The 96,269-nt window shown below is 58.1% G+C and carries 89 protein-coding genes, 2 tRNA genes and 1 other RNA gene; 45 read left to right on the forward strand and 47 right to left on the reverse strand.

Features of this window, described 5'->3' with window-relative positions; genetic code table 11:
* Positions 1 to 215 (reverse strand): hypothetical protein (locus tag VHE58_10070; GenBank protein HVS27617.1); only part of this gene is annotated, 215 nt, incomplete at its 3' end.
* A 113-nt stretch (positions 216 to 328) separates the two neighbouring features.
* Between VHE58_10070 and ssrA the strand changes: the two genes are divergently transcribed.
* Positions 329 to 689, forward strand: a transfer-messenger RNA (tmRNA) gene (ssrA, locus tag VHE58_10075).
* 139 nt (positions 690 to 828) lie between these two features.
* On the opposite strand, the gene VHE58_10080 is transcribed toward ssrA, so the two are convergent.
* A complete protein-coding gene (locus tag VHE58_10080; protein ID HVS27618.1) occupies positions 829 to 1,428 on the reverse strand; it encodes a DUF1097 domain-containing protein in 600 nt (199 codons plus the stop codon).
* Between the two features lie 487 nt (positions 1,429 to 1,915).
* Between VHE58_10080 and VHE58_10085 the strand changes: the two genes are divergently transcribed.
* Both VHE58_10085 and VHE58_10090 read left to right on the forward strand, forming a co-directional pair.
* The gene (locus VHE58_10085) at positions 1,916 to 2,785 is read left to right on the forward strand and encodes a hypothetical protein (protein ID HVS27619.1); all 870 of its coding nucleotides are present in this window, start codon (positions 1,916 to 1,918) and stop codon (positions 2,783 to 2,785) included.
* A 21-nt stretch (positions 2,786 to 2,806) separates the two neighbouring features.
* Positions 2,807 to 3,712 carry an alpha/beta hydrolase gene (locus VHE58_10090; GenBank protein HVS27620.1) on the forward strand — a complete coding sequence of 302 codons (906 nt, stop codon included), beginning with the start codon at positions 2,807 to 2,809 and terminating at the stop codon, positions 3,710 to 3,712.
* 44 nt (positions 3,713 to 3,756) lie between these two features.
* On the opposite strand, the gene VHE58_10095 is transcribed toward VHE58_10090, so the two are convergent.
* Together VHE58_10095 and gabD are read right to left on the reverse strand one after the other, a co-directional pair.
* Positions 3,757 to 5,436, reverse strand: a complete 1,680-nt coding sequence (locus tag VHE58_10095; protein HVS27621.1) for an acyl-CoA dehydrogenase family protein — start codon at positions 5,434 to 5,436, stop codon at positions 3,757 to 3,759.
* Between the two features lie 17 nt (positions 5,437 to 5,453).
* Entirely contained in the window at positions 5,454 to 6,947 is a 1,494-nt protein-coding gene (gabD, locus tag VHE58_10100; protein ID HVS27622.1) for an NADP-dependent succinate-semialdehyde dehydrogenase, read from the reverse strand.
* 170 nt (positions 6,948 to 7,117) lie between these two features.
* Between gabD and VHE58_10105 the strand changes: the two genes are divergently transcribed.
* On the forward strand, positions 7,118 to 7,846 hold the full coding sequence (locus VHE58_10105) for a VacJ family lipoprotein (GenBank protein ID HVS27623.1): 729 nt from the start codon (positions 7,118 to 7,120) through the stop codon (positions 7,844 to 7,846).
* A 170-nt stretch (positions 7,847 to 8,016) separates the two neighbouring features.
* Here the strand turns inward: VHE58_10105 and VHE58_10110 are convergent, their stop codons facing one another.
* From VHE58_10110 to VHE58_10125, 4 genes are all read right to left on the reverse strand, one after another.
* Positions 8,017 to 9,030 (reverse strand): DUF6352 family protein, encoded by a 1,014-nt coding sequence (locus tag VHE58_10110; GenBank protein ID HVS27624.1) that lies wholly within the window; start codon positions 9,028 to 9,030, stop codon positions 8,017 to 8,019.
* 15 nt (positions 9,031 to 9,045) lie between these two features.
* Positions 9,046 to 10,410 (reverse strand): DEAD/DEAH box helicase, encoded by a 1,365-nt coding sequence (locus VHE58_10115; GenBank protein ID HVS27625.1) that lies wholly within the window; start codon positions 10,408 to 10,410, stop codon positions 9,046 to 9,048.
* Between the two features lie 552 nt (positions 10,411 to 10,962).
* On the reverse strand, positions 10,963 to 11,502 hold the full coding sequence (locus VHE58_10120) for a peroxiredoxin (GenBank protein ID HVS27626.1): 540 nt from the start codon (positions 11,500 to 11,502) through the stop codon (positions 10,963 to 10,965).
* 1 nt (position 11,503) lies between these two features.
* Positions 11,504 to 12,685 (reverse strand): MFS transporter, encoded by a 1,182-nt coding sequence (locus VHE58_10125; GenBank protein HVS27627.1) that lies wholly within the window; start codon positions 12,683 to 12,685, stop codon positions 11,504 to 11,506.
* 111 nt (positions 12,686 to 12,796) lie between these two features.
* Between VHE58_10125 and VHE58_10130 the strand changes: the two genes are divergently transcribed.
* The 3 genes from VHE58_10130 to VHE58_10140 all read left to right on the forward strand — a co-directional run bounded on the left by VHE58_10130 (position 12,797) and on the right by VHE58_10140 (position 15,477).
* Positions 12,797 to 14,629: a lipase maturation factor family protein gene (locus tag VHE58_10130; protein HVS27628.1), complete on the forward strand. Its 1,833-nt coding sequence runs from the start codon at positions 12,797 to 12,799 to the stop codon at positions 14,627 to 14,629.
* Between the two features lie 160 nt (positions 14,630 to 14,789).
* A tRNA-Arg gene (locus VHE58_10135) sits at positions 14,790 to 14,865 on the forward strand.
* A gap of 69 nt (positions 14,866 to 14,934) precedes the next feature.
* A complete protein-coding gene (locus VHE58_10140; protein ID HVS27629.1) occupies positions 14,935 to 15,477 on the forward strand; it encodes a hypothetical protein in 543 nt (180 codons plus the stop codon).
* A gap of 198 nt (positions 15,478 to 15,675) precedes the next feature.
* Here the strand turns inward: VHE58_10140 and VHE58_10145 are convergent, their stop codons facing one another.
* Together VHE58_10145 and VHE58_10150 are read right to left on the reverse strand one after the other, a co-directional pair.
* Positions 15,676 to 16,062, reverse strand: a complete 387-nt coding sequence (locus VHE58_10145; protein HVS27630.1) for a hypothetical protein — start codon at positions 16,060 to 16,062, stop codon at positions 15,676 to 15,678.
* A gap of 238 nt (positions 16,063 to 16,300) precedes the next feature.
* Entirely contained in the window at positions 16,301 to 16,699 is a 399-nt protein-coding gene (locus VHE58_10150) for a hypothetical protein (protein HVS27631.1), read from the reverse strand.
* A 216-nt stretch (positions 16,700 to 16,915) separates the two neighbouring features.
* Here VHE58_10150 and VHE58_10155 point away from each other — a divergent pair, with 216 nt between their 5' ends.
* From VHE58_10155 to nth, 10 genes are all read left to right on the forward strand, one after another.
* Entirely contained in the window at positions 16,916 to 17,620 is a 705-nt protein-coding gene (locus VHE58_10155) for a (2Fe-2S)-binding protein (protein HVS27632.1), read from the forward strand.
* A gap of 47 nt (positions 17,621 to 17,667) precedes the next feature.
* A complete protein-coding gene (locus VHE58_10160) occupies positions 17,668 to 18,204 on the forward strand; it encodes a superoxide dismutase family protein (protein ID HVS27633.1) in 537 nt (178 codons plus the stop codon).
* Between the two features lie 58 nt (positions 18,205 to 18,262).
* Positions 18,263 to 18,961, forward strand: a complete 699-nt coding sequence (aat, locus tag VHE58_10165; GenBank protein ID HVS27634.1) for a leucyl/phenylalanyl-tRNA--protein transferase — start codon at positions 18,263 to 18,265, stop codon at positions 18,959 to 18,961.
* Positions 18,945 to 19,682, forward strand: a complete 738-nt coding sequence (locus tag VHE58_10170; protein HVS27635.1) for an arginyltransferase — start codon at positions 18,945 to 18,947, stop codon at positions 19,680 to 19,682. Before aat ends, VHE58_10170 begins: the two co-directional genes overlap by 17 nt.
* Before the next feature lie 29 nt (positions 19,683 to 19,711).
* Positions 19,712 to 21,625 carry an LTA synthase family protein gene (locus tag VHE58_10175; GenBank protein ID HVS27636.1) on the forward strand — a complete coding sequence of 638 codons (1,914 nt, stop codon included), beginning with the start codon at positions 19,712 to 19,714 and terminating at the stop codon, positions 21,623 to 21,625.
* A gap of 25 nt (positions 21,626 to 21,650) precedes the next feature.
* Positions 21,651 to 22,388 carry a phosphatase PAP2 family protein gene (locus tag VHE58_10180; GenBank protein HVS27637.1) on the forward strand — a complete coding sequence of 246 codons (738 nt, stop codon included), beginning with the start codon at positions 21,651 to 21,653 and terminating at the stop codon, positions 22,386 to 22,388.
* A gap of 47 nt (positions 22,389 to 22,435) precedes the next feature.
* Positions 22,436 to 23,464 (forward strand): quinone-dependent dihydroorotate dehydrogenase, encoded by a 1,029-nt coding sequence (locus VHE58_10185; protein HVS27638.1) that lies wholly within the window; start codon positions 22,436 to 22,438, stop codon positions 23,462 to 23,464.
* Between the two features lie 182 nt (positions 23,465 to 23,646).
* The gene (locus tag VHE58_10190; protein ID HVS27639.1) at positions 23,647 to 27,261 is read left to right on the forward strand and encodes an FAD-dependent oxidoreductase; all 3,615 of its coding nucleotides are present in this window, start codon (positions 23,647 to 23,649) and stop codon (positions 27,259 to 27,261) included.
* 65 nt (positions 27,262 to 27,326) lie between these two features.
* Positions 27,327 to 27,938, forward strand: coding sequence for an electron transport complex subunit RsxB (gene rsxB, locus VHE58_10195; protein ID HVS27640.1), 612 nt, complete (start codon positions 27,327 to 27,329; stop codon positions 27,936 to 27,938).
* A complete protein-coding gene (gene nth, locus VHE58_10200; GenBank protein ID HVS27641.1) occupies positions 27,935 to 28,573 on the forward strand; it encodes an endonuclease III in 639 nt (212 codons plus the stop codon). Before rsxB ends, nth begins: the two co-directional genes overlap by 4 nt.
* Positions 28,574 to 29,230: 657 nt before the next feature.
* Here the strand turns inward: nth and VHE58_10205 are convergent.
* Together VHE58_10205 and VHE58_10210 are read right to left on the reverse strand one after the other, a co-directional pair.
* Positions 29,231 to 29,557: a cytochrome c gene (locus tag VHE58_10205; protein HVS27642.1), complete on the reverse strand. Its 327-nt coding sequence runs from the start codon at positions 29,555 to 29,557 to the stop codon at positions 29,231 to 29,233.
* 27 nt (positions 29,558 to 29,584) lie between these two features.
* Positions 29,585 to 29,911, reverse strand: coding sequence for a cytochrome c (locus VHE58_10210; GenBank protein ID HVS27643.1), 327 nt, complete (start codon positions 29,909 to 29,911; stop codon positions 29,585 to 29,587).
* 278 nt (positions 29,912 to 30,189) lie between these two features.
* On the opposite strand from VHE58_10210, the gene VHE58_10215 reads away from it, so the two are divergent.
* From VHE58_10215 to VHE58_10230, 4 genes are all read left to right on the forward strand, one after another.
* Positions 30,190 to 31,947 (forward strand): DUF255 domain-containing protein, encoded by a 1,758-nt coding sequence (locus VHE58_10215; protein ID HVS27644.1) that lies wholly within the window; start codon positions 30,190 to 30,192, stop codon positions 31,945 to 31,947.
* A gap of 62 nt (positions 31,948 to 32,009) precedes the next feature.
* Complete coding sequence (locus VHE58_10220; protein ID HVS27645.1) at positions 32,010 to 32,555, forward strand: cob(I)yrinic acid a,c-diamide adenosyltransferase; 546 nt, start codon at positions 32,010 to 32,012, stop codon at positions 32,553 to 32,555.
* Positions 32,556 to 32,591: 36 nt separating this feature from the next.
* Positions 32,592 to 33,125 (forward strand): sigma-70 family RNA polymerase sigma factor, encoded by a 534-nt coding sequence (locus VHE58_10225; protein ID HVS27646.1) that lies wholly within the window; start codon positions 32,592 to 32,594, stop codon positions 33,123 to 33,125.
* Complete coding sequence (locus VHE58_10230) at positions 33,122 to 33,811, forward strand: anti-sigma factor (protein ID HVS27647.1); 690 nt, start codon at positions 33,122 to 33,124, stop codon at positions 33,809 to 33,811. Before VHE58_10225 ends, VHE58_10230 begins: the two co-directional genes overlap by 4 nt.
* Before the next feature lie 3 nt (positions 33,812 to 33,814).
* On the opposite strand, the gene VHE58_10235 is transcribed toward VHE58_10230, so the two are convergent.
* From VHE58_10235 to VHE58_10275, 9 genes are all read right to left on the reverse strand, one after another.
* On the reverse strand, positions 33,815 to 34,582 hold the full coding sequence (locus VHE58_10235; protein ID HVS27648.1) for a cobalamin-binding protein: 768 nt from the start codon (positions 34,580 to 34,582) through the stop codon (positions 33,815 to 33,817).
* Between the two features lie 139 nt (positions 34,583 to 34,721).
* Entirely contained in the window at positions 34,722 to 35,246 is a 525-nt protein-coding gene (locus VHE58_10240) for a cyclic nucleotide-binding domain-containing protein (protein HVS27649.1), read from the reverse strand.
* A gap of 258 nt (positions 35,247 to 35,504) precedes the next feature.
* Positions 35,505 to 36,620, reverse strand: coding sequence for a hypothetical protein (locus VHE58_10245; GenBank protein ID HVS27650.1), 1,116 nt, complete (start codon positions 36,618 to 36,620; stop codon positions 35,505 to 35,507).
* A 170-nt stretch (positions 36,621 to 36,790) separates the two neighbouring features.
* The gene (locus tag VHE58_10250) at positions 36,791 to 37,183 is read right to left on the reverse strand and encodes a TssQ family T6SS-associated lipoprotein (protein HVS27651.1); all 393 of its coding nucleotides are present in this window, start codon (positions 37,181 to 37,183) and stop codon (positions 36,791 to 36,793) included.
* A gap of 14 nt (positions 37,184 to 37,197) precedes the next feature.
* The gene (locus VHE58_10255; protein ID HVS27652.1) at positions 37,198 to 38,385 is read right to left on the reverse strand and encodes an adenylate/guanylate cyclase domain-containing protein; all 1,188 of its coding nucleotides are present in this window, start codon (positions 38,383 to 38,385) and stop codon (positions 37,198 to 37,200) included.
* 96 nt (positions 38,386 to 38,481) lie between these two features.
* A complete protein-coding gene (gene tldD / locus VHE58_10260) occupies positions 38,482 to 39,942 on the reverse strand; it encodes a metalloprotease TldD (protein HVS27653.1) in 1,461 nt (486 codons plus the stop codon).
* A 33-nt stretch (positions 39,943 to 39,975) separates the two neighbouring features.
* On the reverse strand, positions 39,976 to 40,839 hold the full coding sequence (locus VHE58_10265; GenBank protein HVS27654.1) for a carbon-nitrogen hydrolase family protein: 864 nt from the start codon (positions 40,837 to 40,839) through the stop codon (positions 39,976 to 39,978).
* A complete protein-coding gene (locus VHE58_10270) occupies positions 40,836 to 41,084 on the reverse strand; it encodes a hypothetical protein (protein ID HVS27655.1) in 249 nt (82 codons plus the stop codon). The genes VHE58_10265 and VHE58_10270 overlap by 4 nt, the downstream gene beginning before the upstream one ends.
* Positions 41,085 to 41,183: 99 nt before the next feature.
* Positions 41,184 to 44,993, reverse strand: a complete 3,810-nt coding sequence (locus VHE58_10275) for a YhdP family protein (protein ID HVS27656.1) — start codon at positions 44,991 to 44,993, stop codon at positions 41,184 to 41,186.
* Positions 44,994 to 45,146: 153 nt separating this feature from the next.
* On the opposite strand from VHE58_10275, the gene glnE reads away from it, so the two are divergent.
* Positions 45,147 to 47,840, forward strand: coding sequence for a bifunctional [glutamate--ammonia ligase]-adenylyl-L-tyrosine phosphorylase/[glutamate--ammonia-ligase] adenylyltransferase (gene glnE / locus VHE58_10280; GenBank protein ID HVS27657.1), 2,694 nt, complete (start codon positions 45,147 to 45,149; stop codon positions 47,838 to 47,840).
* Between the two features lie 13 nt (positions 47,841 to 47,853).
* On the opposite strand, the gene VHE58_10285 is transcribed toward glnE, so the two are convergent.
* Positions 47,854 to 49,125 (reverse strand): adenylate/guanylate cyclase domain-containing protein, encoded by a 1,272-nt coding sequence (locus VHE58_10285; GenBank protein HVS27658.1) that lies wholly within the window; start codon positions 49,123 to 49,125, stop codon positions 47,854 to 47,856.
* A 161-nt stretch (positions 49,126 to 49,286) separates the two neighbouring features.
* Between VHE58_10285 and VHE58_10290 the strand changes: the two genes are divergently transcribed.
* From VHE58_10290 to VHE58_10315, 6 genes are all read left to right on the forward strand, one after another.
* A complete protein-coding gene (locus VHE58_10290; protein ID HVS27659.1) occupies positions 49,287 to 50,207 on the forward strand; it encodes a branched-chain amino acid transaminase in 921 nt (306 codons plus the stop codon).
* 6 nt (positions 50,208 to 50,213) lie between these two features.
* The gene (locus VHE58_10295) at positions 50,214 to 50,408 is read left to right on the forward strand and encodes a zinc-finger domain-containing protein (protein HVS27660.1); all 195 of its coding nucleotides are present in this window, start codon (positions 50,214 to 50,216) and stop codon (positions 50,406 to 50,408) included.
* Positions 50,409 to 50,553: 145 nt separating this feature from the next.
* Positions 50,554 to 51,573, forward strand: a complete 1,020-nt coding sequence (waaF, locus tag VHE58_10300; protein ID HVS27661.1) for a lipopolysaccharide heptosyltransferase II — start codon at positions 50,554 to 50,556, stop codon at positions 51,571 to 51,573.
* Complete coding sequence (locus VHE58_10305; GenBank protein HVS27662.1) at positions 51,570 to 52,001, forward strand: nuclear transport factor 2 family protein; 432 nt, start codon at positions 51,570 to 51,572, stop codon at positions 51,999 to 52,001. The genes waaF and VHE58_10305 overlap by 4 nt, the downstream gene beginning before the upstream one ends.
* 15 nt (positions 52,002 to 52,016) lie before the next feature.
* Positions 52,017 to 53,003 carry a hydrolase gene (locus VHE58_10310; GenBank protein HVS27663.1) on the forward strand — a complete coding sequence of 329 codons (987 nt, stop codon included), beginning with the start codon at positions 52,017 to 52,019 and terminating at the stop codon, positions 53,001 to 53,003.
* Between the two features lie 77 nt (positions 53,004 to 53,080).
* The gene (locus VHE58_10315; GenBank protein ID HVS27664.1) at positions 53,081 to 54,457 is read left to right on the forward strand and encodes a phosphomannomutase/phosphoglucomutase; all 1,377 of its coding nucleotides are present in this window, start codon (positions 53,081 to 53,083) and stop codon (positions 54,455 to 54,457) included.
* On the opposite strand, the gene VHE58_10320 is transcribed toward VHE58_10315, so the two are convergent.
* The gene (locus VHE58_10320) at positions 54,454 to 55,443 is read right to left on the reverse strand and encodes an integron integrase (GenBank protein ID HVS27665.1); all 990 of its coding nucleotides are present in this window, start codon (positions 55,441 to 55,443) and stop codon (positions 54,454 to 54,456) included. The two genes, VHE58_10315 and VHE58_10320, sit on opposite strands and share 4 nt — an antisense overlap.
* A 484-nt stretch (positions 55,444 to 55,927) precedes the next feature.
* Between VHE58_10320 and VHE58_10325 the strand changes: the two genes are divergently transcribed.
* Positions 55,928 to 56,503: a hypothetical protein gene (locus VHE58_10325; GenBank protein ID HVS27666.1), complete on the forward strand. Its 576-nt coding sequence runs from the start codon at positions 55,928 to 55,930 to the stop codon at positions 56,501 to 56,503.
* A gap of 131 nt (positions 56,504 to 56,634) precedes the next feature.
* Positions 56,635 to 57,150 (forward strand): hypothetical protein, encoded by a 516-nt coding sequence (locus tag VHE58_10330; GenBank protein HVS27667.1) that lies wholly within the window; start codon positions 56,635 to 56,637, stop codon positions 57,148 to 57,150.
* 803 nt (positions 57,151 to 57,953) lie between these two features.
* Here the strand turns inward: VHE58_10330 and VHE58_10335 are convergent.
* Entirely contained in the window at positions 57,954 to 58,241 is a 288-nt protein-coding gene (locus VHE58_10335; GenBank protein HVS27668.1) for a hypothetical protein, read from the reverse strand.
* Between the two features lie 88 nt (positions 58,242 to 58,329).
* Between VHE58_10335 and VHE58_10340 the strand changes: the two genes are divergently transcribed.
* Together VHE58_10340 and VHE58_10345 are read left to right on the forward strand one after the other, a co-directional pair.
* Positions 58,330 to 59,196 carry a hypothetical protein gene (locus VHE58_10340; protein ID HVS27669.1) on the forward strand — a complete coding sequence of 289 codons (867 nt, stop codon included), beginning with the start codon at positions 58,330 to 58,332 and terminating at the stop codon, positions 59,194 to 59,196.
* A gap of 24 nt (positions 59,197 to 59,220) precedes the next feature.
* Entirely contained in the window at positions 59,221 to 59,715 is a 495-nt protein-coding gene (locus VHE58_10345; protein ID HVS27670.1) for a hypothetical protein, read from the forward strand.
* Positions 59,716 to 60,205: 490 nt separating this feature from the next.
* On the opposite strand, the gene alaS is transcribed toward VHE58_10345, so the two are convergent.
* The 15 genes from alaS to pmbA form a co-directional block, all read right to left on the reverse strand.
* Complete coding sequence (gene alaS, locus VHE58_10350) at positions 60,206 to 62,806, reverse strand: alanine--tRNA ligase (protein ID HVS27671.1); 2,601 nt, start codon at positions 62,804 to 62,806, stop codon at positions 60,206 to 60,208.
* A gap of 14 nt (positions 62,807 to 62,820) precedes the next feature.
* Positions 62,821 to 63,276, reverse strand: coding sequence for a recombination regulator RecX (recX, locus tag VHE58_10355; GenBank protein HVS27672.1), 456 nt, complete (start codon positions 63,274 to 63,276; stop codon positions 62,821 to 62,823).
* Positions 63,254 to 64,288, reverse strand: a complete 1,035-nt coding sequence (recA, locus tag VHE58_10360; GenBank protein ID HVS27673.1) for a recombinase RecA — start codon at positions 64,286 to 64,288, stop codon at positions 63,254 to 63,256. Before recA ends, recX begins: the two co-directional genes overlap by 23 nt.
* An 80-nt stretch (positions 64,289 to 64,368) precedes the next feature.
* A complete protein-coding gene (locus tag VHE58_10365; GenBank protein ID HVS27674.1) occupies positions 64,369 to 64,857 on the reverse strand; it encodes a CinA family protein in 489 nt (162 codons plus the stop codon).
* Positions 64,857 to 65,354, reverse strand: a complete 498-nt coding sequence (locus tag VHE58_10370; GenBank protein ID HVS27675.1) for a phosphatidylglycerophosphatase A — start codon at positions 65,352 to 65,354, stop codon at positions 64,857 to 64,859. The genes VHE58_10365 and VHE58_10370 overlap by 1 nt, the downstream gene beginning before the upstream one ends.
* A complete protein-coding gene (gene thiL / locus VHE58_10375; GenBank protein HVS27676.1) occupies positions 65,338 to 66,294 on the reverse strand; it encodes a thiamine-phosphate kinase in 957 nt (318 codons plus the stop codon). The genes VHE58_10370 and thiL overlap by 17 nt, the downstream gene beginning before the upstream one ends.
* Before the next feature lie 24 nt (positions 66,295 to 66,318).
* Complete coding sequence (nusB, locus tag VHE58_10380) at positions 66,319 to 66,798, reverse strand: transcription antitermination factor NusB (GenBank protein ID HVS27677.1); 480 nt, start codon at positions 66,796 to 66,798, stop codon at positions 66,319 to 66,321.
* Complete coding sequence (gene ribH, locus VHE58_10385) at positions 66,795 to 67,253, reverse strand: 6,7-dimethyl-8-ribityllumazine synthase (protein HVS27678.1); 459 nt, start codon at positions 67,251 to 67,253, stop codon at positions 66,795 to 66,797. The genes nusB and ribH overlap by 4 nt, the downstream gene beginning before the upstream one ends.
* Positions 67,254 to 67,267: 14 nt before the next feature.
* Positions 67,268 to 68,371, reverse strand: coding sequence for a bifunctional 3,4-dihydroxy-2-butanone-4-phosphate synthase/GTP cyclohydrolase II (gene ribBA, locus VHE58_10390; GenBank protein HVS27679.1), 1,104 nt, complete (start codon positions 68,369 to 68,371; stop codon positions 67,268 to 67,270).
* Positions 68,368 to 68,958, reverse strand: a complete 591-nt coding sequence (locus VHE58_10395; protein HVS27680.1) for a riboflavin synthase — start codon at positions 68,956 to 68,958, stop codon at positions 68,368 to 68,370. Before VHE58_10395 ends, ribBA begins: the two co-directional genes overlap by 4 nt.
* A complete protein-coding gene (locus VHE58_10400; GenBank protein ID HVS27681.1) occupies positions 68,958 to 69,707 on the reverse strand; it encodes a class I SAM-dependent methyltransferase in 750 nt (249 codons plus the stop codon). Before VHE58_10400 ends, VHE58_10395 begins: the two co-directional genes overlap by 1 nt.
* 5 nt (positions 69,708 to 69,712) lie before the next feature.
* Entirely contained in the window at positions 69,713 to 70,798 is a 1,086-nt protein-coding gene (gene ribD, locus VHE58_10405) for a bifunctional diaminohydroxyphosphoribosylaminopyrimidine deaminase/5-amino-6-(5-phosphoribosylamino)uracil reductase RibD (GenBank protein HVS27682.1), read from the reverse strand.
* A gap of 12 nt (positions 70,799 to 70,810) precedes the next feature.
* Positions 70,811 to 71,296, reverse strand: coding sequence for a transcriptional regulator NrdR (nrdR, locus tag VHE58_10410; GenBank protein HVS27683.1), 486 nt, complete (start codon positions 71,294 to 71,296; stop codon positions 70,811 to 70,813).
* An 84-nt stretch (positions 71,297 to 71,380) separates the two neighbouring features.
* Complete coding sequence (glyA, locus tag VHE58_10415) at positions 71,381 to 72,637, reverse strand: serine hydroxymethyltransferase (protein ID HVS27684.1); 1,257 nt, start codon at positions 72,635 to 72,637, stop codon at positions 71,381 to 71,383.
* A 133-nt stretch (positions 72,638 to 72,770) separates the two neighbouring features.
* The gene (gene pmbA, locus VHE58_10420; GenBank protein HVS27685.1) at positions 72,771 to 74,111 is read right to left on the reverse strand and encodes a metalloprotease PmbA; all 1,341 of its coding nucleotides are present in this window, start codon (positions 74,109 to 74,111) and stop codon (positions 72,771 to 72,773) included.
* Positions 74,112 to 74,184: 73 nt separating this feature from the next.
* On the opposite strand from pmbA, the gene yjgA reads away from it, so the two are divergent.
* The 7 genes from yjgA to VHE58_10455 all read left to right on the forward strand — a co-directional run bounded on the left by yjgA (position 74,185) and on the right by VHE58_10455 (position 79,296).
* A complete protein-coding gene (gene yjgA / locus VHE58_10425; protein ID HVS27686.1) occupies positions 74,185 to 74,670 on the forward strand; it encodes a ribosome biogenesis factor YjgA in 486 nt (161 codons plus the stop codon).
* Positions 74,671 to 74,694: 24 nt separating this feature from the next.
* A complete protein-coding gene (mog, locus tag VHE58_10430; protein HVS27687.1) occupies positions 74,695 to 75,246 on the forward strand; it encodes a molybdopterin adenylyltransferase in 552 nt (183 codons plus the stop codon).
* 128 nt (positions 75,247 to 75,374) lie between these two features.
* The gene (locus VHE58_10435) at positions 75,375 to 76,217 is read left to right on the forward strand and encodes a putative selenate ABC transporter substrate-binding protein (protein ID HVS27688.1); all 843 of its coding nucleotides are present in this window, start codon (positions 75,375 to 75,377) and stop codon (positions 76,215 to 76,217) included.
* Between the two features lie 14 nt (positions 76,218 to 76,231).
* A complete protein-coding gene (locus VHE58_10440; protein HVS27689.1) occupies positions 76,232 to 77,047 on the forward strand; it encodes an ATP-binding cassette domain-containing protein in 816 nt (271 codons plus the stop codon).
* Positions 77,038 to 77,865 (forward strand): ABC transporter permease subunit, encoded by an 828-nt coding sequence (locus VHE58_10445; protein HVS27690.1) that lies wholly within the window; start codon positions 77,038 to 77,040, stop codon positions 77,863 to 77,865. The genes VHE58_10440 and VHE58_10445 overlap by 10 nt, the downstream gene beginning before the upstream one ends.
* Positions 77,862 to 78,623 carry a phosphonate ABC transporter, permease protein PhnE gene (gene phnE, locus VHE58_10450; protein HVS27691.1) on the forward strand — a complete coding sequence of 254 codons (762 nt, stop codon included), beginning with the start codon at positions 77,862 to 77,864 and terminating at the stop codon, positions 78,621 to 78,623. Before VHE58_10445 ends, phnE begins: the two co-directional genes overlap by 4 nt.
* Positions 78,624 to 78,627: 4 nt before the next feature.
* Entirely contained in the window at positions 78,628 to 79,296 is a 669-nt protein-coding gene (locus VHE58_10455) for an alpha/beta fold hydrolase (GenBank protein HVS27692.1), read from the forward strand.
* 427 nt (positions 79,297 to 79,723) lie between these two features.
* On the opposite strand, the gene VHE58_10460 is transcribed toward VHE58_10455, so the two are convergent.
* The 4 genes from VHE58_10460 to thiO form a co-directional block, all read right to left on the reverse strand.
* A complete protein-coding gene (locus VHE58_10460; GenBank protein HVS27693.1) occupies positions 79,724 to 80,923 on the reverse strand; it encodes a CaiB/BaiF CoA-transferase family protein in 1,200 nt (399 codons plus the stop codon).
* A 29-nt stretch (positions 80,924 to 80,952) separates the two neighbouring features.
* Positions 80,953 to 81,028: transfer RNA gene (locus VHE58_10465), tRNA-Thr, on the reverse strand.
* Between the two features lie 397 nt (positions 81,029 to 81,425).
* Complete coding sequence (locus tag VHE58_10470; protein ID HVS27694.1) at positions 81,426 to 81,821, reverse strand: transcriptional repressor; 396 nt, start codon at positions 81,819 to 81,821, stop codon at positions 81,426 to 81,428.
* Between the two features lie 91 nt (positions 81,822 to 81,912).
* Positions 81,913 to 83,013 (reverse strand): glycine oxidase ThiO, encoded by a 1,101-nt coding sequence (gene thiO, locus VHE58_10475; protein ID HVS27695.1) that lies wholly within the window; start codon positions 83,011 to 83,013, stop codon positions 81,913 to 81,915.
* A gap of 119 nt (positions 83,014 to 83,132) precedes the next feature.
* On the opposite strand from thiO, the gene VHE58_10480 reads away from it, so the two are divergent.
* From VHE58_10480 to VHE58_10505, 6 genes are read left to right on the forward strand one after another with little or no spacing between them, the layout of a single operon-like run.
* A complete protein-coding gene (locus tag VHE58_10480) occupies positions 83,133 to 83,588 on the forward strand; it encodes a type IV pilin protein (protein ID HVS27696.1) in 456 nt (151 codons plus the stop codon).
* Positions 83,582 to 84,175, forward strand: coding sequence for a GspH/FimT family pseudopilin (locus tag VHE58_10485; protein HVS27697.1), 594 nt, complete (start codon positions 83,582 to 83,584; stop codon positions 84,173 to 84,175). The genes VHE58_10480 and VHE58_10485 overlap by 7 nt, the downstream gene beginning before the upstream one ends.
* A gap of 14 nt (positions 84,176 to 84,189) precedes the next feature.
* Positions 84,190 to 84,654, forward strand: a complete 465-nt coding sequence (pilV, locus tag VHE58_10490) for a type IV pilus modification protein PilV (protein ID HVS27698.1) — start codon at positions 84,190 to 84,192, stop codon at positions 84,652 to 84,654.
* A gap of 13 nt (positions 84,655 to 84,667) precedes the next feature.
* Positions 84,668 to 85,753, forward strand: coding sequence for a PilW family protein (locus tag VHE58_10495; protein HVS27699.1), 1,086 nt, complete (start codon positions 84,668 to 84,670; stop codon positions 85,751 to 85,753).
* A 14-nt stretch (positions 85,754 to 85,767) separates the two neighbouring features.
* Positions 85,768 to 86,367, forward strand: a complete 600-nt coding sequence (locus VHE58_10500) for a hypothetical protein (protein HVS27700.1) — start codon at positions 85,768 to 85,770, stop codon at positions 86,365 to 86,367.
* A 57-nt stretch (positions 86,368 to 86,424) separates the two neighbouring features.
* Entirely contained in the window at positions 86,425 to 90,930 is a 4,506-nt protein-coding gene (locus tag VHE58_10505) for a PilC/PilY family type IV pilus protein (GenBank protein HVS27701.1), read from the forward strand.
* 111 nt (positions 90,931 to 91,041) lie between these two features.
* Here VHE58_10505 and lspA read toward each other — a convergent pair whose 3' ends face one another.
* From lspA to cobA, 4 genes are all read right to left on the reverse strand, one after another.
* Positions 91,042 to 91,536 (reverse strand): signal peptidase II, encoded by a 495-nt coding sequence (gene lspA / locus VHE58_10510; protein HVS27702.1) that lies wholly within the window; start codon positions 91,534 to 91,536, stop codon positions 91,042 to 91,044.
* Entirely contained in the window at positions 91,505 to 94,306 is a 2,802-nt protein-coding gene (gene ileS / locus VHE58_10515) for an isoleucine--tRNA ligase (GenBank protein ID HVS27703.1), read from the reverse strand. Before ileS ends, lspA begins: the two co-directional genes overlap by 32 nt.
* Positions 94,307 to 94,311: 5 nt before the next feature.
* Positions 94,312 to 95,253 carry a bifunctional riboflavin kinase/FAD synthetase gene (locus VHE58_10520; GenBank protein HVS27704.1) on the reverse strand — a complete coding sequence of 314 codons (942 nt, stop codon included), beginning with the start codon at positions 95,251 to 95,253 and terminating at the stop codon, positions 94,312 to 94,314.
* A gap of 96 nt (positions 95,254 to 95,349) precedes the next feature.
* Positions 95,350 to 96,117, reverse strand: coding sequence for a uroporphyrinogen-III C-methyltransferase (cobA, locus tag VHE58_10525; protein ID HVS27705.1), 768 nt, complete (start codon positions 96,115 to 96,117; stop codon positions 95,350 to 95,352).
* Between the last annotated feature and the right edge of the window lie 152 nt (positions 96,118 to 96,269).

Here is a 96,269-nt window from a genome sequence, read left to right on the forward strand (position 1 = left end):
TCCACGGGGCCGCGGCGTCGGCTTTCCGGGATGGGATGCGCGAAGCGAGCCGCGTCGAATAGCCGTTGCCTATTCGCAAGGCGAGCGACAAAGCAGACCGCCCGGAAAGCCACGCCCCATCCGGGTTTGCACGAAAAATGCTCATCTGCTGCGTTGCGCTCCTCGGCATCGTAGTCTTGGCTACGACCTTCGTCACGCGCCTTGCATCTGAGCATTTTTCGTGTAAACGCGGCTCCCGGAGAGTTCTTCAACACCCTGCCAGCCCGTCGATTTGCTAGAATGACGCTTCCAGAGTGAACTTTGCGGTTCCTGGAGCATCATGAGTATTGGGGGCGACCTGGCTTCGACGCGGGTCACAAAGCAGCGCAGGGCATACCGAGGACCAGTTCCCTCGCAAATCCACTGGAAATCTTTAAACGCGAACGACGAGCGTTTTGCTTTAGCCGCTTAATACCGGCTAACTCTGCACCGGTTTGGTTCTAGGTCGGCTGGCGCAAGCCAGAGCAGAGTCATACATAGAGCCTCGTGCCGCCCAGGGCTACTTTGAGCGGTACTAAACAATAGGTAACTCGCCGTGGCGTAGCCCGTCGGTTGGCGGCGCCCCGGTTAAATTAAACAGCCAGACTAAGTATGTAGAACTGCCTGTAGAGGGTTCGCGGACGCGGGTTCGATTCCCGCCGCCTCCACCAATTACGATTTTCCAAAAGCAAACGCCGAGGGGGTATGCCCCTCGGCGTTCATTTCCGTAACATAATTCCCGGGATTTTGAACTCCGCTGTGGAGCGGCACCGGCTCGCATCCAGCCCGGGTGGTTTTGAGTCTTAAGATCTATGCAGCGCCCGAACCAAGCGCGGCAGCGCCCTTGGCGGAGGCTAAGCCCAAGACAGCGCCGATTGCCAACGAGAGCGAAACCGTGATGACGGCGTTGTCGAGGCTGAGGGACATCAGGCTCGAGAGACTCAGCTTGTCAGGCGTCTGCAGCAGGAAAGCGAACGTGGCTGCGTATCCGTAGACATTCGCCGGGATTACCGATAATGCCTTGATGTTGGCGGCGTAGCAGATCGCCCAGACCGTAACGCCGACGACGATGCCCGCCCACAACGGCAAGGTCAACTTATCCGCGAGCGGGATCGACAGAATGACCACTGCAGCGATCCAGGCAGAGACCGACCCGAAGACGTTGCCCACTATGGTGTTGCGCAGGGCATTATTGTCGCCGCCCGTATGGAAAAAACATGCCCAGCCTATGAATGCCGCCCAGATGAGGATGCCTCCCAACGAAAGAAATGCCCAAGCAGCTAAACCTCCCAGAACCCCGATGCTTAGAGACAAAGCGCTCATTTTTGACATAGTACCCTCCTGAATGATTTTGGATTTCTCGAAGTTGCCGGACACTATTTCCGCTTTCCAGCGATCTAATTGCAGCAAGGCACGTGACTAGCTGTTTTTTATAATAAGGGGACGCTTGCTGTTATGTGGGATACGCTGTGGGTAAGGTACTCCTTGTTTTCAAAGCTGAGTAAGCGCTATACCCGACGGTTTTATGCTCCCAGCTACATTGCACTAGCTCCAGCTGCCTGGATTGGGTTGTCCCCGCCCAAGCGCCTAGAGTATCTGCCGTATCGCCAACAAGGTCAACGACAGTGAGCCAAGCAGGCATGATTTCTCGATTGCAGTTGCGCTCCCCGACCAGAGCTTGAACCTGGGACCTGAAGATTAACGGTTGTAAAAATTAGCCTTTTTCTGACCTTGCCCGCCGGAGTTCGCCATGCATTCCACGATTTCCCAGTGTTCCTCGCAGCAGTGCTATCTCGTGGATCAGACGGCTTTAGACTCTATCGGCTGACCAGTGCGATAATGCGGTAACGAATAAAGTCGTATGCAAAATGCCGAGCCCTTTCCAATTGAATCCGAGATGACTGCAGCATTCCAAGCCAGCGTGACAGTAAATGGAGATATTGGACTGCTGGAAGCGTTCAAGCAGCAGATCAACACCCTGCTTTCCGAAGAAAGCGCTGTTCAGAACTTCCGGGAACAATATATTTCACAAGACTTGATTTACCGCTTCGAAGCCAATCAAGGCATCCCCTTCCCGCTCTTCGTCACAACTTCGGCAGCCTTCCCCGACCTGAAAATCAAAGTGGAATGGATTAACCACCGCGATGGGGTAAGCGGCAGCGCGCTGATCCAGAACGGCAAGCTTGCTGACCAACACACCCGATCGCTTGCCGACTCCGAGCGCATCAGCAGCCCTCTGCAATTGGACATCGAAGTCGAAGAAAACGGTTATCTCAGGCAGGCCATCGTTTTCAAGAACATCGGCCCCAGCGAGTACGCCGGATATTTTCTCACCGGTAAACAACACGCCTTGTTCAAAATCCGCAAACGGGACAACCAGGCCGAGCTTTACGCCAGCGATGGATTGGATACCGAATGGGCGGAACATTGGACTTATAACCTGGAAAGCCGCAGCAACGGTTACCAGGAACTAGCACCTCGCGAAAAAATCGAGGACGGGCTATACCAGGTGATGCAAGCACTGGTCGACGATTTTGTTGATGAATGGGTGTGGTTCGCCGAAAGCCCGCCGGAAAACATCATCATCGAGCAGCAGAAGTACGAGCGCATGGGGCTGGCCACACACCAGGCCAACATCAAGGCGGAGAAAATCAGAAAAATGGACAAAGGCAATGCAGGGCGGGGAAACTCCTATGGGTTCAGCACCCTGAGCAATGACTGCGCATGGATTAAAACGGTGGTTGTGGAATGTTGGGCCGGAAAATAACCAAGCCGGCGAAGAACTAAAATGCGCGAACACAGTTTCCTGAGCCTTGGCCCGCACGGCTTTCACCGCATTGCGTACACCGAATGGGGCAACCCGGACAATGCGCATGTCGTGGTGTGCGTGCACGGCCTTACCCGCAACGCGCGTGATTTCGATTTTCTGGCGGCGGCATTACAAAGCGACTGTCGGGTCGTCTGCCCCGATATGCCCGGCCGCGGGAACAGCGAGCGGCTTGGCCACGCCGAGGATTACAACTATACGGTATATGTTGCCGACATGGCAGCGCTGCTGGCGCGGCTTGGGGCCGGAGGCCATTCGAAAATTCTCAATTTAGCGGCAAAGATTTTTGGTCGCGTCAAAAATCCGATCATAGACTGGGTCGGCACGTCGATGGGCGGATTAATTGGCATGATGATCGCGGCGCAGCCGAAATCGCCGATACGGCGGTTGGTGATGAACGACGTGGGGCCCTTGGTTCCGGCGGCAGCGCTGCGCCGGCTGGGCGAATACGTGGGCAAGGATCCGCAGTTTGCGAGCCTTGAGGAATTCGAAGCCTATGTGCGAAAAGTATCTTCGCCGTTCGGCCCGCTCACCGATGCTCAGTGGCGCCATCTCGCGTTGCATAGCGTGAAGCAACATGAAGACGGCCGTTATGGCTTCAAGTACGACCCGGCTATCGGCGCGCCGCTCAAGGCCACCATCTTTCAGGACGTCGAGCTGTGGTCTTTCTGGGAAAACGTGCGCTGCCCGGTCTTGATCCTGCGTGGTGCGGAATCCGATTTGCTGCTGAGGGAAACCGCGGAGAAAATGTGCAAGCGCGAGGCGCCTACGCAACTGGTCGAGCTTCCCGGCATCGGCCACGCGCCGATGCTGATGACGGACGACCAAATCAAAATCGTGCGTGATTTTCTGTTGGCCTCGGACTGAAACTGGCAATCTCGCTCCGCAAATCGCCACTGCTTATTTAAACTTTATTCCAGCACATCGTTGGCGAGCTGCTGCGCGTCGCCTGGATCCATGTCCTTGATCAAATCCACGCCCGACGCGCAAAAACGTCTGGCTGCAGCGGCCGTCCTTCCATCATGTTCATTCTGCAAAGACCACTGCGCATGATTGAGCAACAAAGCGAGTTCAAGGCAGCGCCCTAGGGTCATGGCGAAACGCCGCGCTCCGGCTTCCAGGGACGGCGGCCCGACTTGGGCCGCGCCCTTGAACCATTCCTCGGCGAGCGCGAAAGTTTTTTTTACGGCATCGCCAGCGGCCACGAGGCTGGGCTCTTTTACCTCGGCAAGCCAGCGCAGCACTTCCTGGCGCAGCATGCTCAGCCCTCCCGCCGCCTGCACCGCCCGCAGCGTATCCAGTGCCAATACGTTGGTCGTGCCTTCCCAGATGGGGAACACCTGCGCGTCGCGCAAAAGCGTAGGCACGCCGGTGTCCTCGACATAACCCGCGCCGCCGAAGCTTTCCACGACTTCAGAGAGCACCGCCACTGATTGTTTTGCTGTGGTGAGCTTGGCGATGGGGATGAATATGCGCAGCAATTCCGCCTGCCCGCTTTCCAATCCGTCCGTTTCCTCCCGACCCAACAGTACCGCGATGTGGAAGGTCAAATGAAACGCGCCTTCCATTTCCGCCTGCAATCCCGCAAGCGTGTCCACATGCAGTGGCTTTTGTGCAAGTTTCGCGCCGAACGCGTCGCGTTTGTGGGCGTAGTCCCGCGCCAGCGCAATTCCCCTGCGCATCATGGCCACTGAACTCACCGCATTCCAGGTGCGGGTAATGTTGAGCAGAGGGGCGATGTTGCGTACGCCGTTGGCGGAATCCATCACCAGTTCGGCCTTGGTGCCGTCAAGAGTTAATTCCGCGGTCGGCACCTTGCGTGTACCCAGCTTGTCCTTGAGACGGTCGACAACCATGTTATTGGGCCTGCCTTCCGCATCGCGCGTTTCCACATAAAAGAGCGCGAGTCCCCGTCCTCCCGGCGGATTGCCCTCCGGGCGCGCCAAGGTCAACGCCATTTGCGAGGTGATGGCCGAAGTGAACCATTTGCGGCCAAAGAGCCGCCACTCTTCTTTTTCATTGCGGCGTGCCACGGTTTCGGACAGCCCGACGTCCGAGCCGCCGATGCTCTCGGTCATCCACTGGCCGCTGGTCCACAAATATTTCGGATCGCGGCTGGTTAGATGCGGCACGGCGCGCTGGATGAGCGCCTGGTTTCCGGATTGCAGCAGGGCGCGCGCTGCGCCGTCGGTCATTGCCAGCGGGCAACTGTAAACATCGGTGGATGGGGTGAACAAATACACCAGCGCAAATTGGTGCAGCCGCGCATGAACGCCGTGCCTGGGTTCATAGGCAATCGCCACCAGCCCGCGTGTGGCGGCGATGCGCTCGGCTTCGCGCCACAGCGGCGAGACCTCCACGCGATCAATACGGTTGCCCCACGCATCCCATTGCGTGAGCCTGGGTTCGTTCAGGCGGTCCGCCAGCTGCATGCGATAGAGCGCGCCTCCGGCGAGCCCGCCCATTTCCATGAGCCCGGGTTCGATGTCGCGCAGCATGGCGGGCGGCAACGCGCGTGCAAGATAGGAACGGAGCACCCGGTCATCGCTGTACTGATTGCCAAGCTCCGGAGGCGGTTGGATGAACGCCATTTGCCAACTCCTGATCTTTAGGCGTCCAGTCGGTCAATGCCGCCGAGGCAAATGTATTTCACCTGCACAAACTCTTCGATGCCGTATTTAGAACCTTCGCGGCCGATGCCGGATTGCTTCACTCCCCCAAACGGCGTGACCTCGTTGGAGATAATGCCGGTGTTGACACCCACCATTCCGCATTCCAGCGCTTCAGCGACGCGCCAGATGCGGCCGATGTCGCGGCTGTAAAAATATCCCGCCAGGCCGAACTCGGTGTCGTTGGCGATGCGCACCGCATCCTGCTCGGTCTCGAAGCGGAACAGCGGCGCCACCGGACCAAAAGTTTCTTCTTGCGCGACTTTCATTTCCGTCGTCGCATCGGTCAACACCGTGGGCTCGAAGAAAGTGCCGCCCAGCGCGTGCCGTTTGCCGCCCAATAATACTTTCGCACCCTTGCGCTGCGCGTCAGCGATATGGTTTTCCACTTTGGCCAGCGCCTGTTGATCTATCAGCGGACCCTGGGTCACGCCCGCTTCCATTCCGCCGCCGACTTTTAGCGTCTTTACCTTTTCCACAAGCTTTGCGGCAAACGCATCGTAAACTTTGTCCTGCACCAGAATGCGGTTGGCGCAGACGCAAGTCTGCCCGGTGTTGCGGTACTTGGACGCCATCACGCCTGCCACCGCCGCATCCAGATCGGCATCGTCGAATACAATGAACGGCGCGTTGCCGCCGAGCTCCAGCGAGATTTTCTTCACCGTGCCGGCGCATTGGCGCATGAGCAGCTTGCCCACTTCGGTGGAACCGGTAAACGTGAGTTTGCGCACCAGGGGGTTCGCGGTCATCTCGCCGCCAATGGCCGGCGCGTCGCCGGTCACCACGTTCAGCACGCCTTTGGGTATTCCGGCTTCTTCCGCCAGCACGGCGAGCGCCAGCGCAGAATAAGGCGTCTGCTCCGCCGGCTTCACCACCATCACGCAGCCCGCGGCAAGCGCGGGACCGGCTTTGCGCGTAATCATCGCGGTGGGAAAATTCCACGGCGTAATCGCCACGCAGACGCCGACCGGTTCTTTAACCACAAGCAGCCGCTTGTCGGCCAGCGGCTGCGGAATGGTATCGCCGTAAAGACGCTTGCCCTCTTCGGCGAACCATTCAATGAAAGACGCGGCGTAGGCGATTTCGCCTTTGGCTTCGGCGAGCGGCTTGCCCTGCTCCGCCGTCATGATGACGGCGAGATCCTGCTGATTGGCCATGATGAGCTCGAACCAGCGCCGCAAAACCGCAGCGCGCTCCTTGGCGGTTTTAACGCGCCACGCTGGCCAGGCGGCGTGTGCCGCCTCAATCGCGCGGCGCGTTTCAGACGCGCCCATGTTGGGCACAGTGCCAAGCTGCGAGCCGTCCGCCGGATTGGTCACGGCGAATGCGGCTTGGTTGTCGGCATTCACCCACTCGCCGTTGATATAGCATTGCTGGCGCAGCAGTTTGGGATTTTTAAGGGTTAGTGAAGCGAATTTCTGCGGTGCGTTCATGATAAGCTCTGGCTGGTAATCAGATTTCAAGTTGGGTCGCCTTGCTTTCAAAAAGCTCCGAGAACCAATATACCTATTATAACAGCCAGGCAGCTTGAATCCGCCAGCACACGCGCAACCAGCCAATCGTCGTTATACTCCGTTCAAGCAGCAACAACGAGGTAAAAATCGTGTACTTTTTGCCAGGCCTGTTTTTTTGCGCCGCGCTTTGCGGCTGCGCCAGCACCGGCGACCCCAGAGACCCCCTCGAGTCAGTGAACCGCGCCGTGTTCAACTTCAATGACGCGGTGGATAAAGCGGTGGTGAAGCCGGTGGCGATCGGTTACACCCTGGTCGTGCCGGACGTGGCAATCACCGGTGTCACCAATTTTTTCGCCAACTTGGGAGACTTTACCATCGCCGCCAATAATCTGCTGCAGCTCAAAATCAGGCAGGCAGCCTCCGATGTGGGGCGTCTGGTGATTAACAGCACGGTGGGATTATTGGGGGTGCTAGATATTGCCAGCAAATTGGGATTGGAAAAGCACAACGAGGACCTGGGCCAGACGTTGGGTTACTGGGGAGTGGGCAACGGGCCTTATCTGGTGCTGCCGTTGTTCGGGCCGACCACCGCGCGCGACGGCATGGGAACTGCGATTCAGTTGTTTTTTGATCCCATCACCAACAGCATCGACGACCCCTACTCGCGCAATCTGGTGTTTCTTCTGAAAATTGTCAACACCCGCGCCACCCTCCTGGAATTGGATAAAGTGCTGGAAGCGGCGGCGCTCGACCGCTATGAATTCTTGCGCGAAGCCTATTTGCAGCGTCGCCGCAGTCTGGTTTACGACGGCAATCCGCCGCGTGAAAAATACGAAGAGGACGAGGACGACGGGGAAACTACAAACCCTGTCCGGTAAGCCATTCCGGAATCCACTACGCCATTTTCTCCTAATTTATTTCCAGCATTGCGGCGTGCGCCATAAGGGAAATATTTCCGCTTTCAATATCCGGCACGCCCGCATCGCCTGCTCCTCATAAGACATGCGCTCCTGACCGAAATGGTGAGAGTCTTTGGCCGCCCGGGCGTTTATGTGCGCCGCGCCAGCGGCAGGTTGGTGAGCAGATTCTGCGGCTTGAGCCGCAGCAGGCTGTCCGCGTTCATCGCCATGCCGAGAAACACCGGCTGCCCGGCGAGTTCGGCGCGCATATCGGAAGGATTGAGAAAATCCATGCGGAACAGGCACAGCAGCCGCTGCCGGCGTTCTTCCGCCACTTCCTCGCCCTGATAAATATCGTTCAGAATGGCGCTCGCTTCGGCATCCAGCCCGACGTGCCAGACCCATTCTTCGCTTTCGATTTTCGGCACCGGGCTGATTCTCACTTGCACCTGGTGAATATGCTCCACCCACGCCTCCAGCACGCGGCATAATGCGGCGCAGCCGGCGTCGGCGGGGTTGAGTGCCAAAACCGTATCGTGCCGCTCATCCCTTTCCCAGTACGCCTGCGCATTGTCTTCATTGAGCACGGTGAACGTGGCGCTTCTGAGCGGCGCCTGCGCTTCCATGAGAAAGCGGCCGATATTGCCCAGACCCGCGCCGCTTTCATGCGTCTCGACCGTTTCGGCATCCGCGGCGAGAATGGCGCCGTCGCTGAAACTGATTTTCTGCGCTCGAAACAGCATTTCCGCGGCGCGCACGGCGAGCGGCTCGGGCTTTTCGCCCAGCACATGGCGCAAAATCACCTGCATCATCTGGTCGATGAAAAGCGGCGGCACCGTGGTGTTGCAGTCCTGAAAAATCGCGATGTAACAAGCTTCAAGGGAAGGCGCGGCGAGCAGCCGTTCGCGGAAGCGTAGCATCACCCGGTAGTTTTCGCGCGCATCCGCATCGGCGATTTTGGCAAGCTCTTCCTCATTCACTTCCAGGCGCGGATTGCGCATCAGCGCCTGGTGCAGAGCCAATTCATCGGCACAGGATTCGAGAACCGGTTGCAGCTCGCGGCGCAGGAAATAACCGCGCAGGAAATCATCCGTCACCGCCAGGCTGCCGTCGCGGTCGCGCTTTAAACAATGAAACCCGCAACTGCGCCAGAAATCAATCATGGCCTTTGAACCGGATCACGGCAAATCAGTTTTGCCGGACTTTGGCCGGGGCTGGAACAATGCCGGCAGCGGTTTGGCCGCTGGCTGCCGGGGTGTGGTCCGCTCGGTTAAGACCGGCGGTTGCGGCCGGACTTCACGCGGCGATTGCGGCTGGATTTCGCGCGCCTGGCGCTGTGGCGTCGGACGCGGCGATTCTTCTTTTTGGGATCCTGGCCGCGAGCCGCCGCGGAATGGCTGACCGGGCTCGAAGCCCGGAATAATCTCCACCGGCAGCTTGAATTTGAGAAAGCGTTCGATGTCCTTGAGCTGTTCGTGCTCTTCCGCGCACACCAGCGACACCGCATCACCCGCGCTTCCGGCGCGGCCGGTGCGGCCGATGCGGTGCACATAGTCTCCTGCCACATGCGGCAGCTCGAAATTCACCACGTGCGGCAGCTCATCAATGTCGAGACCGCGTGCCGCGACGTCGGTCGCGACTAACACGCGCACTCTTCCGCTCTTGAATTCGGCCAGCGCCTGTGTGCGCTGCGGCTGGCTCTTGTTGCTGTGAATGGCCGTGGATTGAATGCCGTCGTGCTGCAACTGGTGCGCAAGGCGGTTCGCGCCGTGCTTGGTGCGGGTGAACACCAGCACCTGACGCAAATTCTGCTGCTTGATGATATGCGCGAGCAGCGCGCGCTTGCGATTGTGATCCACCGGGTGCACCACATGGGTGACGGTCTCCACCGCGGCGTTGCGGCGCCCCACTTCAATCAGCACCGGTTTGTTGAGAAGCTGATCGGCGAGCTGCTTGATTTCGTCGGAGAATGTCGCCGAAAAGAGCAGGTTCTGGCGCTTCGTTGGCAGGAGCGCGAGGATTCTTTTTATATCCGGCAGGAAACCCATGTCGAGCATGCGGTCAGCTTCATCGAGCACCAGGATTTCCACTCTGGAAAGATTGACCGTCTTTTGCTGCACATGATCGAGCAGCCGGCCGGGCGTCGCCACCAGAATCTCCACGCCCGATTGCAGTTCCTTGATTTGCGGATTGATGTTGATTCCGCCGTAAACCACCGTGGACTTGAGCGCGACGTATTTTCCATAGACCGCCACGCTTTCGGCCACCTGCATCGCCAGTTCCCGCGTCGGAGTGATAATCAGCGCGCGCACCGGATGGCGCGCCGGCGAAGCACTGGTGCTGGCGTGGATTTTGAGCCGCTCCAAAAGCGGCCAGGTGAAGCCCGCGGTCTTGCCGGTGCCGGTCTGCGCGCCGGCCATCACATCCAGGCCGGAAAGTATTGATGGAATCACCTGCACCTGCACCGGCGTGGGCTCGACATAACCCTGTTCCGCGATGGCGCGGAGAATTTCAGCTGACAGGCCGAGTGAGTCAAAAGACATATAGAACCTCTCTCACCAATGGTCGCGCGATGCGTTGCCAGCCAGAAAGGCCGGATGCGAGGCGCGAAGGCGCGGACATATGTTGAACATAGGCAAGCCGAGCAACGACGCAGCCGGTTTTTCTGGCCGCAACCCTTCGGGACAGGGGCCGTCGCGACCCGGCGGCGAAGCTAGGTGCGGGAGCGACGAGCTGTGCGCCCGGAAATGGCTGGCTTTCGACGGCCTTTTCGCCCCTCCCCGCGCCACGCTGCGCGAGTCCGAGTCCGGGGCGCACTTTGCGCCATTTTGTCGTTGCTCGCTCCTGGTTTGGAATGACCAAACGGCGTCGCTTGCGCCTAAAACTGGCTTCAAAATCGCTTTCCGTCGCACACGTGACCATTGGTGAGAGAGGTTCTTTGCTCCTAAATCGGCCTACCTGGGCTTTGCGCCCGGGACCGGTCTAGGCAGATAACAATGTGTTAAGAGGAATACCGCGAGGGTCGGCGGCCCAGACCGGACAGTTGGACCGCACTAGGCGCGCATCATACTCCATTCGCGCCGCGTGTAAAACGACTATTTTCCTGCGGTCAGCACTTTCAGGTCTGCGATGACTTCTTTGGAATTGCGCGACGTGTCGGCCTTGAGATAAACCCTGGCAATTTTTCCCTGCGGATTAATCAGGAAGGTATTGCGCTTAGCCAGTTTGAAGAAGCCCGGGTTGTAAATCGAGCCGTAGCGCTCCGCCACTTCGCCCTTGGTGTCGGCAAGCAGCGGAAAAGGCAGATGGTATTTCCTGGCGAATTCGGCGTGGCTGGTGCTGTCATCCACGCTCACGCCCACCACTTCCGCGCCCATGGCGGTGAGCTGGTGCAAATCGTCGCGGAAGGTGCAGGCCTGCTGGGTGCAGCCGGGCGTGTCGTCCTTGGGATAGAAATACAGCACCAGCCATTTGCCGCCGAAATCCCTGAGATTGCGCACCACGCCGTTTTGATCGGGAAGGGAAAAATTCGGCGCAGCATCGCCGATACTTGGCATGTTGCCGGGGCGCGCCACGCTGATCCAAAACAGCGCACCCGCCGCCACCGCCGCCAATAAAAAAATCAGTTTAATCATTTCAGACCCTGTTCATGAAAGGTATCCTCGCCCAGCCGCGCAACAGCAACGCACTCGTGGCGGCAATGGCGCTGGCGAAAAAAAACGCCACCGCCGCGCTCTGGTACTGCCACAGGACGCCAAACACCAGGCCGGCGGGAATCGCCGTCAATCCGATAATCAAATAATACCAGCCAAACGCGGTGCCGCGTTCGCTTGGACTGGAAAAATCCCCGATAAGTGCCCGCTCCGCTCCTTCGCTCAAACCGGTGAAGAGGCCATAGAAAAGAGTCACTCCCCACAGCTCCGCACTTGCCGACACCTTGCCGAGCAGAAGAAAGCTCAGGGCGAACGCGGTCCAGCTTATCAACATCAACCGGCCGCGGCCCAGTTTGTCCGCGAGCCTCCCGCCCCAAGTGGAGGTCGCGGCCTTGGCGAAATTGAGTGCCGCCCACAACAGCAGCAGTTCCACCACGCTTATGCGCAACTGGTAACCGAGCAGCAGTATGAAAGTTTCGGAAATACGGGCAAAGGTAAACAATCCCAGCACCACCAGATAGCGCCGCATAGGTAACGACAGGCCGCGCCAGGAAAGCGGCGTAAGTTCTGCACGAGGCTGTACCACGGGAGCGGGTTTTTCCTTGACTCCCACTAGCAGGAACAACACCGCAATGAGTCCCGGAACTGCGGAAAGCAAAATCACCTGCGGCAAAGTAAACGTGGAATAGGCGAGCACCGCGGCGGCGGCGAGGCTGCCCATCACTGCTCCGCCGTTATCCAGCGCGCGATGAAAACCAAAGGCGTAACCCAGCATGGACGGCGGCGTGACATCCACCACCAGCGCATCGCGCGGCGCGCTGCGCAGGCCTTTGCCAACCCGATCCAGACTACGCAATACCAGCACCAGCGGCCAGTTCCCTGCCAGCCCCAGGAACGGCCGCGCCAGATTGGAGAGCGTGTAGCCAAACAGCGTCAGCCCCTTGCGCCTGCCGCTTAAGCGGTCGGAATGGCGCCCCGACCACAGCTTCAAAAAACTCGCCACGGCATCGGCAACGCCTTCAATTAAACCGAGCGCGACAGGGCCGGAAGAAAGCACCGTCACCAGCAGGATTGGAATCAACGGAATGACCATGTCCGAAGCAAAGTCATTGAAGAAACTGACCAAGCCGAGAATGACCACGGTGCGCGGCAATCGCTGCTGCAATGTTTTTCCTGTGCAAAATGACAAACGGGTGGAAGCATTGTAAGCCATACGTCCCGCCACGGCTGTTATTCGCGGTTTCCTTCTTTTTCCCTTCAGGCATAATCTGGTTTTATGGGAACAATGAGCGCAGGCGGCCCTCGGCCGCTCCTGATCTATGACGGCGATTGCGGCTTCTGCACCTACTGGGTGCGTTATTGGCAAAAGCTTACTCAAGACCGGATGGACTATGCGCCCTATCAGGAAGTCGCCGCTCAGTACCCGCACATTTCTGTTGCCGAGTTTCAACGCGCGGTACAGTACATCGCGCCCGGCGGGAGCACCGCCCGCGCCGGCGAAGCCACTTTTCTCACGCTTTCTCATGCGCGCGGCAAAAGTTTCTGGCTGGCGTTGTACCGCCGGCTGCCGGGTTTCGCCGCGCTGACGGAACTCGCTTACGCGTTCATCGCTTCGCACCGCACGGCGTTTTATCGCTTGAGCCTGTTGTTGTGGGGGCGCGATTGCGCTCCGCCGCGATTTGATTCTGTTTCCTGGCTGTTTTTGCGCGCGACCAGCCTGATTTATCTCGCAGCATTTACTTCTTTCGGCGTGCAGGCATTGGGGTTGATCGGCAGCCACGGCATCCTGCCGCTTCCAGAATTTATCGGCGCCGTCCGAAGCCATTTCGGCGCAGAGCGTTACTGGCTGTTTCCCATGCTGTTCTGGTGGGGTACGGGCAATTTCGTCATTCAAGCCACATGCTGGGCCGGCGCGGCGCTATCGCTGCTGGTGGTGTTCAACGTCCTGCCGCGCTTGAGTCTGCTTTTGCTTTATGCGCTATATCTCTCGCTGTTCTACGCCGGGCAGGATTTCATGACGTTTCAATGGGATTTGCTGCTGCTGGAGACCGGATTTCTTGCGCTTCTGCTGAGCACGGGCTCAAGGTTTGGCATCTGGCTGTTGCGCTGGCTGTTGTTCCGCTTAATGTTTTTTTCGGGTGCGGTAAAGCTTCTGAGCGGTGATCCCACTTGGGCGGACCTCTCGGCACTCTCCTACCACTTTCAAACCCAGCCGCTGCCCACGCCGCTAGCCTGGTACACGCACCATTTGCCGCAAGGTACGTTGAGTTTCGCCACCGGCATGACTTTTTTCATCGAGCTCGCGCTGCCGTTCCTGATTTTCTGTCCAAGGCGCTTGCGCTTTGTTGCGGCTTTCGGCTTTCTGCTGCTGCAAGTCACCATTCTCCTCACCGGCAACTACAATTTCTTCAATCTCCTCACCATGGCGCTATGCCTCACCTTGTTCGACGACGTGGCCCTCAACCATCTGCTGCCACAAAACCTGGCCCGCGCGCTTCAGCAACGGGTGCGCGGCATGCAGCCGGGAAAAGCCGCTTCGTTTGCCGTTGCTTCGTTTGCCCTGTTGATTGTGCTGGTGAGCGGCACGCAGATTTTTTCCACTTTTACCGGGCGCGCGCCGGTTTTGGCGCTGGCGCTGAACAACGGTACCGCGCCATTTCGCATCGTCAACACTTACGGTTTATTCGCGGTGATGACCACCGAGCGGCCGGAAATCATCATCGAAGGCTCGGACGACGGTATTCACTGGAGCGAATACGCATTCAAGTACAAGCCGGGAGATGTGAAACGGGCGCCGCCGTGGAATATCCCGCACCAGCCGCGGCTGGATTGGCAGATGTGGTTTGCCGCGCTGGGGACACAAGGTCAGCACCCCTGGTTTTCACGTTTGTTGCACCGGCTCCTGGAAAACTCCCCGGAAGTGATCGCGCTGCTCGACGGCAATCCCTTTCCCCACAAGCCGCCTCTTTACGTGCGGGCCCTGCTTTACGACTACCGGTATGCGAGCGGAGAAGAAAAAGCTCTGAGAGGCGTGTGGTGGCAGCGCAGGCTCGCGGGTCTTTATTATCCCGCAGTAGAAATTAAGGAAAAACAGCTTGAGCGGCCGTGAAGCCCCTTCCAATCTCATGGAAGGAATGGTGCGGCTGCGCCAGCCTTAAGCCTCAACCGTCGTTCCCGGCGGGGCAGGCTCGCGCAGGCAGCGCGCTTCGCCCTGAACCGGCACTGGACGAGTGATACGCGAAGGCAATATAGGCTAGAATGCGCGCGTCGCCCCGATAGCTCAGTGGATAGAGCAGTCCCCTCCTAAGGGACAGGTCGCACGTTCGATTCGTGTTCGGGGCGCCAACCAGTACCCGGATTTGCCCTGCTTGGGGAATCCGGCAGCAACAAGCACCCTGACCGGTTCCAAGAAAAGTGCGCTTCAAAATAAAACTTCTTGAGGAGCCGGGAATCTTACACTTAGTGAAGCCGTGCATCTGCCTCGTATCTTTTCTATTGACTTTTGGCTTTGCATCAGCGGGCGAGCTTCCTAATCCGCAATTAACGCCAGGAGCCACCGACCCTAATGTGACCCAGGGCAACATCCGGAACACAATTTGTGTAAAAGGCTTTACGAAAAAAATTCGGCCGCCTGCTTATTACACCAATGCCCTCAAGAAAAAACAGATCAGGCAGTACGGCTACACAGATAAAGACCCCAAGCACTACGAGGAAGACCATCTCATTCCCTTGGAAGTCGGCGGCAACCCTACAGACAAGGCAAATCTCTGGCCGGAACCTCGATACGGCCGGTGGTCAGCAGCAAAAAAGGACCGGCTCGAAAACAAACTGCATGAGCTGGTTTGCCATGGGGCCTTGAACCTGGGAGAAGCTCAGCAGGAAATTCGCTCAAATTGGATTGCAGCCTATATGAGGTACATGACCCCAACCAAGCATCGTGCCAAAATCGGTGGATAGCTTGCAACACCTGCGTCACTTCCGATACAAACGGCCAGCCCGCTTCATCTTATAACTCATTGATTGGCCGAGAATGGACTGCTGGCACCTTTCTTGCTGGTTTGTATTTTCGCAAGCGTAGTGTTTCTGCTTGCTCATTCTCCTTTATTAAGACTTTTGGGCGTGTCCTCCACGCCCATTTTTTTGCCTGTCGTCGGTTCAGCGCATGCGTATCAACGCCGGCGGCAAGTAAGGAAACGGCCGGCAAAACAAGCCGTAGCCACAGAACTGGTTCTGGTACTGTATTTCCTCGCGTCGCTCCGCTTGAATGTAGGTTTCCTGCATATAGTCGATCACCTCGTCCGCCACGCCCTGGTCATGCAGTTTCGCAAGCTGGGATGCGCTTAGGCGATACACGTCATGCGAATCACGCAACTGTTTCACGATCGTTTCCGCAGGCATGTCGTCGCGGGTCATTTGCACGATTTGTTCTACCGTTACCGGATTGGTTTTCTCATTACCCAAGCCAGCGCACCCGCTGAGCCAAGTGGACAGCATCAGTATAATCGCCGTGCCGAGGCGCACCGGTGAGCCCGGAACATCCATCAGTCCGCCAGTGACAAATTTGATACACCGCCACTGCAATAAACTGTTACGCGTTTGGCACACTCCTTTCCCCGACAGCATCAGAAGCCATTGATTGAAAATGAACTGCGCCCTGGCACTCCATTTACTGTTACTTAGGGGCGCAAGCATGGAGGATGAGATCTCCTCCATATGCTCATTTTCCTTTCTTTCCAGGGTGCGGCTCCGCGCCCTTTTTCTTTGACCGCGTAACGCTTGATTAATCCTTTTTCTCTTGCGAGGCGCCTGCCGATTTGGCTTGAGCGCTCATGAAATCGGCAAGCTGCTTGAAGTAATCGAACCCCGCCGCCGGCGACATGAGCGGCGGGACCATGGCCTGTGGTTGCTGAAACGAACGCGTGAACCAATCCGCTAGATTCGCTCCGCCTTGCTGCGCGGCGCCGAACTGGGCAAAAGCCTGCAACAAGTTGGTATAAGTGGCGCCGATGCGGCTCATCTCCCGCGCCATCCCTACGAACAATTCCACTTCCCCGCCTTCAACCATATTGTTTATTTTTTGGATCAGTTCGCGCCGCTGTTCCCACGGCTCACTGCCATTGGCGAGAAAGGTGCGCAGTTCCTTGAGCAGGCCTGCAACTTCCGGGCTTAATTCAGGCATTTTTTCTCCTCAAGATTATTCATAAACCAAGAATAGCCCGAAGCGGAGTGCATTGCCAGCGCCTGCTCAGGCGTTTTCCCGTGATGAAAATGTTATTGGCTAAATCGGCAGCGGTTTGCGGCTGCCTTCATCTTTTAAAGATCCGACCTGTGGCCTGTCCGGTTGACATTGCGGCGCGATGAGTGTTACATAAGCAGCACTGCCCGAGAGTGGGTTATGGAGAGACGCGAATTCATCAAAATCTGCGCCGGGGCCGCAGCTGTGGCGGCGGTCAACAACGGCTTCGCCGCGCAAAACACCGAGCCCCGATTCTATGCCCGCGCCCGGCTGGTGGATTACGACGGCCGCCCGCTCCAGGCGTCCCGGCTGCAAATCAAGCAAAACTATATTTTCCACTATCCGTTTCAGGGTACGCCGTGCTTCCTGTTGAATCTCGGCAAACCCACTACGAGCCAGGCAATGCTGCTCACCGCCGATGGCAAAAGCTATCACTGGAAAGGCGGGGTAGGCGCAAACCATTCCGTTGTCGCTTATTCAGCAATCTGCGCTCACCGCCTGGCCTACCCCACCAAGCAGATCAGCTTTATCAGCTACCGTGGCGACGTCAGCTCAAAAATCGGGAAACCTGACGTGATTCACTGCTGCGCCGAGCACAGCGAATACGATCCTGCGCAGGGTGCAAAGGTGGTTTCCGGCCCGGCACCACAGCCGCTGGCGGCAATTATCCTTGAGCACGACAAGAACACCGACGAGCTCTATGCGGTCGGCACGCTTGGTGGAGAGCTGTTCAACAATTTCTTTTCCAAGTACGACTTCAAGCTGGCTTTGGAGTATGGCTCCAAGAAAGCGCAGAAACAGGTAACCGGCGATGTCATCGTCACCGAGTTGACAAACTTTTGCCAACAGCAAGTCAGGTGCTAGATAACGCCGCTCGGCAGTTTAATAACCCAAACAGCAAAGGAGATGAAATGAGAATATTGCTTGCAGCATTATCTTGCTCGCTGATTATGGCGGGCTGCGCCTGGCTGCCCGGCAAAACCGCCTCTGCCACCGCAAACCTGCAGCCTACCAAGGGCAATAAGGTTTGGGGCACCGTCACTTTCACCCAAAAAGGCAGCAAAGTGCTGGTGGTAGCGAACGTAAACGGCCTAACCCCTGGCTTGCACGGTTTTCACGTTCACGAAAAAGGCGATTGCAGTGCGGCCGACGGAATGAGCGCCGGAGGGCATTTCAATCCCGCCGGCAAACCCCACGGCACTCCGGACAGCGCAGAACGCCACGGCGGCGACCTGGGCAATCTCACCGCAGATAAATCGGGCAACGCCACGCTTTCAATTGAAGTGGATGGCATCACCCTGGATCAGACGGCCAACAGCATTGTCGGCAAAGGCGTAATCGTGCACGCCAATCCGGATGACCTGAAATCACAGCCCGCAGGAAATGCCGGGCCCAGGGTGACTTGCGGCGTGATCCGCCTCACTGAGAAGGCGAAATCCGGTTATTAAGGCAATACACAGTATCTGAAGCTAAGCCGAGCCGGGAATCATCGCTTAAAATAAAGCGATGATTCCCTGGCTTACCTCCGATCACTCCTTTCCGCCGCCGGAGCTTGCGCTCATCGAGCCAAACGGCTTGCTTGCCGCAGGCGGCGATTTGTCCCCCAAGCGCCTGGTCGAAGCCTATTCGAAAGGGATTTTCCCCTGGTTCAACCAAGGCGAGCCGATACTGTGGTGGAGCCCCGATCCGCGAATGGTGCTTTTCCCTGCCGAACTCAAGATTTCGCGCTCATTGCGCAAGGTGTTGAAGAAACGCGATTATGAAATCCGCGTCGACACCGCCTTTGCCGAGGTGATGAAAAGCTGCGCGGCTCCCCGCCGCGGCCAGCCCGGAACGTGGATTACGCCTGACATGATGCAGGCTTATCAGGAATTGCACCGACTGGGCCTCGCGCATTCGCTGGAAACCCGGATCGGCGGCAAACTGGCAGGGGGACTCTACGGCGTGGCGCTGGGCCGCGTGTTTTTCGGGGAATCCATGTTTGCGCGCCGGACCGATGCTTCGAAAATCGCTTTTGTCCATTTGGTGAGGCAGTTAAGCCGCTGGGGCTTTGGCCTGATTGACTGCCAGATGAAAACCGCGCATCTGGCTTCGTTCGGCGCGCGCGAGATTCCGCGCAAGCAATTTACGCGGAAGCTGGAAGAATTGATAAACTATGCGGGTATCCAAGGAAAATGGCGTCTCGACCATGACTTATTTGAATGAATTCCCGCTGTCGGTGCTACAGTTCTACGCCACAGCCCCTTACCCGTGCAGCTATCTGACGGGGAAAATGGCGCGCTCGCAGGTCGCCACCCCCAGCCACCTGATTGACACCTCAGTCTACAGCGAGCTGGTGAAAACCGGCTTCCGCCGCAGCGGCGCGTTTACCTACCGGCCGCATTGCGACAGCTGCCGCGCTTGCGTGCCGGTGCGCATCATCGCCGGCGCTTATTGCCCCACGCGCACCCAGCGCCGCACCTGGAAGCGTCACCAGAATCTGCGCGCGGAAATGCTGGAGCTTAAATATCATCCCGAGCATTACGCGCTGTATCTGCGCTATCAGGCCAAGCGTCATTCCGGCGGTGGCATGGACCAGGACAGTCGCGAACAATACCAGCATTTCCTACTACAGAGCAATGTGGATTCGCAGCTGGTGGAATTCCGCGAAGGACGCGACTTGCGCATGGTGAGCATCATCGACCGCCTGCACGACGGCCTGTCCTCGGTCTACACCTTCTTCGAGCCCAATCTTCCGGGCGCGAGCCTCGGCACCTACAACATCATGTGGCAAATCGAACTGTGCAGGGATCTCGGCCAGCAGTATCTCTATCTCGGCTACTGGATCGGGGAAAGCCGCAAGATGGCGTACAAGGCAAACTTCCAGCCGATTGAGGGGTTGATAAACGACCGCTGGCAATCGCTGCCGGCGCCGGCCCGGCGTTGAGGTCGATCATTTCCTCTTCCGGCGGTTGGTTGCGGCGGATTTATGAATCCGGCCGGTTTGGCATTCTATATTTAGCCGCCACGCTGTATCTCATCATTTCCTTCCTCACCCGCATCGTTTTGGCGGTGCGCCCGATCCAGGAAGGCCAAATCGCGGTCGGTTCTCTCGCCGCCATCCTGCCCGTCGGCACGCTGTACGACCTCATCACCTGCCTTTACCTTTTCGCGCCTTTCGCGCTGTATCTGTTTCTGTTCCCGCAAAAAGCGTTCCGCTCGATTGGACAGCGCGTTTTTCTGATCACCGCATTTGCCGCTTCGCTGTACGGCCTCATTTATCTCGGCGCGGTAGAATACTACTTTTTTGACGAGTTCAACTCGCGTTTTAATTTCGTCGCTGTTGAATACCTGGTGTTCCCGCATGAAGTGTTCGTCAACATCTGGGAATCCTACCCGGTGGGGTGGGCGCTGATTGGTGCCGCCCTGGTCACCTTCGCCGCGATGTGGCGGTTTTACCCCATGCTCAACCGCAGCATGCTGAAAGAAGAGCGGCTGGCTGTGCGCGTGAAGCCTTTCGGCACATGGATGATTCTGCTCCTGATCGTGCATGCCGCCGTCAACATCAATACCGGCCGCTATTCGGAAAACCGCGTCGCCAACGAGCTCACGGCAAACGGCATTTATTCATTCTTCAACGCCGCGATGAACAGCGGAATGGATTACCCGAACTTCTACACTACCATCTCCGCCGAGGAAGCGGAGCACCGCTTGCGCCAGCTGGTGGCGCAACCCAACTCAACCTTTATCTCCGGCTCCAACAACCCCATCGCGCGGCGCATTGAGAATCCCGGAAAGCCCCTGCTGCTCAATGTCGTGATTCTGCTTGAAGAATCCCTTGGCGCCGATTTTATCGGCGCCTACGGCGACACGCGCGGCCTCAGCCCCAATATCGACCGCATCGCCAAGGACAGCGTGATGTTCACCAACGTCTACGCCACCGGCACGCGCACCGTGCGCGGCATGGAAGCGGTGTCCGCTTCCTTCCCGCCGGTGCCGGCCGAAGCGATCGTGAAACGCCCCAACAACGAAGGCATGTTCAACTGGTCGACGGTGATGAAGAAAAACGGCTACGCGCCGACTTTCATCTACGGCGGCTTTGGCACTTTCGACAACATGAACTACTTTTTCGGCAATAACGGCTACCGTGTGGTGGACCGCACCGACCTGGACCCGCCGAAATTCAGCAATATCTGGGGCGTGTCTGACGAAGACCTGTTCCGCAACGCCCTGCGCATTTTCGACCAGCAGAGCGCGCGCGGCGAGAAAATCTTCTCCATCGTGATGACCACGTCAAACCATAAACCCTTCACCTTCCCGGAAGGGGTGCCCGGCGTGCCCGCCAAAGGCGGCCGCCGCGAGGCCGGCGTGCGTTACGCCGACTACGCCATCGGCAAGTTCTTCGAGGAAATCAAAAACAGACCTTATTTCAATGACACGCTTATCATCATCACCGGCGACCACGGCGCGCGGGTCTATGGGAAAGAAGATATCCCCTTGCGCAGCTATGAGCTGCCGCTCTTGATTTACGCACCCGGGCATTTCAAGCCGCACCAAGTAGATACTCTGACGGGCCAGATTGATATCGCGCCCACCGTGCTCGGCATGCTCAATATTTCCTACGACAGCGTGTTTTTCGGCAAAGACGTGTTTAAATGCAACCCAAAAGACAGGTTTGTGCTGCTCAACCACAACCGCGATATCGCCTTTTACGATGGCACCAAGCTCACCGAACTCAATTTCCGCAAAACCGGCATCACTTATCTCTACGACAAGAAGACCAATCGCCAGACCAAGACTGCGCTTGACCAAGAACAAATGAAAAATGCGGCAAGCGTGTTCCAGTTGGCCTACGATTTTTATATCAACCGCCGCTACGGCTGGCATTAAGCTGGCGCTTCCGTAAAGAACAACAGTGAAATCAGCGCAGACGACGCAAAGACGAAACAGCGCTTCGCGTTTTTACCTTTTGCATCTGGTCATTCCCCTGGTTGCGGCTAGCCTCGTCCTGTGGTTGATTTACCTACTGGGCATTGACGAGCGCGTCACGCGCCTGTTTTTCGACCCGGTAACCCAACAGTTTCCATTGCGCAACCACTGGTTTCTCGAAGTGGTGATGCACCGTTGGGCCAAATATGCGGTAGTAATTCTCGGTGTGGCAGTGCTGGCAGCTTATCTTCTTTCGTTCCGCATTGCTTCGCTCGCTCCACTACGCCGTGTTCTCCTCTTTCTGGTGCTGGCGATGGGGCTTTCTTCAGGGACGGTGAGCTATCTCAAAAGCGTGAGCAACAAGCAATGCCCTTATGATTTAAAAATGTACGGCGGCTATGCGCCTTACATCGCCTTGTTTGAAAAAACTCCGGAAGGTGTCAAGCCGGGCAAATGCTGGCCGGGTGGGCATTCTTCTACCGGTTTTTGTCTGATGGCGTTTTATTTTGCCGGGCAGCATTTGCGCAGACGGCGTCTCGCGTATTGGGGACTGTTCGGCGGCTTTGGCCTGGGCTTTGTTCTCGGCTTCGGGCGCGTCATGCAGGGTGCGCATTTCCTGTCGCACCATCTCTGGACGGCGCTGATTTGTTGGCTGGTGATGCTGGCTCTGTACCAATTGCTATTGCGGCGCCAGCCGATTCCCGAAAAGGTGGCCGGCTCATAGGCCTTATAAAATTTTTCCGCTTCAACGGAAACAGTTAAAATCACGCCATGCTTTATTCCCTGTTGCGACCCCTGCTGTTCAGGCTCGATGCCGAAACCTCCCATCATTTAACGCTCGCTTCCCTGCATCTTGGTCACGCCCTAGGCCTGGGCGGATTTTTCGGGAAACGGGCCCAGGGCAAGCCCTGCCAAGTCATGGGACTGGATTTTCCCAATCCCGTGGGACTTGCGGCGGGAGTGGACAAAAATGGCGAATACATAGACGCGCTCGCCACGCTGGGTTTCGGGTTCATCGAAGTCGGTACCGTGACACCCCGCCCTCAGCCGGGAAATCCTCGCCCGCGATTGTTTCGGGTTCCGCAGGCCCGGGCCCTCGTCAACCGCATGGGTTTCAACAATCACGGCGTGGACAGATTGATAGAAAACATCCGCCTCGCGCGCTACAAAGGGATATTGGGCATCAACATCGGCAAGAATGCCGACACGCCGATGGAAAATGCGGCCGATGACTATATCGCCTGCCTGCGCAAGATATATCCGTTTGCAAGTTATGTTGCCATTAACATTTCCTCGCCGAACACGCAAGGCTTGCGCGAGCTGCAGCAAAAACAGGAACTCGACTCGTTGCTGTCCGTCTTAAAGGAAGAACATAAGAAACTTGCCAAGCTGTTTGGAAAACAGGCGCCGCTAGTACTGAAAATCGCGCCCGATATCGGTGAGCGGGAAATTAGCGACATCACCGCGCTGTTGCTGGCGCATAAAATCGACGGCGTGATTGCCACCAACACCACGGTTTCGCGCGCCGGAATCAAGGGCTTAAGCCAGGAAAGCGGCGGTGTAAGCGGCGCACCGCTTAATGAAAAATCCACCGTCGTCATCCGTCAGCTGGCAGCCGCGCTGCAAGGGCAACTGCCTATCATAGGGGTGGGTGGCATCATGAGCGGCACGGACGCATCGGAAAAGCTGCAAGCCGGCGCAAGCCTGGTGCAGATTTACAGCGGCTTGATTTACCGCGGCCCGGCGCTGGTAGCTGAAATCATTGAATCACTAACCGAACAAACTGGCGCTGCCGTGTGACATGCGAATGTGCTCCGCAGTCCATCCCGCATAACCTAGCCGCGCATTGCCGTCGCCACGACATCCGGCACCTTGCCTCAGCATATAATCCAAACATCTATCTATATAACCTCAGCATGGTTGAATGACGCATCCTTAAAAGCGATAATGCATGCTTTTAAACGGATTCCGTCAAACCACGCATGACTACGCATCAGGAAACAGCGCTTAAGCTGCGTCACGGGCTTTCTTTCGAAGACCTCTATCGCCGGGATGGCTTGCTGCGGCTCGATGCCGCGTTTCTGAATTTTCTCGGCGAAGCGGATGTCGCGCTGCGCCGACGCATCGAAGTCGGGCGCATCCTCAACGCCGACGAACTCGCTAAAAAGGAAGAATCGGAACTCCTGATTGCAGTTGCACCGCATCTCGATGATTTCATCGCCGATTTATTCGGTATCGAAAGCGAGGTGCGGAAACTTTCCGCCCGGCATCACGAGCTTGCGCCGCTTTATTCCTGCAAGCGCCTGTTCGTGCAGCGCAGAGCGATGAACAAGGTGAAACCCGAGGAAGCCGCCGCGGTTGACGGCCCCGCGGTCGAGAAGCGGCTGGAGGCGCTGTTTGGCGAGCCGTTTTCCGAGCTTGCATTCGCCAGGCATGTCAGCGAATGGCAAAAGGATGACGCGGCAAACGCCGACAAGCTGCAAACCGCTCTGCTCTACGCCGCTTGGGCGGCGACCACGCCGGCGGGACACCAACGCCACTGCAGCGGTGTATTGTTCAAGGCGCCGCACAAGCTCGACTTCATGCGCCTGGTGCCGGTTGTCACCGACGAGAGCCAAGGCTTCGCCGCTTTTACCCTTGATGAAAAGCATCTGCGCCGCCGCGAAGGATTCAAGCTCACCGACCCGGGGACTGATTTGGTCGGCGCCCTGGACGAGGCCAACTACTGCATCTGGTGTCACGAGCAAGGCAAAGATTCCTGCTCTACAGGGCTCAAGGAAAAGGGCGCGCCGCGACACGGAAGCGCAGCCGAGAGCGGGAGCGGCGCGCCGCCCACCATCTCCGCACAAAGCTTCGCTCACCGTGATCCGGTGGGTCCTGCCGATGGATTCAAAAAGAGCCCGTTTGGCGAAACGCTCGCCGGCTGCCCGCTCGAAGAAAAAATTTCCGAGTTCCATAAGGTGAAGACCGAAGGCCAGGCAATCGGCGCGTTGGCAATCATCGCGGTGGACAACCCGATGGTCGCCGCCACGGGACACCGCATCTGCAACGACTGCATGAAGTCCTGCATTTACCAGAAGCAGGAACCGGTCAACATCCCGCAGGCGGAGACGCGCACGCTGAAAGATGTGCTGGAGCTGTCGTGGGGCTTTGAAATTTACAGCCTGCTCACCCGCTGGAATCCGCTGGACTTGCGCCACCCCTATCCCAGGCCCGCCACCGGCAGGCGCGTGCTGATTGCCGGCATGGGACCGGCGGGCTTCACACTTGCGCACTATTTAATGAACGACGGCCATATAGTGGTCGGCATAGACGGATTGAAAATCGAACCGCTCCCCGCCGAAATTTCAGGCGTGGATACACACGGCAAACGCGTGCCGTTCAAGCCGATCCGCGACATTGGCGAATTGTACGAATCGCTGGACGACCGGGTGATGGCGGGTTTCGGCGGCGTGGCCGAATACGGCATCACCGTGCGCTGGGATAAGAATTTCCTGAAACTGATCCGCCTGCTCCTGGAGCGGCGCAGCCAGTTCGCGATGTTTGGTGGCGTGCGCTTTGGCGGCACGCTCACGGTAGACGAAGCTTTTGCGCAAGGCTTCGATCATATTACACTGGCGGCAGGCGCCGGTCGTCCGACGGTGATAGACATGCCGAATGGCTTGGCGCGCGGGGTGCGCACCGCTTCCGATTTTCTGATGGCGCTGCAATTGACCGGCGCAGCCAAAGCGGATTCGATTGCCAACATGCAGCTCGGACTGCCAGTGGTGGTAATCGGCGGTGGCTTGACCGCAATCGACACCGCGACCGAATCACTTGCCTATTATCCATTGCAGGTCGAGAAATTCCTGCTGCGCTACGAAACGCTCATCGCAGAGCGTGGCGTTACCGCCGTGCGCCGCAACTGGCACCCCGAAGAACGGCATATCGCCGATGAGTTTCTCGAGCACGCCCGGGCCATCCGCGCCGAACGCGCAGCCGCTCAAGCCGAAGGCCGTAAGTCGCGCATCCTGGAATTACTGCAAAGCTGGGGCGGCGTGACCATCGCTTACCGCAAGCGCCTGATCGACAGTCCCTCGTATACCCTGAACCACGAAGAAGTGGACAAAGCGTTGCAGGAAGGCGTGCGCTTTGCCGAAGGCTTGAACCCGCTGCGCGTGGAAGTGGATTCATTTGGCGCGGCGCGCGCCATCCGCATGTCGGTGCAGAGCAGAGACGCAGCAGGCCACTGGAGTGAAGTCAATCAAGTCGAACTTCCCGCACACACCATTCTGGTCGCGGCGGGAACACAGCCCAATACTGTTCTGGCGCGCGAGGATCCAGGGAATTTCAAACTGGACGGCCGCTACTTCCAGGCCTGCGACGAAGACGGCAATCCGGTAAAACCCGAGCGCAATATTTCCAAGCCGAAGACCGCGAACGTGCTTTTGTCGAAGCGCAGTGACGGGCGCTTTATCAGCTTCTTCGGAGATCTGCATCCTTCCTATTATGGCAATGTAGTGAAAGCGCTGGGCGGGGCGAAGCAAGGCTACCCGGTAGTGAGCGGCGTGCTGGAGCGCGTAAAACCGGCTAGCGGCAAAAGCGATGCGGAATTCTTTGCGCACCTCAATAATGAACTGCGTGCCACGGTGCACGAGGTAATCCGCCTCACGCCAAGCATCGTCGAAGTCGTGGTCAAAGCGCCACAAGCGGCGCGCCGCTTCCGTCCCGGTCAGTTCTACCGGCTGCAGAATTATGAAACCCGCGCGATTAAAGTGGACGGCACGCAGCTCACAATGGAAGGCCTGGCGCTCACCGGGGCTTGGGTCGACACCAAGAAAGGTTTGGTTTCCACCATCGCTCTGGAAATGGGCGGCTCTGCCGATTTGTGCGCGCTACTCGAACCCGGAGAACCGGTAATTCTGATGGGACCAACCGGCTCACCCACTGAGATTCCTTCGGATGAAACGGTAATTCTAGTCGGGGGCGGCCTGGGTAATGCGGTGCTTTTCTCCATCGGCCAGGCGTTGCGCCGCGCCGGTTCCAGGGTGCTGTATTTCGCCGGCTACAAGAAAATGATAGACCGCTACAAGATGGAAGAAATCGAGGCCGCTGCAGACGTGGCGGTGTGGTGCTGCGACGAACATCCTGGTTTCCAGCCAAGCCGGCCGCAGGACCACGCTTTTGTCGGCAACATCGTGCAGGGCATCACCGCCTACGCCAGGGGCGCGCTGGGGCCGCAGCAGATTGCCGTACCCGACGCCGACCGCATTATCGCCATCGGCTCGGACAAGATGATGGCGGCGGTGGCCGAAGCCCGCCATACGGTGCTGAAGTCTTGCCTCAAGCCGCATCATTTCGCCATCGGCTCAATCAACTCGCCGATGCAGTGCATGATGAAGGAAATCTGTTCGCAGTGCCTGCAGCCGCACGTTAATCCGGAAACCGGCAAGATTACCTACGTCTTTTCCTGCTTCAACCAGGACCAGCCGCTCGACCAAGTAGATTTCGAGGGGCTCTCCGCGCGCCTGAACCAAAATTCGCTGCAGGAGAAACTCACCGCGCAATGGATAGACCGCTGCCTCGTTCGCTTGCAACGCCGGAAAGCCGCCGCTTAAAACAGCGGCATCTCCAACTTACCCGTTTGGCACGAATACTCTATTTTTTGCAGTAGAATTGCGGGATGACTGCAAGTCTTGCCTTCGTCGAGCAAATTGATGTGATTTTGCCGCAAACCCAATGCGGCAAGTGCGGCTATGGCGGCTGCAAGCCCTATGCCGAAGCGATTGCCACAGGCGAAGCCGACATCAACCAATGCCCGCCCGGAGGAGCAGCAAGCATCCACAGGCTCGCGGCCCTCCTCAACCGCGAATTCAAGCCGCTCAATCTCCAATTCGGCGTGGAAAAACCGCGAGAAGTCGCGGTCATTGAAGAAGAACTCTGCATCGGCTGCACCAAGTGCATCGAAGCCTGTCCGGTGGATGCAATCATCGGCGCCTCCAAGCAAATGCACACGATAATCACCGCCGACTGTACCGGCTGTGAGCTATGTATCCCGCCCTGCCCCGTGGATTGCATACGCATGATTCCCGCCGCCCATCCGGTTTGGTCGCAACAGGATGCCGATGCGGCGCGCGAGCGCTTCAATTTCCACAACTTCCGCCTGCAGCGGGATGAGCAGGAAAAACAGCAAAAGCTCGCACAGAAAACCCAGCCGGAACATGAGCCCAAAAAAGCCGCGATCCGGGCGGCGCTGGAGCGCGCAAGAATACGCAGAATATCTCCGCAAAAATGAATGCAGCCAAGCGCCGGGAGATTTTCACCCAGCTGAAAGCCGCCAATCCCGAGCCCAGCACCGAGCTGGAATACCAAACGCCTTTCGAGCTTTTGATCGCAGTTGTGCTCTCAGCGCAGGCGACCGACAAGAGCGTGAACCTCGCGACAACCCGGCTCTTCGCGGTGGCGAACACGCCGCGGCAAATTCTCGCGCTGGGCCGCGCCGGCCTGCAAAAATTCATCAGAAGCATTGGCCTCTACCGCACCAAAGCTAAAAACATCCTCACCACCTGCAAAATACTAATTGAAGAACATGGCGGTGAAGTGCCGCGCACCCGCGAGGCGCTGGAAAAGCTATCGGGCGTGGGCCGTAAAACTGCAAACGTGATACTCAACACCGCGTTCGGTGAGCCGACTATCGCGGTGGACACGCATATCTTTCGCGTCGCTAACCGCACCGGCATTGCGCCAGGGAAAAACGTGCGCGAGGTTGAGGACAAACTCATGAAATTCGTGCCCGAGGAATTCCGCCGCGACACGCACCACTGGCTGATTCTGCACGGCCGCTACGTGTGCAAGGCGCGCAAGCCCGATTGCCCGCTATGCCTGATTCGCGATTTGTGCGAGTACAAGGCAAAAACAGCAACAGCGTGAATGAAGTGAATGGGGTGAAGGGTGAAGGAACGAAACAAGAGCACGTGTTAAAAGCGTTTTCTTGAGCGCGATTATCTCCCGGAAATGGGTGAAACCAATCCGTTTCTGCACATGAGTATGCATCTCGCCATCGAGGAGCAGCTTTCAATAGACCAGCCGCACGGTATTCGCGGATTATTTGAAAGGATATTCAACAAAACTGCAGACCGTCACGAAGCCTTACACACAGTCATGAATTGTCTGGGGTAAATGATTTGGCAGGCGCAGCGGAACAACACCGCGCCCAATGAAAGAACTTATCTCGAGTGTCTCGAAAAATACTCGGCGTGAGCCACGGAGAATGACAAATCACCGTGGATAGTTTGCGTTGGTTTATCTCCCCTGTGAGCCGCCGAGCAGTACAGCTAAGGCGCGGGGGCTGCCGCGACGCGGTCAGCACAGCTTGGGGTGCGGGAGCGACAGCAGTAGCGCCCCGTTTCACAGTGTCTCTTGCGGTAGCTTGCACCCCTCACCGCTCCACGCTGCGCGAGTCTGAGTCCGGGGCGCCTTCTTTTTGGTGACTTTTTCTTGGCCGAGCAAGAAAAAGTCACCAGCCGCCGGGCTGCCCCCGGTAATAAAAAAGGAGGCTCACGCCTCCTTTTTTATTGGCATTCAGAGTCAGTACTTCACAACCAATCCACTCTGGCTGGAGAAATACGCCGCTAGGTCTTGCATGTCCTGTCTGGAAAGATTCGCCCCCATCGCCCCCATAATAGGATCCTTGCGGGCGCCGGATTTGTAATCGGAGAGCACCTTGACGATATAATCGGGCTGCTGACCGGCGATGCGCGGGAAGTCGGGCGTGGCGCTGTTGCCGTCCGCGCCGTGGCACGCCGCGCACGCAGCGGATTTCTGCTTGCCCGCAGCGGCGTCGCCACCGGCAAAAGAGTGGCCTGCCGCCAGTAATAATGCGCTTACAATTGCAACTGTAACTAGTTTATTCATTCTATTTTCCCCGTATCCCTGATTATCTTATTTGCCGCCGCCCGAATAATAAGCCGCCAAATCGGCCATGTCCTGGTCGGTCAGGCTGGCGGCAATCGCCTTCATCGTCGGATGGTTGCGTGCGCCGGACTTGTAGGCTTGCAGCGCCTTGACGATATAAGCGGCATGCTGACCGCCGAGCTTGGGCACGCTGTACACTTCGGGGTAGACGGTGCGCCAGCCGTCTATACCGTGGCAGCCCGCGCACATCGAGTTTTTCTTTTGCCCTTGCGCCGGGTCGCCCGCCGCGTGCGCCGAAACGGGAGTCGCGACAATCATGGCGGCGCAAAGGATGAATAAGCTGGTTTTTTTCATGTCTTATTAGCTCTTGAAAGGAACAAATCGGATGCGGAACTTTAAAGGATACTTGGATTAAGGTCAATGGTTCTTGGCAAGCGCAGGCATCCAGATCCAGCCCCCGCCCGTATCATGCATTGAACGGCCCGGACCAGGCCGCTGTCTTAGGGGGAACCCGACGGATTTGCAGCTTAAGCCGGACCGTTCCACAGTAAGTTGACATTGCCCCTTTACAAGGAGCTTTACGGCCTCGGTTAGTCTTTCCGAGGCCGCTTTTTCCAGGGTGGTCCAAGAACATGCGCTACGTTCTCGGTTTGCTGAGTTTTCTCTTTGCGCTTTGCGCGCAGGCCGCGCAACCCGGCCTCATCCAGTGGCAGCCCTGGTCGGACGGCTTGTTCGAACAAGCCAAGCGCGAAAACAAGTTTATTCTGCTCGATCTGGAAGCGGTGTGGTGCCACTGGTGCCACGTCATGGATCGGGAAACCTATGGCAATCCGGAAGTCGCCAAACTGATTCGGGCCCAATACATCCCGGTGAAAGTGGATCAGGATGCCCGCCCCGATATCTCCAGGCGCTACGAAGATTACGGCTGGCCGGTGACCATCGTGTTTAACTCGGACGGCGGGGAAATCGTCAAGCGCTCCGGTTACCTTCCGCCGCGAAACATGCTCGCGATGCTCAAGGAAATCATTGACGATCCCCGCCCGGTCATCTATCCCGATGTCCGTATTCTGAACGTCAGCGATTTCTCCAACCAGACGCTTCTTGATGACAAGTTGCGCAGCGAACTAAAGCAGCGCTTCTTTCTGTCCCACGATTACCAGGTCGGCGGACTCGAACAGCAGCAGAAGTTCATGGACCGCGACAGCGTCGAATACGCGATGCTGCTCGCCAAAAAAGGCGACGCAAAGGCCGTAACCATGGCGCGTCAAACCTTGAACGGAGCACTTAATCTGATCGACCCGGTCTGGGGCGGCGCGTACCAGTATTCGACGGATCGCGACTGGAAGCATCCGCATTTCGAGAAAATCATGCAGGTGCAGGCTGAATATATGCGAGCGTATTCGCTGGCGTATCTGCATTTTCGCGACCCTCGCTATCTCAGGGCGGGCGAGGATATTTACCGTTACCTCAAGAATTTTCTGACCAGTCCGGAAGGCGCTTTTTACACCAGCCAGGACGCCGATCTCGTCAAGGGCGAGCACGGCGGCGAATACTTTGCGCTCGACGACACGGGACGGCGCAAACTCGGCCTGCCGGCGATCGACAAGCACCGTTATGCGCGCGAGAACGGCTGGGCGATTAACGGGCTGGCACACCTTTATGCCGCTTCCGGCGACAAGCAATATCTAGCCCACGCCATCAAGACGGCGAACTGGATAATTCAAAACCGCTCGCTGCCCAATGGCGGTTTCCGCCACGATGAAGTGGATAGCGCCGGCCCTTATCTCGAAGACACGCTGGCCATGGGACGGGCGTTCATCAGTCTCTACACCGTCACTGCCGACCGGCAGTGGTTGCAGCACGCGGAACAAGCCGCCGATTTTATTGACAAAAATTTCAAGATCCAAGCAGGCTTTGCGACCAGCGCCGCGAAAGGCGTGTTGAAACCGCGCCCGACCATCGAGGAAAATATTTTCACCGTGCGCTTTGCCAATCTGGTTTACCAATACTCCGGCCGCGAACCACACCGCAAACTGGCCGAGCACGCGATGCGCTTGCTCGCCACCGAAGCTATCGCTCTTTACCGCCGCACCGAAGCCGGTATCCTGCTCGCCGACAACGAGCTGGCCAACGAGCCTTCGCACATCACCGTGGTCGGCCACAAGGACGATCCGCAAGCGCAAGCCTTGTACCGCTCCGCGCTCACCTACCCTTCGGTGTACCGGCGCATTGAATGGTGGGACACGCGCGAAGGCAAAATGCCCAATCCCGATGTCAAATATCCGGAGCTGCCGACTGCCGCAGCTTTCGTGTGCAGCAACAAACGCTGTTCGCTGCCGCTGTTCAAACCCGAGGAAATTGCGCTTGCAGCCGATCGCTTGAACCAATAAGTCGCACTGTTCAGGCCACCCCTTAATGCCTATAATCCCTCAACGGAAACGCAGGGAGCACCATGGGCCACCGGCTGACCAAAATCTACACGCGCACCGGCGACAACGGCACCACGGGGCTCGGTGACGGTTCGCGCACCCCGAAAGACAGCCCGCGCATTGAAGCCATCGGCGAAATCGATGAACTCAATTCCTGCATCGGCGTACTGCTCGCCGAAAACCTTCCGCCGCATATACACGCCTGCCTGACCGATATCCAGCACGACCTGTTCGACCTCGGTGGCGAGCTGTGCCTGCCGGGGCATTCCAGTCTCACGCCAAAGCAGGTTGAGCGGCTGGAAAACACGCTGGATGCCCTCAACGCCGATTTGCCCCCGCTCGAGGAATTCATTCTGCCCGGGGGCTCGCGCGCCGCGAGCCTTACGCATCTCGCGCGCACCGTGTGCCGCCGCGCCGAGCGCCGCCTGGTAAGGCTCGCCGGCTCCGAGAAAGTCTCAACGGCAAGCCGCCACTATCTCAATCGCTTGTCCGACCTGTTGTTTGTGATGGGACGGGTGCTGAACCGCAAACACGGGGACGTACTCTGGCAACAGGGAAAGAATAAATGACGGAGGCCCGCCATTAGGCCCAAACCTCAGCCGGAAGTGCTGAGCCGGCTGCTTGCGCAATGCGCGCTGGGCGACCCGGCGGCTTTCGCCGATCTGTACCGCCAGACCTCGGCGAAACTGTTTGGCGTCGCACTGCGTATATTGAAACGGAAGGACTGGGCGGAAGAAGTTCTGCAAGACAGCTTCGTGAACATCTGGAAGCATGCCGCCGAATACACAGCCCGCAAGAGCGCGCCAATGACGTGGATGACCAGCGTCGTGCGCAACCGTGCGCTGGATTTGCTGCGCCGTCCCGGCCTGGAAATCGCGCAAGCAGACAACTCGTTGATCGAAGATTTTGAGGACGGTGCGCGAGGCCCGGTGGAGCTGCTGCTGCAATCGAATGCAGCGGACGCGCTGGCACGCTGCATGCAGCAACTCGAAGCGCGGCAGCGGCAGAGCATCATGCTCGCGTTTTATCACGGCTTGACTCACGCCGAACTGGCGAAGCATTTGCGTCAGCCCTTGGGCACGGTGAAAACCTGGATTCGGCGCGGTCTGGAACGGCTTAAGAGGTGCTTTTCAGCATGAATTACACGAACCCTGAATTGCGCGAAAAACTCGCTGCGGAATATGCGCTTGGCACCCTGCGCGGCGCGGCGCGTGCGCGCTTTACCCGGTTGATGAAATACGATCCGGCGCTGCGCCGCACCGTCGTCGAATGGGAAAACCGCATTTACCCGATACTGGAAGCCGCGCCTGAAATCGCCCCGCCGGCGCGGGTGTGGAACGCCATCAAGGCGCGGATCGCAGGAAACGCCGGAGCGCCTGTTAACCTGGGCTTTTGGCGCACACTGGGTCTTTTCAGCTCGGGTTTGGCCGCGGTCCTTCTCATTTACCTGAGCATCGCGTCGCGGCCGGAAACGCCGCCCGCCTACATGGCGTTGCTCAACGACCAGAAAACCCAGCAGCCGGTGCTGCTGGTGAGCACCAGGCGCAACTCGCCCGAGCTCACCGTCAAAGCCCTCATCACGCAACCCATCGCAGCCGACAAGACGCTGGAGTTGTGGGCGCTGCCCGCCGAGCAAGGCACGGCGCCGAAATCACTCGGCCTGGTTGCGGCCTCCGGCGTCACCAGGCTCAAGCTGCAACAACCCGCCGATCAGCAACTCGGCAACGTGCCTGCGCTTGCCATCAGCCTCGAACCCAAGGGCGGATCGCCCACCGGATTGCCGACCGGGCCGGTGCTGTACGTAGGCAAGTGGCTGAGGCTGTAAGCTTCAGCGTTTCTCTTTTCGCACCGTATCCAGCCGCTCGCAAATTTCCCTCGCGCCTTCCAATATCCGCGGCGACTGGCGTTCAAGCCATTCCGGCGGGATGAAAAAAATGCGCTCTCTGCGTACGGCGCTTAACATTTTGAATGGCTGCCATAGCTCGCCTTGCGATACGCCTGAAATAATGGCTTCCGGATCCTCGGCCAGCAAGCCTTCGATGGAAATTATCGGGGTCAGCGGGCGCACGTTGGCATAAACGTTCACGCCGCCGCACAGCTTCAGTACGTCGCTGATTATGTGCTCGCCGTTGATGGTCATCAGCGGCTGGTGCCAGATTTCATAAAATACGGTGACCGGGCGCTTGCCGCTGAAGCGTTCTCTCAGGGACTCCAGCTGGTCTTCAAAATCCTTCGCCGCGATTTCCGCCGCCGCCCGGGTGCCGGCAAATTTTCCCAGCGTGCGCAACAATCGAGGTATGTCAGCAAGCTTGACCGGCTCCATGACGAACACCTTGAAGCCGAGTTTTTCCAGCCTGGCAAGCTCCCCCGCGTGGCTGCCGCTGCGCCAGCCGAGAATCAAATCAGGCTTAAGGAGCAGGATGCGTTCAATATCGATATGCGCCGCATTTCCAACCCGCGGGATGCTATTCGCCGCTTCGGGATAATCGCTGTACTCGCTCGCTCCGACGAGTTTCGACCCCGCCCCCGCCGCATAAACCAGCTCGGTAATGAAAGGGGCGAGCGCGATAATCCGCTGCACCGGTTGATCAAGCACTACCGTCTCGCCGCGGTCATCCGTTACGTAGACTGGGGAAGCGAAAGCAGTTGGGAAGATGAGCGTAGAAAAAAATATCGCACAAACAGGGAAGGATAAAAAGAAATTCAAGCGAAAGACCGGAACACGAACAGGCTTATCACTCCATGTGATCGAGAAGCTTATGGCTGGTCTGGCGCAGGCGTTGAGACAAGAGCGTGACCAGCTTGATCAGGATTTTTGCACCGAGGCTTGGTTGCTCAAGAATGATTTTCACCATGTCATCCCGGGTCAGCACGGCAAAGGTAGCGGTGTCCTTCGCGATACAGGTAGCAAAGCGCGGCTCTCCGTCTATCATCGACATTTCGCCCAGAGTCATTCCCGGCAGCACTGTAGTCATGTGCCGCTCGGTTCTGTGCTGGCCTGTCTTGAGAATATCCACCTGTCCCTGGATCAGCAGCAGCATGTAATCGCCAGGGTCTCCTTCGCGAATAATAACCTCTCCGGACTGGGCCCGGTACACCTGCATGAAACCCGCCAGCACCCTGACGTCTTCTTGGTCCAGTTCGGCGAAAAACGGCGAATGGCCGACCATCCCGAAGATCTGTTCCGCGACCACCGTCCCTTCCCCGAGATGTTCTAGCGTCGCAAGCCGGTTATGGTAAGAACCTGTTTCTTCCGCCATGACTAACGCGCCTCTCTTCGCGTTTTGCCTATTTTACCAGCGCTCGCGCGCTCATGCTGTATTGCCTGAATACCCATTGAAAACCCGTGTAACGATGTAGCACACCAGCCGCAGGAATTTCACATAGCCGGTCGGCACGTCCGCAGGAAAATGAGCGCCCGGGCTGATTCTAGACAAGCCCGTCCAGTCATACAAGATATATTTCAACGCTGCAACCCCAATTCAATGTGTGAAAACCGGGCCCGCCACTCTCTCCTCTTAATTTGTATAACGCGCGGCGGCCGCCACTCGCTTTTGGTAGGCTTCCCTGGCGATTTGCACATCCTCGATAAACTGCGGCAATTCCTTAAGCAACAGCGCCTGCGGGCCGTCCACCAGCGCCCTGCTCGGGACCGGATGAAAATCCACCAGAATCATGTTGGCGCCGGCAATTATGCCCTGCACCGCGACATGCATGAGCTCGAGAATGCCGTCAGGCGCGACGCTGCGCGAGCCCACCGAATGCGACGGGTCGATGCATACCGGCATGCGCGTCAAGCGCTTCACCACCGGCACGTGTGAGAAGTCGACAAAATTGCGGTGCGGATCGCCCATGTTGGTCTTCATTCCGCGTAAACCAAACACCACCTTGCGGTTGCCTTCCGAAGCCAGATACTCGGCAGCATTGAGCGATTCGTCGAGCGTGATGCCGAAACCGCGCTTCAACAGCACGGGAAAATCCTGCTGGCGACCGACGCTTTTGAGCAACTCGAAGTTCTGGGTGTTGCGCGTACCGATTTGCAGCATGACGCCGGTCGGGTTCCCGGTCAGACGCAAAGCTTCGCGAATTTCGTCGACCTGCAAATCGTGGGTGATTTCCATGGCAATCACCCGGATGCCGTACTTGCCGGCAAGCTCGAACACATACGGCAGGCAATTCTTGCCGTGACCCTGGAACGAATACGGGCTGGTGCGCGGCTTGTATGCGCCCATGCGCGTGCATACCTGGCCATGCTCTTTCAGCGCTTTCATCATCATTTCCACGTGCTCGCGGGTATCCACGGCGCACAAGCCGGCGAAGATATGCAGCGTGTCCTGGCCGAAGCGCACGCTGTTGTAGTCAAACCAAGTCGGACGCCGGTCGTCCTTGTGCCGGCCGAGTACGCGGTATTCCTCGGACACCCTCACCACACGCTCGACGCATGGCAGGTTCTTCATGTCCTCAACTTGCAGCGTACTGGTATTGCCGATGAGATAAACTTCGGTGAGCGCCCGTTCTTCTCCCTGCTCGCGGTGCACCTTGCACTTGATATTGGGAAGCGCCGCCAGATGTTCCAGCAGCTGCTTATATTCCGCGCTGTCGGTTTTTACGTTGTCGCTCAGGATAAGAATCATGTTTGAGCCGGTTGGGGTTCGGTGAAGGGTCCACCTGCCTCGAGGCAAACCTCTGTGGCGGCTAGAGTTAAGCGGGATATTTTAACGAATAAAGATATCGCGCGCATTCCGCGGTATGACTTGACTCCGGTCGGGTCAAACCCTTCGGGCCGGACAGCGGCGAGTAATTTTTATTTTCGAGTCTTGACGCTGCGGAACACCGGCCCCCACAGGGGATGGCCTGCTTCGGCCGGTTCAAGCTCGAAGTCGGGATCGATTTCCAGCGCTTTCTTGAACTCCTCCCGGCACGGACGCTCGCGGTGGTTGACGCAATAAGTGAAGGCCAGATACTTGTGCGCCTTCACCTGGTCGGATTTTAACGACAACCCCTGCTCCAGCGCGCTGTGCAGGCTTTTTTGTGCCTTGTCGTAATTGCCGTCATCGTAACTCTTTACGCCATCTGACAAAGCCGACGCGCCCTTACCCTCAATCAATGTCACCGGATTGTATTCTTTCATCCCGGCGCAGCCAGTGCATAATACCAAGGCGGCAGCCCACGGCAGCCAGCTTCTCGGTTTAAGCATGGTTCCCCTCCTTGTTAACGGAACTGATGCGTAATCTTGACGCGGTCGTTTGGTTTGACTTCCACGGTCTCAGTATAACTCGGGAAAGCGCTGTTTTTTATTTCGATAGTGTGCTTCCCCGCCGTGAGCGGGAGTTTCTTGAGGGGCGGACTGACGCCCATCTTCTTGCCGTCCAGATAAATTTCGCCCCACGGCTTAATCGTCAGCGTGATCAGCCCGCCGGCCGGAGCCGCTACAGCTGCCGGCGCTTCTGCCACCTTGGACTCTTTGGCTGAAGGTTTCTTGACCTCAGCAGGTTTGGCTTCCGGCTTGGGCGCGGGTACAGCCCCCGGCTGCCCAAACGGATGGTGTTCTTCCACTGCAGGAGCGGGCGCAGGTGTTGCGGGCTTGGCGGCTTCTGCTTTTGGCACGGACTTCCTGGGTTTGGCCTCTGCCGCTGGCAGCGGCTTAGAGGTTTCCGGCTCGGGCTTGCCTCCGCGCAGCGCGAACGCCAGTGCAGCAATCACCACCAGCAGCACGCCCGCATAAAGCAGCTTTTTGCCGGCCCCGCCTTTGGTTTTGGCCGGCGTGTCTTCGGTCAGCGCAGCTCTTTCTTTGTCGTCAACAGTTTCAGCAGCGCCTTCTCCATACACTCTTGCCCTTCCCAGCCAGGGCTGGATGTCCTTGCCCGGCGTGCCGACCGCATAGACTTCGTGTTCGCGCACATGCTTGTCGGCGCGCGCTCCCTGAAAGGAAAACAACAGCTCGTATTCCTGGGAAAGGTGCGAGACCACTTCATAATACGAGCGCGACACCAGTACTTCGTTGGGCTCGGCAAAGCTCATCACGCGCTGCGCGACGTTGATGCCATCGCCGATGATGTTGGGCTGGCCGTTAATGTCCTTGACCACGCGCACTGGCCCGAGATTGATGCCGATGCGCGCGCGCAGCTCATCGGTACTTTCAATTTCTTTCAAAGAGTCGCGCAGGCTTAATCCCACAAACAACGCATCTTCCGGCGCCCCCAGGAAACTGATCGCCACCCCATCGCCGGTATCGAGGATGATGCGATCGTTGACGGTGATGTCCTTGATGGCACGGGAAATGATACCGTTGAACTGGTCCTTGAGCTTAATCTGCTCGTCGCCCGCCTTCTTCGAATATTCGACGATGTCCGCGAACACCACGCTGCAGATAAAAGTTCTGTTCCCTCTGTCGAGCATTTCTGATCCGTTAATGTTCATCTCCCAAAAATCTGCTTAATAACCTTTCACGTGATGCGTTGCCGGCCAAAACAGATGAATGCAGGCGCGAGGTCATTAAACAGGTTCTAGCGTGCCGCCCACCGTTAATCCGTCTATGCGCAGCGTGGGCTGACCCACGCCGACCGGGACGCTCTGCCCTTCCTTGCCGCAAGTGCCAATGCCCGGGTCGAGCGCCATGTCGTTGCCGATCATCGAAACCCGCGTGAGCACATCCGGGCCGTTGCCGATCAGCGTGGCGCCCTTCACCGGCTGACCAACCTTGCCGTTTTCGATGAGATACGCCTCGGCGGCGGAAAACACGAACTTGCCGCTCACGATATCCACCTGGCCGCCGGCGAAATTTACCGCGTAAAGCCCGCGTTTCACCGATTTTATGATTTCCTCCGGGTGTTTGTCACCGTTTAACATATAAGTGTTGGTCATGCGCGGCATCGGGATATGGGCGTAGGATTCGCGCCGCCCGTTGCCGGTGGGGGCCACGCCCATGAGCCGCGCGTTCAGCGTGTCCTGCATATAGCCGCGCAGCACGCCGTTTTCAATTAGCACCGTACGCTGCGTTGGATTGCCTTCATCGTCAATGTTGAGCGAGCCGCGACGCCTGGCTATCGTGCCGTCATCGACCACGGTAACACCCGGTGCGGCGACGCGCTCGCCGATGCGCCCGCTGAAAGCGGAACTTCCCTTGCGGTTGAAATCGCCTTCAAGTCCGTGCCCGATAGCTTCGTGCAACAGGATCCCCGGCCAGCCCGAGCCCAGCACCACCGTCATGGCTCCCGCCGGCGCAGGCCTGGCGCGCAAGTTGGTGAGCGCCTGGGACACCGCCTGCTGACAATAGCCTTCCAGGATTTCATCGGTAAAATAAGCATAATCAAAACGTCCGCCGCCGCCGCCCGTGCCCTGCTCGCGCCGCCCGTTTTCCTCGGCAATCACCTGCAGCGACAGGCGCACCAGCGGACGCACATCCGCCGCCGTCATGCCGTCGCTTCGCGCCACCAGGATGACTTCGTATTCGCCGCCCAGATGTGCCATCACCTGGGTTACGCGCGGATCGATGCTGCGCGCATGTTTTTCAACCTTCTCCAGCAGCGCCACTTTGTGCGTGTCGGGAATGCTCGCCAGCGGGTCGCAGGGTGAATAAAGATCGCGCCCTTTACCGCGTTTGGCGACTTGCGTACGCGATTGTGCGCCCTGGCGCGCGATTGCCCGTGTTGCCTGCGCGGCGCTTTCCAGCGCGGCGAGGCTGATGTCGTCGGAATAGGCAAACGCGGTCTTGTCCTGCGACACCGCGCGCACGCCCACGCCCTGGTCGATGTTGAAGCTGCCGGACTTGACCAAGCCTTCCTCCAACGCCCAGGATTCGCTGCGGGTAATCTGGAAATACAAATCGGCGTAATCAACCTGGTGCGAAAGCAGATTGCCGAACACGCGCTCGAGCTTGGCATGGTCGAGATCGTAGGGCGCGAGCAGAAAACGGTTCGCGGTCTCGAACGACGTTACGGCAGTTTCGGCAAGCATGCGGTTCCCGACTTATAAGAAAGTTTGCTTATGCTACACCCGGCGCAGCGTGCGATGCGTCAATGCCGGCAGGCTTTTTCTCAAGCTCGCCTGATATTGCGGATTGACCCCGGCCACCACCACGCCGGAGCCCCGCGGAAGCCGATCCAGGATCACGCCCCAGGGATCGGCGATCATGCTGTTGCCGTGCGTCTCGCGGCCGTTCACATGATAGCCGCCCTGCGCCGGCGCCAGAACATAAGCCTGGTTCTCGATGGCGCGCGCCCGGATCAGTGTTTCCCAATGCGCTTTGCCTGTAGTTTCGGTAAACGCGGCAGGCACGAGAATAATGTCGACGTTGCCCATTGCCCGATACAATTCAGGAAAGCGCAGGTCATAACAGACCGAAAGCCCCACCCGCCCAAACGGCGTTTCCGCGACCACCACTTCATTGCCTGGCTCGATGGTCGTCTGCTCATGGTAATGCTCGTTGCCGAGGTCCAGACCGAATAAATGTATTTTATCGTATCGGGCGGCCATTTTGCCATTATCGTCATAGAGCAAGCAGCTGTTGCGCACCTTGGTCGGCGCCGAGGCTGCCAGCGGCACCGAGCCGCCGACCAGCCAAATTTTGTGTTTTTTGGCAGTTTCGCTTAAAAACTCCTGAATCGGCCCCTTGCCTTCCGCTTCCCGCACCGCTACTTTGTCGCGGTCCTTCATGCCCATGATGGCAAAGTATTCGGGCAGCGCCACCAGCTTCGCGCCCTGTTCCGCCGCCATGGCGATGAGCCGCGCCGCTTCGCGCAAGTTCCCTTCGACGTTCGGTCCGGAGGCCATTTGCACTGCGGCAATACGATACACATTGCCTGCTGCGGCGGAAGTCTTTCTCAAGGAGGCGGAACGGATTTTGGCGCTCATTTTGTCGTCCTGATTTCGATGCTGAGCCTGTCATTCGCCGGCAAATCCGCCAGCAGCAAAATGCGGGTAGAATCCACCGCAAGGCTGGTAAGCCGCGAGCGCAGTTCCGTCGCCTGCAACTGCGTTTCCTGGGCATTGCCGTGGTGAATGACCATCAAAGAGTCCGATTGCCTGGCATACGCGGCGACGGCTTGGGCAGGTTTTCCTGTTCCAGAACAGCGCGCCCGCTGCGCGGCCAGTCCCATAATTTCTGCGGTACTGAATAAAAGTCGACGGCTGGTGCAGGGCCGGAACCGAGCACCGGCAACATAAAGCCGCGGCAAGTTTGATGACGTCATAATACATCAGCGGTTCTGCAAAAAAGGTATAGGCAGAAAAGAACTGTCAGGCTTTATCACCACTGGATCGGTCCAGGTTCCGGTCACATTGTATTCGTAGACAATCATCTGCCCAAGCGGATCCTTGAGCGCTTTCTGCACCAGAAAGGCGGTAATGCCGATGATGGGACCGCCCAAGAATCCCGCCAACGCCAGACTATCGACAAAACTCGGCGCCACTCTCACCTTAAGATTCTGCGTTTCCTGCGCCAAATCCACCGCTCCGCTCATGTTCACCGTCGCCGCCGGGCCGCGCATGTGGAAATTTTCAGTCGTGGCCACGCCCTGGTTAAGATTAAGACTGGAGGTGATGTCATCGAAGGCAAAGCCTTCGCTGAAGATGTCGCGAAAATCCAGCAACGCGCGCCGCGGCAGCGCCTGCAAGCTCAGAATGCCGAGCAGCTTGGCCACACCCGAGTCGAGCTTTACAAACTGCCCTTTTTCGGCGTTCAACTGCAGATTTCCCGACAGTGTCGCATAATCGATGTGTTGGGGGCTGCCGCCCCAGTACAAAGCGCCTTCCAGTTTCGCGCTTCCGTGCTTGATGCCTTCCGGAAGCTTGAGCCGCGCCATCAAATTGCCGATATCGCTCACTTCCAGCTTGACATTGACCCGGGTCTGCGGCTGGACGCTGAAGTTGAGCCACGACCCATCCAGCGCCAGCACGCTGTCGGCGTTGGAAAGCCGCAGGTTTTCGATGCGCCAGTCGCGGCCCTGCTGCACCGCTTGCAATTCGAGTCGCCCGAGCGGATTGTCGCCGAGGCTGAAATTCTCAGCAACGATATCAAGCGCGGGAAAATCTCTTTGCTCGCTTTCCTGGGTAGCCGCACTGTTTTTTTCCGGCAGCGGCTCGGGGATAACGAGATTGGCGAGACGCGCCACCAGCTTGCCCTTGCCCTGGGGATACCAATTGAGTTCGCCGTTCACCTCGGCGCCGGCAAGTGTCGCTTTCCAGTCCCCGCCCTGATGACGGGCGCTCACCCGGGTTTCGCCGAAGCGGCGGCCTAAGACATCCAGCGTGCCCAATTTCACATCAATTCCAGCGAGATCCAGACCCAGGCCCGAATCGGATTGGGCGAGCACTGTGTGCCACTGATCAAAATCAAAACTCTTGAGGGCTCCGCTCACCCAAATGCCGTTTTTGTCCGGGACACCGGCGCGTCCGCCCAATACGATGAGGCCGCGCTCATAGTCCAGCCCGTCCTTGTGCCGCACCAGCCGCATGGAAAGCACATTGCCGTAGCTCAATAACACCCGCTCATGGCCTGAAAAGGTGGATTTCTTCTCAAACCGCAGCAACACCGAAGCCGGTGCCGACTTATTGAAAGGCGCTGGAAGCAGCGAAGCCAGCCCCTCCAAATTCGATTCGAGCAGTATATCATTGATTTTATTGCTTAAGTTTATGCTGCCGCGCCATTCGGCGGAGCCGCGCAGATAAGACTGAAACGGCAAGACCACTTTACTTCCCAATGCCGCCGCATTCACTTTGCCGCGCGCCGCAATGCGCACGCTGCGATCAGGCTGGGTGGCGATGCTCACACTTGCGGTCCCGCCGAGAATCTGCGCGCTTAAATCCTGCGCCTGCATCGCCGCCTCGGAAAATTGCAGCCTGCCTTTTACTTGTTCAATCGGCGGCAGATCGGGCCCGAACGACAACTGGTTACCGTGGAACTGGTAAGTCCCCGCGACCTTGGTTTGCTCACGCTGATGCAAGGGGATCTCGAGCTTCAACAGCAATTTTCCGTCGCCGCTGGCATGTACGTTTTCGGTAAAACTGCCAATCATGCTGCTGACCGGGGAATGGCCGATGAAATTCAAAAAATTCGCTGCCTGTGCCTGGGCCTCGACGTCGATTTGCAACACCTCTTGAGGGTTGCCGAGCTCGGGAATCACCGCGTCGATCCGGGAAAGCTTGATGCCGAGAATCTCCGCTTCGCTTCCGCGGATTTCCACGCGGTTACCGCGGAGCTGCATTGCGGCGGTGATGTTTTCTATTTTCGGCCACTCCTGAGAATACTCGAGCGAAATGCCGGTTGCCCTGGCCGTGACCTGGAACAAGCCTTGGCTCTCGTCGGCAAAAGGAAAATCGGCGAGGTTGCCGCGCATAGTGAGCTGCAAATCGTTGAATGCGCCGCCACCCAAAGCCGTAACCAGCCACTCGCGGGTCTTTTGCGGCACCCGCAAAGGCAAATAGCGATTAACCTGTTTCGCTTCCACGCGAGTCACATGGGCGTTCAAATCAACGATGCCGGGGCCTTCGCTTACCGTCCGGTAACTGCCGCTGGCGCTGCCGGAAAGGTGTGCATTAGCAAACACCATATTGCTTAAGCTGTACTGCGTACCGCTGTTTTCTGCCTTCCAGTCCAACCGGGCCTTGAAGCTTTCAAATTGCAGCGCCTCCTCGAACACCTTCGGCAGACCGAGCTTGATGTTTTTTGCTTCCAGGTTGATTTGGCCGGTCTGTTGATTGCCTTCAACGCTACCGCTCACATTGTTGAAACCCGGCCAGGCTTCGTAAGCCTTAAGCGCGAGACGTTCAAACCTGCCTTTAACACTGTAACTCTCGGGCTTCGGCAGATCTCCGTTCCATTTCAGCGCCACATCGTAAACGCTGCCTTTCGGCGCAAGGCTGGCAAGCCGTTGCCGCAATTCCGGGTTGAGCGGCAGGCGATCGGCCAGCGCCGCCAGCGGTTCCAGATCAAGCACCCCGGCTTCAAATTCGCCGCGCAACGCCTGGCCCTCGAACGCAGGATAAATCCGCACCACGAAATCCACAGGCTTCAAGCTCAACCCGCCTTGAGCCGCCAGGCTTAATTTCGCCGCTGAGAGCTCAAAACCATGATCCAGCGTTTTCCAGCCCAGTCTGCCGTTGAGCGAGTCAAGATCGAGCTCCGGCAGATCGGGGCGCAACCGCGTTTTCACTTGGCTTAATTGCAAGTCAGCGGTGATTTCCTTGATTTGCGCATTGTCTACGGTGAGCCGCAGGCGCAGCGCGCCGCTGCCCTTTTGCACCTCGATGGGATAGGGCAGCCAAGTGCGCCATGCCACCAGATCGGCGTAATCCACTTGCGCAAACAGCGTGCCCTGCCACTTGTCCAAATCGTCCGGATCGAAGCTGTCGCCGCTAAAGTCCCCTTCGATTTCCAGCGGCGCGGCGAGATCTGGCGGCGGCGATGCACGCAAGCTCAGGCGGTGGCGATCGCCGCTGTTTTCAATGCGCAGCATGACGCTGTTTAATACCAGTTGCGGCGCTCCGAGTTTCTCGTCCTTCCACAGAATCAACGCGTCGCGGATGACCAGGTGCTCCTGCTTGAGCAGCCAGTCGGTAAAACCCTGGTCCGCGTCGTGCCGGCTTAACGCCACGCCGGCCACATGCACGACGCCTTCAGTATCACGGCGTATGCTCAGATTGGGTTGTTTGAATTCCAGCGAATAAAGGCGCACGCCGCCGGCGAGCAAAGACTCCCAGGACAGCGTAGTCTCGACCCGTTTCAACACCAGTGCCGGGTGGTCATTTGGGTCGAAGACTTGCACGTCGTCGAACACCAGATGCGGACGGTAGCCGTCCCAGTCCGCAGCGATCTTGCCGATAGTAATGCGCTGGCCGACGAGGGTACTCGCGGCTTGCGCGATGTCCTCACTGTAGTTTTCAATGTTGGGCAGGATCCAATAGCGCAAGCTCAGCACCACCGCTGCCAGGGCCAGGAGCGCAAACATGAAAAGCGAAAGCAGGAGCCGCTTAACCGGCTTTATTATCCGGGATAATGGACCATTCATGATTCAGAATTTGCCAAAGGCTGTGGCCGGCAACGTCTCTCGCGGTATTGTTGAGATAGGCTCTAGACAATAAAATGGCAACTCGGTTGCAAGGTGCCGCGCATCGTCCTAAACAACAGGCAATTTAAACCCGCATTGTAACGCGATTCCCCCATGCATATACCCGAAAAGCCTGATGCCGCCTCACTTCGCGAGCATGAACGACTGATCGCGCGGGCGCTGGCTTTGAGCCGTTTTGCCCGGCGGCTGATTGAACGCGAGCCGCAGCTCAAAGATGCCGTCGCAAACAGCCTGCACCGGCCTTTCACCCCAGAACGGATGCGCACGTTTCTGGATGACGCAAACGACGCGGCAGGTCTTTACCGGATGGTCCGCCGCTTGCGGGCGGAAGTCATGCTGCATCTCATCACGCGCGATTTGTGTGGCCTGGCCTCCCTTAACGAAGTCGTCGCCACCACCACCGCCCTTGCCGAGGCAACGCTGAATGTCGCAGTCAAGCATCTGTACCGCTGGATGCGGGAAGACCACGGCACACCCATCGGCAAGGAAAACGGCAAGCCGCAGGAATTGCTGGTGGTGGGAATGGGAAAGCTCGGCGGCGGCGAACTCAACGTGTCTTCCGACATTGATCTTGTCTTCGTCTATCCGGAGGAAGGCGAAACCAGCGGAGCGCGCCCCGTCAGCAACCATGAATTCTTCGACCGGCTGGGACGCAAGCTGATTGCTGCAATCAGCGAAATTACCGGGGACGGCTATGTGTTTCGCGTGGACATGCGGCTGCGCCCTTATGGGGACGGCGGCCCGCTGACGATGAGCTTCGCCATGCTGGAGAATTACTTCATCACCCAGGGGCGCGAATGGGAGCGCTATGCCTGGATCAAGGCGCGAGGGGTGTGCGGCGGCCACGGTGAAGAATTAATGAAGCTCACGCGCCACTTTGTGTTCCGTAAATACCTCGATTTCGGCGTCTTCCATTCGCTGCGCAATCTGCACGCGCAAATCCGCCAGGAAGTACGGGGACGCGACATCGAAAACAACATCAAGCTGGGACCGGGCGGGATTCGCGAAATCGAATTCATCGCCCAGATTTTCCAGTTGATTCGCGGCGGGCGCGAAAGCCGCCTGCGCATCCGCCCCACGCTGGGGACGCTGGATGAGCTCGCGCATCTGCGGCTGCTGCCCCGGGACGTAGTCAACGAACTGCAAGACGCTTACGTGTTCCTGCGCAATCTGGAGCATCGTCTGCAGTATCTCGACGACGCGCAAACCCAGACGCTGCCGCAGAACGCCGAAGACCAGGCGTTGATCGCCGAGGCGATGGGCTTTGGCGGTTATGAAGAGTTGTTGCAAAAACTCGACGCGCATCGCAGCCGCATCAGCCTGCATTTCGAGCAGGTACTGGCCGAACCGCAGAACGACGCGCATCGCCTTCTGCCGCTGTGGCAGGAAACACTCGCCGAGGAAGAGGCGCTCAAGCAGCTCACGGCGCTGGGCTACCAGAACCCGCAACAGATCCTGGAGCGCCTGCGAGGCCTGCGTCAGAGCCGTCGTTACCGGCAGATGCCGGCTGCCAACCAGTCGCGACTCGATGCGTTGGTGCCGGCGCTGCTTGAAGCGGCTGCGGCTTACGGCGACGCGGCGCTAATGCGCCTCCTGCGGCTGGTGGAAAACATCGTCCGCCGTGAAGCCTATCTGGCATTGCTGGCTGAACATCCGCAGGCGCTGCAAAGCCTGGCGCGGCTGTGCGGCGCAAGTTCCTGGGCGGCCGAATATCTCGCGCACCATCCGCTGGTGCTGGATGAATTGCTCGATCCGCAAACTCTGTACGCCGAGCCGGATTGGCCACGCCTCAAATCGCATCTTCACGCGCAACTCAAGGACGCCGACACCGAGCATCAAGTGGATATTCTGCGGCAGTTTCATCATTCACTGGTATTCCGTCTGCTAACCCAAGACCTTGCCGGCTTGCTGGCGCTCGAGCGCCTGAGTGATCATTTGAGCGATCTCGCCGATTTGATATTGGAGGAGGTATTGCGCCTGTGCTGGGAAGGCTTAGACAACAAACAGGCGCCGCGCTTTGCCATCATCGGCTACGGCAAGCTTGGCGGCAAAGAGCTCGGCTACGCCACCGACCTCGACCTGGTGTTTCTTTACGATGATGAGCGTGCAGAAGCCCAGGAAGTGTACGCCAGGCTGACTCAGCGCATCAACACCTGGCTCACCAGCTACACCGCCGCCGGGATTCTCTACGATACCGATTTGCGTTTGCGCCCGGATGGCGCCAGCGGCCTGCTGGTGAGCAGCCTTGCCGCTTTTGCCGAATACCAGGAACGACGCGCCTGGCTGTGGGAGCACCAAGCATTGACGCGGGCGCGCTTCGTCACCGGCGACCGGCAGATTGGCGAGCGCTTCGAGGCTTTGCGCAAACAGGTGCTGCGCCAGAAGCGCGACCTTGCGGCATTAAGGAACGAAGTTCTCAACATGCGCCAGAAAATGCTCGAGGCACATTCCAACGCCGGAATGCTGTTCGACCTCAAGCATGACCACGGCGGCATCATTGACGTGGAATTCATCGTGCAATACCTGGTGCTGGGATTTTCCCATACCCATCCCGAACTCACCGGCAATATCGGCAATCTGGCGTTGCTTAAGCTTGGGGCGAAGCTCAAGCTACTGCCCGCCGCGCTCGCCGAAGAGGTACATACCGCTTATCGCGAATTCCGCCGGATGCAGCATGCCCTGCGATTGAATGGCGAAAAATACGCCCGGGTGGAACTGGAAAAAGTAAGGGGAAAGCGAGAAGCAGTCTTGCAACTGTGGCGGGGCGTGTTTGGCAACCTGCCGTAATGTCGTTTGCCTACTACGCGGTAAGTGGGTAGACGGTGGTTATACCCTTGCCCTTGAGTTCGATGGTCTGCGGCGCATCAAACGAAAAGCGGTCGCGCAGACGCCGGTAGGTAGTCTCATCAACCTGGATGGTGCCGGACCCGGCTTCTGAAGTAATGCGGCTCGCTATGTTCACCGTGTCGCCCCACAGGTCGTAAATAAAGCGCTTGCTGCCGATGACACCCGCCACCACTGGGCCGGTGGCGATGCCGATGTGAATATCGAGGTTCTGGCGGCTGAACGCCGGATGCCGGCGCACCAGCTCGCGGATTTCCAGCGCCATGTTGGCCACCGCTTCCACATAATCGGTCTGATTATCCCCCAGGCCGCCCGCCACCATGTAGGCGTCGCCGATGGTCTTGATTTTCTCCAGCCCGTATTTATCCGTCAGCCAGTCGAAATTGGAAAACACCTTGTTGAGCAGATCGACCATGTGCCGCGGCAGCATGCGCTCGGCAAGCCGGGTGAAATCAACAATGTCGGCAAACATCACCGTGACATCGGCCAGGCCGTCGGCGATGATTTTTTCATCGTGCTTCAGGCGTTCGGCAACGTGTTTCGGCAGGATGTTGAGCAGCAAACGTTCCGATTTATCCTGCTCCACTTGCAACAGCCGATTTTTCTCTCCGAGCTCGGTCTGAAACATTTCTTTTTTCAGGACGAAGAATCGGATCAGCAAATAAACGATGGTCGAAAGTATGGTGAAGTTCAGAACAAAAAACACCGGGATGATTTTCATCGGCACGCCGCTCACCACCCCCGCCGCAAGATAATAGTCAAAAACCCCCGAGACCGCAGTGAGCACCACATAGGCCACAAACCAGGGAATCGACTCCCTTACCCCTTGAAAAACCATCGCCCCCACCGGGGCCAGCAAAGCCAGCAGCACGATGCCGCTGGAGCTGATGAAATTGCCGATGCTCCATTGGATAACGAAGGGCACGAACAACAATAGGCTGATCTGGGTAAAGCGGAAGAAAGCGAAATTCTTGGTTTTCAGGTAAATCATCAGCGTCAGCGCCGAGACGAGCTGATAGCCCAGCGGGATCGTGGTCGGAAGCCGCATCCCCATAGTCCAGTAAATCATGAGCCAAAATCCTGCGGCCAGGTTCATCAATCCGCAGGCAAACAGCAGCAGTGTCTTGCGCAACCTCTCGTCTTCCGAATCAGACGGGCTGATTACTGATTGTGTCAGCCGCCCCAGAATACCAACGGAATTGCTGTTAGCTTGCGCCGGATCAGGCATGAGAGTGTTGTCGGGAAGAACTAATGTAGTGGGCTCTAGGGTAATCCATTGACAGGTTACCGGTCAAGGCAAGCTCGCGCATCACCGTCCTCCGCCCGGTTCCTCATCACGCGGCAAAAAATACGCTAGAATAGCCGCGTCTAATTTGTGGAGAGAACGCCATGTCCATGGCCGACCGCGACGGTCATATCTGGTATGACGGCAAGCTGGTGCCCTGGCGCGACGCCACCACCCATGTGCTGACCCATTCGCTCCACTACGGTCTGGCGGTGTTCGAGGGCGTGCGCGCCTACAAGACCGTGAGCGGCACCGCCATTTTCCGGCTCAAGGAACATACCGACCGGCTGTTCAATTCGGCGCATATTTACCTGATGAAGATGCCGTTCGACAAGCCAACCCTCCTCGAGGCGCAAAAGGAAGTGGTGCGCGCGAACAAGCTGGAGGAATGCTACATCCGGCCCATCGCTTTTTACGGTCCGGAGAAAATAGGCGTCTCGCCCAAAGGCGCCAAGGTGCATGTGGCGGTTGCCGCCTGGCCGTGGGGTGCGTATCTGGGCACGGAAGGGCTGGAAAAAGGCATTCGGGTGAAAACCTCGTCCTACGTGCGCCATCATGTCAACGTGACCATGTGCCGCGCCAAGTATTCCGGGACCTATGCCAACTCGATTCTGGCCAACACCGAAGCGGTGGAGCACGGCTACGATGAAGCGCTGCTTTTGGACGTGGACGGCTTTGTCGCCGAAGGCTCGGGCGAGAATCTGTTTATCGTCAAGAACGGCAGGCTGTACGAGCCGGAACTCACTTCCGCGCTCATCGGCATCACCCGCGATGCGGTGATCACGCTGGCGCACGAAGCCGGATATGAGGTCAGCGCGAAGCGCATCACTCGCGACGATATTTACATTGCGGATGAAGCGTTTTTCACCGGCACCGCGGCGGAAGTGACGCCGATCCGCGAGCTCGACGGCCGCGCCATCGGTTCCGGCTCGCGCGGCCCGATCACCGCAAAAATCCAGAAAATGTTTTTTGATTGCGTGAACGGCAAATCGGACAAGCACCGCGACTGGCTCACCCCCGTTTGAATGGCGATGCAGGAAGAAAAGACAGCCAATAAAGAGCGGCATATCGAAGTGACCGCCAAGGACTTGCCGCTGCACTGTCCCATGCCTTCAATGCTGCTGTGGAACAGCCATCCACGCGTTTTTTTGCCGATAGAGGAAACGGGGGAGGAGCTTTGCCCCTATTGCGGCACGCTGTACAAACTTAAAAGCGTGAACAAGTAAACGGGTGAATAAGTGAACAAGTGAAACAGTAAAGAAGACAAAGCTTGAGGGTATTTTCTGATTCGCCTTTTCGCTCTTCACTCGTTCACCCGCTCACCTGTTTTTCTGTTCACTCGTTCACTTGTTCACCTAGGATTACCCGCCCGTGACCAAAATTCTCATCGTCGCACCCTCCTGGGTAGGCGACGCCGTTCTCGCACAACCGCTTTTCAAAAGGTTGCATGAACGGCTGCCCGGTGTCATTCTCGATGTGCTCGCCCCGCTTTGGGTCGCGCCGTTGCTTTCACGCATGCCCGAAGTCAACGAAGTGATCACCAGCCCTTTCCGGCATGGCGAACTTAATCTTCGGGATCGCCGCAGGCTCGGCCGCAAACTGGCGGCGCGCCGCTACGACCAGGCGATCGTGCTTCCCAACTCCTGGAAATCCGCATTGATCCCCTTTTTCGCGCGTATCCCGGTGCGCACGGGTTTTGTCGGCGAAATGCGCTTCGTCCTGCTCAATGACGGCAGAACGCTCAACAAGCTGCAATTTCCGTTAATGGTCGAGCGTTTTGCGCTGCTTGGCGAGGAACGCGGGACATCGCTCAAGCGCCCGCTTGCAACACCCGGCCTGCGCCTATCTGCAAGCGGGCGGGAAGCGGTTCTGAAGAAACTCGGACTCGACGCGAGAAAACCGGTAGTTGCGTTCTGCCCGGGCGCGGAATACGGCCCCGCCAAGCGCTGGCCGCCAAATTATTTCGCCGAACTGGCCCGGGGATTGCATGGCAAAGGCTATCAAATTTGGCTCTTCGGCTCGCCCAACGATGCCTCCGTCTGCGGGGAAATCCAGCGCTTGAGCAGCGGCGATGTTGACAATCTTTGCGGCAAAACCACGCTCGATGAAGCGATTGATCTGCTCTCTTGCGCCTCCCTCGTGGTCAGCAACGATTCCGGATTGATGCATATCGCCGCGGCATTGGACAAGCCGCTTTACGCGCTGTATGGCTCAAGCAGCCCCAGTTTTACGCCACCGCTTTCAGCAAAAGCCAAAATCCTCAAACTCGACCTCCCCTGCATGCCCTGCTTTCAGCGCGTGTGCCCCTTGAAGCACTTCAACTGCATGATGCAATTGACGCCGGAAAAGGTTTTAGCCAAGATTGACTTTAAAAAAGTCGAGCCGTCATGAAAACGCCGATATTCCCCACGCCGCAGGACGCAGAAACCGCGTTTTACGAGGCTTTTGAACACGCCGACCTCGAGGCGATGATGGCGGTGTGGGCGGAAGACGAGGAAGTGATATGCGTGCATCCTGCCGGGCCGAGGCTGGTTGGGCAAGGGCCGATCCGTGAAAGCTGGCGGCAGATTTTCGCCAATGGCCCGAGATTACGCTTTCATCTCGTCGGGCAGCAATACCTGCGCGGTATGCTGCTCTCGGTGCACAGCGTTTATGAAAATATCGTGGTGACGGGCGAAACCGCGCCGCGCAGCCCCATTATTGCCACCAATATCTATCTTCTCACCGAAAGGGGCTGGCGGATGCTACTGCATCACGCCTGCCCCGCTCCGGCCACCGCCAAAGCAACAGGCGAAACACCACCCACGGTGCTGCATTAATCTCAGTGAATGGCCATGACGGCAAACCGCCGCATTCGAGCTTATCGTGCGCCGTGGTGGCTTCCCGGTGGCCACTTGCAAACCATCTATCCCGCTTTTCTCGATTGGCGTTACCGCGTTGATTACCGGCGCGAGCGCTGGGATACGCCGGACGGCGACTTCATCGATCTGGATTGGGTGGATGGGAAAACGGAAAACCCGCTTATCGTCCTGTTCCACGGTTTGGAAGGCGGTTCGCGCAGTCATTACGCGTTAAGTCTGATGCACGCCGTGCGCGAACTTGGTTGGCGTGGCGTGGTGGTGCTGTTTCGCGGCTGCAGCGGCGAAATCAACCGCCTGCCGCGCGCCTATCATTCCGGCGACAGCGCCGAAATCGATTGGATTCTGCGTAGATTGAAAGCGCATAATCCGCAAAGCACAATTTATGCGTTGGGTGTTTCGCTCGGCGGCAACGCCCTGCTTAAATGGCTGGGCGAGCAAGGCGAGCAAGCCAGAAACGTAATCCATGCCGCTGCGGCGATCTCCGCTCCTCTTGATTTGATGGCGGCGGGCGATCGTCTCGGCCGGGGGTACAACCTGGTTTACACCCGCATTTTCATGAAAACCATGAAGCGCAAATACCTCGAGAAACTCAAGCGTTTTCCGAACCTTTTCAACCGCGAGGCGATGCTCCGCTCCAGAACATTGCGGGAATTCGATGACGTCATTACCGCGCCGCTGCATGGCTACAAGAATACCGACGATTACTGGACATGCGCCAGCAGCAAGCCCGGCCTGAAAAACATCCAGGCACCCACCCTGCTCATCAACGCCAGAAACGACCCTTTTCTTCCAGACCATGCATTGCCCTCACCCAATGAGGTCTCACCTGCGGTAACATTAGAGTTTTCGGCGCAAGGCGGCCACGCGGGGTTCGTGAGCGGCGCGTTTCCCGGGCATCTCGACTGGCTGCCGCAGCGGATTGTGAGTTTCTTTAATAACTCTGAACCGCAGAGGCGCTGAGGCGCAGAGAAAGCGGTTTATCTCCGCGTCTTTGCGTCTCTGCGGTAAAATAAACGGCAAACCTTGTCGCCTAACTGATGGCAATGATTCCCAAAGAAATTTTCAAAGCCTACGACATCCGCGGCATTGTCGGCAAAACACTGACTGCGGAAATCGTCGAAGCCATCGGCGGGGCTATCGGCTCCGAGGCACGGGCAAAAAAACAAAAAACCATCGCCATCGGCCGCGACGGCCGTCTTTCCGGACCCGAATTATCCGAGGCGCTGGCAAAGGGAATCCAAAAAGCCGGCATCGATGTGATAGACATCGGGCTATGCGCAACGCCGATGCTCTACTTCGCTACCCATCACCTGCAAACGCACTCCGGCGTCATGGTGACCGGTTCGCACAACCCGCCCGATTACAACGGCCTCAAAATCGTCATCGGCGGCGAGACGCTCTCCGGCGAATCCATCCAAAAGCTCAGGACACGCATCGAGCAAAATGACTTAAGCGATGGCAAAGGCAATTACGCCGAAAAAACCGTCACTGAAGATTACATCGCCCGGATCAGCAGCGACATCAAGCTTGCGCGGCCGATGAAAATCGTGGTGGATTGCGGCAACGGCGTGCCCGGCGCCTTCGCGCCCAGGCTTTATCGCCAGCTTGGCTGCCATGTCCGGGAATTGTTTTGCGAGGTGGATGGCAGTTTTCCCAACCACCATCCCGATCCCTCGCAGCCTGAAAATCTCAAGGATGTGATTCAGGCGCTCAAAACCACCGATGCCGAAATCGGCCTGGCATTTGACGGCGATGGCGACCGGCTGGGCGTGGTCACCAAAGACGGGAAAATCGTCTATCCCGACCGCCAGTTGATGCTGTTCGCCGCCGACATGCTTTCGCGCAATCCGGGCGCGGAGGTTATTTTCGACGTGAAATGCACCCGCAACTTGTTTCCGTGGATAAGCGAACGCGGCGGAAAACCCATCTTGTGGAAAACCGGCCACTCGCTGATTAAGGCGAAAATGAAGGAAACCGGCGCGCTGCTCGCCGGAGAAATGAGCGGGCACATTTTCTTCAAGGAGCGCTGGTACGGCTTTGATGATGGTCTTTATGCCGGCGCGCGGCTTTTGGAATATTTGAGCCACCAGCCCGATATTAATGCAACGCTCGACAGCCTTCCCGATTCGGTAAACACCCCCGAGCTGCAGCTGAAACTGAAAGAAGGAGAAAACTACGCGTTGATTGAAAAACTGCAAAAAACCGCGCGTTTCAAGGACGCAAAAGAAGTAATTACGATTGACGGCCTGCGGGTGGAATTCGCCGACGGTTTCGGCCTCGCCCGCTCCTCCAACACCACGCCGGTGATTATTTTCCGCTTCGAAGCGGACAATCCAAAAGCCTTAAAGCGCATTCAGGAAGATTTTCGCCGAGTCGTCCTGCATGCCAAGCCTGGTGTGGTCCTGCCGTTTTAACCCAAAACGGCGTCCAGCGGACTTACCACTCCTCGCCCACCCTTGTTCAGTACGTGAGTGTAGATCATCGTAGTGCTGACATCCTGATGCCCGAGCAGTTCCTGCACCGTGCGGATGTCGTAGCCGTTTTGCAACAGATGGGTCGCAAAAGAGTGGCGCAAGGTATGACAGCTTGCGGGCTTGTTGACCCCCGCTTTCCGCACAGCCTCCTTGATCGCCCGTTGCAGGATGTTATCGTACAAATGGTGACGACGAATTACCCCCGTCTCCGGCTCCGCCGATAACCGCATCGAGGGAAATACGTACTGCCATCCCCATTCCCGCCCGGCGTTGGGGTACTTCCGCCCCAGTGCGTAGGGTAGCGCAACCTCCCCGTAACCCGCGGCAAGGTCCCGCCCGTGCAACGCCTTCACCTTTTCCAGGTGGCGCTTGAGCGGCTCCACCAGGTTCTGCGGAAGCATCGTCACCCGGTCCTTCGCGCCCTTCCCGTCGCGGACGATGAGCTGGCCGTACCCGAAATCAATGTCCTTCACCCGCAGCCGCAGGCACTCGCTGAGGCGTAGCCCGCACCCATAGAGCAGGCTCGCCATCAACCATTTCGTGCCGTCCAGTTGGGCCAGAACCGCCTTGACCTCGGCACTAGTAAAGACCACAGGAAGCCGCGCGGGCTGCTTTGCGCGTTGCAGGTTGTCCAGCCACTGCAATTCCTTCCCCAATACCTCCTTGTACAGGAACAGGACTGCGCACAGAGCCTGGTTCTGGGTAGACGCTGCAACCTGCCGCTGCACAGCCAAGTGGTTAAGAAATTCAGTCACCTCCCGCTCCCCCATGGTAGCGGGGTGACGTTTGTTGTGGAAATAGATGAACCGCTTCGTCCAATGCACGTACGCTTGCTCTGTTCGGCGACTGTAGTGCCGGACTCGAATGGCGCTCCTCATCTGATCGAGAAGCCTGGGCCGAGGGAGTTCCGAGGAAGAAACGATCATGTTCGGGTCAGAATCCATAGGACGGCGCCTTTCATATGTGTTATTCGGCTTTGGTATACATAACGGATTGATTCATGTGCAGGATGACATGCGCGCATAAATGGTTACGCCTACAACTCGGGCCATCACTACACGGACCCGCCCCCGGGGCGGTCGTCCCGAAAGCCCCTTTCATTCGCGTTATCCGGCGAGGGTATTCATAGCGCATTGATTTTGATGTAGGATGACATGCACGTATAAATAGTTACGCCGACATTTCGGCCGTTCAATTCACGTTAGCCATTCCGAACGAGGACTTCGCACTATGGATGATCATTCACACTTGGACGCGAAGTACTTTCTCGGAATAGATATATACAACTGTCCGTTCTGTAATCGACGGCATGTTAAGTACCAGATCATGGGGCGCAGCCAGTTTAATTGGTCGAATCACAAGGTTTGCGAGATTTGGCGCGTGAGATGCGCAAGCTGTGAAAAGACCTCCATGCACCTCACCTTTCAACAATTGCAAGATCCCAACTACAGCGGCTCCTCGCGATTTCGTGATGACGTAGATCTTGATAAGGCATTTTTCTATTCCGTGCCGACGTCATTCTTTGTGGTGGACAGTCGAATTCCGCGTGTAATTCGGGAGCTCATTACAGAAGCGGAAGGATGCGCCAAGATGAACTATCTAACGGGCGCGTCTGCATGCACTCGAAAAGCAATATATGAACTTCTCTCTCTTCAGAAAGCTGAAGGGGCGAATTACGATGACAAAATAAAATATGTAGCATCCAAGCACCCTGCTGTCGACGCCGAGCTTTTCGAAATCCTTGGTCACATTAAAGACATGACCAGTGATCATGTCCACGAACAGAGTTGGATCGCATGGGACAGCAAACACCTTCAACTTTTCTTGGAAACATTCAAAGCGGTACTGCATGAAATTTATGTTGTGCCCGACGAGAAAAAGAGCAGAGCGGATTCGGTGCGTGCGCTTCGCGAACAACTTGGTAAAGCAAAGTCAGACGGAATCGCATCCTCTATTCCTGCAAAAGGGGAAGCGGAGAATGGCTAACCCGGCAGTCAACCGGACCTGCGCGAATAACGGCGCAGGCCGGTTACTTCGACGTTCGGCACGTTGCTGCGCATGCTGTGCCGAGAAGTGACCGAGATAATTGAGACAGAACCTTGATGACGGAGCAGTCAATGAATGTAACGATTATCGTCGCTATTGTCGCTCTGGTATCAACCATCATAGGCGCGACCATCGGCGCAGCAACAACCTATATGCTCTCCGTGAGACGTGAGCGTGCAGACAAGGAAAGAGACGACCGCAATCACGCCGTCGAGGTCAAGCGGGCAGCGCGCTTAATTGGCTTGGACCTGTTGTGGGCGCGGACGGCGGCAAACTACTGGGTCGAGGAGAAGACATGGTCTCATCCAGATGTGCCAATACTCTCACTCTCGACCGAAGCGCGGCAGAAGTATCTCGACACCATTGCTACGGACCTATCCGAGGACGCTTGGAACTCCGTCACAACGGCGCTTCAGTCGGCAGACAGCATCAGAGTGATCCTCGGAAGGCCGAGGGATCAAGCCATCGCTATTCCCGACGACGTGGCTGAGGCGTTCGTTCCATTGATAACCCGCATCGACAAGGGATGTCGTGACCTGGGTCTATACCACTTTGATCTCCAGGCGGCCGGTAAATCGACACAATGACCGCTTTACTGAGAGCCGAACAACGCCATGCACCCGACGCGCAAAGGACGCGCGCGGGTGATGGCTGGCGTTAGACATGCTCTTTACGATTGGAGAACACATGAGATTCACTGCGCTCTTAATCTGCGCACTGCTCTTATCCGGCTGCGTAACGATGGGGAGGGAAATTACCGAAGAACAGCTGGCCGGATTCAAGAAGGGTGAAACGACAGTCCAAGACGTTACTTCTAAGCTCGGCACCCCGACGTCGAGTTCTGTCACTGCGACCGGGCAACGGACACTCTCTTACATGTTTGCGCATTCGCAGGCACGGCCTGGGACATTCGTTCCGATTATTGGTCCCCTCATCGGAGGCGCCGACACTCGTTCGAGTATGGTGATCTTTATCTTCGGAGCCGACGGAAAGCTCCAAGACTTTCATGCGTCACAAAGTCAGCTCGGCTCCGGCTTTGGTGCGGCGGCCGGGCAGTATCAACCGCCATATGCGGATCAACCGAGTGAGGCTCCGCGAAAATGAGCATGTCTAACCCCGCGTTCGAGCGGAGCGCCCGTCAGCGTCGCTGCCGGGTGCTCTCGTCGCTTCGCTCCTCGGCGCCGGCTCAACGCGAACGTTGGGCCGCATAGACATGAAGCCGATTTGAGTTTTTTGGAGACCAGGGATGCACTGCACAAAATGCGGCACAGTGGCACTAGCTAACGCAAAGTTCTGTGCGGAATGCGGTAGTCCCATCAGTGATTCTTCGTCGGAGAAAGACATTGAAACTCCAAAGGCTCCAGTGGTCGCCGCAACGCGAAAGGTCATTTCACTTTACATTCTTGGCATTCTCATGGCCTTTGGCTATGCGTTCCTCTTCATTCAAGCGAGCGCTGGCCAAAACGTCCCGCCGCAAATTGGCTACGGCTATATATTCTGGACCGGCGTCCTCTTCTACTATTGGTGGAAGCAGCGTGCCCGCAAAGGCTGGCGCGGTGCGTTGATCGGCACAATAATCGCGCTTGTCGCGTTGTTCGCGGCGGGTTTTATCGTTGGCGTCGTAGGCCATGGCAAATAGGTCTGTGCTGACAACCATCCCATTGGCAATGCGGCCCAACCCATCATTCCACCGGACCTGCGCGAAAAGCCGCGCAGGCCGGTGAATTCCAACGTTGGGCCCCACTAGAGAGCACGCCGCATTGCCGATGAAGTCCGCTCTGTTTGGAATCGGTATCGTTGTCGTATCGTTCGTCGCGGCAATTGTTGCGGCGTCCGCTGCGTGGGTTTTTTGGGACGCCTGGAAAGCGTCGGACCGCGATGCATTTCGCGCGCTCGTTGGTGCTTTTTCCGGTGCCTTCTTCGCGTACGTGTTCGTGCGATTCGCTGATGGCTTTAAGAAGGTCTACGACCGCAAAGAGAAAAATCACACGGCCCTAGTGCGGCTGCAGCATTACATCAATGACTGTCTAAACATCACGAGCGACAACCTGTTTATCGCTGATGACTGCGTGAAAGTCTTCAACGAACAACGGCTACAGGCTGGCGAACTCTCGATCTACATGAACGTTTTTCATGAGTATCCGATCGATCGAGAGCTTTTGATCGGGCTAACGAATATCAAGTTTTTGAATGAGGTGTATTCGCTGAATGTCGAGTTCAGCAAACTGAATGACTCTATGGCCACCGTTGATCGTGCATACGCACAGGTAAGGGATGCATTCGTCGCAAAGCACTTTGATGAGGCGGTCTATCTATTGAATGCTCGCCGCACCCGTGAGCGTTGTGTAGAACTTAGAGGTTACTTGCTTCAAACCAAGCAGGAGCTCATTCGTCTTTTTGCAGTGACAAATTTGTTGCTAAGAGATCCGCCTTTTCTCGTGCGCGTAATCCGTTCCCTTACGCAGACCGCCTACCCGAAAGACTTCGACGCAGCTCTCGGCCCAGAGGTTGCTCGTGTAACGTCAGAAATGGAAGGCATTGCACAGGCGAGCGCACAACGAATACTGGCCGCGCAGAATAGTGTGGCCCAACCACCCGGTGCAGCGGACGCGGCAAAAGCGCCGCGCCGCTGACCGAGACGTTAGCGGTCATCATCAATGCAGCACCTCATCGATGCCACACGATCTGCCTTAGGCCAAGAAAACTGGTATGCGGCTTTGGCGCTTGCTCTTTCCTTACCGGACATCTGCGGGCGGCTCGAGAGCCCGGGCGCAGGATCGCAAGCGCGCTTCGTGGCGTGGTACGACAGGTTCTTGTTGTCTCGGTACCAGTCGCACATTGGTCCAGACCGCACGCTCCATACGTTTTTGTCGGGTCAAGATTGCTATGCCCTTCGCTGCGCGTTCTTGCATCAGGGTGAATTTGGGATCGATGACCAACGTGCGCGGCATGCGCTAGAGCGTTTCCACTTCACGGCGCCTCGGCCTGGCTTGGTTGTACACAACAATCAATTTGGCAACATGCTCCAATTGCAAGTTGATTGCTTTTGCCAAGACGTTTGCGAAGCAGTCGAAGCTTGGCTCGCTTCCGTTCAAGGCAACCCCGACATTCAGGCTCGAGCGGCGATGCTCGGCCAGGTGCACGATTCATGACCGCTAACCTTTTGTTGCTGCGGACGGGCGGCCAACGGCGTACCAGAGAGGCTGTCATCGCAGCCCGCCGCAGAACAACACGTTAGCAGCAGGGGATTTCATTGTGCGAAGTAAATGGGGTCAGTGTAAGATTTCTACATCAAACGCGGACCTCGCCCAGCGGAAAAGTTACACTGACCCCGTATTTCTTCCGTTTTTCTTTAAAACATTTCGGCACTGATCTGTGTACGTAGCTATCAACCCTCACGACACTGCTGGTTTGGGTGTCCCCTGTGAGCCGCCGAGGTTTGGTGGGCAAATTGAGGGGAAGTCGGCGAGCACTGTCCGAGCACGCGGCCGCGAAGCGGACCGTGTGAGTTGCGCAGCCGCCCAATTTACCACCAAACCGAGGGCACCCCAGAGGGGCGGTGAGCCGGGGCGGCTTTTTCTTTGGTGACTTTCTTTTGGCCGCGCAAAAGAAAGTCACCAGCCGCCGGGCTGCCCCCGGCACTTAGAGTCTTTGTTCGACCCAGGCGCTCACTGATTGCAATGCCGAGGACAGCTTGGCCGGCTCGGTGCCACCTGCCTGAGCCATGTCGGGCCGGCCTCCGCCTTTACCGCCGACCTGTTGCGCGACATGATTGACCAAATCACCGGCCTTGATTTTAGAAATCAGGTCTTGGGTTACGCCTGCAATCAGCGTAACCTTCCCTCCTTCGGTTGAGCCAAGCACCACAGCACAGGACTTGAGTTTTTCCTTTAGCATGTCCACGGTTTCGCGCAGCGCTTTGGCATCCGCGCCTTCGAGCGTGGCAGCCAGAACTTTCACACCCTTTACTTCCACTACCTGATTTATCAGCTCATCGCCTTGCGAGGAAGCCAGCCTGGATTTGAGGCGCGAAAGCTCCTTTTCCAGCGTGCGCACGTTTTCGATAATTTGATTGATTTTTTGCGTAAGCTCCTGCGGCTGGGCTTTCAAAGTTGCGGCGGCTTCCTGCATCCGCACTTCCTGCTGCTGCACATATTCGAGCGCGCCTTCGCCGGTCACCGCTTCCACGCGGCGGACGCCTGCCGCCACGCCGGATTCGGAAACAATCTTGAAGAAGCTGATGTCGCCGGTGCGTTTCACATGCGTGCCGCCGCATAGCTCGGTGGAAAAGTCCCCCATGCTCATGACTCGTACTTCGTCGCCGTACTTCTCGCCGAAGAGCGCCATCGCGCCGCACTTGATCGCTTCGTCGTATTTCATGATGCGCGCCTCGGCTGCCACGTTGCGGCGGATTTCGCGGTTGACTAAGTTTTCCACCTCGCGGATTTCTTCCGGCGTCACCGGCTGCGGATGGGAAAAATCGAAGCGCGTCTTGAATTCATCCACCAACGAACCTTTTTGCAGCACATGCGTGCCCAACACCTGTCTCAGCGCCGCGTGCATCAAATGCGTGGCGGAATGGTTGTGCATGGTGCGGCTGCGCAACTGCATGTCCACTTCCGCGCTCACTCTGTCGCCGATGCGCAGCTCGCCGCTCATCAGCGTGCCGTGATGGCCGATCACTTCGGCCTGAATCTTTTGCGTATCCTCGACCTTGAAGCTGGCGCGTGGGGTGGCGCGGCCGAACAACATGCCGCGGTCGCCGACCTGCCCACCTGATTCGGCGTAAAAAGGCGTGCGGTCTAGCACCACGATGGCCTGCTTACCTTGCGCAACGCGGTCAACCGAAGCGCCCTCCACATACAAGGCCACGACTTTGGAGTCGAGTTTCAGCGTGTCGTAGCCGTGGAACTCAGTTTGCTTGCCGTTGTATTCCACGCTGCTCTGCGTACCGAATTTCGACGCGGCGCGGGCGCGCTCACGCTGGCGTTCCATCGCTTCTTCAAAACCCGCGAAATCCACGGTAATTCCGCGCTCGCGCGCGATATCGGCGGTCAAATCGAGCGGAAAACCATAGGTGTCATACAGCTTGAACACCGTTTCGCCGTCGAGCATGCGGTCCTCGGTGTGTAGCGCCGCTTCCAGCACTTCCATGCCGTTTTCCAGCGTCTCGGCAAAACGCTCCTCTTCCTGTTTCAGAACTTGCGTTGCACGCTGCGCGCCTGAAACCAGTTCAGGATAAGCCTCGCCCATCACCTTGACCAGGTCACTCACCAGCAAATGAAAAAACGGCTGCTTCTGACCGAGCTTGTAGCCGTGGCGGATGGCGCGGCGGATGATCCGGCGCAGCACGTAGCCGCGCCCTTCGTTGCCGGGAATCACTCCGTCCACGATGAGAAAACTGCAGGCACGGATATGGTCGGCGATAACTTTCAGCGAATTGCCGGAAAGGTCCTTGGTATGCGTGGCCCGTGCCGCGGCCTTGATTAAATCGCGGAACATATCTATTTCATAATTGCTGTGCACGCCTTGCATCACCGCGGCAATCCGCTCCAGCCCCATGCCGGTATCCACCGAGGGCTTGGGCAGCGGATGTAAAGTCCCCGACTCGTCGCGGTTGTACTGCATGAACACCAGGTTCCAGATTTCGACGTAGCGGTCGCCGTCCGCCCCCGGCGTGCCGGGCGGACTACCGGGAAGGCCCGGCCCGTGATCGTAGAAAATCTCGGCGCACGGCCCGCAGGGGCCGGTTTCGCCCATCTGCCAGAAATTGTCCATGGTGGGGATGCGCGCAAACCGCTGTTCCGGGATTTTGATGTGTTTCAGCCAAACTTCCGCTGCTTCGTCGTCTTCGGCATAAACCGTGACCCACATTTTGTCCGCGGGGACTTTGAGGACACCGGTCAGGAATTCCCAGGCGTAGCGGATGGCGTCACGCTTGAAATAATCGCCGAAGCTGAAGTTGCCCAGCATCTCGAAAAAAGTGTGGTGGCGCGCGGTGTAACCGACGTTTTCCAGGTCGTTGTGCTTGCCGCCGGCGCGCACGCAGCGCTGGCTGCTTGCCGCGCGCACGTAAGGTCGATGCTCGCGCCCGAGGAACACGTCCTTGAACTGCACCATGCCGGCGTTGGTGAACAGCAAGGTAGGATCATTGCCGGGGACGAGCGGGCTGGAAGCCACCACGGTGTGATCCTTGCTCTTGAAGTAATCCAGGAATTTTTTGCGGATTTCGCTGCTGTGCATATCTTGCTTTCCCACTACTCGTCTTCGCCCGCTCCCCGCAGGAGCTTCAGGATCACGTCCAGATCAAATCCCCTGCCCTGCATGAACCTGATTTGTTTCCCTCGCTCACTGGCACTCTTGGGCAGTTTGCCGAATTTTTTCCGCCACACCGCGCGGGCGGCTTCCAGTTCGCTTTCCCTGACTTGCGACTTGGCCGCCGAGATGGCCTCTTCCGAAACGCCTTTCTCGCGCAACTCCCGAATGATGCGCACCACACCATATCTGCCACGGCGCGTATGGACGGTTTGCTCCACCACACGCTTTTCAGAGAGCCAGCCGCGCGTCTCCAAATCATCGAGCAAACCCTGGATATCGTCGGATTCTGCAACGTGGGGGGCAAGCTTGCGCTGCAATTCCAGCCGCGAATGCTCGCGCCGCGCCAGCATGCGCAGCGCACGTTCACGCAGGCTAGACTCTTTCTTTCTTCTCACCCGCGGGCGGCGCTCCAGGCACGCTCAAACCGAGGTTGGCGCGGATTTTCGCCTCGATTTCGCGCGCCACTTTGGGATGCTCTTTCAAATACTCTCGGGCGTTGTCCTTGCCCTGGCCGATTTTCTCGCCCTTGTAGGTGTACCACGCGCCGGTTTTTTCAATCAGCTTGTGAATCACGCCAAGCTCGATAATTTCGCCTTCACGGGAAATGCCTTCGCCGTAGAGAATGTCGAAGTCCACCTGCTTGAACGGCGGCGCAACCTTGTTCTTCACCACCTTGACGCGGGTCTCGTTGCCGATGACTTCCTCGCCCTTCTTGATGGCGCCGATACGGCGGATGTCTATACGCACCGAAGCATAGAACTTGAGGGCGTTGCCGCCGGTGGTGGTTTCGGGATTGCCGAACATGACGCCGATCTTCATGCGGATCTGGTTGATGAAAATCACCAGGGTGTTGGAGCGCTTGATGTTGGCGGCAAGTTTCCTCAGCGCCTGCGACATGAGGCGCGCTTGCAGGCCCATCTGCGGCTCACCCATTTCGCCTTCGATTTCCGCTTTCGGCGTCAATGCCGCGACCGAATCCACCGTTACCACGTCCACCGAGCCGGAGCGCACCAGCATGTCGGTGATTTCCAGCGCCTGCTCGCCGTTGTCCGGCTGTGAAATCAGCAATTCTTCCACTTTTACGCCGAGCTTCTTCGCGTATTGCGGATCGAGCGCGTGCTCGGCGTCAATGAACGCCGCGGTGCCGCCGAGTTTCTGCGCTTCCGAAATCACCTGCAGCGCCAGCGTGGTCTTGCCGGAGGATTCCGGCCCGTAGATTTCCACCACCCTGCCGCGCGGCAGCCCCCCCACACCGAGCGCGATGTCCAGTCCCAGCGAGCCGGTAGAAACGACTTGAATATCTTTCGCGACCTCGCTCTCCCCGAGGCGCATCACCGAGCCTTTGCCGAACTGCTTTTCAATCTGCGACAGCGCCGCCGCCAGTGCTTTGCTTTTGTTTTCGTCCATAGGTCGATCCTCTTTTTATGACCATGCGATTATGGCATAAGTGATTAAACGCAGGAAGGCGAAAACGGACTACATAACGATTATTCAAGCATCTCCAGCACGCCTTGCAGTGCGCGCATGACTGATTTGCGGCGTACAGTCTGGCGATTGCCCTTGAAATGGCGGGTTTCACTCACCATTTTGCCGTTTTTCCCGGCCCAGGCGAAACACACCGTACCCACCGGCTTTGCCCCGGTGCCGCCGGAAGGTCCCGCCGTGCCGCTTACCGCCAGCGCCAGCTGGGCGTGGCTCATCTTGAGCGCGCCCTGCGCCATCTCGCGCGCCGTTTGTTCCGAGACCGCACCATATTTTTCCAGCGTTGGTCTTTTCACGCCCAGCATCTCGCGCTTGGAAATATAGGTATAGGTAATAAAGCCGCGCTCAAACCAATCAGAGCTTCCCGGCGCCCGCGTCGCCGCCTCGCCCACCCCGCCGCCGGTGCAGGATTCCGCCGTCACCAGCATGAGTTTGCGGGTTTTCAGGGCCTTGCCCACGCGGGCGGCGAGTTTATAGAGAATATCGTTTGCCATCAGCTGACCAGGGTTTTCCAGAATGCGAGACACAGCAGCGTGTAACACGCCGCAATCAGGTCATCCAGCATTACGCCGAAGCCGCCGTGCACGGATTGGTCGAAATGGCCAATAGGCGGCGGCTTCAACACATCAAAAATGCGGAACAGGAGAAACGCGAAAGCCTGCCACAGCAGCGTATCGGGTGTGAAATAAAGCACCAGCAGAAACGCCACGATTTCGTCCCAGACAATGCCGCCATGGTCGTGAACGCCGAGATCTTCCCCCGTCTTGCCGCAAATCCACAAGCCCAGGATAAACAGGCCGGCGACCAGCGCCAGGAATTCCAGCGGCATCAGACGCGGGTTCAAGAACCAGAACAATGGAAACGCGACCAGCGTTCCCGCCGTGCCGGGCGCGCCGCGCATCAGCCCGGCCCCAAAGCCGAACGCCAGAAAATGCACCGGATGGGTCAACACAAAACGCCAGTTGGGAGTCGCTTCAGCCAAAATGGTCATATCCCTTGATGTCAATTTTCATGCGTTTGCCGTTCTCATCCAGCAACAACAAACCCTTGCTTCGCGTAATTTTGCCGATGCGGGTTAACCGCAGCCGCAGTTGGCGCGAAAGCCCCAATACTTCCCCGCGGCGGCGCGCCGGCACGGTAAAACAAAGCTCGTAATCGTCTCCGCCTGCAAGCAGCGCCTGCCGGGCCGCTTTCTGCTCTGCGTGTTTTTCCATCACGCCGGACTTGGGAAGAAGATTGAATTCAACTGCCGCACCTACGCCCGAACGCTCGAGGATATGCCCTAAATCGGCAAGCAAGCCGTCGGAAATATCGATCGCGGCATGCGCAAGCCCCCGCAATTTTTTCCCCAGGTTCACACGCGGTCGAGGCGTATGCAGCGCGGGCAGGCAGATTTGCAATTCCTTCGGCTCAAGTCGCAGGCGCTTTTGCAAATGCGCCAGGGCCAGAGCGGCATCACCCAAAAAACCGGAAACCCAGATATCGTCGTCCGGTTTCGCTGCATCGCGCCTGAGCGCCTTGCCTTGCAGTACTTCCCCCACGATTTGCACGCAAATGTTGAGTGGACCGCGCGTGGTATCCCCGCCAATCCAATCCACCTTATGTTTTCTGGCCAAATCCATAAAGCCTTTGACAAAGCGTTTGAGCCACTTTGGGTCGGCCCTGGGCAGCGCCAGCGACAGCGTCACCCAGCGCGGCGCGGCGCCCATCGCCGCCATGTCGGAGAGGTTGACCGCCAGCGCCTTGTGCCCGAGCATGTAGGCATTGTCGTCAGGGAAAAAATGCCGGCCTGAAACCAGCATGTCGGTGGACACCGCCAGCTCCATGCCCCTAGCGGGTTTTATTAGCGCCGCATCATCGCCCACTCCCAGCAGCGCGTGGCGCGCCGGATGGGTGAAATAGCGTTTGATGAGCTCGAATTCGGAAGGCATTGTGATCGCCCGTACCTCGCAAAGCTATGCTTTTACCTTGATTTCTGTCCTGCGCACTTCGGCGGCAAGCTTGTCGAGGACGCCGTTCACATATTTGTACCCATCGGTGCCGCCAAAGGATTTTGCCAGTTCCACCGCTTCGTTGATGACCACTTTATAGGGCACTTCCGGCCGATGCACGAGTTCGTAAGCAGCCAATAGCAAAATGCCGTGCTCGATGGGGCTGAGTTCTTTGATCGGCCGGTCGAGATGAGGCTTGAGCATCTTCTCCAGCTCGCGCGCGGCGGAAATCACGCCGCGCAAAAGTTCGGCAAAGTAAGCCGAATCGAGCTTGTCAAAACCCTTTGCTTCACGCAGCTGCTGCTCCAAAACGTCCGCGCTATCGCCCCCCAACTGCCATTGGTAGAGCGCCTGCAACGCAAACTCGCGCGAACGCCGGCGGCGGCTTTTGGTTGCGGTCTTGCGCGGCGTGCTTTCGCCGGCGCCGGCTTCGCCGTCTTTCATTTTTCATCCAGACGGCGCAGCAGGTTGGCCATTTCAATCGCCACTTCCGCAGCATCGGCGCCCTTCCGCTGTATTCGGGCCTGCGCCTGTTTTTCGTTATCGGTGGTGAGGATGCCGTTCGCCACCGGGACGCCGGCATCGAGCTGCACCGACGCCACACCATTGGCCGACTGGTCGGCCACGATTTCGAAATGATAGGTTTCGCCGCGGATCACCGCGCCCAGCGCAATCAGCGCGTCGAATTTTCCGGTATTCGCCATTTTTTGCAGCGCCAGCGGAATTTCCAGCGCCCCGGGAACACTGACCAGCGTAATGTCGTTTTCACTCACACCATGTTTGAGCAACGCAGTCGTGCAGGCCGCAAGCAGTTTATCGCTGATTTCAGCGTTGAAGCGGCTCATAACAATGCCGATTCGCAGATTTTTGCCGTTTAAGTCTTTTTCTATCTTCTTCATCGCCAAAATCACTTTCAGTTTTTATCAGGCAATTCGTAGCCGGAAACCTCAAGACCGAAGCCCGCCATGCTCGGCATCTTGCGCGGCGCGGCTAGCAACCGCATTTTGGTGACCTTGAGATCCTTGAGAATCTGCATGCCGATGCCGTAGTTGCGCAAATCGGTTTTCGCCGGTTTTTTGTCCGCGGCATGCGGCTTTGCCCGCACCAGCAGTTCTTCGGCCGATTCGGGTCGGTGCAGCAGCACCATTACGCCGCACGGGCTGCCGGCGATTTTTCTCAGCGCATCATGAATGCTCCACGAATGTCCGCCCGCGCTGATATCAAGCAAATCCATGACCGAGAGCGGCTCGTGCACCCGCACCAAGGTTTCCCGACCGGGAGCGATCTCGCCTTTTAACAGCACGAGATGGGTTGCGTTCGCCGTCTTGTCGCGATAGGCAATCAGCTTGAATTTGCCGTGCGGCGTATTCATCATGCGTTCCAATACGCGCGTCACCAGCGATTCGGTGCGGCTGCGGTAATGAATCAAATCGGCGATGGTGCCGATTTTCAATTGATGCTGTCTGGCGAATTCGAGCAAATCGGCAAGCCGCGCCATATCGCCGTTGTCTTTCAGAACTTCGCAGATCACCGCCGCCGGCTCCAAACCGGCAAGCTGCGCCAGATCGCAGCCCGCCTCGGTATGGCCCGCGCGCGCCAATACCCCGCCTTGCTGCGCCATTAGGGGGAAAACATGTCCCGGCTGGGCGATGTCTTCAGGGTTGGCATCTTTTTTCACCGCCACTTGAATGGTGCGCGCCCGGTCGGCGGCGGAAATGCCGGTAGTCACGCCTTCGCGCGCTTCGATAGAGGCGGTAAAGTTGGTGCCGAGCGACGAACGGTTTTGCACGACCATCAAGGGCAGATTAAGTTGACGGCAGCGCTCCTCGGTCAATGTCAGGCAAATCAGGCCGCGGCCGTGCTTGGCCATGAAGTTGATGGCCTCGGGTGTGGCAAATTCGGCGGCCAGCAAAAGATCGCCTTCGTTCTCGCGGTCCTCTTCGTCGACGAGAATCACCATCCGGCCGGCACGCACATCGGCGATGATGTCCTGAATGGAAGAAATGCCTGCACTCATTTGCGTTTTGTCATCAGAAGCTGTTCAGCGTAACGCGCCAGCATGTCCGCTTCCAGGTTCACTTTGGCGCCGCGCTTCAAATATCTCAGGTTGGTCGAGGCTAGTGTGTGCGGAATCAGGTTGACTGAGAATTCGCCGCCCTCGACCTTGTTTACCGTCAGGCTCACGCCATTTACCGCAATCGAACCTTTGCGGGAGATGTATTTGGCGAGCCCGCGCGGTGCCTTGACGGCCAGCAAATAACACTCGCCCGTCCGTTCAAACTTTGCAACCTTGCCCACGCCGTCCACATGGCCGCTCACCAGGTGACCGTTGACGCGGTCGGATAGCCGCAGCGCTTTTTCCAGATTGACCTTGCCACGTTGCGCGAAACCCGCGGTGCAATTCAAAGTCTCCCGCGACACATCGGCGTTGAATGAATTGACAGAGCAGGCAATAACCGTCAGGCATATGCCATCCACCGCGATGCTATCACCTACCTTGATATCGCTTAAATCCAGGGTGGTGCCAATGGTGAGGCGCAGGCCTTTACCGCCTGGCTTTACCTCACTGATTTCACCCGTTGCTTCGATGATGCCGGCAAACATTATGTGATCTTTCCTGCGCGCAAATGCAACGGCCATTGTATGCGCCGTTTGGCTTGCGGGGAACCCCACACCGACTCCAGTCTTCCGACAATGTGCCGGCGCGGGTCATGGCCCTCGGCCTTGATGTAGCGCTGCGTCGCCGACCAGGTACCGAGATAGCCCAGAAGCTCATGCATATCCCACTCCACTTCCATCACGAAGAGAGGCGCATTGATTTCGGCAAAGGGAAATTCGAGATGCCGGTAGCCGGTTTCGATGTGTGCGCGCTCCGGCGGCCAATGGGGCCCGACGAGGTCACGGTAGAAATGCAGAACGATGTTATCAATGTCGGGCGCGGCGCGGAACAGGTTGTAGCACCACACCGCAATCACGCCCTCCGGCTTCAGCACGCGTTTGACTTCGGCATAGAATTTCGGCAAATCCAGCCAGTGCAGCGCCTGCGCTACGCTGATTAAATCCACGCTTTGTGGCTCGAACTTCGTCGCTTCGGCGGGTTCCACACGGTAAGTCACTTTGGGATGCGGCATGGCGTTTTTGATTTGCGCGGAGCTGGCGTCGCTGCCCACAACCCGCTCGAAATAAGGCGCCAAATCCAGCGCCCCCTGCCCGTTGCCGGTCGCCGCATCCCAGGCAAGTTCTCGAGAGGATACAAGCGAAGCGAGACAAGCGAACAGCCCGGAAGGATAATGCGGCCGGAACTGCGCATATTTGGCGGCATGGCCGGAGAAATGATCCTTGAACCCGCCCATGGGTTTCAAGCCGGACGCGCCAGCACGCGCATGTCCTCGCCCACCTTGCGCAGATCAAGGATCTTAAGTTCGCACCGGCCGGCGAGGTCGCCGAGTTCGGAAAGATGAAACATGCCGCGCGCATTATCGCCAATCAGATGCGGCGCGAGATAAATCAACAACTCATCTACCAGCCCCGCTTGCAACAGCGAGCCATTGAGCTTGAAGCCGCCCTCCACCAGCACTTCATTTACTTCCAGCTTCGCCAGATGTGCCATCATTTGAGAAAGCTCGACCTTGCCCTCGCTATTGGGCAGGGCAATCAGCTGCACGTCTTTTTCGCGCAGCCGGGCCGCTCTTTGCTCGTCACTGACTGCACAATAAATCACAACTCTGCCGCCTTGCAGAACTCTGGCCGAAGGAGAAATCTCCAGCCGGCTGTCCACCACGACGCGAACGGGCTGCCGCGGGGTGCTCACATGCCGCACATTCAATTGCGGGTCATCGTCTTTCACCGTGCCGATGCCGGTCAACACCGCGCAGGAACGCGCGCGCCAGTGATGCGCGTCGCGCCGCGCGGCTTCGCCGGTAATCCATCGGCTTTTGCCGTTGTTGAGCGCGGTCTTGCCGTCCAGGCTTGCGGCGATTTTCATGCGCACCCAGGGGCGGCCGCGGGTCATGCGCGAAACATAGCCAATGTTGAGTTCGCTCGCTTCGTTTTCCAGCAAACCGCTCTCAACCTGGATGCCGGCGGTTTTAAGCTTGGTGGTACCGGCGCCATTGACCAGGGGATTGGGATCCTGCATCGCCGCCACCACTCTTGCCACAGCGGCTTTAATCAAAGCTTCGGTGCATGGCCCCGTGCGCCCCTGGTGGTTGCACGGTTCGAGGGTCACATAGGCGGTTGCGCCGCGCGCTTCCTCTCCCGCGCGATTGAGCGCAAGGATTTCAGCATGCGGATCGCCGATTTTTTCATGCCAACCCTCGCCGATAATTTTGCCTGCGCGCACCATCACGCAACCTACGCGTGGGTTGGGACTGGTGCTGTACAAACCTTTTTCAGCGAGGCGCAGCGCCTGCGCCATGAACTCATGATCTGCGGGAGAAAACATAGAAAAAACTATTTAATCCGCCTTGCGGCGGCGTGAGCGGCTTTTGGCGGGTTGTTGCACTTCTTCAATTACGTCGCGAAAATCCTCGACATCCTGGAAGCTACGATACACCGACGCGAAGCGGATGTAGGCGACCTTGTCCATTTTATAGAGTTCCTTCATCACCAATTCGCCTATCAGCCGTGACGGCACTTCGCGCTCGCCCAGGCTCAACAGCTTTTGCGTCACCCGGTCTATCGCTTCATCCACCCGCTCGGCCGAAACCGGCCGCTTGTGCAGCGCGCGCATGAAGCCGGTATGCAGCCGGTTGCGGTCGAATTCGGTACGCGTGCCGTTGTGCTTGATGATCTGCGGCAGGCGCAATTCCACGGTTTCGTACGTGGTAAACCGCTTCATGCACGAAACGCAGCGCCGGCGCCGGCGCACGCTGGTGCCTTCCTCGTTCACCCGCGAATCTACCACCTGGGTGTCTTGCGCATTGCAGAAAGGGCACTTCATGATTTGCAGTAAGGAGTAAGGCGTGAGGGGTGAGGGGTGTAAGTCAACATCTTTTTTTACTCCTTACTCCTAACTCCTCATCCCTTATTTCCCATAGACCGGGAATTTAGCGCACATCGTTTTTACTTCTCCCGCCACGCGTGCAATGACTTTCTGGTCGTTCGGCGCTTCAAGCACGTCGGCGATCAGGTTCGACAACTGCTCGGCTTCGATTTCCTGGAAGCCGCGCGTGGTCATCGCCGGCGTGCCGATGCGCACGCCGCTGGTGACGAAAGGCTTCTGCGGATCGTTGGGAATGGCGTTCTTGTTGACCGTGATATGCGCCCGCCCCAGCGCGCTTTCAGCGTCCTTGCCGGTGATTTTCTTGGCGCGCAGGTCCACCAGGAACAAATGGCAGTCGGTGCGTCCCGAGACAATGCGCACGCCGCGGTTTTGCAGCACCTTAGCCATCACCCGCGCGTTGTCTATCACCAGTTCCTGGTATTGCTTAAATTCCTTGCTCATCGCTTCCTTGAACGCGACCGCCTTGGCGGCAATCACGTGCATCAGCGGCCCGCCCTGAATGCCCGGGAAAATGGTGGAGTTAATCGCCTTGGCGTGTTCTTCCTTGCTGGTGAGGATGAACCCGCCGCGCGGTCCACGTAGTGTCTTGTGCGTCGTGCTGGTAACAAAATCCGCAATGCCCACCGGATTGGGATAATAGCCCGCCGCGACCAATCCGGCGTAATGCGCCATGTCCACGAACAAATAAGCGCCCACGGAATCGGCGATTTCACGGAAGCGCTTCCAGTCGATTACCGGCGCGTAGGCTGAGGCGCCGGCGATGATCATTTTCGGTTTGTGCTGTTTTGCCAGCCGTTGCACTTCGTCGTAGTCAATTTCCTCGGTTTTGGGATGCAAGCCATAAGTAACGGCGTTGAAGATTTTGCCGCTGAAGTTCACCGCCGCGCCGTGCGTGAGGTGCCCGCCGTGCGCCAGCGACATGCCGAGAATGGTGTCGCCCGGTTTCAATACCGAGAGGTAAACCGCCTGGTTGGCCTGGCTGCCGGAGTGCGGCTGCACGTTGGCGTATTCGGCATTGAACAGCGCTTTCACGCGGTCAATCGCCAGTTGTTCGGCGATGTCCACGAACTCGCAGCCGCCATAGTAGCGCTTGCCGGGATAGCCCTCGGCATACTTGTTGGTGAGCACCGAACCCTGCGCCTGTAATACGGCCGGGCTGGCATAATTTTCCGAGGCAATCAGCTCTATGTGATCTTCCTGGCGCTGGTTTTCGGCGCAAATCGCCTGCCACAATTCCGGGTCGATATTGGCCAGAGTATTTTGTATGGAAAAGGACATGGGTGGCTTTCTTAAACAGTCAGTTAAAAGTTTAATTTTAACATGGCAGACCGGGCTGCGTGCCCCCGGCCTTTTGTGGATAGATCCGGCGCCGAAAACCGCTAGTCGGTAGGAACCCGCGTTTGAGCCCGCCTTAATCCCCGGCGACGGTCATGTTATCAATCAGAATCGAGCCGCACTGCCGCGAGCCGCGCACCAGCCTATCCCTGCCCACTGCCGCAATGCCGCGGAACATGTCCTTAAGGTTTCCGGCAATGGTGATTTCCTGCACCGGGTACTGGATTTCTCCGTGTTCCACCCAGAAACCCGCAGCACCGTTGGAGAAATCGCCCGTCACCATGTTTACACCGTGCCCCAGCAATTCCGTGACCAACAAGCCCTTGCCCATTTTTTTGATGAGACCGTTTAAGTCCAGCTCACCGCTTTCGAGAATGAGATTATGGTTGCCGCCGGCGTTGCCGGTGGATTGCATGCCCAGCTTGCGCGCTGAATAGCTGCCGAGAAAATAACCGTGCAGGACGCCGTCTATTACCACGTCGCGCTCCCGTGTCGCCACTCCTTCGTCGTCAAACGCGCTGCTGGCAAGGCCCTTTTTTATATGCGGCAATTCCCTGATTTGCACGAAAGGTGCAAAGATTCGCTTGCCCACGCTGTCGAGCAGAAAAGACGATTTGCGGTACAGGCTGCCGCCGCTTGCCGCCGCGACGAAAAGGCCGAGCAGGCCCGCCGCAACCGGCGCCTCGAACAGCACCGGCGCCTGCACGGTTACGATTTTTCTCGCGCCGAGGCGCCGCACGCTGCGCGTTCCCGCTTTTCTTCCCACACTTTGCGCGTCTTCCAGATCGGTGGGCGCGCGCGCGACGGCAAACCAGTCGTCGCGCTGCATCGCTTCGTCCTTGCCGGCAATCACCGCGCAACCGATGCTGTGGCGCGAACTGGGAAACCCGCCCATGAAACCGAGGCTGTTGGCGTAGACAAACTGCGCTTGATGCACGGAAACGTTCGCGCCCTCGGAATTGGCTACCTGCTTGCCCACCGCAAACGCCGCCGCCTCGCACCCCCGTGCCAGCTCAATCGCCTGCTCCACCGAAAGTTGCCAGGGATGATAAAGATCGAGATCAGGTGTCTCGCGCGCCAGCAGTTTCTCATCGGCAAGACCGGAGCAGTCATCGCTGGCGGTGTGGCGCGCGATCGAAATCGCCGCATCCACGGTATCGCGCAGGGCTTGCGGCGAAAAATCCGAAGTGCCGGCATGGCCGCGCCGTTTGCCGAGATAAACGCTCACCGACACGCCTTTGTCGCGGTTGTGTTCTATGGTTTCGACTTCATTCTTGCGCACCGTGACGCTCAAGCCCTGGCCTTCCGATACATCAGTCTCGCAGGCACTTGCGCCGTCCTCTTTAGCGCGGAGCAAAACATCCTGTGCGATTTGCTTGAGGCGGTCCGGAGAATAGGAAAAGCGTTCGCTGGGCATTAGTTCCCTGGCTTTGGAAGGGTGCGGGGTTGCTTGTATGATATCAGCTTCAATTCCATGCTATAAGCAAGTCATGGACGAACCGGTAAGCAAAACCAGGCGCAAAAAGGAAATGCATGCCCTGCAGGACCTGGGCGAGCAACTGGTGGCCTTGAATGCCGGGCAGCTTGAACAACTGGAGTTGCCGGAAAGCCTTCACGACGCGGTGATCACAGCGGGCAAAATCAACAAATTCGAGGCCCGCCGCCGCCAGATGCAGTATATTGGCAGGCTCATGCGCGAAGTGGATGCCGCGCCGATCCGCGAACAACTGGAAAAATGGCGCGGCAACTCGCGGAGCCACCGCGCGCGCTTGCACTTGGTGGAGCAATGGCGCGAACGGCTGCTCGCCGATGAAGCCGCGCTCGCGGAATTGTTGCAAACCTATCCGCAGGCCGACAGCCAGCGGCTGCGTGCGCTGATTCGCAACACGCAACAGGAAGCATCTGTCGGCAAGCCGCCGCGAAACTTCCACTTGTTGTTTTACGCCTTGCAGGAACTGATTCCCGATCTGCGCTAAGGCTATCCGCTATACTTACATGTCATGAATGATGAGCTTCTAATTGGCCTGGTCTCCATCAGCGACCGCGCCGCGCAGGGCGTGTATCAGGATCAGGGCATTCCCGCGCTGCGGGAATGGTTTGCCGCGGCGCTGACCAATCCCTGGAAAATAGTGTCGCGCCTCATCCCCGACGAGCAAGCGCAAATCGAGGCAACGCTGAAAGAACTGGTGGATCAAGCCGGCTGTCATCTGGTGCTCACCACCGGCGGCACCGGGCCGGCGCCGCGCGATGTCACGCCCGAAGCCACGCTGGCGGTGGCGGACAAGGTGATACCGGGATTCGGCGAAGCGATGCGCGCAGTGAGCTTGAAATACGTGCCCACTGCCATTCTGTCGCGTCAGGTCTGCGTCATCCGCAAACAAGCGCTGATACTCAATCTTCCCGGCCAGCCGAAAGCCATCAAGGAAACGCTGGATGGAATTTTCGCCGCCGTTCCGTATTGTATCGATCTCATCGGCGGGCCGTATATCGAAACCCACGAGGCCGTAATCAAGGTGTTCCGTCCGAAATCGGCGATTCGTCCCAAGCCCTAATTGCGCAGAGTTTTCTGCTGTTGCCTGCGATTATAACCGATGCTAGGATGACTTTTCCGCAACTCAAAACCGTGAGGACCATTATGTCTTTCAAGACCTATACCCATTTTAAGAAAGGGCCTTAGAGTATGAAAGCCAAACTGGTTGCCTTTTGTTTGTTTCTCTTTTCCACCTCTCTTTGCGCCGATAATGTGCTGCGTGTTTCGGCGATCCCCGATGAAGCTCCAACCGAACTTGTGCGCAAGTTCGCGCCGCTGGGCCAATATCTGGAAAAAGAAGTCGGCATGAAGGTCGAGTGGACGCCGGTCACCGATTACGCTGCCGTGGTGGAAGCGTTGGCGGCGAAAAAAATCGACCTGGCCTGGCTCGGTGGCTTCACTTTCGTGCAGGCCCGGTTGCGCACCGGCAACGCGATTCCCATCGCGCAGCGCGCCGAGGATGAGAAATTCACCAGCAAATTCATTACCAGCGCAAACAGCGGCATCAACAAGCTGGAAGACCTGAAAGGCAAGACCTTCACCTTCGGCTCGGTCTCCTCGACTTCCGGCAGCCTCATGCCGCGCTATTTCCTGCTCCAGCACGGCATCAATCCCGAGCGCGATTTCAAGCGCGTCGCCTATTCCGGCGCGCATGATGCGACAGTGGCCTGGGTCGCTGCAGGCAAGGCCGAGGCCGGCGTGCTCAACGCTTCGGTGTGGGAAAAACTGGTCGAGTCGGGCAAAGTCGACACCAAGCAAGTGAAGGTGTTCTGGACCACGCCGCCCTACTACGACTATAACTGGACGGTGCGCGGCGATCTCGACTCCAAGCTCGTGCAGAAACTCACCGAGGCGTTCCTAAAGCTTGACCCAAACAACCCGGCGCACAAGGAAATCATGGGGCTGCAGCGCGCCTCGCGCTTCATTCCGACCCGGCCCGAAAACTACAAAAACATCGAGAAAGCCGCGCGCTCTGCGGGCTTTTTGAAATAATCGAGGACAGCCGCTTGAGTCTTGCCCTGCAAGAAATCAGCCTCACGCACCCGGGCGGAAACCAGGCGCTTTCCAAGGTGAGCCTATCCTTGGAGAGGGGCGAGCGCGTCGCGGTGATTGGCCCTTCCGGCGCCGGCAAAACAAGCTTGCTGCGGATACTCGCGACTTCGTTGAGGCCAAGCCAGGGAGAAGTGCGGATTCTGGGCGAAAATCCGTGGCGGCTTTCACGCGCGGCGCTGCGTAGCCTCCGCTCGCGCATCGGCATGGTGCACCAAGCGCCGCCGCTGCCCGGGCGGCAACGTGCGGTCACCACGGTGCTTGCGGGCAGGCTCGGGCGCTGGCCGCTGTGGAAGTCGCTCGCTTCGCTGCTTTATCCTGCAGATATTCCGGGAGCGCGCGCGCTGCTGGCGCGACTTGAAATCGGCGACCGGCTGTTCGAGCGCTGCGAGCGCCTGTCGGGTGGACAGTTGCAACGCGTGGGCATCGCGCGCGTGCTTTACCAGCAGCCGGAACTGATGCTCGCCGACGAACCGGTTTCCGCCATGGATCCCGCTCTCGCCGACCGCACCGTGGGGGAACTGAACCGCGAAGCGGTGTCGCGCGGTATCACGCTCGTCGCCAGCTTGCACGCGGTGGACCTCGCCTTGCGCTGGTTTCCACGCATCGTCGGCATCAAAACCGGTGTGGTGCAATTCGATCTTCCGCCGGTGCGCGTATCAAACGCTTTACTCGAGAATCTCTACGCCAGCGAGAACGCCGCCGTTCCCACTCAGGACAACCGGCCGCTGGCATTTGAACAAGGCATACGGCGCAAGCCTTTATGCTTCTGAGCCAGCCCCAGCGCGACCCCGAGGCCCTGTCGCGCCTTGCGCTGACACTCGTTGCGCTGCTTCTCGCGTGGCCAGCTTTGCGCCTCACCGAATTCAATCCCATGACGCTTTTTGATGCGCGCAACCGCCAAATCATGGCGCAGTTTGCGGCTACGTTTTTTCCGCTCAATCTATCGCCGGATTTTCTCATGCTGGTGCTCAGGGCGACGCTCGAGACGCTCGCGCTCGCCACCGCGGGCACCGCGCTCGCCATGTTTGCCGCCTTTCCGCTGGCGCTGGTGGTGGCGCGCAGCCTGTCGATTGCGCGCATCGGCCCCGGACCGGGGCGCTGGTTGGGGCAACTCATCCGTATCCCCACTCGCATTCTCCTCATTATTTTGCGCAGCGTCCCGGAAATCGTATGGGCGCTTCTTTTTGTGCGGGCGGTGGGTCTGGGGCCCGCCGCTGGCGTACTGGCAATCGCGGTGACCTATGCCGGTATGCTCGGCAAGGTGTACTCGGAAATACTCGAAGCCGGCGACACGCGCCCGGCGCGCGCCCTGCTCGAGAGCGGCAGCGGACGATTCGCCGCCTTTTGCTACGGCATCCTGCCGGGCGCGCTGCACGAACTCGTCTCCTACAGCGTCTATCGCTGGGAATGCGCGGTGCGCGCTTCGGTGGTGATGGGCTTTGTTGGCGCGGGCGGACTCGGGCAGATGATGGAGCTTTCGCTGCGCATGTTGAATGGCGGCGAGGTGAGCACCATTCTCCTCATGTTCCTGATTCTGGTGCTGCTCGCAGATGCGGTGAGCGCCGTCTTGCGCAAGGCTCTGGCATGAGACTGCTGCCCGCACTCGTGGTTCTGGGTTTGTTCACCGCGACCGCGTCGAGCTTTTACTTTCTTGCGCTCGACCTCACGCATTTTTTCTCCGCCGAGGCACTGGCGCAAATGCTGATTTACCTCGCCTCGTTTTTCCCGCCCGATCTCACGCGCGACTATCTCACGCGCATCGGGCAGGGCACGCTGGAAACGCTGGCGATTTCCGCCGTTGGCACCGGGCTCGCCGCAATGTTCGGCCTCGTCGTCGCGCTTCCCGCCAGCGGGCGTTTCGGCTGGGCACCGCGCGCCGTGGCCAGGTTCCTGCTCAATTTCCTACGCTCGGTGCCGGAACTGGTGTGGGCGGCGCTGATGGTGCTGGCAGCCGGCCTGGGACCTTTCGCCGGCACGCTTGCGCTCGCCGCGCACACGACGGGAGTGCTCGGCCGGCTTTTCGGCGAAACCCTGGAAAACACTCCGCCTGAGCCCGCGCTGGCGCTGCTGCACTCGGGCAGCCCGCGCGTCGGCGCGTTTTTCTACGGAACTTTTCCGGGCATCCTGCCACAGCTGATTGCCTACACGCTTTATCGCTGGGAAAACAACATCCGCATGGCGACGATTCTGGGTTTCGTGGGTGCGGGCGGTCTCGGCCAGATGCTGTATTTTTCCTTGAGCCTGTTCCAGCAAAAACAGGCGTTCACGGTGATTCTCGCCATGCTGGCGCTGGTCGCCGTGGTGGACGCGGCGAGCGCCTGGCTGCGCGGGCGTTTTGTAAAATAAAAGCATGTCCGGTTTCCTGCCCGCGATTGAAATCGAAACGCGCTCCGGGCCGCAGGCAAGCGTGATTTGGCTGCACGGGCTCGGCGCTGACGGCAATGATTTCGTGCCGGTGGTGGACCAGCTCGGGTTGCCGCCGCGGCTTGCGGTGCGCTTCATTTTTCCGCACGCGCCGATGCAGCCGGTCACCATCAACGGCGGCTTCGTGATGCGCGCCTGGTACGACATCGCCGCCGCCGATCTGTCGTTGCGCGAAGACGAAGCAGGCTTACGCCAATCGCAGCGGGAAATTGAAAAGCTGATCGCGCGCGAAAAAAACCGCGGCATTCCCGCCGGCAAAATCGTGCTGGCGGGCTTTTCCCAGGGCGGCGCGATCGCCCTGCAAGCCGGCCTGCGTCATCCCGAGCGGCTGGCCGGCGTGCTGGCGCTCTCCGCTTATTTGCCGCTCCCCTCGACGCTGGCTGCGGAGGCGAACGCGGCCAACGCGGATGTGCCGATCTTCATGGCGCACGGCTCGGCGGATCCCACTATCCCATTGCTGCTCGCGAACTTATCGCGGCAGCGCCTGGAACAACAAGGCTACAAGGTGGAATGGCACCCGTATCTGATGCCGCACTCGCTGTGTCCGGAAGAAATCCGGGATATCGGCGTATGGCTCAAGCGCGTGTTGAACTAAGGAACCTCTGATTAAATCCCACGCGGTTGCGACGGCGGCTTTCCGGGATGGGATGTGCGAAGCGAGGCGCAGCCAATGGCCATTCCCCTTGGCAAGCCGAGCGACAAAGCAGACCGCCCGGAAAGCCCCGTCCCATCCGGGTTGCGGCAAAATGCGGCTTCTGTGTCGTGCTCGCCGGAGCGTGGAGCCTCGGTACGTGCGACCGCGAAGGCGAGCGCTGGCCCGCTCCGCTGCACAGCTTCGCAGGTGCGGACGGCTACGCGGGCCCTCCTCGGTGTCGTAGTCCGAGCTACGACCTTCGTCGCGCGCCTCGCATCCCTCCGCATTTTGCCAGCAACGCAATCTGCGGAGGACTTAATCAGAGGTTCCCTAAGCGCGCCGTTTGTATCACAGCCGATGTTCCGCGGCCGCGACAGTCGGCGACGGCTTAGATGACGCCCTGCTGCTTGAGAATTCTTTGCTGCTTGGCATCGATGCCGAGACCGGTCAGCACCTCAGCGGTATGTTCTCCCAACTCCGGGCCCAGCCATGCTGTCGCGCCCGGCGTTTCCGACAGCTTCGGCACGATGCCGGGCAGCTTGATGGGTTTGCCATCCTTGAGGCTGAACTGCTGGATCATTTCGCGCGCCTGGTAGTGAACGTCGTTGACGATGTCGGCAATGCTGTAGATCTTGCTTGCCGGTACTTCCGCCTGGTTCAGCACCGGCAGCACTTGTTCCAGATCATGCCGCGAAGTCCACGCGCCGATGGCCTGGTCCAGTTCTTCGGTGCGCGGCACCCGGCCGGCATTGGTGGCGAGTTGCGGGTCGTTGGCCAGATCATCCCGGCCTATCGCCAGCATCATGCGTTTGAAAATCGCGTCGGAATTGGCACCGATCACCACGTATTTGCCGTCGCGGCACGAATAAGTGTTGGAAGGCACGATGCCGGGAAGCGATGCGCCGCTGCGCTCGCGCACAAAGCCCAGCATGTCGTATTCGGGAAGCAGGCTCTCCATCAGGCTGAACACCGATTCATACAATGCGACGTCCACCACTTGCCCCTTTCCGCCGTTCACTTGGCGATGGTAAATCGCCATCAGCGCCCCGATCACGCCGTACATCGCCGCCAGCGAATCGCCGAGGCTGATGCCCACGCGCACCGGAGGGCGGTCGGGATAGCCGGTGAGAAAACGAATCCCGCCCATCGATTCGCCAATTGCGCCGAAACCGGTCTGGTCGCGATACGGTCCGGTCTGCCCGTAACCGGAGAGGCGCACCATCACCAGCCCGGGATTGATTTGGGAGAGCGCGTCCCAGCTGAGCCCCCATTTTTCCAAAGCGCCAGGGCGGAAATTTTCCACCAGGATGTCGGCGTCTTTGACCAGCTTGCGCACAATTTCCTGGCCTGCGGACGCTTTCAAATTTACCGTGACCGACTTCTTGTTGCGCGCCTGCACCAACCACCACAATGAGGTACCTTTATAAAGCTTGCGCCAGGTGCGCAGCGGATCGCCGCCGTCTGGCGATTCGATCTTGATCACTTCGGCGCCGAACTCGGCGAGCAGCCGCGCGCAGAAAGGGCCGGCTATCAGCGTGCCGAGCTCGATGACTCTCAGTCCCTTGAGCGGCGGGTTGCTTTTGGGCATGGGACCCCCGAGTGGAACAACAGACAGGATGGTGCTGATGAGTGGATTCGAACCACCGACCTACTGATTACGAATCAGTTGCTCTACCAGCTGAGCTACATCAGCATAGGGAACCTCTGATCAAATCCTCCATGGAGCGCGTTGCGGGCAAAAAGTGGGTGATCGCGAGACGCGCGACGACGCGAGGGCCGCTTTTTGCCGCAACCCGGACGGGACGGCTGCCGCGACACGGTGAGCGAAGCTTGGGGTGCGGGAGCGGCAGCATGAGCGCCCCGTTTTACGGTGTTGCTTGCGGCAACTTGCGCCCCTTCCCGCACCACGCTGCGCGAGACCGAGTCCGGGGCGCTTGTCCTCGCGGCTGGCTTTGTCGCTCGGCTTGTGAAGGGGATCGACCATTCACTGCGCCTCGCTTCGCGCCATCCATCGCGGAAAGCCGCCGTCGCGCCCATGTGGGATTTAATCAGAGGTTCCTTAGAGCGGATTATAGCAGCGGGGAATGGAATCAAGAAGCCGCTTTGGAGCGGATGCGGACAATGATGTCCACGCCTTCGGTGACCGCGCCTTCGGGCAGCGGCGGCAAGCCGGAGACGCTGATGTCGGACGCGTCGATGTCCATCAGGCGGCCGGTTTCGACATCATAAAAGTGATGGTGATTGCTGGTGTTGGGATCGTAAAAAACCCGGTTCGGGTCCACGATCACTTCACGAATGAGTTTTTTTCCCAGGAACAGATTAAGCGTATTGTAGACCGTGGCCTTGGATGTTTCCGAATGCCGGGTGTTGACAATCGCCATGACTTGGTCGGCGGAAAGATGTTCCTGACGGGAAAACAGGGTGTGGGCGATTTCAATCCGCTGGTGGGTCGGATTAATGTTATGGCTGCGCAGGAGCTTAGCCATGTTTTCCCGGGTATATTCAGTGGGTTTCATCATTCAAATTAATTGTAAGCCAAAAATTGGACTCTGTCTAATCTGGCTCTTCTGCTTTACCTTAATCCTCCGCTTGCATCACCCGGCTTTTCTCCGGCCACCGATACGCAGTAGTGTCGATGGGTTCGACTATTCCTAACACCAAATTGGCAAGTATTCTTGCGCTTCCCGGGGCCATGGTCACACCGTAGCGGAAATGCCCGCTATTAATATAAAGGTCTTCCAACTGCGGGTGTCGGTCTATGGTCGGAATATTGTGTGGCGAGCCGGGACGCAACCCCGCCCACTGTTTGACCAGCAATTTTTCGTTGAGCTGCGGGAACAGCCTCGTCGCGCGCGACAATAATTCGCGTTTCGCTTCCTCGGTCGTGCTGTTGTCGAAACCCGTTTCTTCCACCGTGCTGCCCACCAGAATATGCCCGTCTTTTCTGGGAATGAGATAAATCCCGCCTTGCAGCACGATGCAAGTCAAGAAACCCGGCTGTGCCTTGAGCAACAGCATTTGCCCGCGCACCGGCTTGATGTCGAGTTGCAGCGAGAAATTACCGGTGATGTGCCGGCTCCACGCGCCGCCGCAAACAATGTAGCCTGCGGCGGAAAACTCGCCGCGCGGCGTCACCACGCTCACCAATTGCTGCCGGAAAATTTTCCATGCGCTGACCTCGCAGTGCTCGATTACTTTGACTCCGGCCATTTCCAGTCTGCGCTGCAGGGCTTTAATCAAGCGCGGATTGCGCACCTGCGCCACTTGCGGCAGCCATAACGCACCCACATCCAGTGTAATGTGCGCGCAAATATCGCCGGACTGCACCGGCACGCATTCAACCAGGTGTTTGCGGCACCAGACCCTTGCGGTTTCCCTTTCAAAATCCGGAAGCATAAGCAGGCCGCTGCGGTGGTATTCCGGGTCGATGCCGGTCGTTGCAAAGAGATCACCGGTCCAGCTGGGATAGAGCTGCTCACTCCACAGAGTAAGACGCGTGACCGCGGGTGGATATTGCCATGGCGGAAGCGCGCAAAGTATTCCACCGCCCGCCCATGAGGATTCGCCGCCCGCCACACCGCGCTCCAGCACGGTGACTTTGGCCCCGCGCCTGGCGAGTTCCAGCGCAGTGGCAAGACCGATAATTCCGGCACCAATGACGACAAAATCTTGTGACAAAAGTCACATTCCTTTCGTTGATGACGCCGTTTATTCTAACAAAATGACCATTCATCGGCTGCGATTGCTTTAACCAAATCGAGCCTTCTATGATTCAGCTCATCAGGAAAGGGTTCTTCATGAAAACGCAAAACGGATTGACCTTGATTGAACTGATGACCGTCGTCGCCATTATGGCGATAATTGCGGCCATTGCACTACCCTCCTACAACGATTACGTCACCCGTGGAAAAATCCCCGAAGCCACCTCGAACCTGGCGAATTTGCGGGTCAAGCAGGAGCAGTATTACCAGGACAACCGCGATTACGGATCGACTGCGGCTGTTTGCGGCGTGGCGATGCCCGGCGCCCCGCAGATGAGGTACTTCACCTTCAGCTGCAACTGGGGTGCGGGTGGAACCAACCAGTTTTATACCGTAACCGCAACCGGCACTGTTTCAATGGCCGGCTTTGTCTACACCATTAATGAATCCAACGTCAAAACTTCCACCATTACCGCCGGTTCCCAACCCGCCCAAAACGGCTGGACCGGCAACGCGAACTGCTGGGTTACCAGGAAAGGCGGATCGTGCTGATTTATCCAAAATCGTTTGCCGGGTTTACGCTCATTGAGCTGATGATCGCCATCGCGATCATCGGTGTTCTTCTCGTGGCCGGGTTTCCCGAGATGTACACGTTTATTCAGAATACGAAGATTCGCAGCTACGCCGAAACCATTTCCACCGGCATGCAGCTCGCGCGCGGCGAGGCGGTCAAGCGCAACACGCGGATCCAGTTCATGCTGACCAATAACACACCCAATGCCGCCACGCTGCCCACTCTTGCGGCGGGCAATACCGGTGATCCCACCGGCGTTAACTGGGCGGTGATGAATTACCAGTCGACCGGCGTCTATACCGCGGCCGACTTCGTGCAGGGCAGCGACAATTTCAGCTCGCCCAACGTCACGGTCAACGCGGGCGACGCCACCATCGTATTTAACGGCCTGGGCCGGAACGATCTTGCCAGCGCCACCACCATACAGGTTACCAATCCCAACAGCGGCACCTGTTTCGCTGTAGGCGGCCCGATGCGCTGCCTCAACATCGTGGTGCAGTCAGGCGGGCAGATCCGCATGTGCGATCCCGCCATTACCACTGCCGGCGACACCAGAAAATGTTGATGCGAGTACCAATTATGAAATACATACTCAATACCAGAAAACAATCAGGCGTGATGCTGCTGGAAGCCCTGATCGGCATCCTGATTTTTTCCATCGGCATCCTCGCCGTGGTCGGGCTGCAGGCGGCATCGGTCAAGAATCAGGCCGATGCCAAATACCGGGGCGACGCGAGCTATTTCGCCAACCAGATCATCGGTCAGATATGGGTGGATCGCGCCAACCTCGCCACTTACGCGCACAACCCGACCCCGGTGGTCACCGCAGCGGCCCCGCCTTCCTGCAACCCCACAGCCGCGCCCTCGGCCAACGCCAACGTCACAGCCTGGACTACCAAGGTGGCAAACGGCCTGCCGGGCGCCACGGCGACCAAACAGCAAATCATTATCGGCGCCGGTAATCAGGTTACGGTGGTGCTGTGCTGGAAGAGTCCGCAGGACGCAAGCTATCACAAATATATGGCCACAACTTACATCAATTAGGAACGGGTTGGCTATGAATCATGTCGCGCGCAACAAAGGTTTTTCAATGGTCGAGATCCTGGTCGGCATGGTGATCGGCCTACTCGGGGTGATCATTATCATGCAGATTTTTGCGCTCGCGGAAGGACAGAAGCGCACCACCACTAGCGGCTCCGACGCGCAGACCAACGGCAACATTTCGCTGTACAGCGTCGAGCATGACGTGCGCCTGTCCGGCTACGGCATAAGCCTTGCCGCGCTCGGGTGCAGCATCAGCACCTCGTACAACAGCAGCACAACTAATCCCGGCACGCTGACTCTCGCCCCTGTCGTCATCACCGACGGCGGCGTGGACGCCTCGGGCAACGCGTTGCCCGATACGCTGAGCGTGCTCTACAGCAGGAACACCATGACCGGCCTGCCGCAGACGCTCGCCTACGTCAACCTGCAGGCCGACACGCAGTCCACAATCGGCAGTACCTTCACCGCGGCTGCGAACGATCTCGTGGTCTATTACCAATCCGGGAAAAACTGCACGCTGGCCCAAGTCACCGCCGTTGCGAATAACACGGTCTTAAATCACGATAACAGCCTGACCCCCAACTGGAACAACAGCGCCATATTTCCGGCCTCGGGCTATGACGTCAATTCCAATGTTTTCAACTTCGGCCCCATGGCGTACCGGATTTACAGCATCGATACCGTAAACAACAACCTGCAGTTCACCCAGGTCAATGCCAGCGGCCCCAGCCTTTTTCTTGCAGCGGGTGAAATCGTCAATCTGCAAGCACAGTACGGCAAGGATACTGGAGCGCACGCCGGACATGTGGCGGGCGACAATATCGTGGATGCCTGGGACACCGTTACTCCGGGGCTGATTCCTCCCGCGGGCGCGGGCACCAACGCCCAGTGGCAGCAGATTATCGCGGTGCGCCTGGCCATTTTGGCGCGCAGCGGACAATACGAAAAACCCACAACCGCCGGTGTTTGCACTGCAACGACAGTCGCGCCATCGTGGACCGGCGGGACCATGGCAGTACCCGGCGGCCTGCCCAGTTGCTACCGCTACAAGATGTTCGAAACGGTGGTGCCGCTGCGCAATATCATCTGGGGATCTTAGCGATGAAAACGTCAATGAAAACGTCATTAAATAAAAACCGCAATTTTCGCAGGCAACAAGGCGTGGTGCTGTTTATTTCGCTTATCATGCTGGTGGCCATGACCCTGGCGGGCATCGCGCTTATCCGTTCGGTGGACACCACCAACCTGATTGCCGGCAACCTGGCTTTCAAGCAGGGCACTACTCTCTCGGGGGATGCCGCCGTGGAAACTGCGCGCACTTGGCTGCTCGCTCAAGTCGCCGCCGGCGCTCTTTGGAATGACAGCACGGCCAACGGCTACTATTCTTACACTCCCTCTACCAGCCAGGGCGTCGAGATCACCTGGGACCAGTACAACTGGGCCGGTGCATCGCTTGCTCTGCCCGCAGATGCCGTGGGGAATCTAGTTTCGTATGTCGTACACCGCCTGTGCAAGCTGACCGGCGACCCCGGCGGAGCGGCAAACAACTGCCTGAAAAGCGTGCTAGCGGGCAGCAGCATCCCGACGGGCAGCAGCAAGGGAGCGGGGTTAATCGGGCCCTCAGGGTCGCCGCAGTATTACTACCGCGTCACCAGCCGCATTATCGGCCCGAGAAATACAGTGAGCTATGTACAGACCCTTGTCCAGATTTAACGTGCCGGCTGACCAGCGCAAATTGCATGGTCAACGGCCATTTAATGGGAGTCCATCATGAAAAACAGTCAATTGTTCATGCGCAAAGAAGTTTGGCTCGTGGCCGCAGCGCTGCTCGGGGGCTGCGGCCTGGCGCAGGCGGCAAGCACTGATGTCGCCAGTTCGCCTCTTTTCACCTCGGCGACGGCGTCAGTCAAGCCGAACGTCATGTTCCTGCTCGACGATTCCGGCAGTATGGCATGGGATTTTCTGCCGGACAATGCCGGCAACAGCACCTCGAATATGTGCCGCGGCTCCGGCACCTGCAACCCCGGTGGTGATGTCAACAGCGGCACACGCACTTCCGGCGCGCCTTTTCTTGCGCAGCAGTTTAACAACGTCTACTACGATCCGACGGTGACTTACAGCCCGCCGCTGGACTTCGACGGCACCAACACCACTTACAAGTCCTATAACAATACCGGGTCGTTTCTGTGGAGCGCAGTCAAGGTCAATCCGTTTCCCGGCGGCAGCACCAGCACAAAAAACCTGACCACCAGTTTTCCAGAGGAAGTCTGGTGCGACGGCAGCCAAAGCGGCCCGACCGACGCCGTGCATTGCCGGCGCAATCTGCAGACCAACCCGAACTTCTCGATTGGTCTCGCCTATTCGGGTACGACTGCCACGGTGACACTGGCAAACCATGGCTGCTCGGTTGTCACAAGTGGGGACACCGTAACCATTAGCGGGGTCACCCCCGCCGGTTTCAACGGGACCAAAACGATCACGGCCGTGGCTACGAACACCTTCACTTACACCGTGGCCTCGGGCCTAGCAGCACCCGCTGCGGCGGCAGGGCAAGTCATGGTTTCCACGGCCTGCAATATCCCCATCACCAAGCTATCGAGCGTGGGCACCACCGCGACCGCGGTATTCCCCACTGCTCACGGCTGTGTCGTCGGCGATACCATAAAAATCAGCGGACAGGTCTCGACGAGCGGCTTCAACTCGGGCGGCGCCACTGTGACCGCAGTTCCGAGTCCGAATACCCTGACCTACACCACTGCGGGAAGCAATCTGACACCGAACCCGGTCGAGGGCAGCGGTACTACGTCAGGGCAGTTTATCGCCAGGTCCTCGCTCTGTCCGGGCACCCCCAGCAATTACAGCACCAGCACCACAGTGCCGCCATTGATGCAGGGTTTCCCTCAAGGCATTTTCACCAGACAGGTAACGCTCAATGCTACGCCTTACTACTACACCATTTCACCCAATGAATATTGCACCGACGAGAACCTGAATACATGCCAAGCCACCGTCAGTGAAACCATCGGCTCCCCGGCAACCGCGTACACTTTCCCGGCCACGGTCAGATACTGCGTATCAAGCACTGCGGCCAATTTTAGGCCTGCCGATATCGGCGCCACCGGCAACGGTTCCACTACCGGCTGTTCCCGAGCGTTCGCCGGCAGCTTCACCCGCGCGCGCTACGGTTATTTCACCCGTGTAAATATCGTGTCGGGCACGGCCACGTACCCCAAAGCCAGCAGCCGTACCGACTGCGCCGGCGCGACGAGCTGCACCTATAACGAGGAGATGAGCAATTTCGCCAACTGGTACGCCTACTACCGCACCCGCATAATGATGGTCAAGTCCTCCGCCGGAATTGCCTTCAACCGCCTTAATACCAGTTACCGGGTCGGGTTCAATACGATGAACGCCACTAGCAGCAGTCAATGGCTGGCGAACGCACCTTTTGATAACTCAGTGGGCGGCCAGGAAAGCCAGTGGTACACCAAGCTGTACGCCATCGCTCCCAATTCCAGCACGCCCAGTCGCACCGCGATCTCGCGCATCGGCCGTTATTACGCCGGCATGAAAAGCTCGGCCGCCGGCTACATCAGCGACGACCCGGTACAATATTCCTGTCAGCAAAATCTCACCTTCTTTATCACAGACGGCTATTGGAACGGCACCGGCGGCATAAAGCTTGACGGCACCGCCATGGGGGACCAGGACGGTCAGGCGGGCGTTGCGCGTCCGTTCTTCGATGCCTTCGCTGCTTCGGGCGGTGATGGCGGCGGCACGCTGGCGGATGTTGCCTACTACTATTACTTCACCGACCTACGCACACCGAGCTTCAACCCGATCGGAGCGCTGGGGCTGGATGTAACCCAGAACAATGTGCCACCCACTACCAAGGATCCCAATACCGCGCAGCACATGGTCACGTTCACCATGGGACTGGGACTGGACAGCACCCTGATCTATAAACCAGGTTACGACACGTCAGGCACCAGCCCTGATTACAACGCCGTCGTAAATGGCTCCAAGAACTGGCCGGTGCCGGTGGCCAATGACATCACCGCGGTTGACGACTTGTGGCATACGGCGGTCAACGGCCGCGGCACGTATTTCAGCGCCAAGAGCCCTTCCATCGTGACCAGCGGGTTGCTGCAAGCCTTTGCCTCCCTGTCCCAGCGCACCGCCGACGAGTCCGCCGCCGCCACCAGCACTCCGAACATCGTGCCGGGCGACAACTTTGTGTTCAGTTCCAAGTACACCACCGTGGATTGGTTCGGCGAGACGACAGAACAGGAAATCGACGCCTCCACCGGCGCGCTTATTCCCACCATCAACTGGTCGGCGCAGGCGCAACTCGATCTCATGGTGAGCGCAACCAGCGATACGCGCACCATTTTCACGTTCGATGGCAGCGCACCGAACAAGGTGAAAAACTTTCTCTGGGCCAATCTGACCGCCGCCGAGCAAGCTTTTTTCAACGGCACCTCGGGCGGGCGGAATCAGCTGTCGCAATGGAGCGTGCTGACTGCCGCACAACAAAACAACTGTGACAACCCCGGCGGCGCCGACTGCGGCCAGAAGCTGGTGAATTACCTCCGCGGTCAGCGCGCCTACGAGACTCCGGTCAACTCCCTGATCACACCGGATTCCGGTAATGCCTCCCTGTTCCGCCATCGCCCGCACATACTGGGCGATATCGTGTCGGCCGAAGCGGTGTATGTGCGGCTGCCAATTTTCAACTACGGCGACCTAGGCTATTCCGCTTTCAAGAACGCCAACACGTCGCGCCAGGCGGCGCTTTACGTGGCAGCGAACGACGGCATGCTGCACGCGTTGAATGCCAACACCGGCGTCGAAACGTGGGCCTACATTCCCTCGGTGGTGATGCCCAACATGTGGCAGCTGGCCCGGTTTGATTACTCGACCAATCATCTCTATTTCGTCGATGGCACACCGACTGCCGGCGACATCTGCACCAGCAACTGCGGCACCTCCAGCGCAACCTGGGCCACCATCCTGGTGGGCGGTTTTAATGCCGGCGGCCGGGGTTATTACGCTCTCGACATCACCAACCCGGCCAGCCCCAAGGCGCTGTGGGAGCTCAAATCCAGCGCCACCTGCATTGCTTCCACCAACAACGTGCCGGTGGATCCGGTGCCGGCCAATACCTTCAGCGATTGCGATATCGGCTTGAGCTTCGGCAACCCGGTCATCACCAAGCGCGCCGACGGCAAATGGGTGGTGCTGGTCACCTCCGGCTACAACAATATCAGCCCGCCGGGCACGGGTGGGGGCTATCTCTATGTAGTTGACGCCGTCAGCGGCGCGATATTGAACAAAATCGCGACGCTCATACCCAATCCGCCCACCAACAGCCCGGCACAGATTAACGCCGGCAACACCACCACACCCAGCGGCCTGGCGCGGATCAATGCTTTTGTCAGCGACACCATTACTGACAACACCAGCTTGCGGGTTTACGGCGGCGACCTCAACGGCAACCTGTGGCGATTTGACAGCGCCGCCACACCCAATACGCTGGCCACCTCCGGCAACAAGGCCACGCTGCTGGCGATTCTGGGCGCCGCCAACGCCTTGGGCACCCAGGGCAACGGTACCAATTCCATCACCACCAAGCCGGAATTGGGCGAAATCGTGGCGAGCGGCGTGGGAACCCTTGAAATGGTGTACGTGGGCACCGGCCGCTACCTCGGGACGACCGACCTCGGCACCACCACCCAGGAGTCGTTCTACGGCATCAAGGATCCTCTGGGTACCTTCTCCGGCTACGGCGCAGTTCACAGCAGCCCCAACTTCGTCCAGCAGACGCTCACCGAGGTAGTGAACTCCTCTACTCTGGCAGTCGAGCGCTTTACCACGTCGAATACGGTGGACTACACCAGCAAAAACGGCTGGTTTATCGACTTCAATCCGGGTAACAAATCGCCGGGCGAGCGCAGCAACACCGACCCCGTACTGTCCCTGGGAATACTAAGCTTCACCACCAACGCACCCGATTCCAACGCCTGCAACATCGGCGGCAAAAGCTACCGCTACTTCCTCAACTATACGTCGGGCGGTCCGTTGTCCACTTCCGTCGGCGGCGTATCGGGCGTCTTGATCGGGTTTGCCCTGTCGACACGCCCGGTCGTGGTGGAAGTGAACGGGAAGCTGGAACAAATCATCAACACGCAGGGCCTTCCGCAAATCTATACGTTGCCGCCGTTGGTACCGCCCGCCGGAGGCAAGCGTATCTTCTGGCGTGAAATCAACCCTTGACCTCTAGTTGAAGCGAGGTCAACAAAAGCAACAGGGACGCATCTGCGTCCCTGTTGCTTTTAGGAGTTATTGGACAAATCAGCAACCGCACCCGTATCGTTAATTCTTTCGCTATCTTGCTGCGTGCCTGCTGAAACTGTCCCAGATGAGCAGTGCCGCGCCGCAGGTAATCGCCGAATCAGCGACATTGAACGCCGGCCAATGGTAGGCCTGGATGTAGAAATCCAGGAAATCCATCACCTGGCCGAGCACGATGCGGTCCCACAAATTCCCCACCGCCCCGCCTAAAATCAGGCTCAAGCCCAGGCTGAAGAGCCTCTTCTGGTGATGCCGTCTGAGCAGATAAGTAATCAGGAACGAGGCCGCCAGCGCCACTACGATGAAAAAACCGCGCTGCCAGCCGGAGGCCTGGCTCAAAAAACTGAACGCGGCGCCGGCGTTGTAGGTCAGCACCAAGTTGAAAAAAGGCGTGAGCGGCACGATCTCGCCGGGTGCGAGCGACTGGCTGATCCAGAATTTGGCGAGTTGATCCAGCACGATCACCAGCGCGCTGATCAAAAACCAGCGCAGCCAGTTACGCGAAATGGCGGGGTTCTCCGCTGCCATAGAGATTGCTCACACAGCGTCCGCAAATCGCCGGATAGTTTTTGTCGGCGCCCACGTCCGCGCGGTAATGCCAGCAGCGCTCGCACTTGGGATGCGGACTGGGCGTCACTCGCAGCGCCACGCCGTCCATGCCCGCAGGCATTGCCTCGGGGTGATTGCCTGTCACCACCCGCGCCTGGGAGGTGATGAAGGCAAAACGCAAGTCATCGTCGAATGACTTGAGATAGGACAGCATTTTCTCTTCCGCATAGAGCTCGACTTCAGCGGCAAGCGAGGAGCCGATGTGGCCTTCCACCCGCAATTCTTCAAGCTGTTTTTGCACCGCTCCACGCAATTGCCGCAGTTTCTGCCAACGCTCTCTGATGCGCGCCACAGCGTTTGGAATCGGGAGTTGGTGCCAGGTGTGCAGGAACACGCTGTCGTTTTCATTCTTGCCCAACTCCCGCCACACTTCTTCCGCGGTAAAACTCAAAACCGGCGCGAGCAGCCGCGCCAGGCTTTGCGCAATGTGATAAAGCGCGTTCTGCGCGGCGCGGCGCGGACGCGAGTCCGTGCCCGCGGTATACAGGCGGTCCTTGAGAATGTCGAGATAAAACGCGCCGAGATCCTCGGAGCAGAAATTCTGCAGAAGCTGCGCGACGAGGTGGAATTCGTATTTGCGATAATGCGTTTCGGTGATCAGCGACTGCAAATCGCTCATCATCACCAGCGCATAACGGTCGATTTCCAGCCACTCTTCAGTGGGCAGCGCGTGCTGTTCGGGATCGAAATCGGCGAGATTGGCGAGCAGAAAGCGCAAGGTGTTGCGAATGCGGCGGTAGCCTTCCGCCACCCGCTTCAGAATCTCGTCGGAAATCGAGAGCTCGCCCGAGTAATCGGTGGCGGCCACCCACAAGCGCAAAATATCCGCGCCTAATGTATCCGCGACTTTCTGCGGGGCGATCACGTTGCCCAGCGATTTCGACATCTTGCGCCCCTGCCCGTCCACCACGAAACCGTGGGTGAGCAGGCTCCGATACGGCGCGCGGCCGTCAATGGTACAGCCGGTAAGCAAAGAAGACTGGAACCAGCCGCGGTGCTGGTCAGAGCCTTCGAGATACATGTCGGCGGGGTAGCCGTCCAAACCGCGCAGCACGGTCGCATGAGTAGTGCCGGAATCAAACCAGACATCCAACGTGTCCTTCATTTTTTCGTAGTCTTTTGCTTCCACGCCCAGAAGTTCCGTTGCGCCGAGCTTGAACCACGCTTCGATGCCTTCGAGCTCCACCCGTTGCGCCACCTGTTCCAGCAATTCCATGGTGCGCGGATGCGGCTCGCCGGTTTTCCGGTGCAGGAAAAACGGGATCGGCACGCCCCAGCTGCGCTGCCGCGACATGCACCAGTCCGGCCGGTTGGCGATCATGGCATAAAGCCGCGCCTGTCCCCAGCCGGGATAGAACGCGGTGGCATTAACTGCTTGCAACGCCTTTTCGCGCAGGGTTTTGCCGTCCGCGCCCGGCATATCCATCAGGATGAACCACTGCTGCGTCGCGCGGAAAATGATGGGCGTCTTGTGCCGCCAGCAATGCGGATAGCTGTGGGTGAGCTTGGCATGCCTGAGCAGCGTGCCCTTTTCCTCCAGCAGCTTGATGATCTGGCGGTCAACGCTGCGCACATTGGCGCTGCCGAACAAAGGCGTTTGCGCGCTGAAACTTCCGTCGCCCTGGACATAATCGTAAGGCGCAAGGCCGTATTTCAGGCCGACTTCGTAGTCTTCGACGCCGTGCGCCGGCGCGGTGTGTACCAGGCCCGTGCCCGCTTCCAGCGTGACATGTTCGCCGAGAATGATAGGTACTTCGCGCTCGTAGAACGGATGTTTGAGGGCAAGGCGCTCAAGATCTTTACCTTTACATGAATGCAGAAATTGCTCCTGTCCCAATCCATAGCGGGCTCCGCACCCTCGCGCAAGATCAGTGGCGAGAATCAGCAAACATTTAGGCGTTTGTACTAGTGAATAATAAAATTCCGGGTGCACACATACCGCCTGATTTGCCGGTAATGTCCAAGGCGTGGTAGTCCAAATGACTGCGTAAGCCGGAAGGTTTGGTAATTCGTCCAAGGCAAACACGCTTTGCAGCTTGCGTCGGTCAACCACCAGGAACCCCACGTCAATTGCTTCAGAAACCTTATCCTCATATTCCACTTCTGCTTCGGCCAGCGCCGAACCACAATCGATACACCAGTTCACCGGCTTCAAGCGCCTTTGCAGCAATCCATGCTTGAATATTTTCCCGAGCGCACGAATTTCCTCGGCTTCGGTCCGAAAATCCATAGTGAGATAAGGATGTTCCCAGTCGCCGAGCACGCCGAGGCGGATAAAATCCTCTTTTTGCCGCACGATCTGCGACTGCACATACTCGCGGCAAAGTTTCCGGAACTGTTCGGCGGGAAGATTCTTGCCGTATTGCTTTTCCACCTGATGCTCGATTGGCAGGCCGTGGCAATCCCAGCCCGGCACGTAAGGCACATCAAAGCCCGCCAGGGTTTGGCTTTTGACGATGATGTCCTTGAGAATCTTATTGACCGCGTGACCGATGTGAATGTCGCCGTTGGCATACGGCGGCCCGTCATGCAGAATGAACCTGGGGCGGCCTTTGGCGGCCTCGCGGATTTTCTGGTAGAGCTTTTTCCCCTGCCACTCTTTGACCATCGCCGGCTCGCGCCTGGCAAGATCGCCGCGCATCGGGAAAGGTGTGCCAGGTAAATTCAGTGTTTTCTTGTAGTCAACCATTTTTTTCAGTGCCGCTGCGCTTCGGCGGCGAAAAAATAATCCTTTGCCTTCTCCACGTCCACAGCGATCTGCCGCGTCAGGGTCTCGACGTCGGGATATTTTTCCTCGTCACGCAACTTGTGCAGGAAATCCACCCGTACATGCTGTCCATAAATCTCGCGGTCGAAATCCAAAACATAAACTTCGAGCAAGGGCGGGCTGTTTTCCTTTACCGTCGGGCGCACGCCGAGGCTGGCCACGCCCTTCAGCGCCCGCCCGCCGATGCCCGCCAGTTCCACCGCGAAAATACCGGTCAACGCCGGGCGCGGATGCTTGATCCTGATATTTGCGGTGGGAAAACCGATTTTGCGGCCGGTCTTATCGCCATGCACCACGCGGCCGCTGATGCTGTAGGGCCGCCCCAGCCACTGCGCCGCTTGCTCCAGATCACCCCGCGCCAGCGCATCGCGCACCAGCGTGCTCGAAACCCGTTTTCCTTCGACAATGACGCTGGGCATCGGCATCACCTCAAAACCGTATTTCTTTCCGGACGACTGCAGCAGTTCAAAGTCGCCAGTGCGGTTATTGCCAAAGCGGAAATCATCGCCGACCAGCAGCCACTTCGCATCCAGCGCACGGCAAATCATGCGCTCGATAAATTCCCCGGCGCTTAATTGCGCGAAACCACGATTAAAGCGGCAGATGTGGGTGTGCTCCACACCCAACGCCGCAAACCATTCCAGTTTTTCGCGCAGGTTGGTGAGCCGCGCCGGCGCCGAGTCCGGCGTGAAAAATTCGCGCGGATGCGGCTCGAAAGTCAGCACACAGGAGGTCAATGCCCTGGCGCGCGCCGTTTCGGCGAGGCGCTTGAGCATCGCGCAATGGCCGAGATGCACACCGTCGAAATTGCCAATGGTCAAGACCACCGGCGCTGACGCCTTGTCGGGAATTCCGTGGGAAATAAACATAAAGCTTGAATTTTACAGTGCATCCAAGCCAGCGGCTACTGCGACCGCATGTAAAGAATTTGGAAAGCCGGGCGGGTCCGCCCGCAGGAACAACAATCAGCCGCCGAAAGCGGTTTTCACCGTGCTCATGAGTTCATCAACCACCGCGTCCGCGACCGCTTCATGAAACACTTCGCCAAGAAAAATCAACGCCGGCCCCTCAAGACTCCATAGACCGGCTTCGCCCAAGCCGGCAAGCGTGGTGCGGATTTGTCTCGTTTCGGGAAGCGTGGCTTTTTCCACCACGACTGCAGGTGTGGCCGCCGGCATTCCCCTGGAAAGAAGCATCGCGGAAATTTGCGCCGCCTGGCCGGCCGCCATGTAAAGCACCGCGGTATCCGCGGCGAGCACGCTCTTCACCCAGTCGGCTTCCGCCTCGCCCTCACCCGTGCGCGGCGTGACAATCACCACGCTGCGGCTTAATCCCCTGCGCGTGAGCGAGACACCCACTTCCGCGCTCGCACCCAGCGCTGCGGTGACACCGGGCACGATTTCGTATTCAATCCCGGCTTTCTTGAGCGCGGCGATCTCTTCCTGCGCGCGCCCAAACAGCATCGGGTCGCCGCCCTTGAGCCGCGCCACGGTCTGATATTTATGTGCCGCCTCCACCAGATTGCGGTTGATGAAGCGCTGGTCGGTTGAAACGCGCGAGCAGCGCTTCCCTACGGCCACTTTTCTGGCGCGAGGCGCGAATGCCAAAGTGTCCGGATGCACCAGCGCGTCGTAAAACACGATGTCGGCACGCTTGAGAATCTCGGCGCCGCGCAGCGTGATCAAATCCGGCGCGCCGGGACCGGCACCAATCAAATACACTTTCCCGCTCATTGGTCTGCCTTAGAGCCTCTAACATAATGAAACGAATAGTGCGACGGCTGCGGTTTCGGATGCAGGCCGCGAAGCGAGCCGCGCCGTTGGGTTATTCTCCAATAAGCGGCGAGCGACAAAGGCATGCGCCGAAACCCGCGCCGTCCCCAAGG

The organism is Burkholderiales bacterium, assembly GCA_035543335.1.
Classification (GTDB): Bacteria; Pseudomonadota; Gammaproteobacteria; order Burkholderiales; family JAHFRG01; genus JAHFRG01.

What these genes read in the sequence shown, in the direction of transcription:
- VHE58_10085 (HVS27619.1), top strand. Translation starts at nt 1,916, where the DNA reads ATGACTGCAGCATTCCAAGCCAGCGTGACAGTAAATGGAGATATTGGA.
- VHE58_10090 (HVS27620.1), top strand. Translation starts at nt 2,807, where the DNA reads ATGCGCGAACACAGTTTCCTGAGCCTTGGCCCGCACGGCTTTCACCGC.
- VHE58_10095 (HVS27621.1), bottom strand. Translation starts at nt 5,436, where the DNA reads ATGGCGTTCATCCAACCGCCTCCGGAGCTTGGCAATCAGTACAGCGAT.
- gabD (HVS27622.1), bottom strand. Translation starts at nt 6,947, where the DNA reads ATGAACGCACCGCAGAAATTCGCTTCACTAACCCTTAAAAATCCCAAA.
- VHE58_10110 (HVS27624.1), bottom strand. Translation starts at nt 9,030, where the DNA reads ATGATTGATTTCTGGCGCAGTTGCGGGTTTCATTGTTTAAAGCGCGAC.
- VHE58_10115 (HVS27625.1), bottom strand. Translation starts at nt 10,410, where the DNA reads ATGTCTTTTGACTCACTCGGCCTGTCAGCTGAAATTCTCCGCGCCATC.
- VHE58_10120 (HVS27626.1), bottom strand. Translation starts at nt 11,502, where the DNA reads ATGATTAAACTGATTTTTTTATTGGCGGCGGTGGCGGCGGGTGCGCTG.
- VHE58_10130 (HVS27628.1), top strand. Translation starts at nt 12,797, where the DNA reads ATGGGAACAATGAGCGCAGGCGGCCCTCGGCCGCTCCTGATCTATGAC.
- VHE58_10145 (HVS27630.1), bottom strand. Translation starts at nt 16,062, where the DNA reads ATGGATGTTCCGGGCTCACCGGTGCGCCTCGGCACGGCGATTATACTG.
- VHE58_10150 (HVS27631.1), bottom strand. Translation starts at nt 16,699, where the DNA reads ATGCCTGAATTAAGCCCGGAAGTTGCAGGCCTGCTCAAGGAACTGCGC.
- VHE58_10155 (HVS27632.1), top strand. Translation starts at nt 16,916, where the DNA reads ATGGAGAGACGCGAATTCATCAAAATCTGCGCCGGGGCCGCAGCTGTG.
- VHE58_10160 (HVS27633.1), top strand. Translation starts at nt 17,668, where the DNA reads ATGAGAATATTGCTTGCAGCATTATCTTGCTCGCTGATTATGGCGGGC.
- aat (HVS27634.1), top strand. Translation starts at nt 18,263, where the DNA reads ATGATTCCCTGGCTTACCTCCGATCACTCCTTTCCGCCGCCGGAGCTT.
- VHE58_10170 (HVS27635.1), top strand. Translation starts at nt 18,945, where the DNA reads ATGACTTATTTGAATGAATTCCCGCTGTCGGTGCTACAGTTCTACGCC.
- VHE58_10185 (HVS27638.1), top strand. Translation starts at nt 22,436, where the DNA reads ATGCTTTATTCCCTGTTGCGACCCCTGCTGTTCAGGCTCGATGCCGAA.
- VHE58_10190 (HVS27639.1), top strand. Translation starts at nt 23,647, where the DNA reads ATGACTACGCATCAGGAAACAGCGCTTAAGCTGCGTCACGGGCTTTCT.
- rsxB (HVS27640.1), top strand. Translation starts at nt 27,327, where the DNA reads ATGACTGCAAGTCTTGCCTTCGTCGAGCAAATTGATGTGATTTTGCCG.
- nth (HVS27641.1), top strand. Translation starts at nt 27,935, where the DNA reads ATGAATGCAGCCAAGCGCCGGGAGATTTTCACCCAGCTGAAAGCCGCC.
- VHE58_10205 (HVS27642.1), bottom strand. Translation starts at nt 29,557, where the DNA reads ATGAATAAACTAGTTACAGTTGCAATTGTAAGCGCATTATTACTGGCG.
- VHE58_10210 (HVS27643.1), bottom strand. Translation starts at nt 29,911, where the DNA reads ATGAAAAAAACCAGCTTATTCATCCTTTGCGCCGCCATGATTGTCGCG.
- VHE58_10215 (HVS27644.1), top strand. Translation starts at nt 30,190, where the DNA reads ATGCGCTACGTTCTCGGTTTGCTGAGTTTTCTCTTTGCGCTTTGCGCG.
- VHE58_10220 (HVS27645.1), top strand. Translation starts at nt 32,010, where the DNA reads ATGGGCCACCGGCTGACCAAAATCTACACGCGCACCGGCGACAACGGC.
- VHE58_10230 (HVS27647.1), top strand. Translation starts at nt 33,122, where the DNA reads ATGAATTACACGAACCCTGAATTGCGCGAAAAACTCGCTGCGGAATAT.
- VHE58_10240 (HVS27649.1), bottom strand. Translation starts at nt 35,246, where the DNA reads ATGGCGGAAGAAACAGGTTCTTACCATAACCGGCTTGCGACGCTAGAA.
- VHE58_10245 (HVS27650.1), bottom strand. Translation starts at nt 36,620, where the DNA reads ATGATTCTTATCCTGAGCGACAACGTAAAAACCGACAGCGCGGAATAT.
- VHE58_10250 (HVS27651.1), bottom strand. Translation starts at nt 37,183, where the DNA reads ATGCTTAAACCGAGAAGCTGGCTGCCGTGGGCTGCCGCCTTGGTATTA.
- VHE58_10255 (HVS27652.1), bottom strand. Translation starts at nt 38,385, where the DNA reads ATGCTCGACAGAGGGAACAGAACTTTTATCTGCAGCGTGGTGTTCGCG.
- tldD (HVS27653.1), bottom strand. Translation starts at nt 39,942, where the DNA reads ATGCTTGCCGAAACTGCCGTAACGTCGTTCGAGACCGCGAACCGTTTT.
- VHE58_10265 (HVS27654.1), bottom strand. Translation starts at nt 40,839, where the DNA reads ATGAGCGCCAAAATCCGTTCCGCCTCCTTGAGAAAGACTTCCGCCGCA.
- VHE58_10270 (HVS27655.1), bottom strand. Translation starts at nt 41,084, where the DNA reads ATGGGACTGGCCGCGCAGCGGGCGCGCTGTTCTGGAACAGGAAAACCT.
- VHE58_10275 (HVS27656.1), bottom strand. Translation starts at nt 44,993, where the DNA reads ATGAATGGTCCATTATCCCGGATAATAAAGCCGGTTAAGCGGCTCCTG.
- glnE (HVS27657.1), top strand. Translation starts at nt 45,147, where the DNA reads ATGCATATACCCGAAAAGCCTGATGCCGCCTCACTTCGCGAGCATGAA.
- VHE58_10285 (HVS27658.1), bottom strand. Translation starts at nt 49,125, where the DNA reads ATGCCTGATCCGGCGCAAGCTAACAGCAATTCCGTTGGTATTCTGGGG.
- VHE58_10290 (HVS27659.1), top strand. Translation starts at nt 49,287, where the DNA reads ATGTCCATGGCCGACCGCGACGGTCATATCTGGTATGACGGCAAGCTG.
- VHE58_10295 (HVS27660.1), top strand. Translation starts at nt 50,214, where the DNA reads ATGCAGGAAGAAAAGACAGCCAATAAAGAGCGGCATATCGAAGTGACC.
- VHE58_10305 (HVS27662.1), top strand. Translation starts at nt 51,570, where the DNA reads ATGAAAACGCCGATATTCCCCACGCCGCAGGACGCAGAAACCGCGTTT.
- VHE58_10310 (HVS27663.1), top strand. Translation starts at nt 52,017, where the DNA reads ATGACGGCAAACCGCCGCATTCGAGCTTATCGTGCGCCGTGGTGGCTT.
- VHE58_10315 (HVS27664.1), top strand. Translation starts at nt 53,081, where the DNA reads ATGGCAATGATTCCCAAAGAAATTTTCAAAGCCTACGACATCCGCGGC.
- VHE58_10320 (HVS27665.1), bottom strand. Translation starts at nt 55,443, where the DNA reads ATGATCGTTTCTTCCTCGGAACTCCCTCGGCCCAGGCTTCTCGATCAG.
- VHE58_10325 (HVS27666.1), top strand. Translation starts at nt 55,928, where the DNA reads ATGCACCTCACCTTTCAACAATTGCAAGATCCCAACTACAGCGGCTCC.
- VHE58_10330 (HVS27667.1), top strand. Translation starts at nt 56,635, where the DNA reads ATGAATGTAACGATTATCGTCGCTATTGTCGCTCTGGTATCAACCATC.
- VHE58_10340 (HVS27669.1), top strand. Translation starts at nt 58,330, where the DNA reads ATGAAGTCCGCTCTGTTTGGAATCGGTATCGTTGTCGTATCGTTCGTC.
- VHE58_10345 (HVS27670.1), top strand. Translation starts at nt 59,221, where the DNA reads ATGCAGCACCTCATCGATGCCACACGATCTGCCTTAGGCCAAGAAAAC.
- alaS (HVS27671.1), bottom strand. Translation starts at nt 62,806, where the DNA reads ATGCACAGCAGCGAAATCCGCAAAAAATTCCTGGATTACTTCAAGAGC.
- recA (HVS27673.1), bottom strand. Translation starts at nt 64,288, where the DNA reads ATGGACGAAAACAAAAGCAAAGCACTGGCGGCGGCGCTGTCGCAGATT.
- VHE58_10365 (HVS27674.1), bottom strand. Translation starts at nt 64,857, where the DNA reads ATGGCAAACGATATTCTCTATAAACTCGCCGCCCGCGTGGGCAAGGCC.
- VHE58_10370 (HVS27675.1), bottom strand. Translation starts at nt 65,354, where the DNA reads ATGACCATTTTGGCTGAAGCGACTCCCAACTGGCGTTTTGTGTTGACC.
- thiL (HVS27676.1), bottom strand. Translation starts at nt 66,294, where the DNA reads ATGCCTTCCGAATTCGAGCTCATCAAACGCTATTTCACCCATCCGGCG.
- nusB (HVS27677.1), bottom strand. Translation starts at nt 66,798, where the DNA reads ATGAAAGACGGCGAAGCCGGCGCCGGCGAAAGCACGCCGCGCAAGACC.
- ribH (HVS27678.1), bottom strand. Translation starts at nt 67,253, where the DNA reads ATGAAGAAGATAGAAAAAGACTTAAACGGCAAAAATCTGCGAATCGGC.
- ribBA (HVS27679.1), bottom strand. Translation starts at nt 68,371, where the DNA reads ATGAGTGCAGGCATTTCTTCCATTCAGGACATCATCGCCGATGTGCGT.
- VHE58_10395 (HVS27680.1), bottom strand. Translation starts at nt 68,958, where the DNA reads ATGTTTGCCGGCATCATCGAAGCAACGGGTGAAATCAGTGAGGTAAAG.
- VHE58_10400 (HVS27681.1), bottom strand. Translation starts at nt 69,707, where the DNA reads ATGGGCGGGTTCAAGGATCATTTCTCCGGCCATGCCGCCAAATATGCG.
- ribD (HVS27682.1), bottom strand. Translation starts at nt 70,798, where the DNA reads ATGTTTTCTCCCGCAGATCATGAGTTCATGGCGCAGGCGCTGCGCCTC.
- nrdR (HVS27683.1), bottom strand. Translation starts at nt 71,296, where the DNA reads ATGAAGTGCCCTTTCTGCAATGCGCAAGACACCCAGGTGGTAGATTCG.
- glyA (HVS27684.1), bottom strand. Translation starts at nt 72,637, where the DNA reads ATGTCCTTTTCCATACAAAATACTCTGGCCAATATCGACCCGGAATTG.
- pmbA (HVS27685.1), bottom strand. Translation starts at nt 74,111, where the DNA reads ATGCCCAGCGAACGCTTTTCCTATTCTCCGGACCGCCTCAAGCAAATC.
- yjgA (HVS27686.1), top strand. Translation starts at nt 74,185, where the DNA reads ATGGACGAACCGGTAAGCAAAACCAGGCGCAAAAAGGAAATGCATGCC.
- mog (HVS27687.1), top strand. Translation starts at nt 74,695, where the DNA reads ATGAATGATGAGCTTCTAATTGGCCTGGTCTCCATCAGCGACCGCGCC.
- VHE58_10435 (HVS27688.1), top strand. Translation starts at nt 75,375, where the DNA reads ATGAAAGCCAAACTGGTTGCCTTTTGTTTGTTTCTCTTTTCCACCTCT.
- VHE58_10445 (HVS27690.1), top strand. Translation starts at nt 77,038, where the DNA reads ATGCTTCTGAGCCAGCCCCAGCGCGACCCCGAGGCCCTGTCGCGCCTT.
- phnE (HVS27691.1), top strand. Translation starts at nt 77,862, where the DNA reads ATGAGACTGCTGCCCGCACTCGTGGTTCTGGGTTTGTTCACCGCGACC.
- VHE58_10455 (HVS27692.1), top strand. Translation starts at nt 78,628, where the DNA reads ATGTCCGGTTTCCTGCCCGCGATTGAAATCGAAACGCGCTCCGGGCCG.
- VHE58_10460 (HVS27693.1), bottom strand. Translation starts at nt 80,923, where the DNA reads ATGCCCAAAAGCAACCCGCCGCTCAAGGGACTGAGAGTCATCGAGCTC.
- VHE58_10470 (HVS27694.1), bottom strand. Translation starts at nt 81,821, where the DNA reads ATGGCTAAGCTCCTGCGCAGCCATAACATTAATCCGACCCACCAGCGG.
- VHE58_10480 (HVS27696.1), top strand. Translation starts at nt 83,133, where the DNA reads ATGAAAACGCAAAACGGATTGACCTTGATTGAACTGATGACCGTCGTC.
- pilV (HVS27698.1), top strand. Translation starts at nt 84,190, where the DNA reads ATGAAATACATACTCAATACCAGAAAACAATCAGGCGTGATGCTGCTG.
- VHE58_10495 (HVS27699.1), top strand. Translation starts at nt 84,668, where the DNA reads ATGAATCATGTCGCGCGCAACAAAGGTTTTTCAATGGTCGAGATCCTG.
- VHE58_10500 (HVS27700.1), top strand. Translation starts at nt 85,768, where the DNA reads ATGAAAACGTCATTAAATAAAAACCGCAATTTTCGCAGGCAACAAGGC.
- VHE58_10505 (HVS27701.1), top strand. Translation starts at nt 86,425, where the DNA reads ATGAAAAACAGTCAATTGTTCATGCGCAAAGAAGTTTGGCTCGTGGCC.
- lspA (HVS27702.1), bottom strand. Translation starts at nt 91,536, where the DNA reads ATGGCAGCGGAGAACCCCGCCATTTCGCGTAACTGGCTGCGCTGGTTT.
- ileS (HVS27703.1), bottom strand. Translation starts at nt 94,306, where the DNA reads ATGGTTGACTACAAGAAAACACTGAATTTACCTGGCACACCTTTCCCG.
- VHE58_10520 (HVS27704.1), bottom strand. Translation starts at nt 95,253, where the DNA reads ATGTTTATTTCCCACGGAATTCCCGACAAGGCGTCAGCGCCGGTGGTC.
- cobA (HVS27705.1), bottom strand. Translation starts at nt 96,117, where the DNA reads ATGAGCGGGAAAGTGTATTTGATTGGTGCCGGTCCCGGCGCGCCGGAT.